The following is a 115,343-nucleotide window of genomic DNA, read 5'->3' on the forward strand; positions in this document are numbered from 1 at the left end:
CTTCGAATCTTTTGAGAGTTCATCATAGTTATTAGGTTTCAAAGCTACAGTTTCGCCTTCTAGTAAATAACTTAAATGCTCAGTAATAAACGGTAAGGTTACATTTTCAAATAATGACCATTCTGCTTTATCATAATCATTTATAATAAAACCAAGTGTTGATTCGTGAAATTTTATAACGCCTTCTTTTATCTCTTTACTTTGAATAATACGGATACCTTCAATTTTAAAAATTTCATAAGTAACAAAAGTAGGTAATGGACTTTCCCAGTTTGCAATAGCAGGAAATAAGGTGTCCATTGCTGAGGTATATACCGTATTTTTGTTAAGATGATCAAGTGCAATTTCTAGGTTTGATTTAGATATTTTATTTGCTTTTACGTCTCTTTCTAGTTCGTCTTTAGTGGCAGATAAATCTCTGTGTAAGTTTTGAAGTATATTGTATTCATGCTCATTAACCTCTTGTTGTGCTTTCCAACCATCAATTTGTAATGCAAGCAGAATTCCCACAACTACAAGAATAATTTCACCAACCGCATACGCCAAGTATTTTCTGAGTTTACTATCTTTTAGGAGTTGTTGACGTATTTTTTGAAAGACTTTCATTGTGGTTATAGCTTGCGTAGATGTAATTTTTTCAATTACTATCTAAATTTGTTAAAAAAGTAAGTGTATCAACACCATCAGCATAATCATGTAATTCAGGATGTTGCGTTTGTCCAAAAGCGATTTGATTTTCTATGTTTACATCAGCTACAATACATTGTATGTTTTCAGCGTCAGCATGTAATTTTTCTTGTAATGAATTTAAATCGTCATAATATTCATAAAAAACAGTTGCAATAGGAGAAGCATATTTTTCATCTTCTTTAATCATTAAAAAACCATTTTCTAAAATATCAAACAAACTCATTAAATATACAGCTTTATTATAATCATAGTTGTTTGCATATTTTGCACTATTCATAACGTCACTTTTGTTGTACATTCCGCCAAAGAAATTTTGAAAATCATAATCTTTTGGAACAAATACTTTAGAAACACTTCTACAACCTAAGCCGAAATAAGTAAAAATATCGTCGCTTAAATCTGTAAGCTGCGCTGCTGTTTCGTTTCCAGTAAGAATGGCAACAGAATTTCTGTTTTTGCGAATAATATTGGGTTTGCCTTTAAAATAATATTCAAAATAACGAGCCGTATTGTTACTACCAGTAGCTATAACAGCATCAAATCCTTCTAATTTTTCTTGTGTAAATGTAATTTTTCCTTTAAAACTTGGTTCAACATGTTCTAAATATTTAGCTAAGTAGGGAAGTAGATGCTTATCATTTGAAGATTGTTTTACTAATACTTCATGACCAGAAATTAACACAGATAAAAAATCATGAAAGCCTACAAGTGGAATATTTCCAGCCATGATGATGGCAACTTTTTTAGTAGAAACACCTTGAAGTTGATACTTTTTTGTCCAGTTTTCTAGATTTTCTTGTTGCAATGCTTTTGCCCAATTACCGATAGCAAAGCGAAGATTTTCTTTTGTAAACCAGCGATTACTTTCTTGTGTAAGCTTAAGTTGATGCTTCATTCCATCAAAAAATGGATCATTAAGATTTATTGAAAAGTCAGGTTGTGGATTTTCGGTTGAAAATTGTGATAAAAAGTCACCTAATTTTATAAAAGCGTTAATTCTTTCTGCTAAAGCCATCTGAATTTGTTTATGAATAGTTTTGGCGTTATTTTTGTAAAACTAAAATTACACCAAAATTTGTTTTTGGCGAATTTATAAAACTTTTACCGCATTAGTGGTAGTTGATAACAAGATTGTAAACGAAAAGAAAAAATAATGGCAATAATTATAACTGACGAATGCATCAATTGTGGAGCCTGTGAGCCAGAGTGCCCAAATACAGCTATATATGAAGGAGCAGATGATTGGCGTTATTCTGATGGAACTTCTTTGAAAGGAAGTGTTGTACTTCCTGATGGAAAAGAAGTGAATGCAGACGAAGCGCAAGAACCAATTTCTGACGAAATTTATTATATATCTCCAGATAAGTGTACAGAATGTAAAGGATTTCATGAAGAACCACAATGTGCTGCGGTATGTCCTGTAGACTGTTGTGTACCTGACGAAGATATTGTAGAAACAGAAGAAGAACTATTAGGAAAACAAGCCTTTATGCATCCTGAAGGTTAATTTGTAATTCAGAGTTATGAATTATCAATGTTGAAAAATTAATTTTTTTATACTGAAAAACTAGAAAGCCACTCACGTTACTGTGAAGTGGCTTTTTTGTTATTGATGATTTTGTTTATGTTACAATGGAAAATCTATACTTTAGTTGTGACTTACTTAAATTAGATGATTTAAGGTGATATCAGTTGTACATGTGTTTATTTGGTGCTTAAATTGGCATAAATAATTAATTTAAAACTTTATATCATGTTAAAAAACTTGAAAAATTTAAAAGGCGCAAAAGCAATTTCGAAAAAAGAACAACAACTTATTATTGGAGCTACAGGTACACCATTTAATAATCCAACGTATTTTCAATGTTTAAGAACTTGTGGTGGTTCTTGTACAGGCTCGGGTAATTGTTATGAGATGGAAAAGTAGTATATGATGAATGTTGATTCATATATGAGGAGTATATGGGTAATCTTATATTGAATTAATATTCTATAAAAAGCAAAAAGCCACTTATGATAACATAAAAGTGGCTTTTTTTGGTTTTGGGTTGGTTGTTAATTGTTTATATATCTTCGAAATTTACATCTGTAAAACTTCCTGAAGCAGCGTCTCCACCTTGATTATCTTCGGTTACATACTCTCTTTTGAAGTCTTTTTGATGACGTTCAGAAATTACTTCTTCACCTTTTTCATCTACAATATAAGCTGTCATTTCTCCTAATATTTCTGAGAATGCTGCAAAATCTTCTTTGTATAAATAAATTTTGTGTTTTTTGTAATGGAAAGATCCGTCGTCGTTAGTAAACTTTTTACTTTCAGTAATGGTTAGGTAATAGTCGCCAGCCTTGGTAGCTCTGACATCAAAGAAATAAGTTCTCCTTCCTGCCCTCAATACTTTAGAGAAAATTTCTTCTTTCTCTAATAATTCTTTTTCACTCATAATCCCTTTTTTCTAAAATTTAGTTGTTTGTTAATCTCCCTCAAAAATGAAAAAAAAAAATTAACTGAACAACAAAATCTTACAAATCTTTTTCTGAAAGCTGTTTCAAATAGAGTTCTTTAAAATAGCCATCTTGTTCTATCAGAGTACTGTAGCTTCCATTTTGAATAATATGTCCGTCATCTAATACAATGATCTTATCTGCATTTTTTGCTGACGAAATTCGATGACTTACGATAATTGTTGTTTTATCTTTAGTCATACGTTCAATGTTAGATAAAATTTCTTCTTCTGTTTCGGTGTCAACAGCAGATAAACAATCATCTAGCAATAATATATTAGGATCTTTTATAACAGCACGTGCAATAGAAACACGTTGTTTTTGTCCACCACTTAAGGTAACACCTCGTTCTCCTAAAATAGTATCATAACCTTTTTTGAATCCGATAATGTTTTTATGAACAGACGCAAATTTTGCAGCAGCTGCAACTTCATCATCAGTTGCATCTTCTTTTCCAAACTTGATATTATCTTTAATTGTTTCAGAAAACAGAAAAGCATCTTGCGGAACAATACTGATAGCATTTCGTAAACTATTTAAGTTTAACTGTTTTAATGCATTTCCATCAATTCGAATGCTGCCTTTTTCTATATCATACATTCTACTAATTAAATCTAAAATAGTTGTTTTCCCTGATCCTGTTTTTCCAATAATAGCAAGTGTTTCTCCAGATTTTAAAGAAAATGAAATGTTTTTTAATGCAGTAATATTTGTATCATCATAGGTAAATGAAACATCTTTAAATTCAATATTTCCAATGATTGGTGTTATTTCTGTAACTTCATTTTGAATTTCAGGAAGTACTTTTAAAAATTCATTGATACGTTTCTGAGAAACTTCAGCTTGTTGTACAATGGAAGTTACCCAACCAATCGTAGCTACAGGCCAAGTAAGCATATTTACATACATAATAAATTCGGCTAGTACACCAAATTCTATCGCGCCATTAATATATTGTTGTCCACCAATGTATATTACTAAAATATTACTAGCACCAATCAGTAAAATCATCATTGGAAAAAACCAAGCATTTACTTTTACCAAATCCATACTTTTTTGCTTTCCTTCAATTGCCATAGCGTTAAAGGTTTGTTTGGTTTGTGGTTCTATTCCGTATGCTTTTATCACAGAAACACCTGAAAAAGATTCTTGTGTAAATGTGGATAATTTTGAAAGAAACTGTTGTACAATAGCGCTTCGTTTTTGAATGGCTTTACTTAATTTGTAAATTAAAAATGATAATATTGGAAGTGGAACTAAGGTATAAATAGCAACTTTTGGAGCTGTAATAAACATTAACGGAATTAAACAAGCAAATAGCGTGATTGTACGAATACTATACATAATTGCTGGTCCAGCATACATACGAACCTTTCCAACATCTTCACTAATACGATTCATTAAATCACCTGTACGGTTCTTTTTGTAAAAATTAGTAGACAGGTTTTGATATTGCTGATATACTTCATTCTTTAAATCATATTCTACATAGCGTGAAATATTGATAATAGTTTGTCGCATTAAAAAAGTAAAAAAACTTGCCAAAGCAGCGGCACCTATCAAAATTAAGATATTCATAAATAACTCATCTTCCACAAATGCGATATCTGTAATTTCTTTTTGAATGTATTTATCGACTACTGTAAGTGAGTTTCCAATAAGTTTTGGGGCAAAAAGTGCAAAAATTTGTGCAATAACTGTAATTAATATTCCTAAAAGTAAGCGTCCTTTATACTTTGCAAAATATTTATTTAAATACTGTAATTCTTTCATTTTCCTAAATTAGCAAGGGTTTTCTTTGAATTCTTTTGAAAAATATTCATTTTAACAACAAGTTTATTGCATATTTTTTAATTATCACTATTTTTGCACTCTATTTTTTATAGATAGTATAATCTAATATAATATACATGGTTACAGACGTTATACACATAAATGAATTACACAAGGTAGATCCAGTATTTGGTCAGTTATCTTTTGATAACCACGAACAAGTTGTTTTTTGTAATGACAAAGATACAGGATTAAAAGCAATAATAGGAATACATAACACAGTTTTAGGACCTGCTTTGGGAGGAACCCGAATGTGGCAATATAAGAATGAATGGGAAGCCCTAAATGATGTACTTCGTTTATCACGTGGAATGACGTTTAAATCAGCAATAACAGGTTTAAATCTTGGTGGGGGAAAAGCGGTTATTATTGGAGACGCTAAAACACAAAAGACTCCTGAATTAATGAAAAGATTTGGTGAGTTTGTACATTCATTAAGTGGACGTTACATTACTGCAGAAGATATAGGAATGGAAACTGCTGATATGGATTTAGTACGAGATGTAACTCCATACGTAACTGGAATTTCAGAATCAAGAGGTGGTGCAGGAAATCCTTCACCTATTACTGCATACGGAGTTTTTATGGGAATGAAAGCTGCTGCTAAATATAAATTTGGTTCAGATGTTTTAGAAGATAAAAAAGTATACGTTCAAGGAATTGGACATGTTGGAGAAGCATTGGTGGAGCATTTGTCTAACGAAGGTGCAAAAGTAATTATTGCCGACATTAATGAAGAACGTTTACAAGTAGTAAGCAAAGCATACGGAGCCGAAATTTACAGAGGTGAAGATATTTATTCAGAAGAAATGGATATTTATGCACCTTGTGCTTTAGGAGCAACTATAAATGATAATAGTATTAACAAGCTAAAAGCAAAGGTAATTGCCGGGGCAGCTAACAATCAATTAGCAGACGAAGTAAAACACGGAGCTATGTTACGTGAAAGAGAAATTGCTTACGCGCCAGACTTCTTAATTAACGCAGGAGGAATCATTAACGTATACGCTGAGTTGGAAGGATATGGGAAAACAGAGATTATGCGTAAAACCGAAAATATCTACAATACAACTTTAGAAATATTTACACATTCAGAAGTAAATAATTCTACAACACACAATTCTGCATTAAACATTGCATTAGATAGAATAGAAGCTAGAAAAAAAGAAGCTAATAAATAGTTACTTTATTCAAAATAATTATATTTTTGCGGGGCGAAAGGATGTAATCTTTTCGCCTTTCATTTTGGTGAAACTTAAGCTTTGTAAAGAGATATACATAAAGTTATAAGTTGAACTAATTTTGCTAGAAAGTACTATTGCAATGAAATATCATTTTATTATATACAATTAAAGTTCTTACTTAGATGCTAACAAGAAGACATATTCGAGTTAAAGTAATGCAGTCCATATATGCATTGTCACAATCACAAAGTGATCAAGTTGATAAAGAATTGAAGTTTATCAATATGAGTATTGCGAATATGCATGATTTATATATACTTACACTAGATTTATTTGTAAAATTAAGTGAGTATGCAGCGAATCAACTTGCGCTTTCGCAGAAAAAATACTTAGCGACTTCAGAAGATAAAAACCCAAATAGAAAGTTTATTCAAAATGCAATCATTCGTCATTTAGTTGAAAATGAAGAATTAAAAGAAGCATTAAATAATAGAAATTTAAACGATTGGGAATTAAACGATGAATACATTCGTGTTATTTTTGATGCAATGGTTGCAAGTGATTTGTATAAAAAATACATGGCAGCAACAGAGACAAACTATGATTTAGACAAAGCCTTTGTTGCAAAGTTATTCTCAGAAGTAATTGCACCAAATGAGAAATTATACGAATACTTTGAAGATCAAAAACTTACTTGGCTAGATGATATTCCAGTAATTAATACATTGATTTTAAAATCAATAAAGCAATCTAGAAAAGGAAAGGAAAAAATCTTTTTGTCAGAATTATATAAAGATGATGAAGATCGTCAATTTGTGAAAGATTTATTCACGAAGACAGTATTAAATGATGAAATGTTAACTGCTGAAATTCAGGGAAAAACACCAAACTGGGATAAAGACAGAATCGCAAACTTGGACTTGATTGTCTTAAAAATGGCAATTTGTGAATTTTTAAAATTCCCTTCAATTCCTGCAAAAGTGACTATAAATGAATATATTGAGCTCGCTAAAGAATATTCTACATCGAAAAGTAGTATGTTTGTAAACGGGATTCTTGATAAATTGATTAAAGAATACAAAAAAGAAAATAAGTTAAATAAAATCGGTCGCGGTTTGATGTAACGAAAACAATTATTAAATTTACCATATCTAAATTTTAAACACTATTATGATCAGAAAAGGATTTATACTATTAGGAGCTATGTCGCTTGTCTTATTCACATCATGTAAAGACGACGCATCAAAAAAAGTAAAAAGTGAGAACGTTGCAGAAGCAGCAGAAAGAGATGCACAATCAAAGAATTTTGCAGCAATGACGTTTGACAAAACGGAGCATGACTTTGGTAAAATTAACGAAGGAGACCAAGTTGAAACTACATTTAAGTTTACAAATACTGGATCAACACCTTTATTAATTACAAATATTAAAGGAAGTTGTGGTTGTACAGTTCCTAACGATTGGCCAAGAGAACCTATCGCACCTGGAGCAGAAGGGCAGTTTACTGTAAAGTATAACTCTACTAACAAGCCAAACCTTAAAACAAATACAGTTACGGTTACAGCGAATACTGAAAAAGGTAGAGAAATTGTTCGTATCAAGGCATTTGCAAACCCTAACCCTGAGTTAGAAGCTAAAAGAGCTAAAGCAGCACTTGAGAGAGAAGCTAGAATGAAAGCGCAACAAGAAGCACAACAAAAAGCAGCAGCTACTAAGAAAGCAGCAGCAGCAAAAACCGAAGGGCATAATCACTAAAATGGAAGGAATTTTACAGCAATGGCCTTTATTATTAATGGTGGTAGTCGTATACTTTTTTATACTATCGCCTAGTATTAAACGTCAAAAGAAGGAGAAAAACTTTATGACTTCTATCAAAAAAGGTGATCGTGTGATTACTAAAAGTGGAATTCATGGAAAAATAGTCGAACTCAATGATAAAGACAATACCTGTGTTATTGAAACTGGTGCCGGGAAAATTAAATTTGAACGCGCAGCACTTTCAGCAGATGCAACATTGAGAGTCAATACTCCTGAAAAAAAATAAATACGCTTATTAAGCATATATGGAAAAGCATCGTGAAAACGATGCTTTTTTGTTTTATGTTATTTTCAGAAAAAGCTTAACTTTAGAAGTATATTAATTAAAGTAGGATAGTTATATGAAGATAAATATTGATCTCGATTCTTTGAATTTTGTAAAAAGCATAACTGGCTTATTGGAGAAGTCTTACAACAAAATTACAAACCTCCAGAAAAAGAATAAACTAAATGCTATTGCAAATCAAATTTCTCGTTTGGTAATACATAAAACTAAATATATAGCTGTTTTAAAACAGGTGGTTTCGTCAGGGGAAGAAGAAGTTGATTTATATGCTATAAACTCAGCTATTGCAATAGCTGAGAAAGATACAGCAAAATTAAATGAGATGTTAGAAGCATATGATTTAGACGCTTCAAAATATACATTTTCATTAAAACACGGTTTAGAAAAGTTAACCATGCTAAAACAAATTAAGCTAAATGAACTTAAAGAAGTTATTTCAAATAATCATTCAACATCTATCGATTTAGATAATATGATTAAAGAATTAACATCTTTTGAAGATAAATGGATTGCTTTAGGAAAAGAAATTGACGTATTTATAGAAAAAAAATTATAAGGAGAGTATAAAATAAAAGTAAAAATAAGTTACAAAAACTAGCGATACTTATCATTTAAACCTTTTCCTTCCAGAATCATAGGAACAATTTTTTTCAAACGACTTTCTTTAGTAGCTGCTCTTTTTGCTGTAGCAATATGTTCTGCATATTCTTTTTGTTTGTAATTGGATAATGCTTCAAAGGCAGTTTTTAAACTAGTATTTGTATCTAACGCACTTTTTAATTCATCTGGTATAATAAATTCAGTGCTTTTTTTCTTCATAAGAACCGTTTTTCCTGCTTTTTTATACGCAAGAGTTTCATCTATATAGGTTTGTATTAAAGACTCAGAAACAGTATCAGAATCCATAAACTTCCAATGACGCATGGCTTGTGTTTTTCCTTCTTGCACATTTACTAAAACATTTGCTTCATCTTTCAATAAAGCTCCTTGAAAAAACCACAAACTTATATGTGTTTTAAACGCGCCTAAACCAAGCAAGTTTTTTCCATCTATCATATATACAGGTAAACTCCATTTGAAACCTTCTTCAAAATCTGGGTTTTTAAGAATAATACTTCGTAGCAAGCGTAACTTGTCTTCCCATTGCGGGAAACTTGAAATATAAGATTCGACAGAAGTATATTTTTTCATGATCTTTAAGTTTAGACTAAAATAAAAAAAAGCAGCTTTATGTAAAGCTGCTTTTGTGTAATTCTATATAAATGTTATTCTTGTTTCATTGTTACAATGCGTTGTGCAAAAGGCGCATCATAATCGGCAGCACCAAGTGCTTCTACAATTTTTTGACGAGTATCCCAATATACATCCCAATAATCTTCGCAGTTAGCGTAAGGCATTGCAAGCAATTCAATACCATTAGTGCCTAAGTTATTCACGGCAACTCTCGGTGCAGGATCGTTTAGTACTTTGTCATCATTATTTAAAACTTGGAACACAATTTCTTTCGCTTTCTTAATATCAGTTCCATATTGAATTCCGAAAGGCATGTCAATACGTAAGTTCCCTATTTGTGTAAGATTTGTGATTTTATTAGCTGTAATGGCACCATTTGGTACAATTACAGTTTCATTCTGAAATGTTTCAATAATAGTTACAAACACAGAAATTTCTTTTACAAAACCGAAAGCATCATTCGTCTTAATTAAATCTCCAACTTTAAAAGGTCTGAAAATTAGTAACATCACACCAGAAGCTAAATGCCCTAAAGAACCGTTAAAAGCTGCTCCAATAGCAATTCCAATACCTGCAATTAATGCAGCAAAAGAAGCAGTAGGAATTCCGACAATTCCAGCAATAGAAATTAGTAAAACAATTTTAAGTATAAAACCAATCAAGGTGAGGAGGAAAGGGCGTAATGTTTCATCTACATGACGTGTTTCAAATGCTTTTGAAATCGCTTTCATAAGCATTCTAATAATCCAGAAGCCTATAATTAATGCAGCTAACGCGCCAATTAATTTCAATCCCCAATCGCCAATTCCAACTGCAATTGAATCGTAAAATGTACCTAACGAATCTGTAATTGTATTTCCCATTATTTTTTGTTTTTAAGGTTATATATCCAAAAGTAATAAACACTAAGTTAGTTAAATTCTTACAAAACAATAAAATAATAGTGATCGATGTATGACTATAAAAAATCGGTCAACTCACAAATATGTACTACTTTTTATACTTTTTTGCAGTCAGTTCAGTAATTTTTACAATAACATCAATGGCACTCATAATACTTTCTACAGGAACATATTCGTAACGTCCGTGAAAATTATGTCCACCAGCAAAAATATTTGGACATGGTAAGCCCATAAAAGATAATTGCGAACCATCTGTACCACCGCGAATTGGTTTAATAATAGGTGTAATATTTAATGCTTTCATTGCTTCTTCAGCAATTTCTACAATATGAAATACAGGTTCTACCTTTTCACGCATATTATAATACTGATCTTTTAAAACCAAGGTTACAGGATCGTATGAATAACGACTGTTGATGTCAGCTGCAATTTTTTCAAACAATTCTTTACGTGCTTCAAACTTTGCTTTGTCATGATCGCGAATAATATATTCTAATGAAGATTCTTCAACACTTCCTTTTGTGGTGTGTAAATGATAAAACCCTTCACGATCTGTAGTTTCTTGTGGAACTTCGTGTTGCGGTAAAGAATTGATAATTTCATTTGCGATCAAAATAGAATTAATCATTTTCCCTTTTGCGTATCCAGGATGTACAATTTTTCCTTTAATGTCTATCTTGGCACTTGCTGCATTGAAGTTTTCGTATTCAAGTTCTCCAATTTCGCTTCCGTCCATCGTATATGCCCAATCTGCTCCAAACTTTTCTACATCAAATTTATGAGCACCACGACCAATTTCTTCGTCTGGAGTAAAACCAATGCGAATTTTTCCGTGTTTTATTTCAGGATGATTAATTAAGTATTCCATTGCAGAAACAATTTCACAAATTCCAGCTTTATCATCTGCGCCTAGTAAAGTTGTTCCGTCCGTAGTGATTAAGGTATTTCCTTTGTAAAGTAATAAATCTTCAAAATAATCTGGAGAAAGCACAATATTTTGTTCAGCATTCAAAACGATATCTTTTCCATCGTAATTTGGTACGATTTGCGGATTTACATTAGCACCAGTAAAATCTGGAGATGTATCAAAATGTGAAACAAAACCGATTGTTGGCACTTCATGATCTACATTGCTAGGCAGAGTTGCCATGATATACGCGTTTTCGTCAATAGTAACATCAGACAAGCCAATTTGTTTCAATTCGTCAACTAATAAGTTGGCTAAATCCCATTGTTTTTTTGTACTCGGAGTTGTTTCTGAAGTTGGATCAGATTCAGTGTCAATAGTTACGTAACTAATGAATCTATCTATAATATGTTGCATGTGTAATCTTTTTTTCAAAAATAAGATATTTTGAAAACCATATCTATTATTATGAGATGAAATTTGTAACTTATTGATTTTTAATATGAAAAATAATTCAATTTTAGTTTCCTTGTTTGGAAACTTTATTGTAGTTTCGCATCATGGAAACCAAAGAAAAGTTAAAAAAAGAAATTACAGATAGCTTCGGAGAGTTGTTATCCAATGACAATTATCCACCGATAGCAGGTAGAATATTAGGGCTTTTTTATACATCTGATCAGAAGTATTTCACTTTTGAAGAAATAAAAACAGCTTTAAACATTAGTAAAAGTGCAACTAGTAAAGCATTATCATTTTTAAATCAAATTAATGAAGTTGCGTATACATATGATGAACATAATAAGCGTTTGCGATTATTTTATCTAAATATTGAAGGATTAGTAAAACGAATTAGTACAGTGTTGGAAGCGTATAAGTTGCAATCTAAATTGTTTGAACAAGTACTAAATTTAAGGAATGATGACAATTCTACATTAAATAATTATATAGAAAAAAGTATTCTATTTAGTGAAGATGTTTTAGGTTTTGTACAACAAAAACTTGAATTTCATTTTGAAGATATTTTAAAAGACAAAATCATATTATGAAAAACCTTTTTTCAATAGCACTATTCCTATGTGCTACTTTCACTTTTGCCCAAGTAAAAAAATCTTACGATGTTGGAGTTCTGTTAGATAACAGAACGAAAGATATTGACCCTTTAATTATACAAATTGAAAATCAAATCAAAGCCGTTGTAGGAGAAGATGCTGTCATTAATTTTTCAGAACAAAACATTCTGGTAAATAATTATGACTTACAAAGGGCACAACAAAACTACACGACACTTTTACAGAATGAAACAGATATTATTTTGGCTTTTGGTGTTATGAATAGTGTAATTATAAATAAGCAAACATCCTATGTAAAACCTACAATTTTGTTTGGAGCTGTAAATCAGGATATTGCAAATGTTGATTTGTCTAAGAAAACTTCTGGGATAAACAATTTTACGTATTTGATAGAATCAGATTCATATAAAGAAGATCTAGAAAAACTTAAACAACTCACTAATTTCAAAAAAGTTGGAATTATTATAGAGCAACAGTTGGTAGATGTATTGCAATTACATAAAACCTTTACACCTATGACAAAAGCTTTAGAGGTTGATTATAAGATTATTCCATTTTCTTCTGTGTCAGATATTACAAGTAATTTGACAGATATTGATGCGGCTTATATTGCTGGTGGATTTTTTCTGAAAGATGAAGAAGTAAAACAATTAGCGAAAGCGTTTATTACTAAAAAAATTCCATCGTTTACTATTAACGGAATCGATCAGGTTAAAGCAGGAATCATGGCTACAAATCAAACAGAAGATAACTTTGATCAATTCATGCGAAGAATTTCATTGATTATTGAAGCCTATGTTAATGGAACGCCGCTTTCTGAGCAATCAGTATTTATAGAATACAATTCGCGCTTAACTATAAATTATAATACAAGTGAATTGGTAAGTGTACCTATAAAATATAGTTTGATTAATGATACAGATTTTGTGGGAGATTTTAAAAACGCGATCTCTGAAAAGCAATATAATTTACTAACGGTAATAGAAGGGGTTTTGGATAAAAACCTTTCATTACAATCATTACAAAAAGATATTGATCTTACAGGGCAAGATGTAAAAACTGCTAAAAGTAATTATTTGCCAAGTCTTACTGCAGCTGCTTCAGGAACTTATGTTGATCCAAATTTAGCAGAAGTGAGTAATGGACAGAGCCCTGAATTTTCAACGGCAGGAAATCTAACATTGCAGCAAACGGTTTTTTCAGAATCGGCAAATGCAAATATTGACATTCAGAAAAATTTACAAAAAGCACAACAAGAAAATTACAATGCAGAAGAACTGAATACAATTTTTAATGCTTCCAATGCATATTTCAGTACGTTAATTTTGAAAGCGAATGCACAAATACAACTTCGTAACTTAGGATTGACTAAGCGAAATTTACAATTAGCAGAACAAAATTTTGACGCTGGACAATCTGGAAAATCAGATATGTTACGTTTCCGAAGTGAAATGGCACAAAACACACAATCAATGGTGGAAGCTGTAAATCAATTAGAGCAAGCTTTTGTTTTATTAAATCAACTTCTTAATAATCCAATAGCTACTGAAATAGACATTGAAGATGTAGAAATGGATAAAGGAATCTTTAAAAACTACAATTACGATCAAATCACTGAGTTGTTAGATGATCCTAAACTAAGAGAACCTTTTATTGAATTCCTAATTGAAGAAGCAAAGAAAAATGCACCAGAATTAAAAGCCTTAGGCTATAATTTAGAAGCTACCGAGCGTAATATAAAACTAAATGGAAGTGGGCGTTTTTTACCAACGGTTGCGTTGCAAGGACAGTACAACCGAACATTTAGTCGTTCAGGAGTTGGCAGTACTTTTCCAACAGGTTTTCCTGCCGTTCCAGACGGAAACTATAATGTAGGGCTCAATATCTCGATTCCCATATTCAATCAAAATAAAACAAATATCAATCAGCAAATAGCGATCATTCAAAAAGATCAACTAGAAATAAATCGTGATAATACAGCATTGTCAATCTCAGCAAATGTTAGAAACAGTGTACTAAATCTTGTCAATCAAATTTCTAATATAGAACTCTCTAAAGTATCAGAAGCAACTGCGCAAGAATCACTAGAGTTAACACAAACATCTTATGCAAATGGAGCCGTAAATGTTGTACAACTTTTAGATGCGCAAAACAATTACTTAAACGCTCAATTATCAAGAACGAATGCTGTATATAACTATCTAATCAATGCGTTGGAGCTAGAACGTTATTTAGGATATTATTTCTTGCTAAATTCTGAAAGTGAAAATGTAGCTTTTAAACAACGCTTTTTAGAATTTTTAAACAATAAAAACTAATCATCTACCGCAAAAATCTCATACTCATGAAGCATTTATATAACATATTACTAATAATATTCGTATTCACTTTTACTTCTTGTGGAGAAGAAGAAAAGAAGCAAGAAATCGTAAAACGTCCTGTAAAATATCAAAAAGTTGGTTATTTAGGAGGTGAAAAAATTAGATCATTCAGTGGAACTGCACAAACGGATAAAATCATAAAAATGAGTTTTCGAAACTCTGGTATTATCACAGAATTAAATGTGAAACTTGGACAGAAAGTCAAAAAAGGACAATTGCTTGGGAAGTTAGACAATGTTTCTGCTCGTTTGTCATATGAACAAGCGTTAACACAAGTAAATAGTGCAGAATCACAAGTAAACACAGCAAAATTAAGCTTAGATAGAGTGCGTGTATTATATGAAAAAGGAAGTACATCGTTAAGTGATTTTGAAGCAGCAAAAAATTCATATAAAACAGCATCTGAAAGCTACAAATCTTCAAAAAGAGGATTGGCTATTCAGCAAGAGCAAATTCGTTATGGATATTTATATGCTCCTGAAGATGGAACAATAGCAACTGTTGATGCAGAAATTGATGAAAACGTATCTACAGGGCAATTAATAGCTACACTAAATTCTGGAAACGAAATGGAAATAACTATTGGAATTCCTGAAAGTGTAATTAATGGTGTGAAAAATGGAATGAATGTATCAGTAGATTTTTCTTCGTTAACTAATGAAAAGTTTGAAGCTAAAGTAACGGAAGTTTCTCCAGCGGTAGATCAAAATACAGCAACTTATCCAGTACGTGTAACGCTAAACAATCCTACAGATACAATAAAAAGTGGAATGACAGCAAACGTAACATTTGATTTTGGAGATCGAAAAGTAAATAACAAAACCTTAGTTGTCCCTGCAAATGCTGTTGGAGAAGATAGTAATGGACGATTTGTGTTTTTAATTGAAGGAGAAGGAGAAAATGCAAAAGTGAAAAAGCAAAAAATAACAATTGGAACATTGACGCCTGAAGGATTTGAAATAAAATCAGGATTAACAGTTGGGCAAAAAATTGCGACTGCCGGATTGCAAACTTTATTAAATGGTCAAGAAGTTAAATTACAATAATCGGTCAACACAATAATCATATGAATTTAGCGAAATTTTCCATAGAAAAGAACAGAATCACGATCATGGTGTTGCTTACAATTATCCTCATGGGAGTTGTAATGTATTCAGGACTGTCCAGAGATAGTATGCCACCTTTTACCATACGAGTTGCTTCGGTAGTATCTGTATTTCCTGGTGCGAGCCCAGAACGTGTAGAGCAATTAGTATCTGATAAAATAGAAAAATTAGCACAAGAACTTCCAGAATTGAAAGAAGTTACAAGTACGTCCAGAACAGGATTGTCAATTGTAGCTGTGACTTTAAAAGATGAAGTAGCAGAAGAAAAACTACAAGCAGTTTGGGATCGTTTACGAAGAAAAATAAATGCTGTACAAGGTTTGCCAGAAGGTGTTCGACCAGATTTACAAGATGATGGAATTGGTGATGTATATGGAATTGTAGTCGGAATAACATCTGACGGTTATTCATATGCAGAAATGAAAGAATATGCAGATGATATAAAAGATGATCTTATAAAGCTTCCAGATGCTGCAAAGGTTGTACTTGGAGGAACGCAAGACGAACGTGTATTTGTTGAATTTGATAATACACGACTCAAAGAATATGGTTTGTCAGCATCGAAACTTCAGCAAATCATTGGTTCTACAAACATATTAAGCTCCGGAGGACAAATAAACTCAGGAGAAGAACGTGTCATCTTAGAACCAACGGGAAACTTTAACTCAGTTGCTGAAATTAGAGAAATGTTGATCCCAGTTGGTGCAAATGGTTCGCAATTAGTAAAGCTTGGTGATATTACGACGATTCGTAAAGGATACATTGATCCGCCAACACAAAAAGTACGATTAAATGGTAAAGATGCAGTATCCATACATGTAAATCTTAAAGAAAACTCTAATGTCATAAAACTTGGGGAAGAAGTGGATAAAGTTGTTAGTGAATGGAGAACCAGACTTCCTGTTGGTTTGGAACTTACACGTGTATCTTCCTTGGATACATACATTGATAATAAAGTTGAAAATTTCATCACAAACTTGATGCAATCCATTGGAATAGTATTAATTGTAATGCTTATTTTCTTAGGATTCCGCACAGGATTTGTCATTGCTAGTTTAATTCCAATAGTAACTATCATGACATTAATGATCATGGGAGTTATCAATATGGGATTAAACCAAGTAACACTTGCAGCTTTAATTATGGCATTAGGAATGTTGGTTGATAATGCTATTGTGGTCGCCGAAACCATTATGGTAAAAATGGAACAAGGAATTCAGAAAAAAGAAGCAGCTGTACAAGCGTTTTCAGAACTATGGATGCCATTATTAATCTCAACATTGACAACTTCAGCAGCATTCTTAGCATTCTACATGTCACCAACATCAATGGGAGACATTGTAGGTCCAATTTTCGTAGTAATTACAATAGCACTACTTTCTTCTTGGGTCATAGCATTAACAGTAATTACAATGTTCTGTTACTTATTCCTAAAAGTAGCACCAAAAGGTGAGAAGAAACCAAGTTTTATCGATAAAATTATAAACAAATTAAAAGGATATTATAAAAATTTAATTCTATCAGCGCTTACAAACAAATACAAAGTGATTGCCGGAATATTTCTAGTGTTCTTTATTTCGCTATATGGGTTTACTAAAATTCCGTTCTTATTCTTTCCAGATAGTGATAGAAATATGATAACGGTAGATATCAACTTACCTTCTGGAACAAAAATAGAAGTTACAACAGATTTAGTAAAGAAATTAGAACAATACATGATTGATTCTTTGCAAACAAATGAAACAAGAACTACGGGAGTAGTTGATTGGTCATCTTATATTGGACAAGGACCAGAATCGTATGATTTAGGGTATTCTCAAGATGAAGCAAATTCTAGTTATGCACATATCTTAGTCAATACATCTTCATTCAATGAAAATAATGCAATGATTGCTAAATTGGATAATTTCGGTTTTGAAAACTTCCCAAATGCAGATATCAAAGTAGGAGCTTTAGGAGCTGGCGGAGGTGGAACTCCAATAGAAATAAAAGTATCTGGACAAAATCCTGATGAATTAGCAAACATTTCGGAAAGTATCAAAACCAAACTGTTCAATATTTATGGAACAAAAAATATCAAGGATGATTGGGGACCAAAAAGTAAAAAGTTTTTAATTCAAATAGATCAAAATAGAGCGCAAACTGCAGGTGTTTCTAGTCAAGATATAGCCACTTCATTGCAAACTGTTTTAGACGGATTTCAAACTGGAGAATACAGAGAAAATGATAAATCAATTCCAATATTGATGCGAAGCAACTCAAGTCAGCAACAATCATTAGCTTCACTAGAAACATTAAATATTTATGCACAAAACTCAGGAAAAAGTGTGCCATTATTACAAGTAGCAGCTATAATTCCACAATGGCAATACTCAAAAATAAAACGATTAGACTTACGAAGAACCATCAATGTAATGAGTGAATTACGTGAAGATGGAAACGCTTCGGCAATTACTGCAGAAATCACACCTTGGTTAGAAGAACAGATGAAAACTTGGCCACAAGGATATACGTATGAATTCGGAGGTGACGCAAAAAGTACAGCAGAAAGTATGGGTTCAGTAATATCATACTTGCCATTATCAGGATTCATCATCATCATGTTATTAATTATACAATTTAATTCATTCAGAAAAATGACAATGGTCGTTTTAACAATCCCATTAGGAGTAATCGGAGTTGTCATTGGATTATTAATTTTCCAAGAACCATTTGGTTTCATGCCGTTTTTAGGCGTAATTTCCTTGGCAGGAATTGTCATTAACAACGCAATTGTACTCATTGATCGTATGGAAATAGAACAAAACGATTTAGGACGTTCAGAAGAAGATGCCGTAATCGCAGCTTGTTTGCAACGTTTCCGACCAATACTATTAGCAACATTTACCACAGTATTAGGATTAATTCCATTATACCTAAGCGGAGGAGAAATGTGGGAAGGAATGGCAGTAAGTATTATGGTAGGGTTGTTATTTGGAACGGTAATTACGCTACTTTTCATTCCAGCATTATACAGTGCATTATTCAGAGTAAACTATAAAGATTATGAATTTAATGAACAACTTTTAGAAGACTAATAATGAAAGTATTCATAGCATATTTATACAAACATCGATTCGAATTGTTTATAGCAACACAGTTTTTTATTCTGTTCGGATCGTTGTTTTTTCCAGACAATTTCTTTCAGCTCATTCTATTGCCAGCACTTTTTATATTAAACATTGCAAGTGGAATTTTATTAGTCTCCAAAAAAAAGAAAACAATGTGGTTTCTAATCATTTTAATAGCTGTAGCTATTATTGCTTTTGGGAATAGTTTATTTATGGAAGTTGAAAAAAATGAATTCATTTTAATGCGATTATCAGTCTATTTTATTTTCTATATCATAGTAACGCTGCATACCATAGAGCAAGTTTGGCATGAAAAGAAAGTAGATAAAACAGTTATTATTGGTTTGATGAGTGGTTATATATCTTTAGGTTTCTTAGCGTTTTTTATGCTACTATCTATAGAATTGGTTGAGTCAAATTCATTTACGGGAATATTATTAGATGGGCAAAATTTAGATGTTCGTTTTGATAGTTTAATGTATTACGCATATATAACACTCTTAACTATTGGATATGGAGATATCATTCCGGTAACGCCAATTGCACAAAAAGCGGTGGTTTTAATTGGTTTAATAGGGCAATTTTATGTGATCATTATTACGTCAGTTGTAGTGGCAAAATATATAAATGTCTCAGTGATAAAAAATAATGACTAAACATATTTTGACTTCTAAAAATTCGACTATTTTTGCACAAACAATACAACATGTACCAATTTCTTGTAAAACCCATCCTTTTTCTATTCGATCCAGAAAAAGTTCATCACTTTACGTTCTCTTTAATTAGAACATTGTGTAAAATTCCTTTAGTGGCAAGCATTTTTAGAGGAATCTATACCGTAAATGACAAACGTTTAGAACGCACTGTTTTTGGTTTAAAATTTAAAAACCCTGTAGGTTTAGCTGCCGGATTTGATAAAGATGCGAAACTCTACAATGAGTTATCAAACTTTGGTTTTGGTTTTATAGAAATAGGAACTCTAACACCGAAACCACAAGTAGGAAATCCTAAAAAACGCCTATTTCGCTTAAAGCAAGATGAAGCAATCATCAATCGTATGGGATTCAATAATGGAGGTGTTCATGAAGCGGTTGAACGTTTAAAAAAGAATAAAGGTGTGCTGATCGGTGGAAACATAGGAAAAAACAAAGTGACACCAAATGCAGCTGCTGTAGAAGATTATAAAATATGTTTTGAAGCATTATTTCCACATGTTGATTACTTTGTCGTAAATGTAAGTTCTCCAAATACACCAGGTTTACGTGAATTACAAGACAAAGAACCGTTGACTAAGCTTTTGACAACTTTGCAAACAATGAACAAAGAGAAAGAAGCTCCAAAACCAATCTTACTAAAAATTGCTCCAGACCTAACAAACGAACAATTAGAAGACATCATTGAAATTATAGCAGATACCAAAATAGCAGGAGTCATTGCTTCTAATACGACAATTTCTCGTGAAGGATTGAAGTCTGAAGATAAAGAGGAAAAAGGTGGATTAAGTGGAAAACCATTGACAAAACGTTCTACAGAAGTAATCCGTTTTCTAGCGCAAAAAAGCAACAAAGCGTTTCCAATTGTTGGAGTAGGAGGAATTCACTCTGCTGAAGATGCATTAGAAAAACTAGAAGCTGGCGCAGATTTAGTCCAATTGTATACAGGATTTATCTATGAAGGTCCTAAACTTATCAAAAATATCAACAAACAAATTCTACAAAAAATGTAGTTTGAAAACATACACTAAAAGAAAAAGTCCAATGTTATTTTACATTGGACTTTTTTTATGTTATGTGTAATTATACGATGTAGCTATTCTGATGCTTCTTCTTCAGATGGTTTTCCAATTACAAATAATATAGCTCCTAGGACTATCATTCCAATGCGAATCGCCCATCCAGCAGATTCTCCCCACATATCTATCCACATTAAAAGTCTGAATTGCATATCAAAAAAGTATAAAATAATGGAGCCAATCCCAAAAATGGCTAAGTACGTACCTATTGTTCTCATATGGTTTTGATTATTAGTTTCCATAAATATATAAAAAATAAAGAAACTAGGTATGCGCTTTAAAATCAACTTAGTGAGTCGTATTTATAAAAGTATCTTTTTAGTAATAATTCCATTTTCAGTTTGAAGTTTTACAACATATAATCCATTTTTAACAGCCGTTAAAGAAATAGAATACTCCGATGAATTTGTAGAAGTAGTATAGCGTTTCACTATGTTCCCAAATGCATCATAAACGTCCATCTTTTGAATGTTTTTTCGATTATAATTATACACCTGAATAGATTTAGTTGCAGCATTTGTACTAATAGCAATTGGGTTTTTAGCTGTAAAATCTTCTACAGATAATGAAACCAATGAAACGGTAAGTGTACCAACCTTTACATTAGAAAACGGAGCAATATTTTGTAAACTTGTAATAGGTTCTTGTGGAATTGTTTCTGTATTATCAAAAGAATAAGTGTCACCATTTTCTGTTCCTGCGTCATAAGGAAACAAATCCATTGTAATAGAAGGAAGCCAATCTCCGTTTGTATCCAACAATGACAAACTATTAACTTGAATCATCCAATCTGGACTGGGAGCAATCATAGAGGCTAAAGAAAGCAGTGGAAAATCTTTGTCAACAGTAATACTTTTTGAAGCACTACTAGTGGGAGAAAAAGCATCAAAAACTTGTTCCAAATACAAATTTGCATTTCCAGCTGTAATCGCATTTAGTACTTCTTGATTAAAAGTGTCATTAATACCGCTTTCGGCAACACTTTCAATACCAGCGGAAGCAAATAATCCTGCACCAACAAACATGACATTGCTATTATGTGTAGCACCTACCAGATTTGACCAATGCGCATTTGAAGGGAAGTTTGTAGTAGGATGCGTGATAGGACTCCAAGTTCCTTCAAAAGTAATTGTATAATTGGCTGTTTGTGTCTGTCCAAAAACGGTAACAGTGCAAAATAATAAGACAAAAAAGAAAATACGAGACAACGTTTGAATAGCTTTCATAACAGGAAAAAGATGTTTTTCTTTACTAAGTCGTGCAAAAAAGCATCTTCATTACAAAAATGAAACTGTTTAATAAAAAAAACATACTTTTATACATCTAAAAAATAATAGAATTGAACATAGAAATACTCATAGGGTTTATTGCAGCAACCTCACTTTTAGCAATTACACCTGGACCTGATAATATTTATGTACTCATGCAAAGCATTGTAAATGGTCGTAAATACGGAATAGCAACAGTTTTAGGATTAATGTCAGGTTGTTTAATTCATACGACGGTAGTTGCCTTTGGCGCTTCAACAATATTAAAGCAAAATCCAACCTTATTCTTTATCATAAAACTATTTGGAGCTATATATTTGGTGTATTTAGCATACAAAGTATTCAAAAGTTCAGGTGATATAGAATTAGGAAACGATGCAATTCCTAAAAAAAGTGTTTTTGAGCTCTTCAAGCAAGGATTTATTATGAATGTGTTAAATCCGAAAGTAACTTTATTCTTTTTAGCATTATTTCCAGGGTTTCTTTTTAGTGAAACAATGAATAAAGTAATTCAATTTTATATTCTTGGATTGCTATTTATTTTGGTTTCGTTTGTTGTATTTGGTTCGATAGCTGTCTTGGCAGGAACTATTTCTGAAACGATTAAAAAAAATAAAAATATTGGAGTTTTTATGAAATGGCTGCAAATCGTCGTTTTTATAGGAATTGCAATATTCATAATGGTTACCTAGTATGATTCAATTTAAACTTTTACCAAAATGGTTTTCTATATTCTTCATAAGTTTTATTTTATGCACAATTATTGGAACACAAACACATGAGTTAGGACATATTGCAGTTGCTAAATATTTAGGTTATGAAACTCAACTTAGTTATGGAAGTATGTCATACCATCAAAAAGGATTTTCAGAAGACCAAGATGTGCAAAAATGGCGAAGTATGTTTGAAAAAATAGGTTCATATGATAACTTCACAGAACAGGAAAAGCAAGAGGTAAATGCATTGTATGATAAAATTCAAGAAAAATTCCCAAATAATCCTTTAAAAAGTTTCTATGTCACACTTGGTGGGCCTTCTCAAACTATTCTAACATGTTTTATTGGATTATTTTTATTGGCATATAGAAATAGAAGAAAAGAAGAAAATTTCAAAATTATAGATTGGGTTTCGGTATTTTTATCACTTTTCATACTACGAGAAGTATTCAATACTGTTATGGCTGGAGTAAGATATCTCATTAACGGAACCAAACGTTTCAGAGGAGACGAATTTTATATCTCCGAATATTTAGGGCTCAATTATTGGACAGTTCCTGTAATGACTGCAATTTTAGGAGCAATCATTGCAAGCTTTATTATTTTCATGATCATTCCAATTAAATATAGATTTACATTTATTGTTGCTGGATGTGTAGGAAGCGTATCTGGATTTATTTTATGGTTCAATTTTTTAGGACCTTGGCTATTTCATTCCTAAAATTAAAATACATTAAAGATAAATAATGGCAAATCATCTTTAATGAATGATTTGCCATTAGTACTACTATTAATCATCAGGGCAACCTAACTTAGTAACACAGATAATAGCACAAGATAATGTGGTAAAGCAAAAAGGTAAAATAGTAGTAAAAGTTATATTTCCTTCTTTTCCTCCAGTCATTTGATCAAGATTAGAAATCGATTTTTTATTCAATTTCAAATTTTTTAAACTTTTTTTCTTCATAATAAATAGTTTTTAATGTTATATAATAGAAGTAAAAGAACAAAAGTATAACCTCATTTCATAAGTATTGATCCTATGATTATCGAATTAAAGGTGAAAGTATTAGGTTGAAAATTAAGCTATTTGTCATATTTATAGTAGATTTTTTCTGTGCGAATAACAACTATAAAAGTACGGTTAAGACCAAAAGTAAAAAAGAGTGAAAACTGTTCAAAAAAAATATTTCCTAAAACGTTTTCGTTGATTATCTTTGACAATCTATGGAAAACATTAAAATTATAGAATGTCCACGAGATGCCATGCAAGGCATTAAAATGTTTATTCCAACAGAAAAAAAAGTGCAATACATTCAGTCACTACTGCGTGTAGGTTTTGATACAATTGACTTTGGGAGCTTTGTATCGCCAAAAGCAATTCCGCAAATGGTAGACACGGCCGAAGTTTTATCAAAATTAGATTTAACTACTACAAAAAGTAAGCTCTTAGCAATTGTTGCCAATGTACGTGGAGCAAATGACGCTAGTATACATCCAGAAATTCAATATTTAGGATATCCATTCTCCATTTCTGAGAATTTTCAAATGAGGAATACACACAAAACTATAGCACAATCCATAGAAACTCTTCAGGAAATCTTGAATATTGCAGCAAAAACGAACAAAGAAGTTGTTGCTTATCTATCCATGGGATTTGGAAATCCGTATGGTGATCCTTGGAATGTGGAAATAGTAGGTGAGTGGACTGAAAAACTTTCCAATATGGGAGTGAAAATTTTATCACTTTCAGATACGATTGGCTCTTCTACACCAGATGTAATTGATTACCTATACTCGAATCTAATTCCTAAATATCCAGAAATAGAATTTGGGGCACATTTGCATACAACACCAAGTTCATGGCACGAAAAAATTGATGCAGCTTACAAAGCGGGTTGCAGACGTTTTGATGGGGCTATTCAAGGATTTGGCGGTTGTCCAATGGCAAAAGACGAACTCACAGGAAATATGCCTACGGAGAAGATGGTTTCGTATTTTACAACAGTAAAAGCGAATTCAGGTGTGCAAACTATGAGTTTTGAATCATCTTACAATGAAGCTTCTAAAATTTTCAATTATTATCACTAGTTAAGCTTTTTAAATAGTAATATAGTTTAAAAGTGAGGTTTGAGGTTCTCGAAGATCAAATCTTAATACATACTAGTAATATCTCAATACTATTGAAAATATTAACAAATTGTTATCTACGTAAGGTATTAGTGTTTATTATATAAAAAGTGGTATATTCGCATGCAATTATATTTTAATTGCGACATGACAGCACACAACAACAAAATTTTAGGCGAAGGATTAACATACGATGACGTTTTATTAGTTCCCGCTTTCTCCGAAGTACTTCCAAGAGAAGTCAATATTCAAACAAAATTTACTAAAAATATAACGATCAACGTTCCTATCATCTCAGCAGCGATGGATACGGTTACTGAATCGGCTATGGCTATAGCAATGGCACGTGAAGGTGGAATCGGTGTTTTACACAAAAACATGACAATTGAGCGTCAAGCACAAAAAGTTAGAAAAGTAAAACGTGCCGAAAGCGGAATGATCATTGACCCAGTAACGTTACCATTAACAGCGGTTGTTTCTGATGCAAAAGCAAGCATGAAAGAACACAGCATCGGTGGAATTCCAATAGTGGATGAAAACGGAACGTTAAAAGGAATTGTGACAAACAGAGATTTACGTTTTGAGCATAACAATCAACGCCCAATAGTTGAGGTAATGACAAGCGAAGGTTTGGTTACATCTTCAGAAGGAACTTCATTAAAAGATGCAGAAGCTATTCTTCAAAAAAATAAAATAGAAAAACTTTTAATTGTAGACGACAACTATAAATTAAAAGGATTAATCACATTTAGAGATATTACTAAAGTAACACAAAAACCAATTGCTAACAAAGATTCGTACGGACGTTTACGTGTTGCTGCAGCTTTAGGAGTTACGGCAGATGCTGTTGATAGAGCAGAAGCACTTGTAAACGCAGGTGTAGATGCCGTTGTAATTGATACTGCACACGGACATACAAAAGGTGTGGTAAATGTATTAAAAGAAGTAAAAGCTAAATTTCCAACATTAGAAGTAATTGTAGGAAACATTGCAACTGGTGATGCAGCTCGTTATTTAGTAGAAGCTGGTGCTGATGCTGTAAAAGTTGGAATTGGACCTGGTTCTATCTGTACAACACGTGTTGTTGCAGGAGTAGGATTTCCTCAATTCTCAGCAGTATTAGAAGTTTCAGCAGCTATCAAAGGAAGTGGTGTTCCTGTAATTGCAGATGGAGGAATTCGTTATACCGGAGACATTCCTAAAGCAATTGCCGCAGGAGCAGATTCTGTAATGTTAGGGTCATTATTAGCTGGGACGAAAGAATCGCCAGGAGAAACGATTATTTATGATGGAAGAAAATTCAAATCATATCGTGGAATGGGTTCTGTAGAAGCAATGAAACAAGGTTCAAAAGATCGTTATTTTCAAGATGTAGAAGCAGATATCAAAAAACTAGTTCCTGAAGGAATTGTAGGCCGTGTACCATACAAAGGAAATCTAGATGAGAGTATTCATCAATTTATTGGCGGGTTACGTGCAGGAATGGGATATTGTGGAGCAAAAGATATTGAAACACTAAAAGAGACTGGGAAATTTGTACGTATTACAGCAAGTGGAATTAATGAAAGTCATCCACATGATGTTGCTATTACGAAAGAAGCACCAAACTATTCAAGACGTTAATTTATCTATTTTTAAAATAAAATAAAGCCTGTTGCAATAAAGTAACAGGCTTTTTCTTTATGTGAATTATTTATTAATAATCATCTGGAGCGCAAGCATACGCACACACTAAAATAAAGCTAGTATGAGCTCCATAGCATAAATCTGCAAAACGACTTGTGTAAATTGCTGAAGTTGTAATTCCTCCTTTAACTGCTTTTTCAGATAAGGTAGAAATTGTAGTTTTCTTCAAATGTAGGTTGTTTTTGATGTTTCTTTTTTTCATGATTTAAAATTTATAATTAATGTAAAATAATATTCTTAAAATTTAAATTGAAAATTGGTTATACAGGAAGTGTTCCTGTTCCACAATTAACAGCACAATTGATTCCTTGACTACTTATAGAGCCGCCACCATCACAAACTGTAGGATGATAAGAAGGACAATCTATAGATCCCATAGTTCCTCCTTTAATAGTATGTTCTTTTAAGTTTGCAACTAAAGTTTTTTCAAGTCTAAGTACTTTCAAATTCTTTCTTTTCATGATATTATATAGTTTTGATTTGATAACAAGATATTAAATCATACTGCGTTGGAGAAGAAAATCAAGCAAAGAAAACACAATTACTGCCTCAAATTTATCAATTTGAGATAAGTTGATTCCATAAAAAAAACCTTGTATTTAAAAGGGATACAAGGCTTTTTTTATAAAATTGAGGTGTGAAAACTACTTTTTCTCCTCTTGTAAATTAATTCCAAGTTTTGCAGCAACTTTTAAGGTTAAATCATAAACAGGGCTTGCATATGCTAACTCGTTTCCATCAAGTGTGAAAACTTGTGTAAACTTTTCTGCTTTTGCAATTTCTGCTACAGAAGCTCCAACTTTTTGGTATAATGGTCGCATCAATTCGTCTTGTTTTAATTGGACTAACTGAGCTGCATTTTGTCTAAATTTTTGGATATCATTCTCAAGAGCAAAAATTTCTTCTTGCTTTTTCTTCTTTGCTTCAGGTGTCATACCAGCAAATGCTTTATTTGCTGCATCAACTTCCGTTTTGTATGCATTCATTTTAGCATCCAAGTCATCTTGTAGTGTCTTTTCATACGCTGTAATTCCTGTTTTTACTTGTGCAATTTCAGGTAATTTAGAAACGAGAATGTTTATATTAACTGTTCCCACTTTTGACTGTGCTGAAGCAGTAAATGAACAAAGCACAATTGCTAACGAATAAAGTAAATGTTTAATTTTCATCTATTTGATATTTTATTTTTCAAAGTTGGCTAAAGTAATGAAAACATCATACCAAAAAAACGTTCTCACATAAAATTAACGTTTTTTGGTATAATTATTTTACTAATTGACCTCTGTGTGGCTTTAATTTGGCTCTCATAAACGGAACATCATCCTGATTAATAATCATAGAAGCATTCGCATGCATCTCTGAAAACGCCTCTACTTTAATAGCTTCTCCGTCAATGCGTTCGAGTTTTATAAAGTCATTTAAGTGAATACAATGATGTTCAGCAGTACGTTTTGCAGCTGGACCTCTAAACTCCCAAATCAATTTTACTTTTGCCATAAGTTATAAATTTCCACAAAATTACCATTCTTTACACAGAATATAAGGAAAAGACATAAAAAAAGCGAATGTTAATACATTCGCTATTTCTGTAATTTTATTTGTGATAAAAATTACTTTGCTACAATTTTAAAAGTTTTAGAAAAATTAGGCGAAGTTATTTTTACGATGTAAATGTTGTTTTTTGGTAAATCTAAATATTTACTAAATGTACCATTAATGGCAATGTTTTTTAAATCAACTACTTGACGACCTAACAAATTATAAATTGCAATATTAGAAGTTGTATTAACTCCAGTAATGGTTAATTTTCCGCTGTTGTAACTTGTACTTACTTTCGTTAAAGCATGCTCATCACGATTTAATGTACTAGAATTTAAAGTAGCATCAACTAAATCAATATATAAATCTACACTTTGGTTATTTCCTCCACCACCAAATTGGTTTTGAAATAAAAAATCAATTCCTAAAATTGTTTGATTTTCAAGAGTAGGGAACAATTGACCTGGTGTAAATGTTATACTATATCTATTTGGAGGACTTGCAGCATTTCCATTAGATATATTTAATATAGGTTGCCAGTTTAGGTCATTAAACATACCAGGAACTGCTTGAAAACTTCCAGAAGAAGTACGCAATCCAAGATATATATAAATACTGGATTGATTTTCAGTGTAAAAATTATTTATAATATCTAGATCTTCAAACTCGATAGTAATTTCATCATTTATATCAGCAGTTGTTGCTACTAATGTATTAGAAGCTCCATCATATCCATTAAACTCGAAAACTTCTTCTTGAGCAAAAAGTGTTATAGATATTAATAAAAAGAAAAGTAAAATGTAATTTTTTTTCATGGATGCAATTTAAATTGGATGCGATAATAATTTTTAAAAATAGTAAAATCAAAAAGGAAAAACACACTTTTACACAAAAATTAACAAATATCACGCCATTTATGTTGAGAAACTCTTATAATCAATATTAGAATTCCTTGTGAAATATTGCTGAATTATTATTTTTGTCTTTCTCAAAAAAATGAAAATGTAATGAGCCTTACGAATTAGTTTATAAAAACTAAGATGATTTTTGGTGAATTCCATCTGACATTTAAAGAAAATAAAAATTTACAGATGAAAAATAGCATACAATTAATTCTTATTCTTTTGGTTTCGTTGACAAGTTTTGCGCAATCGAAAAAGGATAAAATACTATTTACTATTGAAGGTGAACCTACGTACGTTTCTGAATTTTCAAGAGTTTACAAAAAGAATTTAGATATCATTGATGAAAAAGATCAAAAAGATATTCAAGAATACTTTGATTTATTTGTTGAATACAAATTAAAACTCAAAGAAGCACAAAAATTAAAATTAGACGAAAAAGATAGTTACAAGAAAGAACTAGCAGGTTATAAAAAACAACTTTCTAGAAACTATTTAACAGATAATATAACTACAGAACAATTAGTAAAAGAAGCATACGATCGTTTAAAAACGGAAGTAAAAGCAAGTCACATATTAATTAAAGTCTCCTTAGACGCTTCTCCAGTTGATACATTAGCTGCGTATGAAAAGATTACAGCGTTGCGAAAGTCAATTTTAGATGGTGCTGATTTTGGTGAAGTTGCTATGAAAAGTTCAGAAGATCCTTCTGCAAAAGGAAATCAAAGAACACCCGCAAATAAAGGGAACTTAGGATATTTCTCAGCATTTAGAATGGTGTATCCTTTTGAATCAGCTGCTTTTAAAACGAAGAAAGGAGAAGTTTCAATGCCAGTTAGAACACAATATGGATACCATATTATAAAAGTAACAGACATTCGTGAAAATACAGGAGAAGTTACAGTTGCTCATATATTATTGTTAGATAAAGAGAATGGAGAAAATAAGCAAGATCCTGCTGAAAAAATAAAGGAAATCTATTCGCAAATAACTTCAGGAAGCGATTTTGGAGCAATGGCAAAGAAATATTCTGAAGACAGAAGTTCCGGGGTAAACAACGGAAAATTGCCAAAATTTAGTCGTGGTCGTTTACGCTCAAAAGCATTTGAAGATGTTGCTTTTTCATTAAATGAAATTAACGAAATGTCAAAACCGTTTAAATCTGAGTTTGGATGGCATATTGTTAAATTGATCTCAAAACACGAACAAGATACTTTTGAGAACGAAAAATACAAGCTAGAGCAACGTATCAAAAGAGATAAAAGAGCTAATGTTATCAATACTTCTGTGGTTAAAAAAATTAAAAGACTCTATACAATTACTGAAAATCCAACCCTTAGAGAAGATTTTCACACTTTGGCAAAGGCAAACAACTTTTTTACACGTTCTTGGCAAAAGCCAACCGATAATGCATTCTTAAGCAAAACACTATTTCAAGTAAAAGATACAAAATTTACATATAATGATTTTGCAACATATTTATCGAAAAATAAAGCAAGAATGATGCAAAAGAATGGTGATCCAAAAGGATTTATCAATCGTTCTTTCAGAGAATATATGGAAGGAAAACTGTTAGCATTCTATGAAAATGATTTAGAAAACGTAAATGAAGAATTTGCAGCTATTTACGGAGAATACAGAGATGGTTTATTATTATTTGATTTAATGGAAGAGCAAATTTGGGACAAAGCCAAAAAAGATTCTATCGGATTAGAAACATTCTTTAATAAAAACAAAGAAAATTACAAATGGAAAGATAGAGTAGAGGCTGTTATTGCTTCATGTACAGATGAAAAGGCTGCTGAAAAAGTGCAACAATTGCTAAAAGAAGGAAAAGCTTTAGATGAAATTAAAAAGACTGTAAATGAAGATGCTAAAGTAAATGTAATCTTCACCATGGGAACTTTTGAAGAAGGACACAGAAATCTTCCAAAAGAATTTGATCAGAAAAAAGGTGTTTCAAACATTTTAAAAGATAAAGAGAGCGATTTCACTATTGTAAAAGTAAACGAATTAATTCCTGCGAGTTACAAAGAACTTTCAGAAATAAAAGGAAAAGTTATTAGTGACTATCAAGTACATCTTGAAAAGGAATGGATCAAAAATCTAAAAGAAAATTACAAAGTAAAAATCAACAAAAAAGTATACAGAAAACTAGAAAAACTCGTTAAATAATACATATTGAGAAAATTAATAGCCATTATTAGTATCTTTTTGTGTTGTTCTTGTGAATACTTTCGGTCGTCGCCAGATGGAGAACCTATTGCAAGAGTTGGTGAAAACTATCTCTACAAAAGTGATATTGCTCCGTTACTATCTGAAAATACATCCCAAGAAGATAGTACCATCATTGTTACCAATTATATCAATCGATGGGCAACACAACAATTATTCATTCAAAAAGCAAAAATCAATCTCTCACAAGAAAAACAAACTGCTTTTGATGAATTGGTAGAAGAATACAGGAAAGATTTATACATAGAAGCTTATAAAGAAGCTGTTGTAAAGAAAACCATAGACACAACAGTAACCGGATTTGATGAAGCCGCGTATTACGATTCAAACAAAGAAAATTTCAAGCTAAATGAAGAATTGCTCAAATTGCGTTACATAAGTATTAGCAAAGACAATTCTAATATAGAAGAAATTACAGAGCGTTTTGAACGTTTTGATACAGAAGATAAAATCATATTAGATTCTTTAGCAATTCAGTTTAATAACTATTCATTAAACGATTCTATTTGGGTAAAAGCGACCCAAGTTTTTAATAAAATTCCCGTCATAACTACTGAAAACAAAGCGAAATACTTAAAAAAATCACAATTTTCTAAAATAGAAGATTCAATAGGACTATATTTGGTGCGAATTGAGGATATGATAGGTAGAAACGACATTGCGCCACTTGCGTATGTACGTCCTACAGTACAACAAATTATCCTAAATAAGCGTAAGCTGGAATTTATTAGAAAATTAGAAAAAGACATCACAAAAGATGCAGTTAAGCGAAAACAGTTTGAAATTTACAATTAAAATGAAGAAAAGTATATACTTGTTAGTAATGCTTGTGGGAATAGGAATGCAAGCACAAGATAAAATGGTTTCTGAGTCATCAATGATGAAATCAAAAGCAAAAGCAAACGATTCTACAAAAACAACTTCTAAGCGTATCAAAATAGATGGAGTAGCAGCAGTAGTTGGTGATTATGTAATCTTAGAATCAGATATAGATAAAACATTTTTAGACTTAAGGCAACAAGGAGTTTCTGTAGAAGGATTAACAAGATGTAATCTTTTAGGAAGATTAATGGAAGACAAATTGTACGCGCATCAAGCAGTACAAGATAGTATAGTGATTAGTCAAGGAGAAATTAGAGATCGTGTAAATAAATCAATTGAATATTTTAGCCAGCAATTAGGCGGAATGGACAAATTATTGAAGTTTTATGCAATGGATGATGAAGCTTCTTTACGTGAGCGTCTAACGAAAGTTACCAAAGAACAATTCCTAACGCAGCGTATGCAATCACAAGTAGTAAGTGATGTAGAAATTACACCAGAAGAAGTACGTCAATTTTTTGATAAAATTCCAGAAGATCAACGTCCAAGAATCGGAGTTGAATTAGAAGTAGCACAAATTATCATTGCTCCAAAACCTTCAAAAGAAGCTGTTAAAAAAGTAATTGATAAGTTGAAAAGTATAAAAGCAGATGTAGAAGGTGGCGCTAGTTTTGGAACAAAAGCGATTCTGTATTCTAAAGATAGAGCATCAGGTCGTCAAGGTGGATTTATGTCTATCACAAAAAGAATGGCATTGGCTAAAGAATTTAAAGACATGGCATTCACATTACAAGAAGGAGAAGTTTCTGATCCTTTTGAGACAGAATTTGGATGGCATATTGTACAAATTGATAAAGTTCGTGGACAAGAAAGAGATGTACGTCACATTTTATTAATTCCAGAAATTTCAAACAAAAAGTTAGACGATGCACGTAAACAAATAGATACATTACGTCAACGCATTGTAGCGGAAGAATTGACTTTTGATGAAGCAGCTCGTTCGTTTTCGGATGACAAAGAAACACGTAACAATGGTGGAAAATTAATCAATCCAGCAACCTTAGGAACACATTTTGAACTTACGAAAATGGACCCTGAACAATATTCTCAAATACAAGGATTAAAAGGAGATGAAATCTCAATTCCTTTAATAGATGAAACACGCACAGGTCAGAAACGTTACAAACTACTAAAAGTAACGAATCGTTATGAAGATCACGTAGCTGATTACTCTAAAGATTATATAAAAATCAAAAGTTTAGCTCTCAAAGAAAAGCAGCTAAAAGAAGTTGAAAAATGGATTACAGAGAAAATCAATGACACATATATAAATGTAAACACAGGAAATCGTGATTGTGAATTTCACAATAATTGGTTAAAAAAATAAAAGCTTATGTCAGATGTTGCCGCTATTGAAAACCTTGTAAAAAAACACAAGGAACTCAAGAACGAAATTGCAAAAATTATTGTTGGTCAAGAAAAAGTAGTAGATCAAATATTACTTTCTATATTTTCTGGTGGACATGCATTGTTGATTGGTGTTCCTGGATTAGCAAAAACATTAATGGTAAATACCATTGCTACAACATTAGGTTTAGACTTTAAAAGAATTCAGTTTACACCAGATTTAATGCCAAGTGATATCTTGGGAAGTGAAATCTTAGATGAATCACGTAATTTCAAATTCATCAAAGGACCAATCTTTGCAAACATAATTTTGGCTGATGAAATCAACCGTACGCCACCAAAAACCCAAGCTGCCTTACTAGAAGCAATGCAAGAACGCGCAGTAACTGTTGCGGGACATCATTATAAATTGGATTTACCATACTTTGTATTAGCAACGCAAAACCCAATTGAACAAGAAGGAACATATCCGTTACCAGAAGCACAATTGGACCGTTTTATGTTTGCTATTCACTTAACATATCCAACATTTGCAGAAGAAGTACAAGTTGTAAAAGCAACTACTACAGATGTAGAAGCTTCCGTAAAACCATTATTCAATGCACAAGAAATTATTGCGATTCAAAAACTAATTCGTAAAATTCCTGTAGCAGATAATGTAATTGAATATGCAGTGCGTTTGGTATCAAAAACACGTCCAAAGGAAGAAAGTGCTACGGATTTAGTAAAGCAGTATGTAGATTGGGGAGCAGGACCAAGAGCTTCACAAAACTTAATATTAGCCGCAAAAGCACACGCAGCAATTAATGGTAAATTTTCTCCAGATATTGAAGACGTGCAAGCAGTAGCCATTGGAATCTTATCACACAGAGTAATTCGAAATTATAAAGCAGAAGCGGAAGGAATTACTATAGAAAAAATCATAGAAAGTCTATTCTAAAAAAACTCCACTTTTTAGATTTTCACCTAAAAAGCGGAGTTTATTTAAAGTTTAACAAAATTAAACCTTGTTAAAGTAGCGTTTAATCTATTCTTGATTATTATCCAATAACTGGACCTGCACACGTTATTTGTTTACAATAAGTAAATGCTGTTGGTGGTCTACAACCATTGTGTATATAAGTAGGACAACGTAATGTATCACCACCTCCAGTTATTAAATTTAAATTCTTAGTAATTGTTACTTTCTTTAATCCTAACTTTAGATTTCGTTTTTTCATAATTAAATGTTTTAAATATTAATGTTAAAAACAATATTAACTAATATTGTTTATTAAATACCTATTGAATTAATAAGCGTATGCTATTTATTGATAAGCGTATATTTAATGCATAAATAGTTAATACTTTTAACATATAAATTAGGTGTCGTAATTCTGAATTTATCGTACAATGTTTAAGCCATAGACCGCTTTTTTATTAAAAAAATGTAAAAACATGTGTTGACTATTAAAATGCATTATTCTAAAATTTAATTTATCACACAGAGTAATCCGAAATTATAAAGCAGAAGCAGAAGGAATTACTATAGAAAAAATCATAGAAAGTCTATTCTAAGAAAAACTTTTTAAGAATCTTTATTAAAAGCAATTCTTACAAATTTGTGAGTATCTAAAAAAATATCACTTCAAATTATGAATTCCATAATTTGAAGTGATATTTTTAGTTTATTTTAAATTTAACGCAATGAAATCAAGGGTTTGGTAAAAATAATTAGCTTAAAATAATGGTATACTGTTAATTTTTAAAAATGAAGATAATTTTGTAATTTTGCAAGACTTTCAAAACACTAAAAAACGCAATAATCTGGATATTAATATGATAGATTTTTTTATTCAATAATTTTTAGAAAAAATGTTTTACAGAGTATAAAATTATTGCAAAAAAGAATCTTTTTGGAAAAGATTTAGTTCGTATTTCTAGAAAAGAAAGAACAAATCAATAAACAGATTGTTTCAGAAAGTATCTATTAATATACTGAAAAAGAAATCTTATATGAATACTTATCAAGATTACCTCAAAGAGATCGAAGAACGAAAAAAGCAAGGACTACATCCAAAACCAATTGATGGAGCTGAATTATTATCTGAAATAATTGCACAAATTAAAGATGTAAATAATTTATACAGAGAAGATTCTCTACATTTTTTTATCTACAATACCTTACCTGGTACCACAAGTGCAGCTGGTGTAAAAGCTAAATTTTTAAAAGAAATCATTCTTGGACAATTTACATTGGAAGAAATTTCACCTGCTTTTGCATTTGAGCAATTATCACACATGAAGGGTGGACCTTCTGTTGAAGTGTTGTTAGATTTAGCTTTGGGTGATGATCTTGCTATTGCGAATGAATCAAAAAAGATATTAAAAACTCAAGTATTTTTATATGAAGCAGATACAGAACAATTAGAAAAAGCTTATAGAGCAGGAAATACTATTGCTAAAGAATTATTAGAAAGCTATGCTCAAGCAGAATTCTTTACCAAGTTACCAGATGTTGAGGAAGAAATAGAGATTGTAACTTTTGTTGCAGGTATTGGAGATATTTCTACAGATTTATTATCTCCAGGAGCAGATGCACATTCAAGGTCAGATCGTGAATTACATGGTCAATGTATGTTTGAGCATAATAAAGAGATGCAAAATGCATTATTGGCATTAAAAGACAAACACCCTAATAAGCGTGTTATGTTAATTGCTGATAAAGGAACAATGGGAGTTGGGTCTTCAAGAATGTCAGGTGTAAATAATGTGGCATTATGGACAGGAATTTCTTCTAGCCCATATGTACCATTTATTAATATTGCTCCAGTAATTGCTGGTACTAACGGTATAGCGCCAATTTTCCTAACAACTGTTGGTGTAACTGGTGGTATTGGTATCGATTTAAAAAACTGGGTAAAGCAAAAAGACGCTGATGGTAATACTATTGTTGATGCAGATGGTGAGCCAATCTTAAAAGAAGAGTATTCAGTAGCTACAGGTACTGTTTTAACTATTAACACAAAAACAAAAAAATTATATAAAGGAGACAAAGAGTTAAAAGATATCTCTACAGCTTTAACACCTCCAAAAATGGAGTTTATAAAAGCAGGAGGTTCTTATGCTGTTGTTTTCGGTAAAAAATTACAAACATTTGCTTGTAAAGTTTTAGATATAGATGTTCCTCAAGTATATGCTCCATCAAAAGAAGTTTCTATAGAAGGACAAGGTTTAACTGCTGTTGAGAAAATATTCAACAGAAATGCAGTAGGAACTACACCTGGAAAAACATTACACGCAGGTTCAAATGTTAGAGTTGAAGTAAACATTGTAGGTTCTCAAGATACTACAGGTTTAATGACTTCTCAAGAATTAGAAATGATGGCCGCCACAGTTATCTCTCCAATTGTTGATGCAGGTTATCAATCTGGATGTCATACAGCTTCAGTTTGGGATGATAAGTCTAAAGCGAATATTCCAAGATTAATGAAATTTATGAATGACTTCGGATTAGTTACTGCACGTCATCCAGAAGGGAAATACAATGCAATGACTGATGTAATTCATAAAGTATTAAATGATATTGCTGTTGATGATTGGGATGTTATCATTGGAGGAGATTCACATACACGCATGGCAAAAGGTGTAGCTTTTGGAGCGGATTCAGGAACAGTTGCTTTAGCATTAGCTACAGGAGAAGCTACGATGCCAATTCCAGAATCTGTAAAAGTTACTTTTAAAGGAGAAATGAAATCTTATATGGATTTCCGTGATGTGGTTCACGCTACTCAAGAACAAATGTTAAATCAGTTTGAAGGTGAGAATGTTTTCCAAGGAAAAATTATAGAAGTACATATTGGTACATTAACTTCTGACCAAGCATTCACATTTACAGATTGGACGGCTGAAATGAAAGCTAAAGCATCTATATGTATTTCTGAGGATGATACTTTAATAAAATCATTAGAAATTTCTAGAGATCGTATTCAGATTATGATTGATAAAGGTATGGATAATGAGAATCAGGATTTTAAAGGATTAGTTGATAAGGCAAATAACCGTATCGCTGAAATTAAAACAGGAACTAAACCAGCATTAAAGCCAGATTCAGACGCTAAGTATTATGCTGAAGTTGTTATCGATTTAGATAAGATTGTTGAGCCTATGATTGCTGATCCAGATGTAAATAATGAAGATGTATCCAAGCGTTATACGCATGATAATATTCAACCATTATCTTTCTATGGAGGAACTAAGAAAGTAGACCTAGGTTTTGTTGGTTCGTGTATGGTACATAAAGGAGATATGCAAATATTAGCAAAAATGCTTAAAAATGTTGAAGCACAACATGGAGAAGTAGTTTTTAAAGCTCCTTTAGTTGTTGCTCCACCTACATATAATATTGTAGATGAATTAAAAGCAGAAGGCGATTGGGAAGTTCTAGAAAAATATGCAGGATTTGTATTTGATGATAGTGCTCCTAAAGCAATTGCAAGAACTAAGTACGAAAATAAATTATACTTAGAACGTCCAGGTTGTAGTTTATGTATGGGTAACCAAGAAAAAGCTGAGCCAGGAGATACAGTAATGGCTACATCTACACGTTTGTTCCAAGGAAGAGTTGTAAGAGATACTGAAGGGAAGAAAGGTGAATCGTTATTATCTTCGACACCAGTTGTAGTATTGTCTACAATTCTAGGAAGAACACCTACTATGGAAGAATATGAAGCGGCTGTAGATGGAATTGTATTAACGAAATTTAAACCATCTCAAAAACAATTAGTAATATAGTTGCTGTTAAATCAAAATAAAAAATGCCTAAGTAAATTTACTTAGGCATTTTTTATTTTGTATATTGATTGTAATCAGTTGATTATATTGCTATTTAGTATGATTATATATAAAGAAAGATGATGATTTTCATCTTTATTTTTTGCTAAATTGCAATCAGTGAAACTAAAAAAACGAATATATGGCCTTTGATATTGACATGATAAAAAAGGTTTACGAAACAATAGTGGATCGTGTAGATAACGCACGTGAAGTTACTGGTAAACCACTAACACTTTCAGAAAAAATACTGTATTCACATTTATGGGATGGAACGGCAGACAAAGCGTTTGTAAGAGGAAAAGACTATGTAGACTTTGCCCCAGATCGTATTGCTTGTCAAGATGCAACAGCGCAAATGGCATTATTGCAATTTATGCAAGCTGGTAAAAGTAAAGTAGCAGTTCCAACAACAGTGCATTGTGATCACTTAATCCAAGCTAAAGTTGGAGCAAGTACAGATTTACAAGCTGCGATGAATAATAGTAGTGAAGTATTCAATTTCTTAGAGTCAGTATCAAACAAATATGGTATCGGATTCTGGAAACCAGGTGCAGGAATTATTCACCAAGTAGTATTAGAAAATTATGCTTTTCCAGGTGGAATGATGATTGGAACAGATTCACATACTGTAAATGCCGGTGGATTAGGAATGGTAGCTATTGGAGTCGGTGGAGCTGATGCAGTAGATGTAATGGCTGGAATGCCTTGGGAATTAAAATTCCCTAAACTAATTGGTGTGAAATTAACTGGAAAAATCTCTGGTTGGGCAGCACCAAAAGATGTAATTTTAAAAGTAGCTGGAATTGTTTCTGCGAAAGGTGGAACTGGAGCTATTGTAGAATATTTTGGACCTGGAGCTGTTTCTATGTCTTGTACAGGAAAAGGAACCATCTGTAACATGGGAGCTGAAATAGGAGCTACAACTTCTACTTTTGGATATGATGAATCTATGGAACGTTACTTACGTGCCACTGATAGGAGTGATGTTGCGGATGCAGCAAACGAAGTAAAAGAGTATTTAACAGGTGATGCTGAAGTATACGCTAATCCAGAACAATACTTTGATCAAGTTATTGAAATTAACTTATCAGAACTTGGTCCATTATTAAACGGACCGTTTACACCAGATTTATCTACAACGGTTGGTACAGAAATGACAGGGAAAGCACAAGAAAATGATTGGCCATTACAAGTAGAATGGGGATTAATAGGTTCTTGTACAAACTCATCATACGAGGATTTATCAAGAGCATCTTCTGTTGCACAACAAGCGCTTGATAAAGGAATCAAAATGAAGTCTGAATTAGGAATCAATCCAGGATCAGAACAAGTGCGTTACACAGCAGAACGCGATGGAATCCTTGATATATTTGAAAAATTAGACGCAAAAATATTTACAAACGCATGTGGACCATGCATTGGACAATGGGCGCGTTACTCAGATCCAAAAAACGCACCAAAAAACAGTATTGTTCATTCATTCAACAGAAACTTTGCAAAGCGTGCTGATGGAAACCCAAATACGCATGCATTTGTAGCTTCTCCTGAAGTTACAGCAGCAATCGCTATTGCAGGTCGTTTAGACTTTAATCCAATGACAGACACGCTGATTAATGAAAATGGAGAAGAAGTAATGCTAGATGAGCCGACTGGATGGGAATTACCTCCAAAAGGTTTTGATGTAAAAGACAACGGATACTTAGCTCCAGAAGAAGATGGAAGTCATGTAGAGATTAAAGTTGATCCTAATTCTGAGCGTTTAGAGTTATTAACTCCATTTACACCAATCGGTTCTGAAATCAACGGAGCAAAACTATTAATAAAAGCACATGGGAAATGTACAACAGATCATATCTCAATGGCTGGACCTTGGTTACGTTTCCGTGGACATTTAGATAACATTTCTAACAACTGTCTAATTGGAGCCGTAAATGCATACAACATGAAAACTAACTTTGTAAAAAGTCAGTTAGATGGTGAATATGACGCAGTTCCAAAAACAGCTCGTGCATATAAAGCAGCTGGAGTGTATACAATTGTAGTTGGAGATCATAACTACGGAGAAGGTTCTTCACGTGAGCATGCAGCAATGGAGCCAAGACACTTAGGTGTTGCAGCAGTAATTGTAAAATCATTTGCACGTATTCACGAAACAAACCTTAAAAAACAAGGAATGTTAGGATTAACGTTTGCTACTGAAAGTGATTATGATTTAATTCAAGAAGATGATACATTCAACTTTGTAGACTTAAACGAATTTGCACCAGGAAAACCATTAACTATTGAAGCAGTTCATGCAGATGGAAGCAAAGACGTAATCGTTGCAAATCATACTTATAACCAAAGTCAGATTGACTGGTATAATGAAGGTTCTGCTTTAAACTTAATAAAGAAAGAAAACAACGCTTAATAAAAAGCAGTTTGTTTTAAGATAAAAAAGCCCTGAATGGAAACATTCAGGGCTTTTTGTTTTGGATGATATAATTTTTAACTTACTAAGATTAATATCTTTAAGACATATATAAATAATCCGTTTTTTTGTAGATTAGAATACTGAGGATACGTAAACTATCAATAGATACTGAATTGATAATAGCTATAGTGTAGTTTAGATAGAAGGCTTTCAATGTGCAACAAAGCATACACAAAAACGTTATAATATCTAAGATTTGCTTGAATATAACGCTGAAAGATAACTATCAAATTGAAGTATATTCAACGGGTTGTTCTATCCGTTCTGAGATGATGTGTTACAACGATTGGTAAATAATTATCTCAAAGAAAAACACAATAAAACGATTTTAGAAGTATATGATGAAGTAAATTCCATTTTTTATAACATATCTGATGAGTAATAGCTTTTATTTTTGAATCTAATACTCTCTAGGTTTATTTTATTAACTTAGGTTTTCTTAATATTGAAACAATAAATTACAAAGATGGCTCATAAGAAGAAAGGACATTTAACAACTACAGTAGAATGGTCTAAACATTTGCGAAAGTATATGAAGAACCAATTTTGGAGAGGTGAGCGAAACGCAGGTAAAAGATTAATTCGAAAAGAATTGTTTGAAACTGACAATGCTATGTGGCGATTTGAAGAGTTAGTTAAAACATTAATAGCAATGTCATCATCTTTTGAGCGTCAAAAAGAAATATACGGATTTGGAGCAACAGCAGATGAAATGCTAATGGATTTTTATTCACACTACACATTAAACAAAGTGAAGTTTTTGGAGCGAAAATTCATTACTAATGAGTCTAAAAAATTATTAGATGATATTGATTCCTTGACAGATAGTTGGAGTGATGAAAAAGAAGAAGACTTTTGGTTTGAAATGGAAAACTATGAAGAAGATTGGAATGTGCTTCGAGGAAAAGCAAAATTAGCCTTAGTAAAATTAGGTAAGGATAAATGTACTGTTGAAGTGAAACATGAAAATAATTTTGATGAAAACGGAAATATAGTTATGCAAAAAACTAAGATTGAATTAAAAGAAAACGAAGGGTAACCCCCTTTTATAAGCGTACACTTCATTCGTTAGATAGCGTTATATAGTATGAAATGGCATATTTAGCAGATATATACATAATTAAAGAATCGAGATCTAAAAAAATGGGAATTGATTTCTTGAACCATTTTCTTCCGTTACGAGAAGAAAGCTCAGATGAATATCTAATACCTCAATATTCAGATAATCCAATTAGAGAATTTGACAATGCTACTGATTTAATGAATTTCTTGGAGTCAAACTCTGAATATTCGCAAAGTATATATTGGAGTAATTTAGATGAAAACAATCTCAATAAACATGGAATGATATTTTATACGAAAGATGGAAATATGATTTTCGGAATTTCAAGAAATGCAGACATGAGCGGTCAACTGAATACAGCTAATGAAGATGAATGCCTACAATTGATGAAAGATTATTTTAATACAGAAATTGGATACATACATTACGAAAACCCACCAGCCAATACTTTAGATGAATTTGTTAGAATAGTAGAAAAATTAAAAAGGAACTAAGTATTTAAAACCATTTGAAGACTATGCAAAAAATAGCAATCATACTACTTTTTTTTATATCATCTCAAGTTTTTGGACAACGTGATTTAAAAATAACGATTGCTGATTTTAATAACGATATGGTTGATGATACGCTAAAAACCTTCTATGAAGGCGGAAGTGGTTTTGGAGGAAGATATGTTCAAATGACAAATGGAAAGACCAACGAACGCTTTGAGCTTACAAATAATGGGTGTTCTTGTGAAATAAAAAGAATGGTACTTATGACTCCGGCACTTGCTAAAAGTGAAAATCAACTTTTCCTGAAAGAACTAAAAGCACAATTACTTCCAGAGAAAAGAAATAAACCAGATGCTTCCTTAGATTGGATTATAAAAAGTGCATATGCTAACAAAAAACTAGAAAACAATAAATTCTTTGATTTAATTATAGACCCGAAAAACAGTTGGAGAAATACAGAATTTGAATACCCAAGCAATTATTACATAGAAGTTGAAGGTGATACATTAACTAAATTATATGGTACTGCTTACGAAGCTCCTGAATGGTTGCATAAAAAAGCTACTAAAGGGTTTTTAGTGTATTATGCGCACAATCACTATAGAAATAAAGTAGGAGACAGCTTGCAAATTTCAGATAATAATGGTTTTTATAAAGTATATCAAACATCGCATGGAGTTATAGTAAAAAAAGGAAACCTTCATAAGTGGATTTTTATTAGTGATATTTCCATAACTGGTGCGCCAGATAAGTTACGATGGGAATCCATACAAATGACAAAACTTTATGGGAAGTACTTATTTATACAACAAGACTTACCACCAAGTGGAGAATACAAGTTATTTGTACTAAATATTGAAACGGGCATTTGTGGGAGATTAAAATATGATTTTTCAAATGCAGATAATAGTGTTGAGAATCAAAGAGATACTTCTTTATTTCAAGGAGAATCAATTATAATAAATACACAAGGTGAACAAGTTACTTATAAGTTGAAAAATATTTTTAAAGAGCTTGAAACGCAGTATATCACAAAGAAGAAACGTAATTAAGAACTGAGTTATGTTTGAAATTCAATTAATCTAGTTTTAAACTACAAAGAATCAAAATCAGTGTAAAGTCGAAGTACAAACATTTGGCAATACGATCTATAATTAAGAAATTAGCAACTTAAACTTGAATTCTTGAGAGTCACGTTAAAAATTTCCCTAGAAAGTACCCAACAAGTAAAACAACAATTATTGTTATGGAGTCAACAATATCACGAAGTTGTTTGGCTTGATTCTAATAATTATGCACAAAAACACAGCGAATTTGACGCTATCTTGGCTGTTGATGCATTTACGGTGTTACAAACAGATTATACAAACGCTTTTCAAAAACTAGACGAATATCAGCGTACAACGCAAGATTGGATTTTTGGATATCTATCTTACGATTTAAAAAATGATGTTGAAAATTTAGTTTCTCAAAATTATGATGGGTTAGAATTTCCTGAATTGTATTTTTTTCAACCTAAAAAACTATTTTTCCTAAAAGGAAATCAGCTAGAAGTACAATATTTACGAGCTGTTGACGACGAATTAGATGAAGATATAGAAACGATATTAAATGCTAAAATTGATGCAGAAGTATTTACAAATACAGTTTCTAACAAAGAACATCGTCCTAAAATAAAATTACGTATTCACAAGGATGAATATCACGAAAAAGTAAACCAAGTCTTAGCACATATTCATCGCGGAGATATATACGAAGCTAATTTTTGTCAAGAATTTTACGCAGAAAATGCAACCATTGATCCGTTGTCAACGTATGTACATTTAAATACAATCTCAAAACCACCATTTGCAACGTACATGCGTTTGAGTGATAAATATATTCTATCAGCTTCTCCAGAACGATATATTAAGAAAAATGGTGTTAAAATTACATCGCAACCAATTAAAGGGACTGCCAAGCGCGTCAGTAATCCAATTGAAGATCAGCAATTAGCAATAGATCTACAAAATGATGAAAAAGAACGCGCAGAAAATGTAATGATTGTTGATTTGGTTCGAAATGACTTAGCGAAAACCGCTAAAAAAGGAAGTGTACACGTAGAAGAATTATGCAAAGTATATACGTTTGATCAAGTACATCAAATGATTTCTACGGTAACTTCAAAAGTATCGAAAACCCAAAACCCAGTTGAAATTTTACAAACAACATTTCCAATGGGAAGCATGACTGGAGCACCAAAAATTTCAGCAATGCAAATCATTGAAAACTTGGAAGAAACCAAACGTGGTATCTATTCGGGCACAATTGGCTACTTTACACCTAACAACGACTTTGATTTTAATGTTGTCATTCGTTCTATTTTATATAATAGTAGTAAAAAATACGTATCCTACTCTGTTGGTGGCGCTATTACTGCAAAATCAATTCCTGAAAAGGAATATGAAGAATGCTTGATAAAAGCCAAAGCCATGCGAGAAGCGTTGGAATCATAAGAATAGTAGTTACATAAAGCTAACTTTTTATTCTCCTTCTTCAACTAATTCAATCTCTTCAAGTCTAATAGGCGGTTGAGGAGGCGGTAAAGGTTGAGGTGGTGTTGGTATCAATATTCGCTCACGTATCCATATTTTTAAATCGTTTCTGTCTGTAACAGATTCGTAGGCATTTACAAGTCGTTTTAACGTATTAGGGAATTTCTTCAAACCATCTGAATCATACGATATAAAAATTAATAACTTTTCCGGACTGTGACACAAATAAGGAATTTTACCATTATTTTCTAAATCTCTACGGAGTACATTTGCTAAACTATCCAACGGATAAAAATGTTCATTTAGTTTATTGATGGTATCGTTGTGAATTTCAATGACATTTTTTTGTTTAATTAAAATACAACCCGTGTTTTCGGAACACGGAATACGTAAATAAACCCTTCTCAATTCGTTTTCACCTTGTAATGTAACTTTTGGGATACTATCATGACAAGCAATCATTTCTGCTCTATTTATCAATTCATCATAATCTTTAAACTGATCCAATTGCAACTCAACACTCATCTGGTCATTTTCAGTTTCATGAAGACCAAAATCTTTTTCAATGATTTTAACCACCTTCTTTTCTACTTTTTCATCAATATTTTGACAACTTGAAATCACCAAAGTCCATAGAATACAAATGGTTATTCTTAATAGGATTTTCATACTGTTAAATGTACAATAATTCATGTAGTACAGATTCATTTTACTTTAAAAATAGATGAACGTAGTGTGGAAGATTTCAAAAATGAAGCAAAACTTTCTACTTTTTCATGAAATAAAAAAAGCAAGTATGACTTCAAATTATAACAATAACATAACATTTCTAGACCATTTTTGTTGATAATTCATCTATTTAATTATCTTTGGAACAGTAAGTATCATAAGGGCTTGAACTCTCTTTAACCTATTCGTTTGCTAGGAAATATAGAAAAACATATTGCTGAAAAATTACCGTTTTTGCAAGAGCAAAAATTACTGATAGCTATTAGTGGTGGACTTGATAGTGTTGTCATGACACACTTGTTTCATACATTAGGATATAATATTCGCTTGGCACATTGTAATTTTCAACTACGTGGAACGGAAAGTGATGAAGATGAATTGTTTGTGAAGAATCTAGCAAATACATTGAATGTTGAGCTACATACAAAAGCGTTTGAAACGAAAACATATGCAACTGAGCATAAAGAATCGATTCAAATGGCGGCACGGTCGTTACGATATGAATGGTTTCAAGAATTAGCAACAACATTTAAATACGATTACATTCTTACTGCACACCATGCGGATGATGCGTTAGAAACGTTTCTAATAAACTTATCACGCGGAACTGGTATAGATGGATTGACAGGTATTCCTGAAAATAATGGAAACATTGTACGTCCACTATTGCCTTACACACGAAGTGAACTAAAAAATTACGCTAAAAGTAATAACATACAATGGCGAGAAGACAGTAGTAATGCTTCTACAAAGTATATACGTAACAAAATACGTCATGATATTGTTCCGCTGTTAAAAGAATTACATCCAACGTTTACAGAGAACTTTCAAGCTACGCAGCAACATTTACAAGAAAGTAAACAAATTGTTAAGAGTAGTATAGAACAACTAAAAACGACAGTAATTACAGAAGTCGCTGATGGAAGTTTACAAATTGATATCAAAAAAATTCAAGAAACTGCGTATCCAAAAGCATATCTATTTGAATTATTACATTCGTATGGATTTACCGCTTGGAAAGATGTCGTAGATTTGTTAGATGGACAAAGTGGAAAACAATTATTTTCTAAAAAATATCGTTTAATAAAAGATAGAGAATACTTGTTGTTGCAACCAATACAAAATGAAGAAAAAATAAATGAAATTGAGATATTGGATACAACCAAAAACATTACAAATCCTATAAAATTACAATTAGAAGAAGTCGCAACAATGACCACGACAGGAAGTTCAGTGTTATATGTTGATAAAAAGTTGTTAAAGTTTCCGCTAATCGTAAGAAAATGGAAAAATGGAGACTATTTTTATCCGTTTGGGATGAAAGGAAAAAAGAAATTAAGTAAGTACTTCAAAGATGAAAAGTATTCGTTGATAGATAAAGAAAATCAATGGTTACTTTGTAATGAAGGACAAATCGTTTGGGTTATTGGAAAACGCTCTGATAACCGATATAAATTAACCCAACCAACCAACACAATTATTAAGTTTACATTGCAATGAAAAAACTAATTACGTTATTACTCTTATGTGTTTCCAGCTTTGCTGTACACGCACAAATGGATGATCCAGTTCAATGGACTTCTGAGATAGAAAAAGTATCAGATACGGAATACAAGCTTATTTACAAAGCAGAAATTGCCGACAAATGGCGATTATATTCACAATACTTAACAGAAAATAGTGGATTTCCAACAGAATTCATGTACGATTCCATTCAACAAGCCAACGATTTTAGACTAGTTGGGAAAAATGAAGAAAGCAAAGGAGTTACAAAGTTTGACAAAGTATTTCAAGCAGAACTCACCTATTTTAAAGGAACGGCAACATTTACACAAAAAATAGAACTCACAAATCCAGATGTTACAGCGATTACTTCTGAAGTAATTTATCAAAGTTGTGATGATGAAAAATGTGTATTAGGAGATAAAGAATTTACTTTTCAAATACCAGGAAAAGGAAGTGCCGAAAATGCTTTTGGTGGACAATCAAATGTATTAGAGCCTGTAAAATGGCAAACGTCAGTGAATAAAGTTTCAGACGATGAATATGAAATTGTCATGAAAGCAAAAGTTGACAAAGGATGGCATTTATATTCACAAAAAAGTTATGGCGATTTGGGGCCGTTTCCAACAGAATTTAGTTTTGCAGATGCTGGTAAAACCTATGATTTAGTAGGCAAAGTACAAGAGTCACCAACAAAAGATGTCTTTGATAAGATTTTCCAAATGGATATTTCTTATTATGAAAAAGAAGCAACATTTACACAAAAAATAAAACTTAAAGACAAAAACACAAAAATCATCAATGCCGAAGTGATATACATGGTTTGTGATGATGAAAAGTGTTTGCCTCCAACGGGAGTTGACTTTGCAATTGCGTTAGATGGTAAAAAAGTTGCTGTAAATAATGCAGAACTTACAGAAAAAGATATTCTATTATCAAAAGAATTAGACTTAGGAATTACTGGAAAAGATGAATTTAAAGATGATACAGAAATTGCTGAAAAGAGTAATCTTTCCATTTTCTTTTTAGGATTTTTAGGAGGATTAATCGCATTGTTAACACCGTGTGTATTCCCAATGATTCCATTAACGGTATCATTCTTTACAAAAAGCGGTTCAAACGCTAAAAAAGGATTATTTAACTCTATGTTATATGGTTTCTTTATCTTTTTAGTATACTTTTTACTAAGCTTACCGTTTCATGTATTAGATTCGCTAGACCCCGAAATACTCAACAATGTCTCTACAAACGCAACACTAAACTTAATATTCTTTATTGTATTTGTAGTATTTGCATTTTCTTTCTTTGGATATTTCGAATTAACATTGCCAGCTTCATGGAGTAACTCGTTAGATTCAAAAGCAAACAATATTGGAGGAATTGTGGGAATCTTTTTAATGGCAATGGTATTAGTAATTGTTTCCTTTTCATGTACAGGACCAATTTTAGGAGCTCTACTAGGAAGTACTACACTTGCCGCTGGTGATCCAGCAATGAAATTAACAATGGGAATGAGTGGATTTGGTTTAGCATTAGCATTACCATTTACACTATTTGCGATGTTTCCAAAATGGCTAAACTCTTTACCACGTTCAGGTGGTTGGTTAAACTCTGTAAAAGTAGTATTAGGTTTCATAGAATTGGCATTAGCATTAAAATTCTTATCAAATGCAGATTTAGTATCACATTGGGGATTACTAAAAAGAGAAGTATTTATTGGAATCTGGGTGATTTTAGGAATCGGTTTGGCACTATATCTATTCGGAAAGCTAAAATTTCCACATGACAGCCCAATCAAAAAACTGAGTTTTAGTAGAATATCACTCGGAATCTTAGTAGTAGCTTTTGTAATCTACTTAATTCCAGGATTATCAAATACAAAACATGCAAACTTAACATTATTAAGTGGATTTCCACCACCATTATTTTACAGCTTATACGATCAACAAGCTGGTGTAGAAAATACTGAACATGGCGATTGCCCTCTTGGATTACCATGTTATAAAGATTTAGATGAAGGAATTGCAGCAGCAAAAGCTGCAAACAAGCCAATCATGTTAGATTTTACAGGTTGGGCTTGTGTAAACTGTAGAAAAATGGAAGAGCAAGTATGGAGTCAGCCAGCAGTTTTTAATATATTAAATGAAGATTACATTTTAATTTCATTATATGTAGATGATCGAAAGCCATTACCAGAAGATCAAAAGTTCCGATTTGATAAAGGAAACGGGAATATCAAAAAGATTAAAACATATGGTGATAAAATGGCAACTTTACAAACGTTAAATTTCAATAACAATTCACAACCTTACTATGTATTACTATCTCCAAACATGGAAATGTTACAAAAGCCAGTAGGATACACGCCAGATGTAGAAGAATACGAAGCATGGCTACGTGAAGGAATTGAGAATTTTAAAAAGAAAAGTAAATAACGTACTTTTACAAATATAAATGAGCAATAAGAATTTTAAGCATTTTCCTTTTATTAGGTAATGTTTAAAATTTTTATTGTTAGAACAAATAAGTTGTAGAGATTCTCGTCGTTTACAACGAACTTTTTATTAAATAATTATAGAAACTTAAGCGTGTGAAAAATATTGTAAAATTTATAAGTGTAGTTGTACTTACCGTAAGTGTTGTAGCTTGTAAAGGAGGTGACGAAAAAACGACTGCAAAAACCTATACTGATTCTGAAGTAACGGAGCATTCAAAACGTTTGAATGATTGGTTCGAGGAACAATTCAAGCTTGACTTAAAAGACTCGCCACAAATGCAAACACGTATTGGTGACAAAACTGATTATGGAAAATGGGATGACATTTCGCCAGAAGCAGAAGCTAAAAACCTTCAAAAAACAAAAGATCGTTTAAAATGGTTAAACGAAAATATTGACGAAACTGCCTTAGATGCTTCTACAGCGTTAAGTTGTAAATTATACAAGCAACGTTTGGAAAATCATATAGAAGATTATAAATACAGATTGTATGATTATCCATTGAATCAAATGCACGGAATGCAAGCGGAAATTCCTGCATTCTTAATCAATATGCACCAAATTAAAGATCAAGGCGATGCAAAGTCATATATAAGACGTTTAAGCGGTTTAAATAATTTGTTCACACAATTAGAAGGAAATTTAAAAGAACGTCAAAAAGCAGGCATTCTACCGCCAAAATTTGTATTCGATCATGTAATAAGTGATGCAAAAAACATTATCAAAGGATATCCGTTTGATAATAGCAAAGAAAATAGTACACTTTGGAACGACTTTAGTTCTAAAATAGAAAACTTAGTTTTAGTAGATGGTGATAGAGAAAAGCTAGAAAAATTAGCTAAAGATGCATTAGTAAACGCTGTAAAACCAGCATATGTTTCATTAATCTTATTACTACAAGAACAACAAAAAGCAGCAGACGATTTAGATGGAGCTTGGAAATTTCCAAACGGTGAAGCATTTTACAATAATGCGCTAGCCAGAACGACGACCACAAAAATGACTGCAAACGAAATTCATCAATTAGGGTTACAAGAAGTAGAGCGTATTCATAATGAAATGACTCAAATTAAAAATCAAGTAGGTTTTAAAGGTTCATTACAGGATTTTTTCAAATTCATGAAAAATGACAAGCAATTCTACTATCCAGCAACCGCAGAAGGAAAGAAAGAATATATGGACAAAGCTACAGGTATGATAAATAGGATGAAATCTCGTTTAGATGAATTGTTTATCACAAAGCCAAAAGCAGACATCCAAGTAAAAGCAGTAGAAGCGTTCCGTGAAAAATCTGCGGGAAAAGCATTCTATCAACAACCAGCTTTAGACGGTTCACGTCCCGGAACATACTATGCAAACATGTATGCTATGGAAGCAATGCCAAGTTATCAAATGGAAGCATTGGCATATCATGAAGGAATTCCAGGGCATCATATGCAAATTGCTATCGCGCAAGAACTAGAAAATGTTCCTATGTTTAGAAAACTAGGCGGTTATACGGCATACATTGAAGGTTGGGGATTATACTCTGAATTTATTCCTAAAGAAATGGGCTTTTATGGTGATCCATATTCTGATTTTGGACGTTTAGCAATGGAATTGTGGCGCGCATGTCGTTTAGTAGTGGATACTGGAATTCACGCTAAAAAATGGACACGTATACAAGGAATCAATTACTATTTAGTAAATACACCAAATGCGGAGTCAGATGCCATAAAAATGGTAGAACGCCATATTGTAATGCCTAGTCAGGCAACTGCGTACAAGGTAGGAATGAACAAAATCATTGAACTCCGAAAAAATGCCAAAGAAAAACTAGGAGAGAAGTTCGATATTCGCGAGTTCCATGAAGTAGTATTGAGCAATGGAGCAGTTCCATTAAACGTACTAAGTGATCTTGTAGATGTATGGATTGCGAGTAAAAAATAATTTAATCTTGTAAAAATATAAACGAACGAGTGCTATAACAGTACTCGTTTTTTTATGCTCAAATTTATACTCAAAAACTTAAAATCATTACCTAAATGCAGTTGTCCACTTTCGTGAGATTATTCTCAGTACTGATGAAAAGTAGTGTTGCTAACAAAAAATAGCTCTTTATTAGTAAAAATACCTTCAATTATTGCGCAATTTGAAGCTACTCAATAAGCAGAAAAACTTTAAAAGCTAACTAGAAGATAAAGAAGAAGCAGATTTTAAAAGCATTTAATTTGAAATATAGACATAGATGCATAAAAAAACGGATACAAATTGTATCCGTTTTTTTATGCATCTATAATAGTGTTAGTATATAAATAACTTATTTGATAATTAATTTCTTAGTAGTAGTTGCCTTATCAGATGTTAAGTTAACAAAATACATTCCTGTGTTTAAGTTATTTAAACTTAGATCAGCATTTCCTGTAACTCCACCCATTTCGTAGCTTCCTACTGTACGACCATTAATATCAGTAATTGTTACTTTTTGTAAAGCAATATTTGCTGAATTCATGATAGTAACATTTTTTCCATTTGATGGATTTGGATATAAATCTAAAGATTTTTCTAATACTTCTTCATCATTAGTACCTAAAGTTGATAATCTTGTACCTTCAGTAAACATAATATTATCAAAAACAATTTCTTCTGTAGAAGAATTAAAGTTTCCAATAACAATAAGGTTTACTACATTTCCAATATAAGCAGAAATATCAACATCTATATTAGTAGTAGTAGCTTCCAACGAGCTCCCTAAATACGTATAAGCATCGATATCACCACTACCTCCACCATTTCTTCCACCACCATCGGTGTCTATTATTACAAAATCGGGAGAAGCACCACCGTCAATTTCTAATGCTATATATATTCTATCATTAGCTCCAGAACTTATTTCATAACCAGTTGAATTTACAAATAAATCCATTTGTAATCTTGGGCTTGTAGTACCTGATAAATCTACAGATTCAAATTTAACAGTAAGGTCTCCGTCAGGATCTTCTATAACATATGCAGAACTTGCAAATCCTACACTTAAAATACCAGTTCCAATTGGTCCAGCATATACACCAATGGCATCAGTGTCAGATAATCCTACATTGTCAGTTCTCACATTAGAAAATGTGGAACTAAATCCTAATTCATTTCCCATTCCTGGTGCATACATTACTGTAGGCTGTCCAACATTATTCATTAGCTCATGATTAGCAATGCTAGCATCACCATACCGAGTTGACCCAGTTGCTCCAGTGGGCTCATTAAAGCTAGTCCCTATTTGGGCATTTAAAGAAAACCCTGCTAATAATAGGGTTAAAATAAAGTAGTTTTTTTTCATAATCGTCTATAGTATATTTAATTTTATAAATATAGTCTTTTTTTCTAATGTAATATTTGTAAAAATCTTTATTCTTTTGGTAGGAAACTTTTTCAGGTTTTAGAGTAATACTCTACAACCTGAAAAAGATATAACTTTTAAAGTCTTAACTTCTTGAAGGAAAAGTTCCTTGCATTGCAATAATGTAGTTAATTCCTAAAAATGGATTTCGGATATTAAATGGTTGGTTGTTACCAGTTGTTCCAGTGTTTCCTGAGATTGATACCTTTCCTAAAGTAGCGTTATTATCTTCACTATTATATGGAGTTCCTGAAGTTGAGTTACCAATATTTTTACCTGCTGGTTCATTGCTGATACCATCTTCATCATTACATTGAACCTGACCTTGTAGTGTTCCGGCATTATGAAAGTGATTAGGTAATTCTAAAAGTGTCAATGTTTTTGTCTCAATTCCACCTCTTTGACCTAATTTTATGTCAGAAAGTCCTGGTCCACGACCAGCATGAATTGGACTTCTACTTCTTAAATCAGGCAAGGCGAATGATGTTCTTCCATCTCCTCCATAAGTTGTTCCTAAAAGGGAGAACAATGCTTGATTTGCATTTATTGGCAATAATTGTCCGTTACATAATGCCCAACCTCTTGGTGCAAAATTTCCTCCGAACATAACGATTTGCGCTAAAAATGGATTCATAATATATTTTTTTAATGTTAATTAATTCGATTTTTTAATCTAGAATACCAATTAGCTTCTTGATGGGTATACACCTAGCATTGCAATGATGAAGTTCACACCTTCAAAAGGGTTTCTGATGTAGAATGATTGATTTCCACCAGTAGCCATCGTATTACCAGTAACAGATATCTTTCCTAAAAGAGAATTATTATCATCACTGTTATATGGAGTTCCTGAAGTTGAGTTACCAATGTTTTTACCAGCTGGTTCATTACTAATTCCATCTTCATCATTACACTGAACAACACCACTTAAAGTAGCTCCACTGTGTGAGTGATTAGGCATTTCTAATACATTTAATGTGTGGTATTCAGCACCACCTCTTTGTCCTAACTTAATAGTAGAAAGTCCTGGTCCTGTTCCTGGATGAATAGCACTTCTTCCTCGTAAATCAGGTAAAGCAAAAGTAGTTCTACCATCTCCTCCGTATGTTGTTCCTAAAATAGAAAATAACGCTGAGTTTTGCGAGATAGCTAATAATTGTCCGTTACATAATGCCCAACCACGTGGTGCAAAATTTCCTCCGAACATAACAATTTCTCCGATAAATGGATCCATAATAATATAGTTTATAAGGTTAAAAGTTTAAAGATAGCATTTTTATTTAAATGTCTATACCTCAAAAATATGCGTATTGTGCCATTAATATAATGGTCAAATCACTTAAAATTAAAAACAGGTAGAAGTACGTAATTCTAAATGAAAAATATTTTTTTAAGTAAGAATTGTAGAAAATGGAATGATATATTTTACTATTTTTAAGCCATACTAACTACAAAAATTAATAATTATGGATTCAAAATTTGGAGAGCAAAAAAGTAAAATCGTTTATCCGCCAAAAGCAATTCCCTTATCTACAGCATCAAAATGGACTGAGAATTGGAGAAATCGCAAAGAAATAGAAGATATCAATGGATTTTTTATTCCTATGGAAGATATTGACGAATCAAGAAAAGAAGCGGGAATTAAAAATATGAGAGGTTATTTAGGAATTGATGGAGAAGGAACGAAGCATCTTCTGCTTGTGGGTGTTAATGACAAAGGAAATGATATGATTGACGAAGAAAAAGGTCAATTTGTATATGATCATACAAAACCTTGCCCGCAACAATGTGGTGATGGAAACGTATTAAATGGTGGAGAATAACAAATGTCATTATTAGATATTTTTTCTGATAGTTCTACGGTTGTTTTAATAATAAATGCTGTTTTATACTCAAAATTTTTAATATCAAAGGACTTAGCGTACAGGTACTTTTCAATTTATTTGCTCTGTATGGCTGTGAATCAGTTAACAGGAACAATTTTATTTGAACTAGAAATAGACAATCTCTTTCTAGCCAATACCTATTTGCTAGCACAATTCTTAATGCTAAGTCTATTTTACTATGCAATTTTTAAAGGAAAAAAGCAGCGTAAATATATTTTGGCTGTATTGACTATCATATTAATAATATTAGGGGTTCAATATGCTTGGACTCCTGATTTATTTTTGCAATACAATACTATTGGTGTTATTGTGACGTCAACAGTTTTAATATCGTATTCAATAATCTATTTCTTTAACTATATATCTGATAAAGAATTGAAATTGTATCTAGTAAATAGTGGAATCTTAATCTATTTATTAGGAACTATATTATTATTTTCCATAGCTAATACAGGTTTAAAACTATCCAAACATATTGACATAGCATTATGGATATTAAATGCCATTATTTATCTAGTATTTCAAATTATTATACTTATTCAATGGATTTCTGATAGGAGAAAGAAAAAACACGCACAATACTAAAACGTTATGGATTCACTCATTATAGAAGAAAATGGAGTCATCACTGTTGTTATATTTGGTGTCGTTTTACTGTTAGTTATGGGACTAACGTTGATTTTATTTTTCTATCTATCCAGAAAAAAAATCCTTCAAAAAGAGCTTGAAAAAAAGACTTTAGAATTAGTCCATCAAAAAGAAATGCTCAAAGCCACTATTGTAGCACAGGAAGCCGAGCGTAATCGTATTGCTCAAGATTTACATGATGCTATTAGTGCAAAATTGAATGTGGTCTCGCTTAGCGCGAATTTTCTCTTAGAAGAAGAAAACGTAACGCCAAAAGAAACAGATGAAATTATCAATCATATGCTTCGGGTAACAAATAAAACAATAGAAAGTTCACGGAAAATTGCACATAATTTATTACCTCCAATTCTAGAAAAATTTGGTTTAGGAGCTGCTTTAGAAGAACTATGCGACGAATTTAGTAATAGTAAAAAAGTAAACGTAACTTCTAAAATTACATATGATGTAGATCAGCTGTCCAAAGATGACGAGCTACACGTATTTAGAATCGTACAAGAACTCATGAATAATTCTATGCGTCATGGAAAAGCGAAGGAAATAGAATTAAATTTAAAACCCAAAAAAGAAAACTTATTCCTATATTACAAAGACAATGGATTAGGGTTTGATACCAACAAAATTGGAGTTCAAAAAGGGTTGGGTTTACGAAACATAGAAAGTAGAGTATCATTACTAAAAGGTGAAATAACCTATGAAAGTGAAGAATTAAAAGGAGTCAAAGTAGAAATTACAATTTAATATACAGGATCATGGATACAGAAATTATAAAAATAGCCATTGCCGATGATGAAGCTTTATTTAGAGCTGGAATGTCATTTATATTAACACGAGTTAAAAATTTTGAAATTGTTTTTGAAGCCGAAAACGGAGCCGATTTGATAGAAAAATTAAAAACAAATCCAAAACCAGATGTCGTATTAATGGACTTAAAAATGCCAATGCTAAACGGTGTAGAAAGTACCAAAATATTACAAAAAGAATATCCAGAAATCAAGGTGATTGCTGTTACAAGTTATGATGGAAAGTCATTTATAACAAACATGATAGATGTAGGCGCATCTTCATATCTTCTCAAAAATACGTCGCCAAAAGTTGTAGTACATACTATAAACGAAGTATTTGCAAAAGGATTTTACTATGATGAACGTGTGCTAAAAATCATTCATGAAAACTTATTATCTGCTAAAAGTAAACGCATCAAAAGTGATTTAGATAATAACTTACTTACCAAACGTGAAAAAGAAATATTGGAACTCATTTGTAATCAATACACAACCAATGAAATAGCTGATAAATTATTCATTAGTCCAAGAACTGTAGAAGGGCATAGAAACAACTTATTACTCAAAACAGAATCCAAAAATGTTGCCGGATTAGTTATTTATGGTATCCAAAAAAAGCTCATAGAACTATCTCCAGATTTTTAAAATCAAAAACATAGGATTCCCCCAAAAATCTTTAAACACTTCTATTGTAAGTAAAATTCTTCTAAAAAATCTTCTCAAGTATATTATCTTATTAAAGATGATGCATTCCTATAATTTAATGTCTATTTTTGGCAACTATAAGTCAAAATTATCAAACGAATATCATTAAATTTTAACGTGTGAAAAAAAATATGTTCATTGCAATAGAAGGAATAGACGGAAGCGGGAAAAGTACACAAGCAAAAAATATAGCCAAACGTTTAGAAGCAAAAGGTCACAAAGTATATCTTACATTTGAACCGACCGATATGCGTATTGGAAAAATGATTCGATCAATCTTAGGCGGAAAAGAAAAAGCTGACGAAAAAGTAATTGCTGCACTATTTGCAGCAGACAGATTAGATCATTTACTACACGAAACGGAAGGAATTCTTAAAAAACTAGCAGAAGGATATACCGTGATTACAGATAGATACTACTTTTCTTCATACGCATATCATGGAGCGCACGTAGACATAGATTGGGTAATAGATTCTAACAAAATGGCAGCACAAACACTAAAACCAGATGTAAACATATTTGTAGATGTATCTCCAGAAGTTGCTATGAAACGCATTAATGCTAACAGAGAAAGTATAGAAATCTATGAAACATTGGACAACCTAAAAGTGGTACAATCAAAATACTTTCAAGCGTTTGAAAAACTAAAAAATAAAGAACATATTGTTTTTGTAAATGGTGATGAAACGCCTGAAAAGGTTACGGAGTTACTTTGGGAAGTTTTACAAAACGAAAATCTTATCTAGTATTAAGAGAAAACTCTAAAAAATAACATAGGAAATACGTGCGATTTTATTAAAATATGCACTAAAGGATAATTAATAATACGTTACATTATATACTAAACCAAGCTGAAAAGCTTGGTTTTTCTATTATATATAAAATGATTATTTAATTAAAAATGTAAAACCGTGTTTTTCCTATATAAATATTATTTTCTTCCTGAATTAAAACCGTGTTTTTCCTGTCAGAAATTAGCTATTTGACTCTACCAGTTCCATTTGTCTATTGGTAGTTTTGCTTCATAAGTAATTCAACCGCAACGAAGCAGGCAAGATGATCAATAAATTTGTAGACAAACTTACCACAGACGGACTCGCTACCTACATCAATACCTTACAAGGGATATCTGTAAAGTTAGGAGCGCAAAACATTGGTGAATATCAGTCTGATGACAACGACTTTGACGGTGAAAACCTAGTTATAACTGTTGTTCGAATTGATGAAGAAAGCACGCTAAAAAATTTCCCTAACCAAAAACTTGTGCAAAGTGGACAAACATTCAAAATAGACAAACGTTTTCCAAAAATCTATTTAAACTATTACCTGCTTTTTTCTTGCACATTACAATATGATAAAGCTGTTGCAGTGATTTACAAAGCAATAAAGTTTTTTCAACATCAAAAGAAGTTTGCTTTTGCTTCCGATGGAGATGATATCGAACTCAATATGGAATTATGTTCGCCAAGCTTTGAACAACTCAATAATATTTGGGGAATGCTAGGAGGAAAGCAATTACCAAGTGTACTGTACAAAGCAAGAGTTTCAGCATTAGAAAGAGACATAGAATTATTAGCATCAATCATAACAACAATAGGAGCCATAGAAAAGCACGATGAGTAGGTTTAATCACATATACGAACCGTTGACGATAATTAGTCTAGAGCATGAAAGTGATTTAGTAGCTGAAAATCATGTGAAAATATATCCCAGTAAAGAAACTGCTGAGCTAATAAAAAAATACAGATTGGTTACTAAAACTACTCCAGAAGGATTGGTAATTCTGTACAAAAAAGCAGAAATATTTGAAGCAGAAACGGTAGACAATGTACTTATTATAGATGGAAAGGAAGTGATTGATAAAAAAATAGTTGGGTATGTATCAACAACACCGGACAGAACTTTTTCAAACTGGCTTCCGGAAGTGGTAAATGTCGATTTAGAATTTTATGCTCTGGCAGATCAAGCATATAGAGAAAACACAAAACTAGATGCACTTGCACTCAATGAGTTTATTGTATACAAAGCTTCAAAATTGAGAGGAGTAAAAAAAACAAAAAACAATATAAACGAACGGATTAAACCAGATGCAATTCTGCAAATCAATATTGTAGAAGCAAACATAGCGATGCCAGTTACGCTAACATTTAAAATAAAATAAATACTAACAAAACTTTTTAAATCATAAATATTATGGCTAGTACATTAAAAACACCAGGAGTTTACATAGAGGAGATTGTAAAATTTCCGCCTTCTGTAGCACAAGTTGAAACGGCTATTCCTGCATTTATCGGATATACAGAGAAAGCAACAAACAAAATCAATGGAGACCTAAACATGGTTCCAACGCGTATAACATCTTTGTTGGAATATGAAAGATTCTTTGGAACTTCCAAAGCAGAAACATCAATAGACGTAACAATTACAGACGACTCAGCTAACAACCGTTCTATTGTTGTAACTCAACCAACTAGCAAACAACCGTTTTTAATGTATTACTCATTACAACTATACTTTGCTAATGGAGGAGGACCTTGCTATATTACTTCTGTAGGACGTTATGGAAATAACTTACCAGATGGAGAAACAAGAGTAAATAGTATTGGAGATACCGATGCTTTAAAAGATGGTTTAGACGAAATAGCAAAAGTTGATGAACCAACACTAATTGTATTTCCAGATGCAACAAGAGTAAACGGAATTGATGCAACTACGTTTTACGGATTATACAATGACGCATTATCGCAATGCAACAAATTACAAGATCGATTCACAATTATTGATACATTAGGATACGATGGTTCCACTTCTGTAGATCCAAATATTGGAGCATTAAGAGATGGTATAAATTTAGGTAAAGACTTCGTAAAGTATGGAGCTGCTTACTATCCATATCTTGAAACAATCTTAAACTACAGTATTGATGCATCTTCAATCGCTATTTCTCATTACAGTAAAGCTGAAGCGAATGCAAAAACAGCTATCAAAGATGAAATGGAAAATTTAGAACCAGATGTAGCAACAATGTCAGCAGATGTAGTTGGACTAAATACTGGTTTTCCAGGAACATTTATAGGAAAATTAGCAGATGTAATCAACTATCTATATGAAGATAATGTTGGTGCAAATGAAGGTTTTGATATGAGTGGAACAAAAAACTACGCTTCACCTCGTCCAGAAAATTTAAGAGATAGTATGGATGACCTATTAGGAGCGATGAGTAATTTGGTTGAACTAAAAAATAAAATCAAAAAAGAAGCAGATGCAGCCTTAAGTGCTCTTGCAGATGAAGCGGTAGATACAACTGATTTATCAACACACAGACAAGCTTTCTTAGATGATTTTGAAGGAGCTGGTAAATTAGAAGAAAAATACAATGAACTAGTAACATTACAAGCAGATTTGAAGAAGCACATCACAAATGGTGACACTGCTAAAATCAAGAAAACAATAGATACTGCAACTACAAGTATGCATAAAACAGTAAAAACAATTACTGTATTAGCAGACTATACTGCACCAGTAAATACAGATACTACGTTACTAGACACGATTGTATCAAAATTTGCAACATTAAAAACAGAATTGGATACAGTAATTGAATCTGATACAAACAATGGAGAATTACATGGAAGAACGTTAAGTGATCTTGAAACAAAAGATAATGATACGTACAATAAAATTAGAACAGCTATCAACAACTTACCAATGGAATTGCCGCCAAGTAGTGGAATTGCAGGAGTATATGCAAGAGTAGATAGTACAAGAGGTGTATGGAAAGCGCCAGCAAATGTTGGGTTAACATATGTAGTAAAACCTACAGTTCGTATCACAAATGACATTCAAGATGGACTAAACGTAGATACAACTTCTGGTAAATCAGTAAATGCAATTCGTTCCTTCACGGGAAAAGGAGTAATGGTTTGGGGAGCAAGAACCTTAGCAGGAAATGATAACGAATGGCGTTATGTATCTGTAAGACGCTTTTTTAACATGGTAGAAGAATCTGTGAAAAAAGCAAGCGATCAATTTGTATTTGAACCAAACGATGCCAACACTTGGGTACGTATCAAAGCAATGATTACAAATTTCCTTATCAATCAGTGGAAAGCAGGAGCATTAGCAGGAGCTACTCCAGACGAAGCTTTCTATGTAAAAGTAGGATTAAATCAAACAATGACAGCAGACGATATCCTTAACGGAATCATGAATATCGAAATTGGAATGGCAGTTGTGCGACCAGCGGAATTCATAGTATTGAAGTTCTCTCACAAAATGCAAGAATCATAAATGATAATCATCGCTAAAAAAATAAAAACACAAACATTTAAAACAAAATATTATGTCAGCAATATATCCATTACCAAAGTTTCACTTTCAAGTAGAATGGGGAGGAACCAAAATTGGTTTTCAAGAAGTATCTGGGCTCGATAAAGAATACGAAATGTTGGAATACAGAGAAGGTTCAAGTCCTGAGTACAACAAAATTAACATGCCAGGAATGGTAAAATACACAGATATCGTACTAAAAAGAGGTGTGTTTAGAGGTGATAACGAATTCTTTGCATGGATGCAAGAAAACAAACTAAACGTAACGGAACGTCGCGATATTACAATCGCTTTATTAAATGAAGCACATGAACCTGTAGTTGTTTGGAGAGTTAAAAATGCTTGGCCAAAGAAAATTCAATCAACAGACTTAAAAGCAGAAGGAAACGAAGTAGCTATTGAGACATTAACAGTGGCTCACGAAGGAGTTGAATGGGAAAACCTAGGCTAATATGGCACTCTTCGACAATTTTAAATATCCAGTTTCAGGATTTCACTTTGTAGTTTATTTCAATGGATTACTACCAAATCCTGTAGATCTGAGCTTTCAATCAGTATCCGGGTTAAGTGTTACTGTAGAAACAGAGGCTTACACAGAAGGTGGAGAAAATAGATTTGTTCATGAGTTACCAAAAGGATTAAAATTCAGCACGCTTACGCTAAAACGAGGATTAAAAACGGCGCCTTCGTCCATCACAAAATGGTGTGAAGATGCATATGAGAGCTTTGCTTTCAAACCATTGAACCTAATAGTAATGTTACTTGGAGAAAACCATGTTCCTATCAAAAGTTGGAATGTAGTTGGCGCGTATCCTATCAAATATGAAGTAGGAGACTTCAATGCAGAAACCAATAGTATTCTCATCGAAACCTTAGAACTGAAGTACAATTATTTTAAAGCATTAACATAATGGCAGTAGAAATAAAAAACTTACGAATTAAGGTAAATGTAAATGCTCAAAAAAAAGAAGAAGTGGCAGAGGTAGAAGAAGGTCAAACCAATTGGACTTCAGGTGATATTATCAATGCAGTATCAAAAATAATGACCAATAAAAAAGAACGATAACATGGCTTTTTTAGGAGAATTAGAAAAAATGATCGTAACAAAATTGGATCAAGACGGAGCGGCAACTGGCACGCCAATTCAAGTCTTAATCAATCCAGAAGGTTACAAAGAATCATATACTGTAGAATACAATGATGATCAGCCAAATAATTCGGGAGGTAAAAGTCCGCAATTTGTCAAAGTAAAACCAGGAAATTTTTCCTTTAAATTACTATTTGATTCCACAGGAATCTTTGACGTAGTTGGATTAAATCTAGAGGAAACACTCATCAGTATAGAGGAAGATATCTCAGGATTCATTCCTTTTCAAGATGATGATGAACAAGCTGAAAACAATAACATTGTTGAGGAAATTGAGAAAATAAAAGAATTTGTAGTCTATCAAGGTGACATTCACAAACCATATCAGCTACAAATCAATTGGGGAGCTTTAGAACTCAAATGTATTCTAACAAAATTAGATATTGACTATAAGCTCTTCAATCCACAAGGATTTCCAATACGTGCAGTGGCAACACTTACATGTAAACAAAGTACAAGTGAAGTGTTGCGTTTGGCAAAAGAGAAAAAATCTTCTCCAGATCTTACACATATTAGAACAGTAAGAGAAGGTGATACCTTACCATTAATGAGTTACAGAATCTATGGCGATTCAAAGTATTATTTGGAAGTTGCCAGAGTTAACAATTTACTCAATTTTAGAAGTCTTACACCAGGAACGGAACTCATATTCCCTCCTTTAGATAAAACACAAAGCGCATGAGTCTAGTTGCAGACATATCCACACAGGAAAACAGCTTAGTTACATACAAAATCTTATTGGGTGATGCCCAAACAGATATCAGTGCTAACTATGGTGTAAAAACAATAACAGTAGATCGTAGCTGCAATCGTATTCCGACGGCAACATTACTGTTGGTGGATGGTGATGGAACAATTCAAGAATTTGAAGCAAGTAATGCAGATGAATTCAAACCAGGTGAAAAAATTGTCATAGAAGCTGGATACGACTTTGAAGACAAAACCATATTTGAAGGAATCATTACAAAACATGCGATCAAAGCTTCTGCTAAAACAAGTTATTTAGTAATTGAATGTAAAGATGAAGCATTTAAAATGACACTTGGACGTAAAAATAAAATCTTCTATGAAGTAACTGAAAGTGATGTCATAGACGAAATTATTAGTGAAAACGGTCTAAGTGGAAGTGCAAAATCAACATCACATAAGCACAATGAAATCGTTCAATATCAAGCAACAGATTGGGATTTTATTCAATGTAGAGCGCAAATTAATAATATGCTGTGTTTTGTGGAAGATGGAACGGTAGATGTAAAAGCTCCCGAACTTTCAGCGACTAGTGTATATACGGCAACTTATGGAGACAATATATTTTCGTTCGAAGCCGAAATTGACGCACGTAACCAATATGATGCGTTTGAAGCATCAGCTTGGAACTATTCAGATCAGGAAGTGATTACAAAAACAGCCGAAAACAAAAACTTAAACGGAGCCGGAAACTTAAGTTCAGGTGATCTAGCGAAAGCAGCTGGAAGCAAAAATATTTCACTCACACATACAGGAAGCATTCCTGACGAAATATTGACTTCTTGGGCAGAAGGGAAAAGCATGTACCAGCAACTAGCAAAAATTTGTGGAACGGTTCAAGTACAAGGAACAGAAGAAGTTCTACCAGGTAAAATGATTACCCTTGCGGGAATGAGTAATCGTTTCAATGGAGATGTGTTCGTAAGTAGTGTACATCACACCATTACAAATGGAAACTGGACAACAACAGTAAAATTTGGACTAGAACCAGAATGGTTTGCAGAAACTTATGAAGTAAGTCAATTACCAGCTTCTGGAATGTTACCAGCAATTGGTGGTTTACAAATAGGAGTAGTTACTGCTTTAGAAGGCGATCCGGATGAAGAACATCGCATTCAAGTGAAATTGCCGATTATCAGTGCTGATGAAGAAGGCGTTTGGGCACGTGTATTAACGATGCATGCAGGAGAAAACTATGGAGTTCATTTCTTACCAGAAATAGGACACGAAGTATTGGTAGGTTTTCTAAACGACGATCCAAATCAGGCGGTAGTATTAGGTTCCTTATTCAGTAATACAAACACATCACCAATAGAACATTCGGATGATAATTTTGAAAAAGTCATCATGACAAAAAGTGAAATTAAAATCACAATGAATGATGAACTCAAAAGTATCACACTTGATACGCCAGCAGGAAAACTCATTACACTTGATGAAGATGAAGCGTATATAAAGCTTGAAGATGAAAACGGAAACAGCATTATTATGAATGCTGATGGAATCACAATGGAATCTGGGAAAGATATCATCATGACAGCAAGCTCAGGCGATATAAAAATGGAAGCCATGAACATAGAAGCAGTAGCGTCTATAGATTTCAAAGCAGAAGCAGTAACAGCAACTCTAGAAGGGTCGGCAACGACAACGATAAAAGGAGGAATGGTACAAATCAACTAAAAACGAAACAACATGCCACTAGCAGCAAGAATAACAGATATGCACGTATGTCCTATGACAACAGGTCCAGTACCACATGTTGGAGGACCAATATTACCACCAGGAGAGCCAACGGTTCTCATTGGAGGATTACCAGCGGCAAAAGTTGGAGATATGTGTGTATGCACAGGTCCGCCAGATAGCATAGTAGCAGGTTCAGCAACAGTACTGATAGGCGGAATGCCCGCTGCACGTATGGGCGACTCTACGGCGCATGGAGGATCAATAGTATTAGGATGTCCAACAGTAATGATAGGATAACATGGATGCATCATCAGCAACATATTTAGGAAAAGGATGGGATTTCCCTCCAACATTTCTAGAAAGAAAAGGAGAAGTAAAACTAATCTCTGACGTAGAAGATATAGATAAGAGTTTACAAACGATAGTAACAACACGAAGAGGTGAGCGTGTAATGCGACCATTATTTGGCTGCGATCTTACCGATAAAATCTTTGAAAATCTGAATGCAACGCAAATCAACATTATGAAAAATAGAGTTGAGGAAGCCATCATCTTATTTGAACCACGAATAGATGTCATCAAAATAGCATTAGATACACAAAATATACTAGAAGGTAAATTTTTAATCAAAGTAGAATACATCATAAGGGCAACAAACACAAGAAGAAACATTGTATTCCCTTATTACCTAACAGAAGCAACAGATATATAATCATGCAAAACGATTGTACAGAAAATACACTAATAAAGTTACGCGAAGGCACCACACAGCAAGCGCGTTACCATGCTTTGCTCGATCCTGAGAATGTAGAACTCATGGGATTCGAAGTAAAAGATTGGATGAACTTTGCAGAGGAATTTTCTAAGCATGTCAATTTATACAACAATAAAAATTATACTATTCCAAACGGAACTTGGGAACCATTTCACAATGCTTCAGACGAAATAAAAGAAGTCATAGAAACCTATGCAGAAGGAGACGTAACACCACAATTAGCATTATTTATAGCATTCTTAAAACTACTAAATAAAAGTAAAGAACGATTTAATAAAATCACAAAGCGTCATTTAGATTTCTATTACAAAGAAGTATTACAACTTAAAAAGAATACAGAAAAAGCAGATCATGCCTACATTATATTTGAATTAGCTAAAAATGCAGAACAACAAATTTTAAGCAATGAAACCTTATTAAATGCAGGAAAAGACAACGATGGAAATACAATACACTATAAGCTTGAAGACGAAATTGCTATCAATAAGGCGAAAGTTGCAGCTTTAAAAAACACATATGCTCACGAAGATGCTCCAAACTGGTACGCTTCTCCAATAGCAAATTCGGGCGATGGTGAAGGTGGCGAATTAGAAAACGGAAGTACATCATGGTTGCCATTTGGAGACACAAATAGAAATCTTGCAAAAAAAGGATTCTCAATAAGTTCTCCCTCTTTATTACTAACAGAAGGAAAACGAACGATAGAGTTAAAAGTTAGCTATGAAAAACTATCTGTTAGCAAAAACATAAAAGCATTACTAACTGTAGAACACACAGGTGAAAAAGGATGGGAAGTAGCAAAAATAAAAGAAGCAGTTGCAAAAAATAATACAATTGTAATTGTATTAACACTAGATGAAGACGCTGAAAAAATTGTAAACTATGATGCAGAATTACATGAAGGTAATTACGATACAAAACATCCAATCATACGTGTATTATTTAAAGCAACAGATGAAACGGAAACTACATATGAGACCTATAAAAGTATTGCAAATACAGCGATACAAAATATAGAACTGTCTACTATAGGAGAATATAAAACAGGATTAACCGTAAAAAATGATCTTGGAAAAGTTAACACTGAAAATCCATTTTTTCCATTTGGCCCATTAGCTAAAAAACGTGCAAAACTAAAAATTTCATCCAATGAATGGATTGGTAAACGCATTAGTGATGTAACGGTTTCAATGGATTGGAAAGACCTCCCAGAAAACTTAGAAAAACATTACCAACACTATGTTGAAGAATATCTAAACATTACACCACCAGAAACATTTATGTCTGTGTATGCAGGTAGTAGTAACACACCAATAGTATCTGATGAAAACGGTAGTCTACGCTTTAGAGTAATGACAGACTATATTGGAAGTACAAAAGAAGTAATACAAAGTGTAGCCGAAATTGATAAAGTAGTTCTTTCAAGTGTAGAACGATTAGCACAAGAAGCCGAAGAACGTTCCAAAAAAATAGAAATTAAAAAAGGATTTAAAAATGAAGGACTCGTAGCGCGTCCTTTTAGTCAAAATCAAATATCAGCCTTAAGCTTCGGGATCGATAGAGATATTATCCTAGGAAATGTAACTAGTGGAGAAGTTGGTAACGTCTTTGCTGGAGGTACGTCCAATATTGTTACAAGCAATGTTTCTAGTATAGCTTCACAACGCGATCAGCAAATGTTTACAGGAGATGCAACTGCTGAATTTAAATACTTTATACCAGAGAACAGTACGTATGTTCCAAGAATTACAGATGATTATTTTATTCAATTATGTTTAAAAAATGATTTCTTACATGATGCATACGCAAAAATATATACATACTTAGCACTCAACAAATTTCCATTGCCAAATGCACCATATGCACCATTTGCAGAAAACTTAAAAGTAACTATAACAACAAAGGAAATTTTCTCTGACACAAAAAGGGAACTGAGTCTATATCATGAAGCTCCATTTGGGATTAATAAAATTCCTAATCACAAAAACACATTAGCTCCTTCTCCAGAGTTTGGAGGGCAATTATATGTTGGAATCGACAATGCTGTTGCGGATCAAAATATACAGTTATTATGTCAGATAGAGGAAGGTTCAGAAAATCCTGATGCTATTGAAAAATACGAATTAGCAACTGTTACTTGGCAATACTTATATAAAAATAAGTGGACAAATTTAAAACCTGTCTATTTGCTCAAAGACCAAACTGACAGCTTTCTAAAAGCAGGATTGGTAGCCTTTACTGTTCCAAAACTATTTGGAGAAAATACACTCTTTGCAGAAGATTACTTATGGATTCGTGCCAAAATTGATAAACCATTTGACACCGTATCCAAATTTACAAACATTCACGCACAAGCAGTTGAGGTGAAATTCTTAAACAAAAAAAACACTCTAGAACACTTAGACAATGGAATGCCTGCAGAAACGATTTCCAAACTAAAAGATCGTTTGGCAACAGTAAAAAAAATAACGCAACCATATGCTTCTTTTGACGGTTTTCCAAAAGAAAGTGACTTAGATTTTTACAGAAGAGTTAGCGAACGTTTACGCCATAAAAACAGAGCCACAACACTTTGGGATTATGAACACATTATTCTTCAAGAGTTTAATTATTTACACAAAATAAAATGTTTAAATCACAGCACACGCTCAAGTTTTAAAGCTCCAGGAGAAGTTTTATTGGTTGCAATTCCAAATATCAAAGATCAAAATGTATATGATATCTATAAGCCAAAACTAAGTCAAACCAAGTTAAATGCTATAGAAACATATGTTAATAAACTCAATACATTACATGTAAATGCAAAAGTAATATCGCCTGTATATGAAGAAGTAATTATTTCGCTTAAAGCAAGATTTAATGAAGGATTAGATGCCGATTTTTACACAAAAAAATTACAAAGAGACATTGCTCAATATCTATCACCTTGGGCATTTGACAAAGACAAAATGATTCCTTTCGGAAATGCAATGTATTCTAGTGAAGTCATCTTTTATATAGAAAAGCTAAATTATGTAGACTATATCAAAGACTTCAAAATGGTACACAATGGAGAAGAAAAAGGAGAAATTATACCAACAGATCAAAAAAGTATTTTAACCTCAGTATTACCTGAATTACACCCTGTAAACGCTATAACAAAAACACTATGCCAATCTTAGATCAACATATCACCATACCAAGCAATGTAAGCTACAATGACGATCTTGACTTTCAGTTTCTAAGAGACGCAGGGCAACAACACGTTCAAGATCTCAGTCGAAAATTATGGACAGACTATAACATTCACGATCCAGGAATTACGATCATGGAATTGTTATGTTACGCCATTACAGACTTAGGATTACGCATAGATCAGCCGATTGAAAACTTGGTCGCTTCCGCAGATGACAACTTTGCTAAAATGCATGAGCAATTCAAATCTGCTAAAAATATTCTAACCTGTAAACCGGTTACGGTATTAGATTACAGAAAACTATTCATCGACATCAACGGTGTTAGAAATTGTTGGTTAGCTATTCATAATTTACCGCTGTATGCGGAATGTAATCCAGAAAATCCGAAAATATCATTCAATCCATTCAAGGGTTCTGAATACAAATCAACGACTTTCAAAGTCAAAGGATTATACACAATTTTAGTCGATTTTGAAGAAGGAGAAGAATATATAGAAGAAGAAATCATTGAAAAAATATTCACTAAATACCATGAAAATCGCAACCTATGTGAAGATTTGGTTGAAGTGAAAAAAATACCAAAGCAATGCATTCAAGTGTGTGCTCAAATTCAATTAGAAAATGATGCAGATGAAGAATTGATAGATGCACAAATTCAATGGGAAGTAGGGCAATATCTTTCGCCAAGTGTAAAAGTAAATACACTTACAGAAATGATAGATAGCGGACTTTCGTCAGATGAAATATTTGAAGGTCCAGTGTTAGAAAATGGTTTCCTTACAGCAGAAGAACTCCAAAAATCTGAACTTCGCAAAGATGTTCGCCTCTCTGACATCATGAACATCATCATGAAAATAAATGGTGTCAAACTCATTGAAAATATAAGTATTGATAACTGTCCACCAAAAGCTGAAGGTGAAGAAGGTGAATGCAATCAAAATATCAAAGCAAAAAGTGACCCTTGGATCATTTGTATAGAAGAAAATCACTTGCCAGTTTTATGTGATCGAAGTACATTAAAATACAGAAAAGGGTTTTTGCCAATTGGCGTAAATCGTGCAATAGTAAAAGAAAACCTAGCAAAATTAGAAGCGGAAGCAAAGGCAAACAGAGAAAAATCATTTGACGATTTACCAATGCCTTTAGGTGTGTACAATGATATAAAATATCAGACAGTACAACATCATTTACCTGAAAACTACGGAATCTCTAAATATGGATTATCCAATACAGTTTCGGACGAACGCAAAGTAAAAGCAAAACAATTACAAGGATACTTACTATTCTTTGATCAAACATTAAGCACGTATTTCTCTCATTTAGAGCATACCAAAACCTTATTGGCAGCAGATGAAAATTTACAACAAACCTACTTTTTCAAAGCGGTAGAAGGAATCAACGGAATAGAAACACTGATAAAAGATTTTCCTGATTACAAAGAAAATGTAGAAAACATTATTGACAAACTGGAAGATTTTAATGCACGTAGAAACGATTTATTAGATCATTTAATTGCGCGTTTTGCAGAAGTATTTGAAGACTATACCAATACAATGTACAAACTATTTGGAAGGTCAAGAAATACGGTAGATAACAACATCATCAATACAAAAAACAGATTCATAAAAGAATACGATATCATTAGCTCGCAACGTGGATTAGCATTCAATTACAGAAAAAGTAGTCAATGGGACACAACAAATGTTTCAGGCTTTCAAAAACGAATTGCTTTGCTTTCTGGTTTAGACGATTATACACGCAGAGATTTATTTAATGATAACATTACAGTAGAAACCTTAAAACGTGTTACAGAAAGTGAAGGTGTACACATAGAATACCGTTGGAAAATTAAAAATGATGACATGACATTCCTGTCATCACAAAAAGACTTTAGCTCAAAACAAACAGCAATCAACGAATTACTAATTGTATTAAAGCTAGCAACAAACAGAGACAACTATGTATTACGCCGAACACAAACGCCTTCAAAACGCTACTATATAGCTTTACTAAATGAAAAAGGAGAAGTAATTGGTAGACAATATAATCATTACTATGACACACTAAAAGAAGCTAGAAAAAAGCGTTTAGAAACAATAGAATTTATAGAAAACTTACTCTTTGATGAAGGTTTCTACGTAATAGAAAATATCCTAACCTTACCATACAAGCGAGAAGAGATTAATGATCTAAATGATTGTTTATCATTATGTATAGATGAAAAATGTTTGGGATGTAGTGAAGTGGATCCGTTTTCGTATCAAGTAACAATCATATTTCCAGGATATACATCAAGATTCTCAAATGTAGATTTCAGAATTTTTATGGAAGACTTAATTCGACGAGAATTACCAGCACACATTCTTCCACGAATTTGTTGGGTTGGACACATTGATGGCGCTTTAACTCAAGTTGAAAAAACACCAATTGAAGTAGATCCTTTAGACGGAATCGGAAACATGGAAATTTCAACCCCTATAAATGCTGATTTAGAATTAGAAGAAGTTACAGGTGAATCACCTGTATTTAAAGTAAGTGAAGAATTAGAAGATGAAAACTTTAAATACAAAATTATAGACAATGACGAATTGTACGATATGAAATACGTGCAAAAATATTGGAAAGCATTTCTAAAATCAAAAAGTAGAGTTTCCAACGAATACATGGCAACACACAAGACAACAAAAAGTCTATTATGTGCTATAAACAGGATGAATACAATATATGCGACAGGAACATTGCATGATTGTAATGATGAAGACGGCGAATTGAAAAACAGAATTATACTAAACCGAAGCGCACTTGGATCGCTCTAAAAAAGCAGTACAAGTTGTGAGTGAAAAGAATGATACAATAATAAATACGAAATAGCATTTCGAATGAAATCAGACAATCATGTCAATGTAGAATGATACTATGAAACCAAAAGTTGAAGACAGAAAATAAGTCACATTGAATTAAGTCGGAATGAAAAAATACAATACAGATGAAAACAACAGAAACTAAAGAACCGTATTTACATATTTTAAACTCTGAAGGTAATATTTACGAAGAATTTTTACCAGATCAGGTTTTAACGCACAAAAATCTAAATAAAATTGTAAATTACTTCGAAGACCAAGATAGGTTGAGCCGAATTTACCTTACGGGTGTTGGAGTAGGTTGCGGTTTAAATATTGTTTCGTTTTCAAATAAACATATAGAAATTGGCCAAGGTGTGGGAATTACTACCGATGGCGATATCATAAAATCAGAAACACGTAGATTTCACTACTATTCAACCCTTACAGACAAGGCGGACTACAGTCTATTCAGACAAGGACAAAAAGCTGAAGGTGAATTGAAAGTATATGAACTCTACGAACAAGAGGCGACGGGTCGTCCCGGTGATGAGCTTCCGCTCGCCTCTTTTAGTATTAATGAAGCCACTACGCTAAAAGATTGTATTGTAATAGCGTATGTAGAAACATATACAGAAGATGAAGGGTTATGCGGCGGCGGCGGTTGTGACGAAACCGGTAACAAAGTATTCAGTAATCTAAAATTCTTAATCACACACCAAAGTAACAAGCAACATCTTATTGGAAAAGATACCATTTATCAAAATCATGATGTATTAGATTATTATGATAATTTACCAGATTTATGTGTACCAAGAATTATTTTAACGAAAGAAAATACCAACGTAGGATTTCCAATACTAGAGCAATACAAAAAAACATTCGAACTAAAAGATGATTTGTACCTTGGTATTTCAACCATCATTAGAAAATTTAGCCCACGTATCAACTTTCAAAAATTTGGAGTATTAACTACTGATATTGCAACATATATTGATACTATTTTCAGTAAGTCCGATGACGAACACGTACAATACAGATATGATTTACTACGTGATTTAGTAGACACATATCGTGAAATAAAAGAACTCATACTGCATTCAAAATTTGAATGTGTACCCAACATAAAAGCATTTCCAAAACATCTACTATTAGGGACTCCCGAACTCAAAACACGTGTGACAACACGACATCAATTTTATCCATCACCGATGGTTTCAGAAAATGATGAAAACTTACTAGGAATAAGAGCTTTATGTATCCGATTTTACTATCAATTAAAGGAATTCAATATCATCAATTTTGAAAGTGCACAAATCAAAATTACACCATCAAAATCATATGATAAAAAACTTAGTGAACGCTCCATTCCATATTACTATAAAAGTGGAAAATCACTTGTAAACAATTGGAATCCAACATCGATCAAAAATCGTAAAGCAAACTATCAACTAGGCTATAATACAGGAAATCTTAAAGACATAGATTGCATAAAAAACCCTTTAAATTACAGTCATCTAGATAAAGATTTCTATAGAATAGAAGGACATCAAGGAAAAAACTTTGTCATTGCGCTGAAAAACATTCTCAAAAAGAAAGCACAATATAACTTACCATTTGATGTAAAAGCAATCAGTATTAATTTTCCTGTAAACAATATATCATTAGATGAAGATACTTGTGAAACAAAAGAATATGTAACACTCTTAAAAACTTGGGTAGAAGAATTCAATTGTGTAGCAAATAGAGCAATTGACTTCTTTGGCCGCTATGAAGGTGGAAACTTAGGAGTAAACGATACAAAAGCTGACATACATACAGTTTTAAGAGAAGAATCACAAAATGATAAAAGTTTTTTAGAATCAATTGAAGATATAAAACTGGGATCATTAAATATAAATTCACCTTTAGCAAATATTAGAAATACTAAATTAACAGGGAATGCCGCAACACTAAAAACTACAACGAGACAGAAACTTTCAGGAATTCAAAGAAATCAATTAGCACTTGCGCAAATAAACATAGGACAAGAGTTGCCAACAAAGTTTTCTACGCTTAATACCTACAGAAGATCATTATCATTTCTACTACAATCAATAATAGATAGTATAAATCCAGAAAACTTAACTGCTGACTTTGTAGCAAATGAAGTAATAGCGCGTTTTGAACGATTTGATAGCAATCAAAAGATAGATACAGAAAGTGATGACTTTAAGCTGTATATAGAAATTCCAACACGTATAATATCACATCTTGAAATTGTAAAATACAGATTCATAAGACAACTACAAGATGTATATGTAACGGAGAGATGGACCGCATTTCACAGTGCATTTGCAGACTTATGCAAAGAAGTAGAAAAAGTATTGTATACACTTTCTACCGTAACAGAAAATGATACGTTTGGGAAAAAAGTACATGATAAAATGTATGAGTTTCTCATTCATAAAGTTGCAGGTTTATGCTGCTTAAAAGAAAAATTTAATTGGCTAAAAGAACAATTAGATGATATTCGATCAAACCTTTACAAAGAATTGATTCTGTCAAAATTTGTAGAACAACATCCTGGTTTAGAACATATGGCAGGAGTTCCAAAAGGAGGAACATTTTTAATGGTATACATTGGTGAACAAAAAATAACATTAGAAGAAGAAGATGTAACGGTAGAAACCTTTGAAAGAGGCGTACTCTTAGATTTTGCTTTGCCATATATGTGTAAATCAATGTGTGCGCCAGAAACCATTGTATACAGTGATGTTGTTGATCCTGTAACGCTGGCAATAGCACGTAAAAAATTCTGCTTACCATCCAACTCGGAACAAGAAAACTTTATCATAGAGCCAGAACGAGGCGTGGTAACATCTCCAGACGGAACAGCATTTATCATTACAACAGCAGAAGGATATGCATTTGATCCTACAAAAGTGCCAGATGCATTACTTGGAGAAGGAATTCAATTCTTAGTAGATGGAAAAATTCCAACCATTCCTATTGAAACAGTTGTATACAAATTACCAGAAAATGTAACAGCAGCATATGAATTTGTTGCTTGGACAGATGATGGTTTAGTAATCAACCTAAACGTAACACACGAACTAGAAGACTTATTATATCTACAACATACTTGGAAGCGTGTAAACGGTTCACAAATAGCAATAGGTGAAAATCCAACAAATATTTTAATAATAACAGATGAAATTATTTTCCAAGAAGACATAACACTTGTCATTGATGTTAATGGAAACCCTGTACCTTGTAAATTGGAGATTCTAGTAAGTATAAATGAAGAAAGAGAAATTATTGAAGTTGATATTGATATGGCACGAGAAATATGTTATAACATACAAGAAACGACGCCTATTCCAGAAACAATATCAGTAGTTCCTTCAGAAGGAATATTAACATCACCACAAGAGCCTACAAACGGACAAAGTTTCATTGAATCATTTGACGGAGTATATTCATTAAATCCATTATTTGTACCAGCTTCATTAGCAGGTGAGCCAATTACATTTGAAGTAGATGGAATTCCTGTAGAAGGTTTTGAAACCCGCGTATATCTAATACCAGGATTTATCACAACTGATAGAGAAGTAATAAGTTGGGATGCAAATGGTGTAAACATACGATTGATTGCAACACATCCTTATATTGACAAATCATACTTGGCATACGAATGGCTTAATGAAAATGATGAAATCATTGGAAACTCACGTATAGCAAACTTCCGTATAAATACTACTGATGGAAGTGTAAACACAACTGTACGGGTTCGTACAACAGTAATTGGCACAGAAAATCAATTATGTAATTCAGGAGAATTTCCACTAATCATTGAAGAATCACGACCAGAAATTACGGTAAGCATTCCGCCAGCAATCTGTTGGATAGAAGATGAACAGCATGAACCAATAAGCATTATCGTTTCTGACGATCAAGCAGAATTAATTTGTCCAATACAAGAAGAAGTAGGAGCTCAAATATTAAATGGCGAACCAGGAAACTATAGATTTGAAATAATTGAAGTTCCAAATGAATTAGTTGGCGTTCCAATTGTATTCGAAATTGGAGGAAATCCAGTAGCTTCAACCATTGTGTACAAAGTGCCGTCAAGTATAGAAGCACGCTATAACAATGCAAGTTGGAATGGAAACACACTTAGCATTGATATCCAAGTAACACATAGTTTAGAAGGTCAAATAGATACCATAGAAGATTACTTACAATACACATGGAAAGACGAGCAAGAAGCAATTATTCTAACAGAAAAAGAACAAATTAATTTTGAAATCGTTACCGACGACGGAAGCATTAGTGAAAACTATACACTAGATATTCAAGTTAAAAATGAACTCATTGAGAATCCTTGTGAGCATACAAACATAGCAATGGTTATAGAAGAAAATCGTCCTAATGTTACCGTAACCATAGCTTCTAAAATTTGTCATATTGAAGCGCTAGCTGGAGTAGAAAGATACCCAATAGTGGTTACGCCTTCAACTTTCAGCGTATCATCTCCAGACGGATCAGCATTTATACAAGGATCAATAGGAAACTATAGTCTCAACCCAGCTTTAGTACCTGAAGAATTACTTGGACAAGAAATTCGTTTCATAGCTGATGGCGAAGTAAAAGCATCAACAGAAGTATACAAAATACCAGAACTCGTAAGAACCAACATAAATACAGCTAATGAAGTATGGGGAGCTAATGGATTAGCAATAGACTTATCAACAAATATTACGGACAGACGCTATTACAAATACGAATGGTATATGCGCAGTAATAATGTAGATGTATTACTAAACAAAATAAACGAACCAAACAGATATCTTATTCCAGATGCTGGAGATGGAGTCAATGTGGAAATATTCTTAAGAGTATCAGCAAATACAAATAATATAGTTTGTTCACAAGAAACGGTAAAAACTAGAATCACTCGCCACAGACCTATTTCAGTATCAAAAGATCGATTCTGTATTCCAGATACACCAGTAGTATTTAGAGGAATTTCTACTGACGTAGGACTCATAGAAAGTACAACTCGTTTATTACCAACAGATGTAATTACTGAAAATGATGGTAAATACGTATTCAATCCTGACAGAGTTACAGAAAATTTTTGGGGAGTAACACTTCGTTTCAGTGTAGGCGGAACTGTGCAAAGTGGTGTAGCAATCAAAGTATATAACACACCAAATAAAGAATCCATTGTACAAGATGTACAAGCGTCACAATGGGTGCCAGGTGGATATGAGTTTGTATTTACACATGATCTTATCAGTAAAAGTTATTTCTCTTACACACTTATATTACAATCGAATGATGAAGAATTAGAAAAAGTTGGAACACATAGATATTTTATTCCAACAAGTGAAAATATGATTACTGATAAAGTAGCTATAAAGATTAATATTTCAGATGAAGCTGTAGGTTGTAAAGAAGATCAACTTATAACTGTGGATACAATACGACCTGAAGAACCTTCAGAACGATTAGATTGTTCTACACCTTACAATAATAGATTAACATTATTAGGAGCATCAACATTATTAAAAGATATAACAGAACTCTATAAAGGACAAAACTTTCAAGATGACATTAAAACCACCGTGCTAGATCCTTTAAATCAAATTGTTAATGGAATTATAGGAGCAAGAAATATAAACTCAATAACAGAAGGCACAACAAATGCTATTAATAATTTGAGAAAGGTTTTAGGATCTAACTTTTATAACAATCCCAATATTGAATCAAGTTTCTACAAATCATTCTTAGCATTAGATGAAATCATTGAGTTGGTAATCTTAGAATTATTACGTTGTGTAAGTGATGTAAATTCAAATACAATTATTGCTACAGATAAATTTTTCTTGGATTCTCAAACAATAAATTCACAATATATTGAAAAGCCAAGACATACAATTGATAGTGGATATATAAGTAAATATACACCTGTCATAACGATGTTCAAAACAAAAGTGGATGCGACATATGGTACTAAAGTAAAGCCTAGATAATACATGCATACGATTCATAACATAGCATTTGAAATAGATGTGAATCATGAAGGACAGCAACTTTCTTGGGAAGAATATTATGCGAAGTTTTTTGAAGATCGATTGTTGCCAAAAATTGAAAATCTTTGCAACAATTGGGATGCAAAACATCCAAACAGAAAATGTAGTATAGATGAAATTGACATGAATGTTGAGGTTGATAGTTTAAATCTTGAAGAACTACAAGAGAAAATTATCACTAAAATAAACGATCAATTACACATTCTAAATGAAAATGGAACAACGGCAAACGGAAGCGTGCGTGCAACAATCACTTCCTTGGCGTCTCCATTTGATGCATTGGTACAATACCTTAAAACGGGAATCTTACCAGCGTATATTTCTGTAAAAATATTCAAAGAATGGTTGGGGAATATCATACAATTTACAACTGCTGAAAAAACAACACTAACGGCACTTTTTTCTAAAAATTCAATAACTATAGAACGAATGTTATCGCTATTGCGAAACAACTATGAAAAATTTGCTGAAATAATTGAAGCAGATCAGAAAATCACAAAACAATACATAAAGCTTGAAAAAACATTCTTTAAAAAATTTGTAAAAGCAATCTGTGAAAAATCACAAATAACATATCAAGAAAAACAAACAGAAATTTGGTTCAAAACCTTAGGTCTTAGCAGTTCATTAGCTCAATTTTCAAAAACATTCTTACAATTATTTGAGCCAAAAGCGCTAACAGAACAAAAACGCCTAGTAAATACTAATGCTCACTATCTTTCAGTAGCAATATTACAAGCCATAATTCAAAACGAATTGCAACAATCAATACAGATATCAATTGCTAAAATATTTGATATAATTTCTGTTGTGAGTTCTGAATCAAAAACGGAAGATAAAAGTCATAAAATCATTGATCAAACAAAAAGTAAAAAGACTGATGATATAGAAAATAAAGTTGAAATAACAAGCTCACAGAATGCTCAAAATGATGTTGATGTAACAAAGAATACAACACAAGATAAAAATACTGATCAAACAAAAAAAATCACAAAATCATCAAAAGAAATAGAAAATAAAGCTAATGAAGTAGGTAATACTACAATTCAAAATAGGTCAGAAGATGTTCAAAATGAAATAGATAGAAAAGATATTTCTAAAACGAACACAAACAAACAGCCTATCTTAGATAATAACCAAAAAGAAGTAGTAAAAGAGAAAAATTTAACTAAATCTGAATTAACACAAAATAGCAAGAAAACTATACAAACCTCAAAAGAAAGTAATCAAAGGAGCAACAATCAAATAGAAAATAGCCAGAAAGTTGTAAATACTAAAACTGAAAATATTTCAAATGATTCTACATCTTTTAATCGAGAAGTAAATAATGAAATCGCAACGCAATCAAAGGAAAACACAACAAAAGGTAATATTGTAGAAAACAATACTTCTGTAAATAAACATTTACAAGAAAAAGAAGAATCGAATCTTTCCACATCCAGTGACAATATAAATACTGTAGAAACTTCTAATGTATTTGAAAATGAAAAGAATACAGAAAATGTAGGAGTCGCAAAAAGCAATAGTAATGCTGAAAAATTAGCAAACAAAGAAAATATAGAGAATACCAACAGTACAGTAAAGGGTAGCATAGTTATAAACAGTCAAGAAAACAGCGATACAACTTCAAAGCCAGCAATAGACAATACCATCTTTGAAAAACTATCTAGAAATAATATTCTTGTGCGTGAAATTCCACTAACAACAGAAAAAGCAGGATTAATTCTATTAAATCCATTTCTAGCAAGGTTCTTTGAAGGCGCAAAACTTGTCGATGCAAACAATAAAATCTCAGACATAGGAAAAGCATGTATGTTATTACATTTCTTAGCTACAGGAACAGAAGATGTTACAGATGTAGAACTTACGCTTGAAAAACTATGCTTAGGAATTCCGCTAGATACCATTATCAACTATCAAATACCACTTACAGAAGCAGACAAAGCACTCTGTGATGAATTATTACAAGCTGTAATACAACATTGGTCAGTATTAAAAAATAGTTCAGCAAATACGCTAAGAGACATGTTCTTAAAAAGAGAAGGGAACATCACACTAAAAGAAGATAGTATAAAACTAGTTGTAGAACGTTTAGCACAAGACATATTATTAGATAAAGTACCGTGGAGTATAGGATTATTCCAATTAAAATGGATGGACAAAAGAATGCATATTGAATGGTAAATTAACTATAAAACTACTATAAATACACAATGATTACAGCGCGCACTCAACAAAACACTTCTGAAAAATCGAAAGGAAATAACTCTCGGTCAAGTATGTTTATTGCGCCAACGCAACTGAAAAAAAATAACGAAAATACTGCCGATGATAAAGAAGTTGATCTATTTATAACACCTACGCAACAACAAAGTATAAAAAAAGATACAGCAAAGGAAAATACAAATACAACTGAAAATACAGCTAAAATAACTGTTGCTACGCCAACAAAAACTGAAAGTGTAGAGGAGAAAAAGGAAGAAATAATAGTTAATGAAACTCAGGAAACAACAGAAGGAAAAACTGAAAAGACACCAACAGTAACTACAGAAACTTCCACAGCAGAAACAACTGCGAAAACTGAAGCAAAAGCAACTGGCGAGTCCAAAACAACACAAAAAGGAAAAGCCAAACAAGGTGGCGGAGGTGGAAAAGGATACAATGTTCCAGATGCTACTAAGGCAGGTGTAGTAGAAAAAGAAAAGGTAAAAGAAGAAGAAGCTCCACTAGTATTATCAACAGAAAACAGTAAAGTATACGCAGACGGATTAGCAAGCCAAAAACCAACAAACTTTATAAGAGGTGTAAAGGAGTCACATATTGCGTCAGCAGAAGTACAAGCCAACGAACAAAATACACTAAAAGAGTCACTTCCAGAAATAGAACAGCCTACAGGAATACCAATAAAGTCAGCGATACAAAAACAAAAAGCGAAAGCGCCTTCTGAAAAAGCTGGTGAAAAAATAAAAGGAGACAAATCAATCTTACCAGATTTAAGTCCGAAAGGAAAAAAAGAAGGTGCCCAAATAGCTACCAAAAGTATTCAACCAAGAAGTTCGGTATTAGCGCGAATTCGTAGTTTTTTTGGTTTAGGAAAAAATGGAAGCGAAGAAGATCGCAAATCACAAATAAAAAGTGGAATCAGGAAGTTACCAACATCTGAAAGTGTAACAACAAACCCAGGGAAGAAACCAAAAGTAGATCTAACTGGACAAGCTAACCCAGGAAAAAACAAGCAAAATTTAGACGAATCTACAGCTACAACGACTAAAGAACAACAAAAAAACTTAGCGGAGAGTAAGCTATACAAAGGTGAAGATGATATCTATCCAGAAATGGAATTAGAAATGTTATCACCAACGGTAGAATTATCACAGCCACCAAAAACAAATCAACTCGCTAGCGAAATGCCAGAATTATCTGCTGAGGTTAAAAACAATTTTGATGCAAATGCAAAAGCAAAACTAGACGCAGATTTGGCGCCACATATGGAGCAACAAAATGCTGAATATGTAAAAATGCAAGCTGATCAAGATAAAGAGCGCCAAAAATCAGAAAAAGACATTGATAAAGAAACACAACGTGTAAAAAAAGAGCAAGAAAAAGCACAAAGTACAGCAAAATCAGAAGTAGATACACAACGCGGTGAATGGCAAAAAGAAAATGAAAATGTCAAAAAAGAATACAGTGAGAAATCTGAAACAGAAAAGAAAAAAATAGATGGTCAAATTGATGCTAAAGTCAAAGATGCAGACACAAAAATTGGTCAAGAATATAGCAAAGCTAAAAGAAAAGCTGATCAAGAAGTAGCAAAGACAGATAGAGAAGCAGCACGTAAAAAAGCACAAGCCAAAAAAGATTCTGAAAAGAAAAGTTGGTGGGACAGAGCTGTAAGTGCAGTAAGTAACTTCTTTGACAAACTAAAAGCTGGACTCAACAAACTTTTTGATGGATTACGAAGTCTCGTAAAAGGACTCATAGAAGCGGCTAAAAAGTTTGCGAACAAATTAATTGATCTTGCCAGAGATGCTATAGTGGGAATGATTAAAGTATTCGGTGAAGCCTTAAAAGCGTTAGTAAATGTCGCATTAGCTGCATTCCCGAAACTTCGCGATAAATTTAATGCAGCAATAGATAAAGCCGTAAACTTTGCTGTAGAAGCGGTAAATAAGCTAGCAGAAGGACTCAAAAAAGCGGTAAATGCATTGTTAGATTTATTAGGAGCCGCTTTAGATGCAATTCTTGCCGCATACCAAGCATTCTACAATTTATTGTTAGACGCAATGAAATTCTTAACAGTTGGATTGATAAAAATCATGCAAGGACTTGCGAACCTAGTAAGTGCAGCGATAGAAATGCCAGGGAATTTCTGGGGACAACTTTCAGAAGAATTTTTAGGCATGGATGTTACAAAACCATTACCATTTGAACGAAACACTCCTTACACAATACCTGGCGAGCCAGATACTGTAGCAACAAGCGTTAATCCTGTACAAGCATATGCAAATAAAGGGAATTATACACCTGAAGATTTTGTGGTAGAATTTGTGCCAAATAACATGGAATTATCTCAGGAATTAATGTCGCGAATAACGATGTTACCAGAAAATGGTGAATTACAATTTGGAGATTCAAATGTTGAAACCATGGAGCATCTAAACATGGCTAGTGCTGCAAGTTCAGCAACAGCAAATACTGGTGATACAGGAATCACAGAAAATAATAGTAGCGGAAGTGATGGTGGTGGCGCAATGACAATGCCAACAGAATTATATGGTAATACAACAGGGCAAATAGATTGGTTTATAAACAAACAAAGTGCACAAGCACCGAAAAATGTGCCAGATTCTGCAGAAGGCAAACAAGCAGCAGAACAAAGTGCAATTCCTCCAGGAATGCGTGTATTAGAACCACTAAGTGTAGGTGACCGACTCTATTATCTAAAAACACAAATGATGACAGCCATTCAGAAAAAATGGCAAGAAAACAAAGCTCTATACATCACTATCGGAACACTGGTCGTATTAGCAATAACAGCATTAGCCATTGCTACTGGTGGCGCTATATTCTCGCTTGTTCCACCAGCATTACAAATATTTGCAGCGCTCATGGCTGGAGCAGCATTACTAAAAGCATCTGGATTCTTTGGAACATACATGTCAGAAGGTTGGGCAGGAAACATTGTCAAAGGTGGAGCTGCATTAGCACGCGCAATTGGAATTTTATTAGTAGAACTAATTTTCATCCTATTATTTGACATGTCTACGTTGTTAAAAGTATTGAAATCTGGTGTAAAAGGCTCTGTGAAAATGGCGATTACAGGAACTAAAAATACTTTCAAAGCACTAGGAAGCGGACTCAAAGCATCTGGAAAAGGACTCATGAAAACAGGTTCTAAAGTTGTAACTGGTATCAAAGGGATAGGAAAAGGAGTTGGGAAAGGTGCCAAAACATTAGATGATTTTGCCAAGCGAATGATGAAAAAAGCCAAGTTTAAAGGATTCAAATTTAAACGAAAAGGAAAATGGTTCCAAATCTACGGAAGTGTGAATCCTTGGGTATTATTGGCTAGTGGAAAACTCGAGGAAATAGATACCAAACAAGGAAAAAAAATTGGAGAAGATGGTAAGTTTATATTGAAAAATGGTGAAGAGGTAGATGGTATTCTTGTGGCAACAAGCAAAACAGATCCAACAAAAGGGACTAAATATTATGAAAAACTAAAATTCAATACTGATGAAGCTAATATTGAAATATTCACAAAATTATTAGCTGAAACAGATCTTGCTGCTAGAGTAAAAATGATGAGCGGTGTTATTAAAATTGATTATGAAGCACTTGCCAAACTAATAGGTAAAAAAGGAGCGAAAGCCGTAAGAGAAAGAGGTAACTTAAGAAAAGCCCTTTTAGAAGCTTTGAAAAAGAGTGGTAAGAAAATGAAAACTGAATTGTTTGAAGCACATCATATATTACCAGTAGAGCTCTTAAAAACAAGTCCTATACTACAAAAAGCCGTAAAAGGTGGTTTTAAATTTAATGATTTGATTAATGCAAAATGGGCAAAAAAATACAGTAGCAAAGTAAAAGCTTTAGAAGATGGTATACATTCTAGTCATGGAACATACACAAAAAATGTTGGAGAATTTATGGAGAAGGAATTGCTTAAGTATATGGATGAAATAGGTGTTGATGGAATTGAATTTTTATCAAATACGCAAGCAAAAATCTTTATGAATAAATTTGCTAAAAAAATAGGAAGTAAAATTGATAAATTAGTTGAAGCGAACAAATCATTACCTTTAAAAGATAAAAAGAGACTTAATGATATGGTTTTTGATTAACTCTTATATAATAATGATTGAAGAAATATACAATGGAAAATTTAAAGTATTATAGACTGGAAAGTAGTAGTGATATAGAAGAGATAGGAGACATCTTCGCGAAGTCTGTTTACCAAATTCATGATTTTATTGATCCTGATAATAATACAGAAGAACGTTTTGAAAAATATAGCGATTTTTCGGGTTGTATTGATGAGGAATTAGATTTAACAAAATTTGCAGTCATGAGTCAAGCTAAAATAACAGACTTACTAAGTGCTAGATTCTTTTGGCATAAATGTTTCTACAGCGCAGATTTTATTACATTATCTAAAAAATTTACACTAGAAAATAGTAAAATCATACCATGCAAAGTTCATCATGAAAATGATACATATGATTATTTTCTTCTAGAATTACTGCGAACGTTATCCATTGTAGATTTTGAAAAATCAGAATTTACAATCTTTGATGATATAGCCGAAGAACCTAAGTATATCTATAAAGACAAAATAACTGAAACTACCTATTTTGATGTTTTACGGAAAATAGCTAAAGATTCTGATTATGAATTGACAATGAAACCTACGAAAGTAGTTTTAAATAGACCGTCAGATTTGTTTTTTCTTAGGTTGGATAATGGATTTTATATCTCTAATCAATTTAAAGAAGCAATTGAAAAAGAAAAACTAACAGGATTTGAATTTTCTGAAAGACCTTTAAAATTCGAATTTTATAAAAATTGGTAATGCAAAAAAATTATCAAATCAAACCAAACTGCCATGAAAACAACAGAACTTATACTACTTATTTGCGGAGGAACACTATTTCTATGTTCGTTAGCATTTATGTTTCTACTATTTAAAAAAGATAAACCGATGACCAAAATGATTTGGTTTATGATTTTGTCATTTATCATGATGGGATTTTCGGTAATATCAGAAGCAAATGTTGTCGGATTATTTGAATACAAAAAAGAAGAAGTATTATTAGATGTAGAATCTCTTACGAATGCATTAGCAAAATGTCCTGAAAACGAAGAAATAAAAGATCAACTTGCTAAAAAAGTAAATCTTTATGTAGAAAAAGAAGAAGAGCCCGAAACTAAAAAACCTGAAGAAATTAAAAAAATAGGAACAGCATTGATCGCACTTGGAAATGATGAAAAAGCGATTTCCTATTCAGATAAAATACTTGCAAAAGACACTTCAAACCAAGTCGCAAAAGATGTAAAGAAATTTGCACAAACACATCAATACATCAAGGAAATGCCAACAAGTACAGAAGATAGACGAAAATTAGCTCGTAAAATAGCAGTCAATATCGAAGAATTAGAAAAATCGCCAACAGTACAAAAAGAACAACTAATTCAACTTAAAAACATGTACCGAAAAACAGTAACAGAAATCAAAAAAACGGAATCACAATAATACCCATATGTAGCTAAAAAATTGAAAAAAACTATTTTGTATATTTATTTCTTACAAAATTAACCAACCAAGTTTTATGAAAAAAGTAATCGAATGCCTTAAAAATTTCCCCACATGTGCCATTAATGGAATTTATAAGTTTTCTGCCTCATTTAATAAATTCAGGCGTGCTTCTTTCTTAAGTCTTATCATTTTAGCAGTCATATTTTTATTGGTTCAAGCGCTAGATCAAGCTTACACACTTTTAATTGATATGATTGAAGGTGGTCCATTTTCACTAATACTTTGTTACATCATTATCTCTGTATTTGCCTTGGTTATTTCACACTATCCAATCTATATTTACTATGCAAAAGATATCAATGATAGTAAAGATGAAAACTATTGGTACATTCACAGATGGTTAAGAGTTTACAACGTATTTGTTTACAAAACAAAGCCTTTAAAACTGAATCCAAATGCTAAAAAGAAAGAATACAAACAAGATTATATGGCAAAATACTTGCGTTATACGCTTGGCTTATTCATTTTTTGTATTTGGCATTATTACATTCACGAAACATTCAAACCAAAACTTTTATATGCAGAAACTAGCAAAGCAATCATTATCATTCTAAAAATTCTATGTTACATCGTACCGTTTATCTTAATGGGAATAATGCTAGAAAAAAAGCGTTTGATTGACAAAGAAAACAAAGCATACAAAAAGACGAATGCAACAACTGATTCAACAGATGCGTATAAAAAGTTTAACAAAAGTGGAGAATTATTTTTCTTAACAATACTAACTGTATCGGTATTGTTGCTTCTTGGGATTTCATTTTTTGGTCAGTTTAACTGCACAACGTATTTCTTACTACAACTATTAACATTCTTTCTATCAGTAACATATATATACTTTCGTTTATTCAGATCAAAAATATACGATTCAAGTGCAGCGCCAATCATCAAATACATTAGCATTGATTTTAACTACATTTTATTCTTCTTTATTGTTGCTTTAGGTGTGGTAGCACTCTTAATCCAAAGTAACCTAGCAGTTGCTTTTGGTTGGACATACATCATCAATGCAATGCCTATTTTATTGGCATACATTTACCTAATCTACTATACATTAGCATGTATCTTAAAATATTTATTTGTAATGCAAGCCATCAAGCGACAATCAGATGCGTACAATGATGGTAAAATAAATGTAAAAGAATACTATGATACACTTGGGTATTCAAGCGATGGAATCTTAAAAATCATATCACTAGAAAGCCAAGAAGGAGTCGTACGTAGAAGTAAAAAAGTAGTTGCGTATTCCATAACGCTAGTCATTCTATTTATATCATTAACCTTTATGTTTAGTGAACGAGAAGTACATCAATTAGATACAGACGCCAGTCATATTGTCCGAAAAGATTCACTTCATATCAATGATTATAAAGCAGTATTAAAAAACAAAGTAGCCAATAACAAGCCATTATTTTTTGTCGCTTCTCACGGAGGTGCTTTAAAAGCGAATATTTGGACAATGAAAGTATTAAATGAAATACAGAAAGAAACCAATGGAGCATTTTTACAGCAAACAGCTTCTTTTTCAGGAGCTTCAGGTGGTATGATGGGACTTTCTATGTATTCAGTACTTGCTGGAAAATATAAAAATGAATATGATAAAATCACAGATAGAATTAATACAGTAGCTTTAACTGACTTTGCTTCAATGGATATTTCATACACACTTGGCTGGGATTTTATTAGAAAAGTATATCCACTAAACGCATATGCAGCTCCACACAAAGACAGAGCGTACTATTCCATGGTGGCGTATCAGAATATCTTAGAAAGTAAAGATGGTTGGTTATTAGATAATAATTCGTTTTTATCCTATTGGAAAGATAACATATACGATTCCAATGTATATTTTCCAGCTTTATTAGTAAACACAGCTAAAACAAATGGACGACGAGGTGTATTTTGTTCAGTTTGGTATGATGATGAAAATCTATTTTTAAATGCAGATAATCTATCACAATTAGACAATGGTGAAGCTGTTTCTTTCTATCAAGGAGTTTCTTGTACAAATCGTTTTCCAGGATTCAGTCCAGCAGCAAAAATTAAAAACTACGGACATTACATTGATGCGGGTGCAATAGACAATAGCGGATTACTCACAAGTTTAGATTGGTATGATAATCTAAAAAATGGAGATAATCCTGTTATAAAGAGAGAAACCAATGTTGTATTTGTAGAAATTATCAATGGACTCAGCAATTATGTAAAATATCTGCTAGAAAAATTTAAAGAAGAACATCCAGAAATAACATTCGTTGAGTTTGATGAAAAAGAACAAGGAAATCTATCAGCAGTTATAAGTGCAGGCGCTAACTTAGACAAAAATCCAGATTATTTCAGTGATTTAATCAAACGCTTACAAGAACGTGGTAGAAAACCTGAAAGTCAACTAACAGATTCAATTTCAAGAGCCATAAATTCAAAAAAGTACAAAGTAACACACATTCCAATTTATCTTCCAAGAATCATTAGTATCAAAAATGTAGAATCCTTCATTGGCGGTGAAATTGAAGATGAAAAAATAAGAGATTCATTAGAAATTTTCTTAGAGAAAGAAAACAAAAAAATATACAAATATGCCGAAACGAAATCAAGTAAATGTTCATGGGAAACTTATGAACCTACGTTGGCTAGGCATTTAAGTAAGAGTACATTATTGTATTACGAAAGAGTATTAAATGGAGATAAAGGAGTTTCAAAAAACATAGATAGTATCAAAAAACACTTAGGACTTCTTAAATAATGTAAGTTATACCTAAAAAATAGGTGTTTTTCCCGTAGTCTAAGTTTAGGATTCTTCCGTACTTTAAATCTTAAAAATTACGATTAAAACTCCTGTGTATATATGAAGGTAGAAATCATAAATTATATAAAAGATGCAGTTCGTTATAGACTTGTAAAAAGCTCTGGAAGTGATGAAAATTTTGAATTTCCAGTATTTGATTTTACTGTTGATGACTCAGAATTTTCAAAATTTGTGATTGAAAATGACTTGCAATTATTTGAAATACTCGTTCTTTTATTATCTATTTTACCGCATGTAGCACCCGGTTTTTTAACAAGTATACTATCTGAATATTTTCCAAATGGGAGCGACTTCCCTGAATTTGGAGGCGTCAAAGGAACCAACTACCGTGGTATCATTCCGACAGGAGAAACTGCACTTTATATCATAGCAGGTGATAATTTTTTAGCTCGAAACTTTGTAGTAAAAGCGTTTGACGAAAGTCATATATTTCATAAAAAATCAATACTTTCATTAGGAACTGCGCCAGACGGAGAACCTAAAATTAGTGGAAAACTAATGTTAGATAATGAATATATTGAATTATTCGTTTACGGATCTATTTCTAAACCAAAATTAAGTCAAGATTTCCCTGCCGAATTGCTTGAAACTACAATGGAATGGGACGATTTAGTCTTACAAGAAAAAACACTCAATGAAGTCAATAATGTATTAGTTTGGATGGAACACAACAATACATTACTCAACGACTTTAATATGGAAGGCAAGATAAACCCTGGTTATAAAGTCATGTTTTTTGGTGCGCCAGGTGTTGGAAAAACACTGACAGCAAGTTTGATGGGAAAGCATACCAATAAAGATGTTTACAGAATTGACTTATCATTAGTAATATCTAAATACATTGGAGAAACTGAAAAAAACCTATCACAACTCTTCAACAAAGCAAAAAACAAAGATTGGATTCTCTTCTTTGACGAAGCTGACGCCATCTTTGGAAAGCGTACAGGTGTTCGTGATGCGCATGACAAATATGCTAATCAAGAAGTATCATTCTTACTACAACGTATAGAATCACATTCAGGATTGGTTATTTTGGCATCAAACTACAGAAGTAATATTGACAAAGCATTTACGCGTAGATTTCAATCCATTATCGAATTTGAAAATCCAGGCGTTGAAGAACGTCGTACACTTTGGGAAAAATACATTCCTGATGCATTCGTATCGGAAGAACTGGATTTAGATGTCATTGCTGAAGATTATGAAGTTACAGGAGCAAACATTGTAAACATTGTGCAATATGCGTGTTTAGCTGCTTTAGCTGAAAATGAAAACAGATTATCTAATGAAATGCTGATAACTGCTATTCAACGTGAGTTTATAAAAGAAGGAAAGATGGTATAGTTTAAAAAACTATAACGAATGATTTTCTCTCTTTATAATTAAGCGTGTTCCTGAAAGTAAAACGTGCAATTCATTTTGTTTTCCAAAAAAGTAAGAGAAAATAGCTATGGAACCAATCGTGAAAATGAACGCATAAAAATTCGGATAACATTAGGTCTAGAACCATCTTCCCTAAGGTTTGACTTGTAAGTGTTTCTAAAATAATAACCAAAAATCGAAGCTTAGACATATAATCTTTCTGAATGCCCAAAAGAACCCATAATAAGGGGAAGAAATATGGCAATAAAAGTAATCACTACCATATCTATTAAAAAAATTATAAGTCGTACAGGTATATCTACTTTTTTGCATCTTTTAAAATTCATAAAATAAAAATAGATTGTTCAAATATATAACATGTAGAATACTATTATTCTAGTTGAAAACGAATATAAAACTTCCCTAAAGTATTAAAATTATAAAATCGTCTGACCTATGTAGTCACTACCGTATAATTATTGAAAGCCCAATGCTTACAAGTGTTTAAATCCTTTTTCTATAATTAAACCTAAAAAAATAAAAAAATCTCACATAAATAGGTGAGACAAAAATACCGTATATGTGTGTTTTATAGCAGTTGTGCTAATACTAGTTTTGGAGTGTACAAAAATAATGATCATTACCACAGGTGGAATCTGAAAAGCCTTAAGAGAGTAAGAACAAAAAATTTTAACCAAAACAATTATGTCAACAATTACAGCAGTAAAAAGTAACGAAGTATATGAAGGATTCGATATACAATCAGTTAGAAAATGCACTCCTAAAGTAGCAGGATTTAGAGTTTGTGCCGAATTAACAGCAAACGGAGATGGTTCAGTACAAATTAGATTAACTGCAGAAACTCCTTTTGGAAACTATTCAAAAACATTTTCATTCAGTGCAGACGCAGATTTTGAATTTAAACCAATTTCTAAGGTATCGATTAAAGTGTCTATTAGAAATTTTAAAGTGACAAAACAGGTTATTAGTTTCAACTTAAAATTAGAAGGTTGCATTGATTTCCCTTGGCCAGTTGGGAAAAAATGTGTGAGTAAATCATTTGCAATTTCATTGCCAATGCCAGTTTTAGCGGCAAAAAACACGGAAGAATTATCATCGGGAGATCTCGCATTACTATTATTAGCCGCTCAGAACGACGAATGTAATTGTTCATAATACAAAAAAAATACTAGGAAATGGCGCTATCCGAAAAGCCATAAATAGAGTAGGAGAAATTTTTTAAAACCAAAACAATTATGTCAACATTTAATTTAAATACAGCGTTTACAGACGAACAGTTAGAAGTAATATATGCCACAGGAACTAATATTATAGTGGCAAAACCAACAGGTGGAGAAAATCCAAATGTTGCTTGGCAAGTTTTTAAACCAATGCAAGCCAATACATTAACATGGAAAGAAGAATATGGAATCTATGCTTCTACGAGTCAAGTTGAAAATGGGGCTACACTTAATCAACTCTCTAGTGTGCCAGTTGGAGCAATTCAAAACAAACTATACACTTTAGAAAGTAATGCTACTATTTCAGGACCTGCAAGTGGTGGAGCTCCAGATTCGTATGCATTACAAAATAAATATGCAGAAAAACCATTTATGACGGTTGGATTATTCCAAGACGCGAATGTTAATGGAACAGAAATCACAGGAAATGCAGTTTCTGCAGTTCCAGTATTATTAGCAAGTACGGCAATAATGACGCCATATACAACGGTTTATATCTGGTTACAATCACAAGTAGTAAGTAATACGGTAGTAACAACAGTAACTTCTCCAATGACACAGTTAAAATTTGGCGGAGGTGTTAATACGATTTCTGTAAAATATGATTCTAGTACAGGAATATTCATTCCTGCTGATGATAAGTCAAGATCGTTAGATGCTTCATTAATTACACATATAGATGCAAATTTATAAGTCAGTTTATTTTTTTACAGGGCACTTTTAGGATTGCCCTGTAATTTTAAACAATAAATAAGATGTATTTACATACAAGAAGCAACTATATTTTACTAACTTAATACCGTTAAAACTGACTAAACACTAACAATAAAACGAATCAATCTATGTCACTAATTAAAAAATTTAATGCTCACGTATCTCGAAATAAAGGAGATGTAGCGAATGAAGTATATGTATACATCACAATTTTGAGTCAATTCTCTAATGTTGAAATAAAGGCTTTTGAAGTAAAAGATTTACGAAACTTAAATGAGGAAAAAGATGTGGCAGGAGTTTTAAATTTAGATGTTCATATTCTAAGAAAAGAAGGTGCAATAGTATTGAAAAAGCCAACATTAATCTATAAAGTTTTTGAGTTTAATACTAATGAATTAGACTTTAGATTTAATGAAAAAAATGACTTCATATTCTTAATCAATGTAATTACTAATGAAAAACCAACGGGAACGAAACGTACAGTAATTACATATGAAGATACAGATGTAATTGATGATACTTTATAGCATCTTTTAAACTACTATAACTAACAAATACTTACCATAAATCATGGAAATGAGTCCACAAGAAATATCAAATATTGAAATTAGAATACAACGTGAAAATAAAGCAGAAACTAATAAAATATTAGTATATGCAACAGCATGGACAACGATACCTAACCTAAAATTCAAAGATTTTGAAAACAAAGATTTGAATAATATAAACATCATATGGGAAGATTTAGATTTGAAACTCTTAGAATTAAAGTTATATCTAATACCCGATGATGGAAATGAGCCACCAGTTAGGAGGTTTTATGCAATCAATTATTTTCTTGAAATCATAAATAATGAAAATGCAAAATTCGAATTTAATAACAAAGACAATAATGTGCTTCTTACGAAAGTATCAATGAAAGTAGGTACAGCAGATCCTACGGGAACAAAGCGTACGGTAATTACTTATGAAGATACTGATATTATTGATGATACTGATAAATAATATATGTGATTCTTCAGGAATGAAATATACTATAAATCATAAAATTATAAGCATTTTAAGCTGTGTTATGATGCTTTCTACATGTTTTGTTGGTTGTAAACAAGAAAAAGTTTTAACAACAACAAAACATGTACAACATATTGATAGTCTAAATATACTTGCTTTTGATTTTTTAAGAAAAAGAGCTTGGGAGCATTGTTACACACTTGCTAAAAAAGCAGATTCTTTGGCTACGTTGCATACTTATAAAAAAGGTCAAGCCAAAAGTTTGCGAATTCAGGCACATTATTGGAATAACAAAAATAAGTTAGATAGTGTATTTCGTGTATTAAAACAATCTGAACAATTAGAACAATCAAATAAGAATTACAAAGGTTTACTTGCTGTATACAATACAAAAGCATTATTATTTAAGAAAAATGAATTCTATGATGATGCGTTGGAAAACTATAAAAAAGGATTGGCAATTATTGATAGTAGCATTACAGAAAAACAACAGAGTAGAACACATGTAAATATTGCAAATGTATATACTGTTACTGGTATTTATGACTCTGCGGTATATCACTACCAAAAATCTTTATTACTCAACAAACAAGAAGTAATCGATAGACAAACAATTGTAACTTATGTAAACCTGGGAAATGTCTATAGTTTATCAAACAATTACAAACTTGCAGAATTCTACTATACCAAAGCATTAGATCATTATAAAGAAAAAGCAAACATAGTACAAGAGGCGAAATTATATAATAACTTGGGAGCATTATTTTATGAAAAATCGGATGATGAAAAATCATTGGCTTATTTCAAAAAAAGCATTGCGCTAAAAGAAAAAATTGGAGATTCATTTCAACTAGCGCGCGGATATTTAAACATAGCGGAATTATATGTTGAAAGAGACGCAGATTTGACAATTAATTATTTAGATAAAGCGGCGCTCTACTTTAACGCTCAAAAAGACAGTTCATACATCGCTAAAATTCATATTTCCAAAGCAACTATATATCAAAATAACAATCAAATTAAAAAAGCGAAAGCCGAATTAGCGAAAGCTTTAGCGCTATCAAAAAATGCTTCAAACCTTACAGTAGAAAGATATTTAGCCAAAAAACAAAGTGAATTTGCATTTAATGAAGGAAACTATAAAAAAGCATATGAATATCAATTAGTATATGAAGTATTAAACGATTCTGTTTTTAATGAACAAAAGCTATGGGAAATGGCAGCATCAGAAAAAGAATATCATTCACAAGTCAAAAAAGCAGAAATTTCATTACTCGAAAAAGATCGTGCATTAGCGGAAGAAATTGCTTCACGAAAAGAATCAGAAAACAAAAAACTATATGCATATCTCTTTGCTTTCGCGATCATTCTCTGTTTGGTAGTCATCATAGCAATCTACTTTTACAAACTCAAAAAAGCGGCGAATCAATTAGCGGAACAACAAAAAATAGTACTCAAACAAAAAATACAAAACTTAGTCAATGATCAGGAAATTGAAATTATAAACGCCACATTATCAGCAAAGAAAAAAGAAAAAGAAGAGATTTCTAAAGAGCTGCATAACAACATTGGAAGCTTATTAACATCTGTGAAATTTCACTTTCAAGCATTTGATAAAAACATCATAGAAGAACATGAAGGCACCAAAAAACTCTATGAAAAAACAAATCAGATCTTAGACAATGTAACTGATGAAGTTCGAAACATTTCACATCGGTTTGATAAAGATCCAATTCCTGATTTCAACCTAGAAAACGCGATTACAAGTTTTTCTAAAAAAATAGAAAATCAACAATTAAAAGTAAGTACAACCATTCATGGTTTAGAGAACTTTGAAAACTCACAAATCAGTATTTTTATTTTCCGAATCTTACAAGAATTAGTCAACAATGTACTAAAACACGCAGCTGCGAGTGAGTTAAGTATCAATATTACACGAAATACAGATCAAATAAACATGATGGTAGAAGACAATGGAAAAGGATTTGATATACAAAAGGAGGAAAGTGGAATAGGTTTAAAAAATCTAAAAAAACAATTAGCAACAATAGACGGTTCGTGTCATATAGATTCTAATGAATCGCGCGGAACAATTATAAATATTGACATTCCAATACAATAATCTATGAAATTACTCATATGCGATGATCACAGTTTAGTTTCTGAAGGTATCGAATTGATGCTGCAAAATAGTTCAGAAACCTTTGAAATACATATTGTTACCTCAGGGAAAGAAGCACTTCAGTTTTTGCAATCTACCACAATTGATGTTTTGATTTTAGATATCTCTATGCCCGAAATGGATGGTTTGAATGTATTAGATGCTTTAAATGATTTAGAACTTAGTATGAATGTATTAATGCTCACAATGCACAATCAAATTGAATATATCAAAAATGCAATGCAAAAAGGTGCAAAAGGATACATTCTAAAAAATACAAGCAAAGAAATGTTGATAGAAGCCATTCACAAAGTTGGAAAAGGAGAAACCTTTGTAGATCAGCGTTTAACGAATATTCTAATCAATGACTTAACAAATGTGCCAAAAATTGAAACAATCAAAAATGTAAAACTCACACCTCGTGAAATAGAGGTGTTAAAACTAGTTGCTCAAAACAAAAAAACCAAAGAAATTGCCCAACTACTATTTGTTTCTGTAAACACAGTACAATCGCACAAAAAAAACTTGTATAGCAAGCTCAATATTCATTCCGTTTCAGAATTGGTGAACTACGCCATAAAGCATGGTTTTGTGGAGTTGTAAAGTGTAAATATTATAAAAAATGGATACAATTTATAAAAACAGACGAATGATTTGTTAAAGTATAGAAAAATATAGTTTTTATTTTTTTAATTTTGTTTAGAATATTAACATATACCGATTAACATACCAAACAAAATGAAAAAAAAATTACTATTACTGTTATTATACCTAATTAGCAGCCATATTGAAGCGCAAATTGGTTTTCAGGAATCCGTTGTTATTGATTATACCTATTCAGTCCGAGCACCTTTGATGGCTAAATCTGCAGATATTAATTGTGACGGAGATATAGATGTTGTTGCAATAGGAGGAGAAGGAATAAACTGGTTTGAAAATATTGATGGAACTGGAAGTTTTGGTGACAAAAATTCTATTTCTGCTAACAGTTCAGTTAAATCGATACACTTAGCAGATTTTGATAATGATGGAGATGTAGATGTATTGAATGTTACAAACAACACTTTTGAGCTTCTTAAAAATACAAACTGTACAGGAGAGTTTGAGTCCTTTGTTACAATTACTCCAAATAATCCTTCTGGGACTGTTCCTGTATTTCCTGTTGATTTTGATGGTGATGGCGATATAGATGTTGTATCTTATTACAGAAGCTACTCGCCAAGTGTGAGAAGATTAATTTGGTATGAAAATATTGACGGTAATGGAAACTTTGCTACAGAACAAATTATTTCTGACGATACTTCATCTATTGATAACACTTCTATAATATATGTTGATGATATAGACGGAGACAACAATCAAGATATTATTTTAGGATCTTATAACCTAGATAAAATTGTTTGGCTTAAAAATTTAACCAATGGAAATTTTAGCGCAGCAACAACAATTACAAGCACAACGGATGGAGTTGTAGCAATATATACTTCAGATATTGACAACGATGGAGATAAAGATGTCATTGCGGCGTCACAAGTGGATAATGAAATTAATTGGTATGAAAATCAGGATGGTTTAGGTGATTTTAGTGCTGCAAATAATGTTACGACCAATGCTACAGAAGTAAAAGAGATTCATATAGCAGATGTCAATAATGATAATAATAAAGATATTTTACTAGCTGCGTCTAGTTATAATACAGGATTTACACCTGCAGATGATAATAAAATCGCATGGTTTAGCAATGCCAATGGTGATGGTAATTTTGGAAGCGAGCAAATTATTTCTACAAAAGCTATCGGATCAAACTTTGTAACGGTAGCGGATATTGATGGTGATAATAATCAAGATGTTATTTCATCATCCAAAGATGATGATAAAGTAGCTTGGTATAATAATGTAAATGGCGATGGCACTTTCGGTAGAGAAACTATTATAAGTAGAAGAATACAGTATCCTAACAATGTATATCATGGTGATTTTGACGGCGATGGTGATGTTGACATATTAGCAACTTCACAACACGATGCAAAACTAGCATGGTTTGAAAATGTAAATGGACTTGGCTTTTATGGGAAACAATATATAATTACTGAAAATGCAGGGACTGGTAATCAGGTTCCTAAAGCCTATCCTGTTGATATTGACGGCGATGGTGACTTAGATATAGCTTTTGCTCATTATACAAAATTGGCATGGCTAGAAAATGTTGACGGTAAGGGAAACTTCACTACAGAACACCTTATCAATGATAGTGGTACTGGAGCAACTATTATTCGTTCAGGTGATTTTGATGACGATGGTGATATGGATTTGGTATATGGTGTATACAATTCAAATAAACTTTTTTGGCATGAAAACACAGATGGAAATGGAACATTTGGAGCTGAACAAGTAATTTATGATTCAGGCGGAAACAACGGATCTCTTACTTCTCTTGAAGTAGCTGATTTAGATGATGATAATGATCTAGATATTATTGCATCTTCTTTTAATACTAATATGTTCCTTTATAAAAACTCAAATGGATTGGGAGATTTTCAAAGTGAACACTTTTCTATATTTAGTAGAAAACAAGCAGTTTATCCAGCCGATGTAGATGGTGATGGTGATAATGATATCATTGCGGTTAGTGCCAATGGTGGTGGTGGTTTTGATGCGGTTGTTTGGTATGAAAATTCCAACGGTAATTTTTATTCGGAACACGATATTTCAACGCTAACAATTCATGGTAGAGAAATCTATGCTGCTGACATAGATAACGATGGAGATATGGATGTTGTAACGGCTTCTGGTCATTCACAAACTTCTGGAAAATTAGCTTGGTATGAAAATACAGATGGAAACGGAAACTTTGCTGATAGACAAATTATTGATGAAGCTTTTGACTTTACTAGAGGACAATCAGTAACCATTGCAGATGTAGATAATGACAACGATATGGATATTATAGCGGCATTTGGATATTTCGCTAATTCATACATAGGAAAAGTTTCTGTATATGAAAATATTGGAGTTTTAGGGAATAGAATTGAAGGTAATGTACGTATAGATACAAATGCAGATGGTTGCACAAATGATGATATAGTTGGAAGTAATCTTATGGTGATTGCTGACAATGGAAGCAATAGTTTTGCAACATTTACGAATGAAAATGGAGCATACCAAATTGCAACTACCGCAGGAAATTTTACAACAACGATTACATCTGAATTGCCAAACCATTTTACCGCAAATCCAACTTCGCATATGTTCAACTTTGCAGGATTAGGAAATCAATATACAGCTGACTTTTGTATTGAACCTGTAGGTGTTGTCAATGATCTAAATATCAACGTATATCCAACGTTAGGATCTCCAAGACCAGGTTTTGATACTTCATATCGAATAGTATATAAAAATAATGGAACAACGCAATTAAACGGAACTATTACATTTGAATTTGATAATACTAAAATGCAATTTGTTACTGCTAGCGAAACCGTAAGTGCTCAAACTAGTAATTTACTAACATTTGATTATTCAGCATTAAATCCTTTAGAAACAGGAATTATTGATCTTGATTTTACATTATTTGCTCCACCAACAACAAATATTGATGATGAATTAACTACTACAGTAACTATTAACCCAGTTTCTGGAGATGATACACAAGAAGACAATATATTTGAGTTAGAGCAGCTAGTTATAGGTTCATATGATCCTAATGATATTCAGGTATTAGAAGGTGACAAGATTACGATAGACGAAATAGATAAATATCTGCATTATGTTATTCGTTTTCAAAATACTGGGACAGCAAGTGCTATAAATGTCAATGTTGAACATATTTTTGATGCCAAACTTGATTGGCAAACGATGCAGTTGGAAAGTATGAGTCATAGTGGAAGTGTTGAAATTACAGATGGAGCTATGGTAAACTTTATTTTTAATAATATATACTTACCAGATAGTACTACAGACGAGCCTAATTCTCATGGTTTTATCGCTTTTAAAATAAAACCTAAAAGTGATGTAGAAGTAGGTGATATAATCAATGGAGTAGCAAGTATCTTTTTCGACTTCAATCCAGCTATTATCACAAATACCGTTAGTACAGAAATAGTAGAACCTTTATCTGTAGCTGAATTTCATAAGAATAATGTAGCTATTTATCCAAACCCAACGAAAGGATTGTTTACAATACGTGTAAATCGCGGAATTGAAAAATTAACAATATATGATATCAATGGTAGACAATTAAAAGCTGTTGAAGTAAAAAACAGTTTAAGAGAATATCAATTAAATATCAGTAATTTATCCAAAGGAATTTATTTTGTAAAAACTCAAACCGATTTAGGAATTCAAACACAAAAACTTATCAAACAATAAAGAAGTTATACAATATCAAAGACCGCTACTTTCTATAGTGAAGGCCTTTTATTCCATTTCTAAAAATAAACTCAATATTGACTCAATTTCAGAATTAGTTTGTTATGCTTATAAATATGGTTTTATACAGGGATTTTTAAGGAATAAAAAACGCAATTTTTCAACTGTTTATTAAGTAATAAAGAAAGTATATTTGTCAAAAAATTGTGAAAACCACTTCAATGATTGCATCGCTAACATTACATTTTAGTTAAAAATAAAATACATGATTAAAAAAATATTACCACTACTTGTACTATTTAATTTCTTTTGGTTAAATGCGCAACTTGATTTTTATAACAATGAAATCATAAACGAAGATGCTAGTGTTTCTGGCGCTTCCGAAGTCCTTTTGTCTGATGTTGATGGTGATGGAGATTTAGATGTTATCTCAAGTTCTTATGCTGCAAAAAAAATAGGATGGCAAGAAAACATTGATGGACAGGGCACATTTGGAAACTTAAAATTAATTACTGAAAACGCATACGAAGTTCGGTCTTTGTTTGATGTAGATATTGAGGGTGATGGTGATATAGATTTAATTTCGGCATCTGATGAAGATGGTAAAATTGCATGGTATGAAAATGATGGACAAGGTAACTTTGGGAGTCAAAATATTCTGGTTGAATACGCTTCAGCCGCGCGTTCAGTTTTTGGAAGTGATATAGATGGCGATGGTGATATTGATATTGTAGCTTCATATGATTGTTGCACGATTGCTTGGTTTGAAAATTTAGATGGTCAGGGAAATTTTGGAACAGCTAACAGTATAGCATATCTTTCTAATCCATCTTCAATGTACTTAGATGATTTAGATGGTGACGGTGACATGGATATTGTTACAAACTCTTTATTAGAAGACAACTATATAAAAATTGTATGGTTGAAAAATTTAAATGGACAAGGAGTTTTTGGAAGTCAAGAAGTAATTCATACGTATATACCAGAAATGAATTACTCAGTTGTTTCTCAGGTTTATGTTAGTGATATTGATGCTGATGGCGATAAAGATGTTATATACACGGCAAACAATCAAATGGGATGGATAGAAAATACGGATGCACTAGGAAACTTTACAAGTAGTCCTGCAAATATAGTTTACCAAAACAACTTACGAAATAGATTTGTGTCGGTAAAAACGAAAGATATGGATAATGATGGAGATTTAGACATCATTACTGGTGGAACTGAGTGGCATGATCCTGAACGAATTGCTTGGTATGAAAACTTAGATGGTTTAGGTAATTTTTCTTCAACACTGCATACCGTAAATAGAGACACAGAAGGAATTGCATCCATAGCTGTTGAAGATATAGATGATGACGGAAATGTAGATATTCTAGGAAGTTCTAGATATGAACATTCAAATGTATTTTGGCTTAAAAACTCTGGAGACAATATAGACTTTGGTGATCAAAAAATAATTTCTAGATATTGGTATACACCTTCGCGGTCAAGAGCAATTGATTTAGATAATGATAATGATTTAGACATCATTTATATAGTAAATTTAAATACATTAGTTTGGTATGAAAACTTAGACGGACTTGGCAATTTTAGTAATCAAATTGTTTTAAGTACAGAAGCTTCTGGTAAGTTACAGTTTTCAGATATCAATAATGATGGACATATAGATATAGTGACTTCATATGGAAATAACCTTATGTGGCTTGAAAATTTTGGTCAAGGTAATTTTTCTACTCCTAACGAAATAATAGCAAATCCCAATGTTGCCTCTACAGCTTTTCCTGCTGATATAGATGGTGATGGTGATGATGACATCGTTTCTATCAATCATGTAAATACAAGTTCTAATTATCTTGCTTACAATGAAAATTTGGATGGACTCGGTACTTTTGGACCTTTTGAAGTGATAACGTCAATGGGATCAAATAAACTGTCGCATCTTGAAATTAGAGATTTTGATGGTGACAATGATAATGATATTGTATATACTGGTGTTGATGGTTCTGGAAATTCAGGGCAAATGGGATGGATAGAAAATACAGGTGGATTAGGTAATTTTGGACCAAAAACAACAATTTTTAATGACGAATGTAATATTGTAAAATCTGTAGACTTAGATGAAGATGGTGATTTAGATTTAATAGCTGCTATGTATGAAGATCAGATTTTAGCTTGGTTTGAAAATGTAGATGGACTAGGAGGTTTTAGTAACAGAAGAATCATTTCAGAAGCAAATAGTTATGGTTCTAGAAATATTTATCCTGCAGATATCGATGGAGATGGAGACATGGACATAGTATCAAGTTCACATGAAGAATCAAGCGTTTTTTGGTATGAAAATTTAGATGGTTCAAATTTTGGTTCAGAACATGTAATTACGAATACTGTAGAAGAAGTTAATAGTGCATTTCCAGGAGATATTAATGGAGATGGAAAACTAGACATTATAGTTACGCAAGGTGATGATGATCATGCAGTATCATGGTATAGTAATAGCGGACTACTTTCAAACAGACTTAGTGGTATAATTCGCTTAGATATTGATAATGATGGCTGTGATAATGGTGATACAAGAATGGCGAATCTTATGGTGTCAACAACAAATGGAACAGAATCAATTTCAACATTCACAAATAATGCAGGTTACTATCAATTGTATCCTACGGAAGAAGGAATGTATACTACAACTATTGAATCAAACCTTGATTTTTATGATGTTGTACCAAATGCTGTAGATTCAAATTTTACTGGATTTGGAACTATAGAAAATGCAGATTTCTGCTTTACTGCGAATCAACTCGTAAATGATTTAAAAATTAGCATTATTCCTTTAGGAGACGCCAGACCTGGATTTACAAGTTCATATGCTGTTACATATCAAAATGTTGGAACTGTAGTACAAAGTGGAACATTATCCGTAGATTTTGATGATACTAAATTAAGTTTCTTATCTGCAACAGAAAGTGTTTTATCTCAAACAAGTAATCAGCTAACATTTGAGTATGATTACCTCAATCCATTAGAAATAAGAACAATACGGTTAGAATTTCAAATATTTCCTCCACCAACAGTAAATATTGATGAAACATTAACCTTTACAGGGGTAATAAATCCTATTCCAGGTGACAATAACCCTGTTGATAATACTATACAATTTGATCAAATACTAATTGGTTCATACGATCCTAATGATATTACAGTATTAGAAGGCCCACAAATTACAATAAATGAGGTTGATGAATACTTACACTATATTATCCGATTCCAAAATACAGGAACAGCAAGTGCAATAAACGTGCAAGTAGAAAATAACTTAGATCCAAATTTAGATCCAAGTAGTTTCATTCCTGAGTATGTAAGTCACAATCACTTTATAGAACTAAGAAATAACAGTAAACTAAAATTCATTTTCAATAACATTAATTTACCAGATAGTACCTCAAATGAACCAGGTTCTCATGGTTATATTGCTTACAAAATAAAACCAAGAAATACAGCTGCAATTGGTGACGTTATGAAAAATACAGCAGATATCTATTTCGACTTCAATCCAGCTATTATTACAAATACCGTTAGTACAGAAATAGTAGAACCTTTATCCGTAGTTGAATTTCATAAGAATAATGTAGCTATTTATCCAAATCCAACAAAAGGATTGTGTACAATACGCGCAAATCACGAAATTGAAAAATTAACAATATGTGATATCAATGGTAGGCAATTAAAAGCTGTTGAAGTAAAAAACAGTTTAAGAGAGTATCAATTAAATATCCGTAATCTATCCAAAGGAATTTATTTTGTAAAAACTCAAACCGATTTAGGAATTCAAACACAAAAGCTTATCAAACAATAATATCAAAAACTTAAATACAAAAGTAACAAACTACATCAAATACAATTATTAGTAATAAACACTATCCATCAAACAAAAACATAAAAATTAAAACATCATTAAATGAAGAAAAAATTACTTGGACTATTTTTTATAATAGCAATTTATAACACAAGTCATGCGGTGACCTATTACGTAAATCAAAGTGCCACAGGAAATGGAAACGGTTTTTCATGGGTAAATGCCTTTCCAGATTTACAATCAGCGTTAAGTGTCGCTATTTTTGGAGATGAAATTTGGGTTGCTGCAGGAACTTACAAACCTACTACAACTACAGATATTAATGTTGCTTTTGAAATGCGAAATGGCGTAAATTTATATGGCGGTTTTACTGGGACAGAAACAGCAATCAATCAACGAAACATAGATCAAAACCCTACAACACTTTCTGGTGACATAGGTCAAATAGGTTCGGTAATAGACAATTCTCAAAGCATTATGCGAATATTGAATTTGACTAGTGATTTTGTATTGGATGGTTTCCGAATTATCTCTGCGTACGATCCAAGCGGGAATGGTGGAGGAATCTATGCAGAAGGAAATCAGGCATCCAATATAACCATTAGAAACTGCTTTTTCTTTAATAACTATGCATATCGCGCTGGTGGCGCCTGTTTTTTAGATGAATCAAATGTAACTTTTGAAGACTGTCGCTTTATAAGTAATAGCTCTGATTATAATGGTGGAGGCGCTATCTATGCAGATAATGTTTCCGATTCAAACCTGTACTTTTATCGATGTGAATTTATAGGAAATACAGGTGATATTCCTGTAATTACATTTGATGGACCTGAATTAATTATGGATCGTTGTATTATTAATAACAACACAGCGAACTCACGAGACATTATTGTAGTAGGAACTGACACAACCAATTTTCAACTTACAAATTCATTAATTGTTGGAAATTTAGTAACAAGTTCTAGTTCTAAAATTATAAGTACTTATTGTAGTACTTTTGATGCTATTAACTTTGTAAACGTAACAATTGCACACAACAGAAACAGTTCTTCTATAGGTGCTACAACTGAACCCGTAAGAAGTTATAACAGAGGAATCAATATCAATAACTGTATCATTTACGGAAATACGTCTTATAATTTACGACAAATTGATTCAGGAAATTACATCAATAACTCCATAATTGAAGGCGGTTACGGTACAGGTACCAATGTAATGAATATAGATCCTTTATTTGCAAATGCACCTTCACTAAATAATTCACCATTTGACCTAAGTTCTTACGACTACTCATTAACTACTGCATCAGTAGCTGTAAACGCAGGTGATAATACCAGAATCATTGCTGGTTTTGAACAAGATGTATATGGAAATACTCGTATTCAACATGGAACAGTTGATTTAGGAGCTATAGAATCGCCGTTCAGTTTATCTGTAGGGGAGTTTGACAAATTGGCTGCTTTTGATGTATATCCAAATCCAGTGGATACAACATTAAATATCAATACGGATGTAGTAATGACTCAAATTTCAATTTACGATTTAAATGGAAGTAAAATATACACTACTATAGCAAATAGTACACACAAAATTATTGATGTTGGTGAGCTTTCAAGTGGAATCTACTTTGTAAAAGTTCAAACAAATACAGGTACACAAACACAAAAGCTAATTAAAAAATAAAAAAGAAACATCTACCAAACTTATAACCTCAATTTCATAAGAAATTGAGGTTTTTTAGTTAAAATACGACGTTCATACAAAACTTTCAACGCTTACAAAATCTAACTAGGAAACCAGTACTAAAAAAGATAATTTTATTGAAAACTCATCAATAAAATGCTCAAAAAAGTCTTTGGAAGTGCGGTATTTGGTATTGAAGCTACAACTATTACAGTAGAAGTAAATATAGCAAAAGGAATTGGTTATCATTTAGTCGGTTTGCCCGATAATGCCATTCGTGAAAGTAACTATCGAATAGCTTCTGCATTACAAAACAATGGATATAAAATTCCAGGAAAGAAAATTACGATTAATATGGCGCCTGCGGATTTACGCAAAGAAGGCAGTGCGTACGATTTAACCTTAGCTTTAGGCATATTAGCTGCTTCCAATCAAATACAATCTGAAAATATAGAAGAATATCTCATCATGGGCGAATTGTCGCTAGATGGAAGTTTACAACCCATAAGCGGTGTATTACCAATAGCTATTAAAGCGCGTGAAGAAGGTTTCAAAGGATTTATTCTACCAAAACAAAACGCCAAAGAAGCAGCTGTTGTAAACAATTTAAAAGTATACGGAATCGATAACATCAAACAAGTCATCAATTTTTTTGACAAAGGTGAACCACTAGAACAAACTATTATTGATACACGAGCAGAATTCTTGAAAAACTTAGCATTTCCTGAATTTGATTTCTCAGATGTAAAAGGTCAGGAAAGTATCAAACGCTGTATGGAAATTGCAGCAGCAGGCGGGCATAACATTATTCTGATTGGGCCACCAGGTTCTGGAAAAACAATGTTAGCTAAAAGATTACCATCAATTCTTCCACCATTGACACTTCATGAAGCGTTAGAAACGACTAAAATTCATTCCGTGGTTGGAAACATTAAAGACAAATCGGGTTTAATAGCCGAACGACCATTTCGAAATCCACATCATACCATTTCAGACGTTGCACTAGTTGGTGGCGGCAGCTATCCGCAACCAGGAGAAATATCTTTAGCACATAATGGCGTTCTATTCTTAGATGAATTACCAGAATTCAAAAGAAGTGTTTTAGAAGTGATGCGACAACCATTAGAAGACCGAGAAGTAACGATTTCCAGAGCACGATTTACGATTACGTATCCAAGTAGTTTTATGTTGGTAGCAAGTATGAATCCGAGTCCAAGTGGTTTTTTCAATGATCCAAACTCGCCAATGGCTTCATCACCAATGGAGATGCAACGGTATATGGGAAAAATTTCAGGACCTTTATTAGATAGAATTGATATTCATATAGAAGTAACGCCAGTTCCTTTTGAAAAACTCTCAGAAGAACGAAAAGGTGAAACCAGTGCAGCAATTCGGGAGCGTGTTATAAAAGCAAGAGGTTTTCAAACAATACGGTTTGAAGATTCAGAAATCTTACATTACAATGCACAAATGAATACCAAACAAATTCGCTTGCATTGTAAATTAGATGCAAAAGCATTGAATCTTCTCAAAAATGCTATGGAACGATTAAATTTATCCGCAAGAGCATACGACAGAATCTTAAAAGTTGCTAGGACTATTGCTGATTTAGAACAACAACCAAATATTCTGCCAGATCATATCGCAGAAGCTATTCAATACAGAAGTTTGGATAGAGAAGGTTGGTTGGGATAAAATGACTAAAAAATTGAAAGTATAAGTAAGCTAATCGATCATCTGATAAATTTAGATGTAAATACTTTTTTGAGATAATGTTACATGTCTTTCTATTTTAATAATTCTTCTTATATTTATGAAACATATTTTAAGCCAAGAAAATATTTTTTGTTTTCATATGTTAATTTATTGTATATTAACATCAAGTTATTAAATAATTTGTATATCATATGATAATACTTTTAAATGTAAATTTTGTAATATATTCTAGATATAATTAGTATTTATTTAACTTAACTTATTGGTCTAATACATGAACTAACTTACATGTGTTATGGAAGTATTAAAAAATTAATTTATTCTACTGTAGAATAAAATTATTATATATATTTACAAAAGTAAAGAGAGGCAAACTCTTTTTAGTAATGCTTAGTCTAGTATTATTTTCCCCCATAAAAAAATATTGATAAAATGAAAACATGTGTAATCTGATTAGATTATGTATGTCGTAATTGTTGTTTTTTGTACTTAAAAATCAACAGTTATACGCTAAAAACGATTGGTAGCCAATCCTTATAAATTTCATTTTATTTTTTCAAGTTTGAGACACAGAATGTGACTCAGAGTAGCGCTAGCTATACCTAAAAATCAACGTTAACATAATGGAAAAGCAAAGTTGTTGGTACGTCTTATACGTAAGATCACGCCATGAAAAAAAAGTATGTAATCTACTTAACGAACAGTCTATTGAGGCGTTTTTGCCCGAAGTAAAAACAATTAAAAAATGGAGTGATCGTAAAAAAACAGTCATGAAACCGTTATTTCCTTCATACGTTTTTGTTAATATAAAAAGACCGTTGGAATTTCATAATGCCTTGTCTACCTACGGCGCTTGTGCATACATTCGCTTTGGAAAAGAATATGCGAAAGTACCAAGTAATGTAATAGATAAAATAAAACTATTAGTGAATGCTGATGGTGTTACAGAAATTGAAACGAATACGCAATTGCCAAAAATTGGGGATATCAAAAAAATAACAATCGGTTCATTAAGTGGGCTAGAATGTGAAATACTAAAAGTTGATAATGCAAAGAAAATCATTGTACGAATAGATTCTCTTCGTCAAAATATTACAGCAACAATCCCTTCTTATTTTCTTTCAGAGCAAACACTAAATGCATCCTAAGAATTTAAAATCAATATGCATAATTACAGCTTATATTAATTGAATAAAGAAACCTTCTATCAATTAATTACCCAGAATAAACATACCTCATTTTACTACAATCAAACAATGCATTTTTAAATGTGTTGTGAGTATTAGTAGTATTTAAATTCCTGTTGAACAAATATATGTTGTTCATAATCAGTCTATAAAAATATATGATGATAAAAGATATTTTAAAATTGTTAAAAGAAGCTAACGAAAAAGGAATAATCATTTCTTATAAAAATGAAAAACTATTAGTTAGTATTTCTGGTGACAAACAGATAGATGATGATTTTCTAAGCATATTAAAAAGTGAAAAAGAAAATCTCATAAAATACTTTCAAAATCATGAAACTAAAACGACAGTTTCATCCATAAAAAAAGTTAAAAGACCTGAACGCATTCCATTATCTTTTTCTCAAGAGCGTTTATGGTTTTTAGATAAATTGCAAGGTGGAAGTTTAGAATATCATGTACCAATGGTGTTGCGTTTTCATGGAGCATTACACATAGAAGATTTAGAAACAGCCTTCCAAAGTGTTGTAGACCGTCATGAAGTATTGCGAAGTGTATACTTAGAAGATGAAGATGGAATAGGGTACCAAAAAGTAATGCCGGCTGGGAATTGGGCATTACGTAAATTGATTCTTGATGAAGAAAAGATATCAATAGATACAATGATATCAAACGAAGTAAATATGCCATTTGATTTAAGTAAAGATCATATGGTTCGTGCAAGTTTAATTACAATAAACGATAATGAACACGTATTAGTAATAGTAACACATCATATTGCTAGCGATGGTTGGTCGCTGCCAATTTTCATCAATGAACTAGTAGGATATTATCAACATTATAATGATGGAATTCAACTAAATTTAGAACCTTTAGAAATACAATACGGCGATTATGCTATATGGCAACGAAATCATTTAAAAGGCGAAGTTTTAGAAAATAAGCTAAGTTATTGGAGAGAAAAATTAACAGGTGCATATGGTGTTGATTTTCCTTCAGATTTCAAAGTTACTGGTCCAAGAACATATGAAGGAGCAAGCTTTAGATTTATCATCAATAATGAGATATTACAAGGAGTAAAAAACATTTGTCAGCAAGAAGAAGCAACGCTATTTATGATGCTACTTGCATCTTTTAAAGTAGTATTATATAGGTATTCAGGTCAAGATGATATCACTATAGGAAGTCCTATCGCGAATCGTACGCAAACAGAAGTAGAATCACTTATCGGATTCTTTTTAAATCCACTTGTACTTCGAAGTGATTTATCTGGAACACCAACATTTAAAGAATTATTACACCGTGTCAAAAAAACGTTATTAGATGCGTATACACACCAAGATATTCCTTATGAAAAGGTAATTGGAATTATTGAAGATGAACGCGATTTAAATAGTAGGTCAACTATTCAAGACATTATATTCGTGCTACAAAATACAGAAGAGGCTGAAACTGTTGAGCTTGAAGAATTGAAGCTATTACAAGAATCAATTTCTGATGTAAAAGTAGATTTTAACCTTCATTTTAGTGTACAAGAAACTCCAGAAGGAATCAACTTTATTGTGACTTACAGTAAAGAATTATATGCAGAAGAAACAATTTCACGATTGCTGATGCATTACGAAAACATTTTGAAAGCAGTAGTGAAAAATCCAATGACCAAAATTCACGAATTGGATATGCTAACACAGCAAGATGTTCAATTGTTGAATGAATTTAATACAACAAAAACGGATTATAACTTAGATAAAACAATCATTGAATTGTTTGAAAATCAAGTAGCAAAAACGCCTGATCATATAGCTTTAATAGATGGAGAAACGAAATATACGTATAAAGAATTAAACGAAAAGGCAAACCAATTAGCACATTATTTACGAACAGAATATAATACACAACCAGATGATTTAATTGGATTAATGATGAATCGTTCAGAGTGGATGATTATATCTGTACTTGGAATTTTAAAATCTGGTGCCGCTTATGTTCCAATAGACATAGATTATCCACAATCACGCAAGCAATATATCATTGAAGAATCTGGTTTGGAACTCATGATTATTAATTCTGAAAGTCTTTTCGATATTTTAGAATTTGGTACAAAAGCTATTTCTATTGATATAGAATTTGAAGACATACCAAGTATGCAAGAACATTTGCAAAACCCAGTTTTAGTTGCAAAAAATGACAATCTTGTATATGTAATTTATACATCTGGTTCTACAGGGAATCCTAAAGGAATTATGGTAGAACATCGCAATTTAGTAAACTCTATGTTAGATCAAAAACATAGAATTAGTGTTACAGAAGATGATTGCCTATCACAATTTATATCACTTTCGTTTGATGTTTCTGCAAATGAAATTTTTACAAGTCTTATTTCAGGAGCTAGCTTATTACTCTTGCCAAAAGAATTAATCAAAAATGGAGAAAACTTCACTTCATATCTAGAAGAAAACAAGGTAACTATAGCACACATTCCACCGTCTTACTTAATAAGCTTAGATGTCGAAAAATTAGCATTTTTAAGAGTATTAAAAGTTGGAGGAGAAGCCATTAATATGGACATTGTATTAGAATGTGCAAAAAATAGTAGTGTATATAATGAATATGGACCTACAGAGTGTACCATTTCATCAAACATTCATAAAATAGAAGCAGCAGATGCTAATCGAAAACAATTACCAATAGGAAAACCGATAGCAAATACAGAAATATATATGCTCGGAAATCATGATGAACTCTTACCAATAGGAATTGTTGGAGAATTATGTATTAGCGGAGCAGGATTGTCTAGAGGTTACATGAATAATGATACACTTACACACGAAAAATTCATTAAAAACCCATACAAAAAAGAAGGCTTATTATATAAAACAGGTGATTTGGCTCGTTGGTTGCCAGATGGAAACATAGACTTCATAGGAAGAAAAGATTACCAAGTAAAAATTCGAGGAAACAGAATTGAACTTGGAGAAATAGAAACAGTGCTACAAAATGCACCAAATATTATACAAGGAGTTGTACTTGTTAGAGAAAGTGAATCTCTAGGAAAACGACTGGTAGCATATGTTACAGTTGAAGATGCGTATGAAAAAGAAGTAGTTCAAAAATTCTTAGAAGAACAATTACCACAATACATGTTACCATCATTATTAGTAGTATTGGAAACAATGCCACTAAATCAAAATGGTAAAATAGATCGTAAGCAAATACCTGATAGTGATATAGCGGAAATACAAGTTGCTGATTACATACCACCAACAACAAAAACTGAAATTGTACTTACCAGACTTTGGGAAAATTTATTAAATGTGACCAAAGTAGGAGTTGATGATAACTTTTTTGAACTAGGAGGCGATTCTATTATAACAATTCAATTAGTGAGTAGAGCCAAAAGAGAGGGTTATTATTTCACACCAAAAGAAGCTTTTGAACATCAAACGATACGTTTATTAGCTGACTTTTTAGAAAACAAATCTGAAAATGAACTAGTTACGGAGCAAGGCTTATTACAAGGTTCTTTTGAATTGACACCTATACAAAATTGGTATTTTGACAGTGAATTTTCAGAAATGGCACACTACAACCAATCATTGTTATTGGATGTAGTTAAAAAAATAAAACGCAAAGAATTAGAACAAATAGTAGGGAAATTGGTTGATCATCATGATGCATTTCGTTTGCAATTTGAGAAAAAAAATAACAAATGGGAACAATATTACTCTGTTCAAGATGGAAGTTTAAAATATGAAAACCTTCAAGAAATTTCTTTAGAAAAATTATCCGAAGCAATTACAGAAACATGTGATCATCATCAAAAAAGTTTAGCATTAGATGGCGGAAGTTTAATTCATTTTGTATTTATCGAAACTCCAGAAAGCGAAAAAGATAATCGATTATTCATAGCAGCTCACCATTTGGTAATAGATGCAGTTTCTTGGCGAATCTTATTAGATGATATAGGTGAATGCTTTACACAATTAGCTGCAGGAAAAGAACTCGACTTAGGAACAAAAGGAAGTTCATATAGACAATTTAACTCAGCACTAATTAAATATGCACAAAGTCCAAGCATGGAAGTGCAAATTCCATATTGGGAAAATGTAGCAAATGGTTTAGTAAAACTACCTGTTGATATGAAACAAGAAAAATCATTGCTAAAAGATGTAGAAAAACTAACGATTGCTTTAGATGAACAAACCACACAACTACTTGTAAAAGAAGCAAACAAAGCATACAATACAGAAATTAATGATTTATTATTAAGTGGATTGGCAAGTAGTGTAGGAGATCATTTTGGAATGTCAAAAATTATGGTCGGATTAGAAGGTCATGGTCGTGAAGACATATTCAATACTATAGATGTTACCGGAACAGTAGGCTGGTTTACAAGTTTCTATCCATTACAAATCAATATAGGTAATGTTACTAATACAAGTGATTTAATCAAATCTACAAAAGAACAATTACGATTAATTCCAGACAAAGGAATGGGCTATGGAGTACTACGTTATTTCCATCCTTCAGAAAGTGTGCGCCAAACTTTAGCAAATATTCCTTGGGATATTGGATTCAACTATCTAGGACAGTTTGATAACACAATGAGTGGTGGAACCAATGAATGGTTAGCACGTTCTGTAGAAGGAATGGGGAATAGCTTAAGTTTAGAAACACCATTTAGAACTCGTTTGGAAATAAACTGTTCTATCACTGGCGGGCAATTAATAATTGTTTTTGGATATGTGCCAAAAGAATACAAAAAAGAAACAATTGTTAAAATCGCAGAAGGATACGTTCAAAAACTAAAAGAAATAATAAAACACTGTAGTGAAAAAGAAGGTGTTGACTTTACACCTGCAGATTATGGGCTTAATGGACAATTAGATTATAAAGAATTAGAAAACTTCTTAGAATCTGATGAAACAGAAGGAGACGAAATCTTAAAATTCTAAAACCAAGTATGCAAAATCTACAAATCGATAAAAAGTACGAAATCAACACATCTTAAAAATGATTTCGATCATAAAACAAAAACAACCTGAGTACCAAAAATAAATGTCTAACTTAAAATCATTCGTGTGAAAAACTCATTTCTAACCCCAAGTATGTTGAAAATTGGAGGAGAGGTAATTTCATGGTCAGATAGGTATCTTACAAAAGAAAACGAAAACATAATGCGACCTAAGGGAAGCCAAGTAGTATGTCCTTTTGTAAAACCAACAATTGATAATGACACGTATTACATCACTTTTGCTCCCGAAATAACTAAAGGAAGTATAAAGGAAATTGAAAAAGTAACGATTAACAATCTAAAAAAATTTAAAGAACTACTGCCCATAGGAGGAAATAGTGTCTACAAAAAAGGGCTACTTATAATATTTAATAATTTGTCAAATGAAGATGCTTGTGCTTTAGATCGTGTACATGAAAACATTAAAGATGTCTTTGTGTCTAACGGACTAATGCTAGGACAGTTTCATGCAAACTGTGATGAGAGAGGTGCGTATAATCCTGACTTTAAAGTGTCTGTGTCTCCGTACCCTTTGTTTGCTATTAGAAGTTTAGCTGTGCATGATATTCTTTTTCTAAAAGAAAAAAGATCATGGTTTGAAGCATTCGATTCATTATATGGTGATCGATTTAAGAAGAATAAACTAGATGAGAACACTAGCTATTTGGAGCAATTTTATTTAGAAGCGAAAGCCATGTATAGCAAAGCAAACTAAAAGCTTGTAATTCAAATTACACTTAAAAAAACAACCAACCTTTACAAATATAATAATGACTAAACACCTAAAAAATGTTTGTCAAAATAAATAACAATCAAGAATTATGAAAGAGCTAGATTATTTAGTAATTGGAGCAGGTGCTGCAGGTTTGCAAGTAGGATACTTTATGCAAAAGTCAAACCGATCATATGTAATCCTTGAAAAATCAGAAAACGCAGGTAGCTTTTTTGCAAAATATCCAAGACACAGACGATTAATCTCTATCAATAAAATATATACAGGACATGAAGATCCAGAAATAAATCTTCGTTGGGATTGGAATTCACTTTTATGTGACGATCCTGAATTTCGTATGACGAATTACTCAGAAGCATATTTGCCAAATGCAGACCGTTTGGTTGATTATCTAAATGATTTTGCAGAAAAATATCAACTAAATATTAGTTACAATAATGCCGCTACACACATAGAAAAAGTAAACGGAGTATTTCATGTAACTTCAGAAACTGGAGATAAATATATAGCAAAACGTGTGATTGTTGCTTCTGGAATGTTCAAAACATATTATCCTAATATTGAGGGAATAGAACTTTGTGATCGTTACAAAGATTGTTCAGTAGATTCAAAAGATTACCGAAACAAAAGAGTATTAATAATTGGAAAAGGAAACTCAGGTTTTGAGATTGCAGATCATCTAATAAATGTTACTTCGCTCATTCACATTGTAAGTCCGTCACCAATTCAAATGGCTTGGGATACGCACTTTGTAGGTCATTTACGCGCGGTAAATAATAACTTATTAGATACGTATCAACTAAAATCGCAAAATGCAATCATTGATGCACAAATTTCTAAAATTGTGAAAAGTGGCGATAAACTTGATGTAGAATTCTATTATTCGCATGCAGATGGTGAAGTAGAATCACGATTGTATGATAAAATAATACTAGCTGCAGGTTTTGAATTTGATACATCTATTTTTGCAGATGATATAAAACCAAATTTAGCAATTAAAGATCGTTTTCCAGACCAAACAGAACAATGGGAATCTACGAACATATCTGATTTGTACTATGCGGGAACACTTACGCAACAAAGAGATTACAAAAAAACGACATCAGCATTTATTCATGGATTTAGATATAATGCAGAATGTCTACATAAAATTTTAGAGGAGAAATATTACGGAAATAAAATTCCGCATGAAACACTCGAAAATTCAAAAGAAGCGTTCACAAAAGTTTTAATGAAGCGAATAAACATTGCATCTTCACTTTGGCAACAATTTGGATTCATATGCGACGTCATAGAAATAGCTGCAATTACTAATGAAACAAAATTCTATGAATCATTGCCAACAGCATATGTACATTCAACAGCATCTTGGACAAAAAATCGTCATTTCATCTTAACGCTAGAATTTGGAGAAAAACCTGAAGGCGATAGTTCATTTGCTATCAATCGTGTAAAAAGTGATGATGTTGAAAATGGAGATAAAAGTGTCTTCTTACATCCTGTAGTTCGTTATTATGATGCAGGAAAACTAATTGGAGAATATCATATGATAGAATCTTTAGAAGCTGACTATTACAGTGAAGAATTACACATTGGACCACTACGTAGTTTTGTTGAAAAACACCTTGGAATGCACGTTGAAACTATAAATGCTGTTAGCTAAAACGAGTTCGAAATCACTACACAAAAAAACGATTACACCTTTTCAAGAATTATTAAAAGTGAAAACGTACATACTACGATCATTTTTATGACTCTATAAAATGCTACCTACATGAAACAATTTATTCAGAAGCTTGCTGATAAAAATCTATTCTTAAAAGAAGCCAATGGAGAACTTTCTCTAAACGGAAAAAAGGGAAAATTAACCAAAGATGAAA

89 protein-coding genes (2 of these 89 cut by a window edge) are annotated in these 115,343 nt (G+C 32.2%); 69 read left to right on the top strand and 20 right to left on the bottom strand.

Annotated features, from left to right (window positions below):
• Positions 1 to 606: the 5' portion of a hypothetical protein gene (locus Q0828_RS10755; RefSeq protein WP_298420438.1), read on the bottom strand. 135 nt of this gene lie to the left of the window's left edge; 606 of the gene's 741 nt are visible here — the first part of the coding sequence; it begins with the start codon at positions 604 to 606; its stop codon lies beyond the left edge, outside the window.
• Positions 607 to 637: 31 nt separating this feature from the next.
• Positions 638 to 1,705, bottom strand: a complete 1,068-nt coding sequence (locus Q0828_RS10760) for an acyl-CoA reductase (RefSeq protein WP_298420440.1) — start codon at positions 1,703 to 1,705, stop codon at positions 638 to 640.
• 138 nt (positions 1,706 to 1,843) lie between these two features.
• Between Q0828_RS10760 and Q0828_RS10765 the strand changes: the two genes are divergently transcribed.
• Together Q0828_RS10765 and Q0828_RS10770 are read left to right on the top strand one after the other, a co-directional pair.
• Positions 1,844 to 2,197 carry a 4Fe-4S dicluster domain-containing protein gene (locus tag Q0828_RS10765; protein WP_298420442.1) on the top strand — a complete coding sequence of 118 codons (354 nt, stop codon included), beginning with the start codon at positions 1,844 to 1,846 and terminating at the stop codon, positions 2,195 to 2,197.
• Between the two features lie 246 nt (positions 2,198 to 2,443).
• The gene (locus Q0828_RS10770; protein ID WP_298420444.1) at positions 2,444 to 2,617 is read left to right on the top strand and encodes a hypothetical protein; all 174 of its coding nucleotides are present in this window, start codon (positions 2,444 to 2,446) and stop codon (positions 2,615 to 2,617) included.
• 136 nt (positions 2,618 to 2,753) lie between these two features.
• Here the strand turns inward: Q0828_RS10770 and Q0828_RS10775 are convergent, their stop codons facing one another.
• Both Q0828_RS10775 and Q0828_RS10780 read right to left on the bottom strand, forming a co-directional pair.
• Positions 2,754 to 3,131, bottom strand: a complete 378-nt coding sequence (locus tag Q0828_RS10775; RefSeq protein ID WP_298420446.1) for a PUR family DNA/RNA-binding protein — start codon at positions 3,129 to 3,131, stop codon at positions 2,754 to 2,756.
• Positions 3,132 to 3,210: 79 nt separating this feature from the next.
• Positions 3,211 to 4,965, bottom strand: coding sequence for an ABC transporter ATP-binding protein (locus Q0828_RS10780; protein WP_298420448.1), 1,755 nt, complete (start codon positions 4,963 to 4,965; stop codon positions 3,211 to 3,213).
• 137 nt (positions 4,966 to 5,102) lie between these two features.
• On the opposite strand from Q0828_RS10780, the gene Q0828_RS10785 reads away from it, so the two are divergent.
• The 5 genes from Q0828_RS10785 (at position 5,103) to Q0828_RS10805 (ending at position 8,869) form a co-directional block, all read left to right on the top strand.
• Positions 5,103 to 6,206, top strand: a complete 1,104-nt coding sequence (locus tag Q0828_RS10785) for a Glu/Leu/Phe/Val dehydrogenase dimerization domain-containing protein (protein ID WP_298420449.1) — start codon at positions 5,103 to 5,105, stop codon at positions 6,204 to 6,206.
• A 185-nt stretch (positions 6,207 to 6,391) separates the two neighbouring features.
• Positions 6,392 to 7,333: a transcription antitermination factor NusB gene (gene nusB / locus Q0828_RS10790; protein WP_298420451.1), complete on the top strand. Its 942-nt coding sequence runs from the start codon at positions 6,392 to 6,394 to the stop codon at positions 7,331 to 7,333.
• A gap of 46 nt (positions 7,334 to 7,379) precedes the next feature.
• Positions 7,380 to 7,964, top strand: a complete 585-nt coding sequence (locus Q0828_RS10795) for a DUF1573 domain-containing protein (protein ID WP_298420453.1) — start codon at positions 7,380 to 7,382, stop codon at positions 7,962 to 7,964.
• A 1-nt stretch (position 7,965) separates the two neighbouring features.
• Positions 7,966 to 8,253 carry a preprotein translocase subunit YajC gene (gene yajC, locus Q0828_RS10800; RefSeq protein ID WP_298420455.1) on the top strand — a complete coding sequence of 96 codons (288 nt, stop codon included), beginning with the start codon at positions 7,966 to 7,968 and terminating at the stop codon, positions 8,251 to 8,253.
• A 115-nt stretch (positions 8,254 to 8,368) separates the two neighbouring features.
• Positions 8,369 to 8,869 carry a hypothetical protein gene (locus tag Q0828_RS10805; RefSeq protein WP_298420456.1) on the top strand — a complete coding sequence of 167 codons (501 nt, stop codon included), beginning with the start codon at positions 8,369 to 8,371 and terminating at the stop codon, positions 8,867 to 8,869.
• Positions 8,870 to 8,907: 38 nt separating this feature from the next.
• Here the strand turns inward: Q0828_RS10805 and Q0828_RS10810 are convergent, their stop codons facing one another.
• From Q0828_RS10810 to pepT, 3 genes are all read right to left on the bottom strand, one after another.
• On the bottom strand, positions 8,908 to 9,504 hold the full coding sequence (locus tag Q0828_RS10810) for a YdeI/OmpD-associated family protein (RefSeq protein WP_298420459.1): 597 nt from the start codon (positions 9,502 to 9,504) through the stop codon (positions 8,908 to 8,910).
• Between the two features lie 74 nt (positions 9,505 to 9,578).
• Entirely contained in the window at positions 9,579 to 10,409 is an 831-nt protein-coding gene (locus tag Q0828_RS10815) for a mechanosensitive ion channel domain-containing protein (RefSeq protein ID WP_298420461.1), read from the bottom strand.
• A 127-nt stretch (positions 10,410 to 10,536) separates the two neighbouring features.
• Entirely contained in the window at positions 10,537 to 11,772 is a 1,236-nt protein-coding gene (pepT, locus tag Q0828_RS10820; protein ID WP_298420463.1) for a peptidase T, read from the bottom strand.
• A 143-nt stretch (positions 11,773 to 11,915) separates the two neighbouring features.
• Between pepT and Q0828_RS10825 the strand changes: the two genes are divergently transcribed.
• Genes Q0828_RS10825 through Q0828_RS10850 form a run of 6 tightly spaced genes read left to right on the top strand, consistent with a single transcriptional unit; the run spans position 11,916 to position 20,748 of the window.
• On the top strand, positions 11,916 to 12,401 hold the full coding sequence (locus Q0828_RS10825) for a hypothetical protein (protein WP_298420465.1): 486 nt from the start codon (positions 11,916 to 11,918) through the stop codon (positions 12,399 to 12,401).
• Positions 12,398 to 14,743: a TolC family protein gene (locus Q0828_RS10830; RefSeq protein WP_298420467.1), complete on the top strand. Its 2,346-nt coding sequence runs from the start codon at positions 12,398 to 12,400 to the stop codon at positions 14,741 to 14,743. Before Q0828_RS10825 ends, Q0828_RS10830 begins: the two co-directional genes overlap by 4 nt.
• 26 nt (positions 14,744 to 14,769) lie before the next feature.
• A complete protein-coding gene (locus Q0828_RS10835; protein WP_298420469.1) occupies positions 14,770 to 15,852 on the top strand; it encodes an efflux RND transporter periplasmic adaptor subunit in 1,083 nt (360 codons plus the stop codon).
• A gap of 20 nt (positions 15,853 to 15,872) precedes the next feature.
• Positions 15,873 to 18,989 (top strand): efflux RND transporter permease subunit, encoded by a 3,117-nt coding sequence (locus Q0828_RS10840; RefSeq protein WP_298420471.1) that lies wholly within the window; start codon positions 15,873 to 15,875, stop codon positions 18,987 to 18,989.
• Positions 18,990 to 18,991: 2 nt separating this feature from the next.
• Positions 18,992 to 19,678 carry an ion channel gene (locus tag Q0828_RS10845; protein ID WP_298420473.1) on the top strand — a complete coding sequence of 229 codons (687 nt, stop codon included), beginning with the start codon at positions 18,992 to 18,994 and terminating at the stop codon, positions 19,676 to 19,678.
• 50 nt (positions 19,679 to 19,728) lie between these two features.
• The gene (locus Q0828_RS10850) at positions 19,729 to 20,748 is read left to right on the top strand and encodes a quinone-dependent dihydroorotate dehydrogenase (protein WP_298420475.1); all 1,020 of its coding nucleotides are present in this window, start codon (positions 19,729 to 19,731) and stop codon (positions 20,746 to 20,748) included.
• Between the two features lie 83 nt (positions 20,749 to 20,831).
• Here Q0828_RS10850 and Q0828_RS10855 read toward each other — a convergent pair whose 3' ends face one another.
• Entirely contained in the window at positions 20,832 to 21,032 is a 201-nt protein-coding gene (locus Q0828_RS10855) for a hypothetical protein (RefSeq protein ID WP_298420477.1), read from the bottom strand.
• 84 nt (positions 21,033 to 21,116) lie between these two features.
• Positions 21,117 to 22,040, bottom strand: coding sequence for a spondin domain-containing protein (locus Q0828_RS10860; RefSeq protein WP_298420479.1), 924 nt, complete (start codon positions 22,038 to 22,040; stop codon positions 21,117 to 21,119).
• A gap of 113 nt (positions 22,041 to 22,153) precedes the next feature.
• Here Q0828_RS10860 and Q0828_RS10865 point away from each other — a divergent pair, with 113 nt between their 5' ends.
• Together Q0828_RS10865 and Q0828_RS10870 are read left to right on the top strand one after the other, a co-directional pair.
• Positions 22,154 to 22,774 (top strand): LysE family translocator, encoded by a 621-nt coding sequence (locus Q0828_RS10865; protein WP_298420481.1) that lies wholly within the window; start codon positions 22,154 to 22,156, stop codon positions 22,772 to 22,774.
• Position 22,775: 1 nt separating this feature from the next.
• Entirely contained in the window at positions 22,776 to 23,519 is a 744-nt protein-coding gene (locus Q0828_RS10870) for a hypothetical protein (protein WP_298420482.1), read from the top strand.
• A 69-nt stretch (positions 23,520 to 23,588) separates the two neighbouring features.
• Here Q0828_RS10870 and Q0828_RS10875 read toward each other — a convergent pair whose 3' ends face one another.
• Entirely contained in the window at positions 23,589 to 23,765 is a 177-nt protein-coding gene (locus Q0828_RS10875) for a hypothetical protein (RefSeq protein WP_298420484.1), read from the bottom strand.
• Positions 23,766 to 24,025: 260 nt separating this feature from the next.
• Here Q0828_RS10875 and Q0828_RS10880 point away from each other — a divergent pair, with 260 nt between their 5' ends.
• Positions 24,026 to 24,889, top strand: coding sequence for a hydroxymethylglutaryl-CoA lyase (locus tag Q0828_RS10880; RefSeq protein WP_298420486.1), 864 nt, complete (start codon positions 24,026 to 24,028; stop codon positions 24,887 to 24,889).
• Positions 24,890 to 25,075: 186 nt separating this feature from the next.
• A complete protein-coding gene (guaB, locus tag Q0828_RS10885) occupies positions 25,076 to 26,551 on the top strand; it encodes an IMP dehydrogenase (protein ID WP_298420603.1) in 1,476 nt (491 codons plus the stop codon).
• Between the two features lie 73 nt (positions 26,552 to 26,624).
• Here the strand turns inward: guaB and Q0828_RS10890 are convergent, their stop codons facing one another.
• The 5 genes from Q0828_RS10890 to Q0828_RS10910 form a co-directional block, all read right to left on the bottom strand.
• Complete coding sequence (locus Q0828_RS10890) at positions 26,625 to 26,816, bottom strand: hypothetical protein (RefSeq protein WP_298420488.1); 192 nt, start codon at positions 26,814 to 26,816, stop codon at positions 26,625 to 26,627.
• A gap of 58 nt (positions 26,817 to 26,874) precedes the next feature.
• A complete protein-coding gene (locus Q0828_RS10895; RefSeq protein WP_298420490.1) occupies positions 26,875 to 27,075 on the bottom strand; it encodes a hypothetical protein in 201 nt (66 codons plus the stop codon).
• A gap of 183 nt (positions 27,076 to 27,258) precedes the next feature.
• On the bottom strand, positions 27,259 to 27,783 hold the full coding sequence (locus Q0828_RS10900) for an OmpH family outer membrane protein (RefSeq protein ID WP_298420492.1): 525 nt from the start codon (positions 27,781 to 27,783) through the stop codon (positions 27,259 to 27,261).
• A gap of 94 nt (positions 27,784 to 27,877) precedes the next feature.
• On the bottom strand, positions 27,878 to 28,111 hold the full coding sequence (locus tag Q0828_RS10905; RefSeq protein ID WP_298420493.1) for a hypothetical protein: 234 nt from the start codon (positions 28,109 to 28,111) through the stop codon (positions 27,878 to 27,880).
• Between the two features lie 113 nt (positions 28,112 to 28,224).
• Positions 28,225 to 28,968 (bottom strand): T9SS type A sorting domain-containing protein, encoded by a 744-nt coding sequence (locus Q0828_RS10910; RefSeq protein WP_298420495.1) that lies wholly within the window; start codon positions 28,966 to 28,968, stop codon positions 28,225 to 28,227.
• A 276-nt stretch (positions 28,969 to 29,244) separates the two neighbouring features.
• Here Q0828_RS10910 and Q0828_RS10915 point away from each other — a divergent pair, with 276 nt between their 5' ends.
• Genes Q0828_RS10915 through Q0828_RS10930 form a run of 4 tightly spaced genes read left to right on the top strand, consistent with a single transcriptional unit; the run spans position 29,245 to position 34,459 of the window.
• Positions 29,245 to 31,230: a peptidylprolyl isomerase gene (locus tag Q0828_RS10915; protein WP_298420497.1), complete on the top strand. Its 1,986-nt coding sequence runs from the start codon at positions 29,245 to 29,247 to the stop codon at positions 31,228 to 31,230.
• A 6-nt stretch (positions 31,231 to 31,236) separates the two neighbouring features.
• On the top strand, positions 31,237 to 32,085 hold the full coding sequence (locus tag Q0828_RS10920; protein WP_298420499.1) for a peptidyl-prolyl cis-trans isomerase: 849 nt from the start codon (positions 31,237 to 31,239) through the stop codon (positions 32,083 to 32,085).
• 1 nt (position 32,086) lies between these two features.
• The gene (locus Q0828_RS10925; protein WP_298420501.1) at positions 32,087 to 33,499 is read left to right on the top strand and encodes a peptidylprolyl isomerase; all 1,413 of its coding nucleotides are present in this window, start codon (positions 32,087 to 32,089) and stop codon (positions 33,497 to 33,499) included.
• Positions 33,500 to 33,505: 6 nt separating this feature from the next.
• On the top strand, positions 33,506 to 34,459 hold the full coding sequence (locus Q0828_RS10930; RefSeq protein ID WP_298420503.1) for a MoxR family ATPase: 954 nt from the start codon (positions 33,506 to 33,508) through the stop codon (positions 34,457 to 34,459).
• Positions 34,460 to 34,559: 100 nt separating this feature from the next.
• On the opposite strand, the gene Q0828_RS10935 is transcribed toward Q0828_RS10930, so the two are convergent.
• Positions 34,560 to 34,739: a hypothetical protein gene (locus Q0828_RS10935; protein ID WP_298420504.1), complete on the bottom strand. Its 180-nt coding sequence runs from the start codon at positions 34,737 to 34,739 to the stop codon at positions 34,560 to 34,562.
• A 775-nt stretch (positions 34,740 to 35,514) separates the two neighbouring features.
• On the opposite strand from Q0828_RS10935, the gene Q0828_RS10940 reads away from it, so the two are divergent.
• From Q0828_RS10940 to pabB, 6 genes are all read left to right on the top strand, one after another.
• Positions 35,515 to 38,292, top strand: a complete 2,778-nt coding sequence (locus Q0828_RS10940) for a bifunctional aconitate hydratase 2/2-methylisocitrate dehydratase (RefSeq protein ID WP_298420506.1) — start codon at positions 35,515 to 35,517, stop codon at positions 38,290 to 38,292.
• A 181-nt stretch (positions 38,293 to 38,473) separates the two neighbouring features.
• Entirely contained in the window at positions 38,474 to 40,744 is a 2,271-nt protein-coding gene (locus Q0828_RS10945) for an aconitate hydratase (protein WP_298420508.1), read from the top strand.
• Between the two features lie 529 nt (positions 40,745 to 41,273).
• Complete coding sequence (locus Q0828_RS10950; protein ID WP_298420509.1) at positions 41,274 to 41,846, top strand: hypothetical protein; 573 nt, start codon at positions 41,274 to 41,276, stop codon at positions 41,844 to 41,846.
• A gap of 53 nt (positions 41,847 to 41,899) precedes the next feature.
• A complete protein-coding gene (locus Q0828_RS10955) occupies positions 41,900 to 42,364 on the top strand; it encodes a hypothetical protein (protein ID WP_298420511.1) in 465 nt (154 codons plus the stop codon).
• A 23-nt stretch (positions 42,365 to 42,387) separates the two neighbouring features.
• On the top strand, positions 42,388 to 43,416 hold the full coding sequence (locus Q0828_RS10960; RefSeq protein ID WP_298420512.1) for a hypothetical protein: 1,029 nt from the start codon (positions 42,388 to 42,390) through the stop codon (positions 43,414 to 43,416).
• A 132-nt stretch (positions 43,417 to 43,548) separates the two neighbouring features.
• Positions 43,549 to 44,859 (top strand): aminodeoxychorismate synthase component I, encoded by a 1,311-nt coding sequence (gene pabB / locus Q0828_RS10965; protein WP_298420513.1) that lies wholly within the window; start codon positions 43,549 to 43,551, stop codon positions 44,857 to 44,859.
• Positions 44,860 to 44,886: 27 nt separating this feature from the next.
• On the opposite strand, the gene Q0828_RS10970 is transcribed toward pabB, so the two are convergent.
• Entirely contained in the window at positions 44,887 to 45,567 is a 681-nt protein-coding gene (locus tag Q0828_RS10970; RefSeq protein ID WP_298420515.1) for a hypothetical protein, read from the bottom strand.
• 249 nt (positions 45,568 to 45,816) lie between these two features.
• Between Q0828_RS10970 and tilS the strand changes: the two genes are divergently transcribed.
• The 3 genes from tilS (at position 45,817) to Q0828_RS10985 (ending at position 51,556) form a co-directional block, all read left to right on the top strand.
• Positions 45,817 to 47,127, top strand: coding sequence for a tRNA lysidine(34) synthetase TilS (gene tilS / locus Q0828_RS10975; RefSeq protein ID WP_298420516.1), 1,311 nt, complete (start codon positions 45,817 to 45,819; stop codon positions 47,125 to 47,127).
• Positions 47,124 to 49,565, top strand: a complete 2,442-nt coding sequence (locus tag Q0828_RS10980; RefSeq protein ID WP_298420517.1) for a thioredoxin family protein — start codon at positions 47,124 to 47,126, stop codon at positions 49,563 to 49,565. Before tilS ends, Q0828_RS10980 begins: the two co-directional genes overlap by 4 nt.
• 155 nt (positions 49,566 to 49,720) lie before the next feature.
• The gene (locus Q0828_RS10985) at positions 49,721 to 51,556 is read left to right on the top strand and encodes a DUF885 family protein (protein WP_298420518.1); all 1,836 of its coding nucleotides are present in this window, start codon (positions 49,721 to 49,723) and stop codon (positions 51,554 to 51,556) included.
• Positions 51,557 to 51,926: 370 nt separating this feature from the next.
• Here Q0828_RS10985 and Q0828_RS10990 read toward each other — a convergent pair whose 3' ends face one another.
• The 3 genes from Q0828_RS10990 to Q0828_RS11000 all read right to left on the bottom strand — a co-directional run bounded on the left by Q0828_RS10990 (position 51,927) and on the right by Q0828_RS11000 (position 54,234).
• Positions 51,927 to 52,940, bottom strand: a complete 1,014-nt coding sequence (locus tag Q0828_RS10990; RefSeq protein WP_298420519.1) for a T9SS type A sorting domain-containing protein — start codon at positions 52,938 to 52,940, stop codon at positions 51,927 to 51,929.
• Positions 52,941 to 53,085: 145 nt separating this feature from the next.
• Positions 53,086 to 53,634 (bottom strand): tail fiber protein, encoded by a 549-nt coding sequence (locus Q0828_RS10995; protein WP_298420520.1) that lies wholly within the window; start codon positions 53,632 to 53,634, stop codon positions 53,086 to 53,088.
• Between the two features lie 51 nt (positions 53,635 to 53,685).
• A complete protein-coding gene (locus Q0828_RS11000; RefSeq protein WP_298420521.1) occupies positions 53,686 to 54,234 on the bottom strand; it encodes a tail fiber protein in 549 nt (182 codons plus the stop codon).
• A gap of 232 nt (positions 54,235 to 54,466) precedes the next feature.
• Here Q0828_RS11000 and Q0828_RS11005 point away from each other — a divergent pair, with 232 nt between their 5' ends.
• The 39 genes from Q0828_RS11005 to Q0828_RS11195 all read left to right on the top strand — a co-directional run.
• Positions 54,467 to 54,823 carry a hypothetical protein gene (locus Q0828_RS11005; RefSeq protein WP_298420522.1) on the top strand — a complete coding sequence of 119 codons (357 nt, stop codon included), beginning with the start codon at positions 54,467 to 54,469 and terminating at the stop codon, positions 54,821 to 54,823.
• A gap of 129 nt (positions 54,824 to 54,952) precedes the next feature.
• Complete coding sequence (locus Q0828_RS11010) at positions 54,953 to 55,471, top strand: hypothetical protein (RefSeq protein ID WP_298420523.1); 519 nt, start codon at positions 54,953 to 54,955, stop codon at positions 55,469 to 55,471.
• Between the two features lie 6 nt (positions 55,472 to 55,477).
• Positions 55,478 to 56,272 carry a sensor histidine kinase gene (locus tag Q0828_RS11015; RefSeq protein WP_298420524.1) on the top strand — a complete coding sequence of 265 codons (795 nt, stop codon included), beginning with the start codon at positions 55,478 to 55,480 and terminating at the stop codon, positions 56,270 to 56,272.
• Positions 56,273 to 56,283: 11 nt separating this feature from the next.
• The gene (locus tag Q0828_RS11020) at positions 56,284 to 56,961 is read left to right on the top strand and encodes a response regulator transcription factor (protein WP_298420525.1); all 678 of its coding nucleotides are present in this window, start codon (positions 56,284 to 56,286) and stop codon (positions 56,959 to 56,961) included.
• Positions 56,962 to 57,140: 179 nt separating this feature from the next.
• Entirely contained in the window at positions 57,141 to 57,767 is a 627-nt protein-coding gene (tmk, locus tag Q0828_RS11025) for a dTMP kinase (RefSeq protein WP_298420526.1), read from the top strand.
• Between the two features lie 310 nt (positions 57,768 to 58,077).
• The gene (locus tag Q0828_RS11030; RefSeq protein WP_298420527.1) at positions 58,078 to 58,644 is read left to right on the top strand and encodes a DUF4255 domain-containing protein; all 567 of its coding nucleotides are present in this window, start codon (positions 58,078 to 58,080) and stop codon (positions 58,642 to 58,644) included.
• Positions 58,637 to 59,182: a hypothetical protein gene (locus Q0828_RS11035; protein ID WP_298420528.1), complete on the top strand. Its 546-nt coding sequence runs from the start codon at positions 58,637 to 58,639 to the stop codon at positions 59,180 to 59,182. Before Q0828_RS11030 ends, Q0828_RS11035 begins: the two co-directional genes overlap by 8 nt.
• Positions 59,183 to 59,214: 32 nt before the next feature.
• Complete coding sequence (locus Q0828_RS11040) at positions 59,215 to 61,311, top strand: phage tail sheath C-terminal domain-containing protein (protein ID WP_298420529.1); 2,097 nt, start codon at positions 59,215 to 59,217, stop codon at positions 61,309 to 61,311.
• A gap of 52 nt (positions 61,312 to 61,363) precedes the next feature.
• Positions 61,364 to 61,801: a phage tail protein gene (locus Q0828_RS11045; protein WP_298420530.1), complete on the top strand. Its 438-nt coding sequence runs from the start codon at positions 61,364 to 61,366 to the stop codon at positions 61,799 to 61,801.
• Position 61,802: 1 nt separating this feature from the next.
• A complete protein-coding gene (locus tag Q0828_RS11050) occupies positions 61,803 to 62,261 on the top strand; it encodes a phage tail protein (RefSeq protein ID WP_298420532.1) in 459 nt (152 codons plus the stop codon).
• Positions 62,261 to 62,416 carry a hypothetical protein gene (locus tag Q0828_RS11055; RefSeq protein ID WP_298420534.1) on the top strand — a complete coding sequence of 52 codons (156 nt, stop codon included), beginning with the start codon at positions 62,261 to 62,263 and terminating at the stop codon, positions 62,414 to 62,416. The genes Q0828_RS11050 and Q0828_RS11055 overlap by 1 nt, the downstream gene beginning before the upstream one ends.
• Position 62,417: 1 nt before the next feature.
• Positions 62,418 to 63,179, top strand: a complete 762-nt coding sequence (locus Q0828_RS11060) for a LysM peptidoglycan-binding domain-containing protein (RefSeq protein ID WP_298420536.1) — start codon at positions 62,418 to 62,420, stop codon at positions 63,177 to 63,179.
• Positions 63,176 to 64,924 (top strand): type VI secretion system tip protein VgrG, encoded by a 1,749-nt coding sequence (vgrG, locus tag Q0828_RS11065; protein ID WP_298420538.1) that lies wholly within the window; start codon positions 63,176 to 63,178, stop codon positions 64,922 to 64,924. Before Q0828_RS11060 ends, vgrG begins: the two co-directional genes overlap by 4 nt.
• Positions 64,925 to 64,936: 12 nt before the next feature.
• Positions 64,937 to 65,224 (top strand): PAAR domain-containing protein, encoded by a 288-nt coding sequence (locus Q0828_RS11070; protein WP_298420540.1) that lies wholly within the window; start codon positions 64,937 to 64,939, stop codon positions 65,222 to 65,224.
• Between the two features lies 1 nt (position 65,225).
• Positions 65,226 to 65,639, top strand: coding sequence for a GPW/gp25 family protein (locus Q0828_RS11075; RefSeq protein ID WP_298420542.1), 414 nt, complete (start codon positions 65,226 to 65,228; stop codon positions 65,637 to 65,639).
• Positions 65,640 to 65,641: 2 nt separating this feature from the next.
• Entirely contained in the window at positions 65,642 to 68,863 is a 3,222-nt protein-coding gene (locus Q0828_RS11080; protein WP_298420544.1) for a baseplate J/gp47 family protein, read from the top strand.
• Positions 68,851 to 71,694 carry a hypothetical protein gene (locus Q0828_RS11085; RefSeq protein WP_298420546.1) on the top strand — a complete coding sequence of 948 codons (2,844 nt, stop codon included), beginning with the start codon at positions 68,851 to 68,853 and terminating at the stop codon, positions 71,692 to 71,694. The genes Q0828_RS11080 and Q0828_RS11085 overlap by 13 nt, the downstream gene beginning before the upstream one ends.
• A 170-nt stretch (positions 71,695 to 71,864) precedes the next feature.
• The gene (locus Q0828_RS11090) at positions 71,865 to 77,738 is read left to right on the top strand and encodes a hypothetical protein (RefSeq protein WP_298420548.1); all 5,874 of its coding nucleotides are present in this window, start codon (positions 71,865 to 71,867) and stop codon (positions 77,736 to 77,738) included.
• A gap of 3 nt (positions 77,739 to 77,741) precedes the next feature.
• Positions 77,742 to 79,982: a contractile injection system tape measure protein gene (locus Q0828_RS11095; RefSeq protein ID WP_298420550.1), complete on the top strand. Its 2,241-nt coding sequence runs from the start codon at positions 77,742 to 77,744 to the stop codon at positions 79,980 to 79,982.
• A gap of 29 nt (positions 79,983 to 80,011) precedes the next feature.
• Positions 80,012 to 84,139 carry a hypothetical protein gene (locus Q0828_RS11100; protein ID WP_298420552.1) on the top strand — a complete coding sequence of 1,376 codons (4,128 nt, stop codon included), beginning with the start codon at positions 80,012 to 80,014 and terminating at the stop codon, positions 84,137 to 84,139.
• A gap of 32 nt (positions 84,140 to 84,171) precedes the next feature.
• Complete coding sequence (locus tag Q0828_RS11105) at positions 84,172 to 84,867, top strand: hypothetical protein (RefSeq protein WP_298420554.1); 696 nt, start codon at positions 84,172 to 84,174, stop codon at positions 84,865 to 84,867.
• Positions 84,868 to 84,900: 33 nt separating this feature from the next.
• Positions 84,901 to 85,548, top strand: a complete 648-nt coding sequence (locus tag Q0828_RS11110) for a hypothetical protein (protein WP_298420556.1) — start codon at positions 84,901 to 84,903, stop codon at positions 85,546 to 85,548.
• A gap of 76 nt (positions 85,549 to 85,624) precedes the next feature.
• Positions 85,625 to 88,351 carry a hypothetical protein gene (locus Q0828_RS11115; RefSeq protein WP_298420558.1) on the top strand — a complete coding sequence of 909 codons (2,727 nt, stop codon included), beginning with the start codon at positions 85,625 to 85,627 and terminating at the stop codon, positions 88,349 to 88,351.
• 102 nt (positions 88,352 to 88,453) lie between these two features.
• Positions 88,454 to 89,758, top strand: coding sequence for an ATP-binding protein (locus Q0828_RS11120; RefSeq protein WP_298420560.1), 1,305 nt, complete (start codon positions 88,454 to 88,456; stop codon positions 89,756 to 89,758).
• A gap of 723 nt (positions 89,759 to 90,481) precedes the next feature.
• The gene (locus Q0828_RS11125; protein ID WP_298420562.1) at positions 90,482 to 90,952 is read left to right on the top strand and encodes a hypothetical protein; all 471 of its coding nucleotides are present in this window, start codon (positions 90,482 to 90,484) and stop codon (positions 90,950 to 90,952) included.
• A gap of 80 nt (positions 90,953 to 91,032) precedes the next feature.
• Positions 91,033 to 91,710, top strand: a complete 678-nt coding sequence (locus Q0828_RS11130) for a hypothetical protein (RefSeq protein ID WP_298420564.1) — start codon at positions 91,033 to 91,035, stop codon at positions 91,708 to 91,710.
• A 149-nt stretch (positions 91,711 to 91,859) separates the two neighbouring features.
• Positions 91,860 to 92,258, top strand: a complete 399-nt coding sequence (locus Q0828_RS11135) for a hypothetical protein (protein WP_298420566.1) — start codon at positions 91,860 to 91,862, stop codon at positions 92,256 to 92,258.
• Between the two features lie 49 nt (positions 92,259 to 92,307).
• Entirely contained in the window at positions 92,308 to 92,736 is a 429-nt protein-coding gene (locus Q0828_RS11140; protein ID WP_298420568.1) for a hypothetical protein, read from the top strand.
• Positions 92,737 to 92,755: 19 nt separating this feature from the next.
• A complete protein-coding gene (locus Q0828_RS11145; protein ID WP_298420570.1) occupies positions 92,756 to 94,864 on the top strand; it encodes a tetratricopeptide repeat-containing sensor histidine kinase in 2,109 nt (702 codons plus the stop codon).
• A gap of 3 nt (positions 94,865 to 94,867) precedes the next feature.
• Positions 94,868 to 95,506 carry a response regulator transcription factor gene (locus tag Q0828_RS11150; protein ID WP_298420572.1) on the top strand — a complete coding sequence of 213 codons (639 nt, stop codon included), beginning with the start codon at positions 94,868 to 94,870 and terminating at the stop codon, positions 95,504 to 95,506.
• Positions 95,507 to 95,641: 135 nt separating this feature from the next.
• Entirely contained in the window at positions 95,642 to 99,271 is a 3,630-nt protein-coding gene (locus tag Q0828_RS11155) for a T9SS type A sorting domain-containing protein (RefSeq protein WP_298420573.1), read from the top strand.
• Positions 99,272 to 99,536: 265 nt separating this feature from the next.
• Positions 99,537 to 103,130, top strand: coding sequence for a T9SS type A sorting domain-containing protein (locus Q0828_RS11160; RefSeq protein WP_298420574.1), 3,594 nt, complete (start codon positions 99,537 to 99,539; stop codon positions 103,128 to 103,130).
• A 102-nt stretch (positions 103,131 to 103,232) separates the two neighbouring features.
• On the top strand, positions 103,233 to 104,813 hold the full coding sequence (locus tag Q0828_RS11165; RefSeq protein ID WP_298420575.1) for a T9SS type A sorting domain-containing protein: 1,581 nt from the start codon (positions 103,233 to 103,235) through the stop codon (positions 104,811 to 104,813).
• Between the two features lie 156 nt (positions 104,814 to 104,969).
• Positions 104,970 to 106,508: a YifB family Mg chelatase-like AAA ATPase gene (locus tag Q0828_RS11170; RefSeq protein WP_298420576.1), complete on the top strand. Its 1,539-nt coding sequence runs from the start codon at positions 104,970 to 104,972 to the stop codon at positions 106,506 to 106,508.
• Between the two features lie 644 nt (positions 106,509 to 107,152).
• Complete coding sequence (locus Q0828_RS11175; RefSeq protein WP_298420577.1) at positions 107,153 to 107,677, top strand: UpxY family transcription antiterminator; 525 nt, start codon at positions 107,153 to 107,155, stop codon at positions 107,675 to 107,677.
• A gap of 197 nt (positions 107,678 to 107,874) precedes the next feature.
• The gene (locus Q0828_RS11180) at positions 107,875 to 112,671 is read left to right on the top strand and encodes a non-ribosomal peptide synthetase (protein WP_298420578.1); all 4,797 of its coding nucleotides are present in this window, start codon (positions 107,875 to 107,877) and stop codon (positions 112,669 to 112,671) included.
• A 126-nt stretch (positions 112,672 to 112,797) separates the two neighbouring features.
• Positions 112,798 to 113,445, top strand: a complete 648-nt coding sequence (locus tag Q0828_RS11185) for a DUF6875 domain-containing protein (RefSeq protein WP_298420579.1) — start codon at positions 112,798 to 112,800, stop codon at positions 113,443 to 113,445.
• A 106-nt stretch (positions 113,446 to 113,551) separates the two neighbouring features.
• Positions 113,552 to 115,126: an NAD(P)-binding domain-containing protein gene (locus Q0828_RS11190; protein WP_298420580.1), complete on the top strand. Its 1,575-nt coding sequence runs from the start codon at positions 113,552 to 113,554 to the stop codon at positions 115,124 to 115,126.
• A gap of 111 nt (positions 115,127 to 115,237) precedes the next feature.
• The coding region annotated (locus tag Q0828_RS11195) for a condensation domain-containing protein (RefSeq protein WP_298420582.1) crosses the window boundary (this coding region is incomplete at its 3' end): on the top strand, positions 115,238 to 115,343 show 106 of its 1,886 nt. The annotated region continues 1,780 nt past the right edge of the window.

Origin of the sequence: uncultured Kordia sp., from assembly GCF_947496985.1 — a bacterium.
Lineage (GTDB): Bacteria > Bacteroidota > Bacteroidia > Flavobacteriales > Flavobacteriaceae > Kordia.

Coding starts and splice junctions, on each gene's coding strand:
- Q0828_RS10760 (WP_298420440.1), bottom strand. CDS start 1,705: ATGGCTTTAGCAGAAAGAATTAACGCTTTTATAAAATTAGGTGACTTT.
- Q0828_RS10765 (WP_298420442.1), top strand. CDS start 1,844: ATGGCAATAATTATAACTGACGAATGCATCAATTGTGGAGCCTGTGAG.
- Q0828_RS10770 (WP_298420444.1), top strand. CDS start 2,444: ATGTTAAAAAACTTGAAAAATTTAAAAGGCGCAAAAGCAATTTCGAAA.
- Q0828_RS10775 (WP_298420446.1), bottom strand. CDS start 3,131: ATGAGTGAAAAAGAATTATTAGAGAAAGAAGAAATTTTCTCTAAAGTA.
- Q0828_RS10780 (WP_298420448.1), bottom strand. CDS start 4,965: ATGAAAGAATTACAGTATTTAAATAAATATTTTGCAAAGTATAAAGGA.
- Q0828_RS10785 (WP_298420449.1), top strand. CDS start 5,103: ATGGTTACAGACGTTATACACATAAATGAATTACACAAGGTAGATCCA.
- nusB (WP_298420451.1), top strand. CDS start 6,392: ATGCTAACAAGAAGACATATTCGAGTTAAAGTAATGCAGTCCATATAT.
- Q0828_RS10795 (WP_298420453.1), top strand. CDS start 7,380: ATGATCAGAAAAGGATTTATACTATTAGGAGCTATGTCGCTTGTCTTA.
- yajC (WP_298420455.1), top strand. CDS start 7,966: ATGGAAGGAATTTTACAGCAATGGCCTTTATTATTAATGGTGGTAGTC.
- Q0828_RS10805 (WP_298420456.1), top strand. CDS start 8,369: ATGAAGATAAATATTGATCTCGATTCTTTGAATTTTGTAAAAAGCATA.
- Q0828_RS10810 (WP_298420459.1), bottom strand. CDS start 9,504: ATGAAAAAATATACTTCTGTCGAATCTTATATTTCAAGTTTCCCGCAA.
- Q0828_RS10815 (WP_298420461.1), bottom strand. CDS start 10,409: ATGGGAAATACAATTACAGATTCGTTAGGTACATTTTACGATTCAATT.
- pepT (WP_298420463.1), bottom strand. CDS start 11,772: ATGCAACATATTATAGATAGATTCATTAGTTACGTAACTATTGACACT.
- Q0828_RS10825 (WP_298420465.1), top strand. CDS start 11,916: ATGGAAACCAAAGAAAAGTTAAAAAAAGAAATTACAGATAGCTTCGGA.
- Q0828_RS10830 (WP_298420467.1), top strand. CDS start 12,398: ATGAAAAACCTTTTTTCAATAGCACTATTCCTATGTGCTACTTTCACT.
- Q0828_RS10835 (WP_298420469.1), top strand. CDS start 14,770: ATGAAGCATTTATATAACATATTACTAATAATATTCGTATTCACTTTT.
- Q0828_RS10840 (WP_298420471.1), top strand. CDS start 15,873: ATGAATTTAGCGAAATTTTCCATAGAAAAGAACAGAATCACGATCATG.
- Q0828_RS10845 (WP_298420473.1), top strand. CDS start 18,992: ATGAAAGTATTCATAGCATATTTATACAAACATCGATTCGAATTGTTT.
- Q0828_RS10850 (WP_298420475.1), top strand. CDS start 19,729: ATGTACCAATTTCTTGTAAAACCCATCCTTTTTCTATTCGATCCAGAA.
- Q0828_RS10855 (WP_298420477.1), bottom strand. CDS start 21,032: ATGAGAACAATAGGTACGTACTTAGCCATTTTTGGGATTGGCTCCATT.
- Q0828_RS10860 (WP_298420479.1), bottom strand. CDS start 22,040: ATGAAAGCTATTCAAACGTTGTCTCGTATTTTCTTTTTTGTCTTATTA.
- Q0828_RS10870 (WP_298420482.1), top strand. CDS start 22,776: ATGATTCAATTTAAACTTTTACCAAAATGGTTTTCTATATTCTTCATA.
- Q0828_RS10875 (WP_298420484.1), bottom strand. CDS start 23,765: ATGAAGAAAAAAAGTTTAAAAAATTTGAAATTGAATAAAAAATCGATT.
- Q0828_RS10880 (WP_298420486.1), top strand. CDS start 24,026: ATGGAAAACATTAAAATTATAGAATGTCCACGAGATGCCATGCAAGGC.
- guaB (WP_298420603.1), top strand. CDS start 25,076: ATGACAGCACACAACAACAAAATTTTAGGCGAAGGATTAACATACGAT.
- Q0828_RS10890 (WP_298420488.1), bottom strand. CDS start 26,816: ATGAAAAAAAGAAACATCAAAAACAACCTACATTTGAAGAAAACTACA.
- Q0828_RS10895 (WP_298420490.1), bottom strand. CDS start 27,075: ATGAAAAGAAAGAATTTGAAAGTACTTAGACTTGAAAAAACTTTAGTT.
- Q0828_RS10900 (WP_298420492.1), bottom strand. CDS start 27,783: ATGAAAATTAAACATTTACTTTATTCGTTAGCAATTGTGCTTTGTTCA.
- Q0828_RS10905 (WP_298420493.1), bottom strand. CDS start 28,111: ATGGCAAAAGTAAAATTGATTTGGGAGTTTAGAGGTCCAGCTGCAAAA.
- Q0828_RS10910 (WP_298420495.1), bottom strand. CDS start 28,968: ATGAAAAAAAATTACATTTTACTTTTCTTTTTATTAATATCTATAACA.
- Q0828_RS10915 (WP_298420497.1), top strand. CDS start 29,245: ATGAAAAATAGCATACAATTAATTCTTATTCTTTTGGTTTCGTTGACA.
- Q0828_RS10925 (WP_298420501.1), top strand. CDS start 32,087: ATGAAGAAAAGTATATACTTGTTAGTAATGCTTGTGGGAATAGGAATG.
- Q0828_RS10930 (WP_298420503.1), top strand. CDS start 33,506: ATGTCAGATGTTGCCGCTATTGAAAACCTTGTAAAAAAACACAAGGAA.
- Q0828_RS10935 (WP_298420504.1), bottom strand. CDS start 34,739: ATGAAAAAACGAAATCTAAAGTTAGGATTAAAGAAAGTAACAATTACT.
- Q0828_RS10940 (WP_298420506.1), top strand. CDS start 35,515: ATGAATACTTATCAAGATTACCTCAAAGAGATCGAAGAACGAAAAAAG.
- Q0828_RS10945 (WP_298420508.1), top strand. CDS start 38,474: ATGGCCTTTGATATTGACATGATAAAAAAGGTTTACGAAACAATAGTG.
- Q0828_RS10950 (WP_298420509.1), top strand. CDS start 41,274: ATGGCTCATAAGAAGAAAGGACATTTAACAACTACAGTAGAATGGTCT.
- Q0828_RS10955 (WP_298420511.1), top strand. CDS start 41,900: ATGGCATATTTAGCAGATATATACATAATTAAAGAATCGAGATCTAAA.
- Q0828_RS10960 (WP_298420512.1), top strand. CDS start 42,388: ATGCAAAAAATAGCAATCATACTACTTTTTTTTATATCATCTCAAGTT.
- Q0828_RS10970 (WP_298420515.1), bottom strand. CDS start 45,567: ATGAAAATCCTATTAAGAATAACCATTTGTATTCTATGGACTTTGGTG.
- Q0828_RS10980 (WP_298420517.1), top strand. CDS start 47,124: ATGAAAAAACTAATTACGTTATTACTCTTATGTGTTTCCAGCTTTGCT.
- Q0828_RS10990 (WP_298420519.1), bottom strand. CDS start 52,940: ATGAAAAAAAACTACTTTATTTTAACCCTATTATTAGCAGGGTTTTCT.
- Q0828_RS10995 (WP_298420520.1), bottom strand. CDS start 53,634: ATGAATCCATTTTTAGCGCAAATCGTTATGTTCGGAGGAAATTTTGCA.
- Q0828_RS11000 (WP_298420521.1), bottom strand. CDS start 54,234: ATGGATCCATTTATCGGAGAAATTGTTATGTTCGGAGGAAATTTTGCA.
- Q0828_RS11005 (WP_298420522.1), top strand. CDS start 54,467: ATGGATTCAAAATTTGGAGAGCAAAAAAGTAAAATCGTTTATCCGCCA.
- Q0828_RS11010 (WP_298420523.1), top strand. CDS start 54,953: ATGGCTGTGAATCAGTTAACAGGAACAATTTTATTTGAACTAGAAATA.
- Q0828_RS11015 (WP_298420524.1), top strand. CDS start 55,478: ATGGATTCACTCATTATAGAAGAAAATGGAGTCATCACTGTTGTTATA.
- Q0828_RS11020 (WP_298420525.1), top strand. CDS start 56,284: ATGGATACAGAAATTATAAAAATAGCCATTGCCGATGATGAAGCTTTA.
- Q0828_RS11030 (WP_298420527.1), top strand. CDS start 58,078: ATGATCAATAAATTTGTAGACAAACTTACCACAGACGGACTCGCTACC.
- Q0828_RS11035 (WP_298420528.1), top strand. CDS start 58,637: ATGAGTAGGTTTAATCACATATACGAACCGTTGACGATAATTAGTCTA.
- Q0828_RS11040 (WP_298420529.1), top strand. CDS start 59,215: ATGGCTAGTACATTAAAAACACCAGGAGTTTACATAGAGGAGATTGTA.
- Q0828_RS11045 (WP_298420530.1), top strand. CDS start 61,364: ATGTCAGCAATATATCCATTACCAAAGTTTCACTTTCAAGTAGAATGG.
- Q0828_RS11050 (WP_298420532.1), top strand. CDS start 61,803: ATGGCACTCTTCGACAATTTTAAATATCCAGTTTCAGGATTTCACTTT.
- Q0828_RS11055 (WP_298420534.1), top strand. CDS start 62,261: ATGGCAGTAGAAATAAAAAACTTACGAATTAAGGTAAATGTAAATGCT.
- Q0828_RS11060 (WP_298420536.1), top strand. CDS start 62,418: ATGGCTTTTTTAGGAGAATTAGAAAAAATGATCGTAACAAAATTGGAT.
- vgrG (WP_298420538.1), top strand. CDS start 63,176: ATGAGTCTAGTTGCAGACATATCCACACAGGAAAACAGCTTAGTTACA.
- Q0828_RS11070 (WP_298420540.1), top strand. CDS start 64,937: ATGCCACTAGCAGCAAGAATAACAGATATGCACGTATGTCCTATGACA.
- Q0828_RS11075 (WP_298420542.1), top strand. CDS start 65,226: ATGGATGCATCATCAGCAACATATTTAGGAAAAGGATGGGATTTCCCT.
- Q0828_RS11080 (WP_298420544.1), top strand. CDS start 65,642: ATGCAAAACGATTGTACAGAAAATACACTAATAAAGTTACGCGAAGGC.
- Q0828_RS11085 (WP_298420546.1), top strand. CDS start 68,851: ATGCCAATCTTAGATCAACATATCACCATACCAAGCAATGTAAGCTAC.
- Q0828_RS11090 (WP_298420548.1), top strand. CDS start 71,865: ATGAAAACAACAGAAACTAAAGAACCGTATTTACATATTTTAAACTCT.
- Q0828_RS11095 (WP_298420550.1), top strand. CDS start 77,742: ATGCATACGATTCATAACATAGCATTTGAAATAGATGTGAATCATGAA.
- Q0828_RS11100 (WP_298420552.1), top strand. CDS start 80,012: ATGATTACAGCGCGCACTCAACAAAACACTTCTGAAAAATCGAAAGGA.
- Q0828_RS11105 (WP_298420554.1), top strand. CDS start 84,172: ATGGAAAATTTAAAGTATTATAGACTGGAAAGTAGTAGTGATATAGAA.
- Q0828_RS11110 (WP_298420556.1), top strand. CDS start 84,901: ATGAAAACAACAGAACTTATACTACTTATTTGCGGAGGAACACTATTT.
- Q0828_RS11115 (WP_298420558.1), top strand. CDS start 85,625: ATGAAAAAAGTAATCGAATGCCTTAAAAATTTCCCCACATGTGCCATT.
- Q0828_RS11120 (WP_298420560.1), top strand. CDS start 88,454: ATGAAGGTAGAAATCATAAATTATATAAAAGATGCAGTTCGTTATAGA.
- Q0828_RS11125 (WP_298420562.1), top strand. CDS start 90,482: ATGTCAACAATTACAGCAGTAAAAAGTAACGAAGTATATGAAGGATTC.
- Q0828_RS11130 (WP_298420564.1), top strand. CDS start 91,033: ATGTCAACATTTAATTTAAATACAGCGTTTACAGACGAACAGTTAGAA.
- Q0828_RS11135 (WP_298420566.1), top strand. CDS start 91,860: ATGTCACTAATTAAAAAATTTAATGCTCACGTATCTCGAAATAAAGGA.
- Q0828_RS11140 (WP_298420568.1), top strand. CDS start 92,308: ATGAGTCCACAAGAAATATCAAATATTGAAATTAGAATACAACGTGAA.
- Q0828_RS11145 (WP_298420570.1), top strand. CDS start 92,756: ATGAAATATACTATAAATCATAAAATTATAAGCATTTTAAGCTGTGTT.
- Q0828_RS11150 (WP_298420572.1), top strand. CDS start 94,868: ATGAAATTACTCATATGCGATGATCACAGTTTAGTTTCTGAAGGTATC.
- Q0828_RS11155 (WP_298420573.1), top strand. CDS start 95,642: ATGAAAAAAAAATTACTATTACTGTTATTATACCTAATTAGCAGCCAT.
- Q0828_RS11160 (WP_298420574.1), top strand. CDS start 99,537: ATGATTAAAAAAATATTACCACTACTTGTACTATTTAATTTCTTTTGG.
- Q0828_RS11165 (WP_298420575.1), top strand. CDS start 103,233: ATGAAGAAAAAATTACTTGGACTATTTTTTATAATAGCAATTTATAAC.
- Q0828_RS11170 (WP_298420576.1), top strand. CDS start 104,970: ATGCTCAAAAAAGTCTTTGGAAGTGCGGTATTTGGTATTGAAGCTACA.
- Q0828_RS11175 (WP_298420577.1), top strand. CDS start 107,153: ATGGAAAAGCAAAGTTGTTGGTACGTCTTATACGTAAGATCACGCCAT.
- Q0828_RS11180 (WP_298420578.1), top strand. CDS start 107,875: ATGATGATAAAAGATATTTTAAAATTGTTAAAAGAAGCTAACGAAAAA.
- Q0828_RS11190 (WP_298420580.1), top strand. CDS start 113,552: ATGAAAGAGCTAGATTATTTAGTAATTGGAGCAGGTGCTGCAGGTTTG.